The sequence below is a fragment of the Pseudomonas sp. GW821-FHT12A04 genome, assembly GCF_058807755.1.
Genome location: NZ_JBXAQZ010000009.1, coordinates 112,742 through 224,061 on the forward strand (window position 1 = coordinate 112,742; position 111,320 = coordinate 224,061).

Sequence of the window (111,320 nt, forward strand, 5' to 3'; positions counted from 1 at the left end):
GATGTGACGAAGTTTCACCAGAAAAAGGAATCAGGCTTCTCATGGGCGAACTGGCCAAAGAAATCCTCCCGGTCAATATCGAAGACGAGCTGAAGCAGTCCTACCTCGACTACGCGATGAGCGTAATTGTCGGGCGGGCACTGCCGGATGCGCGCGATGGCTTGAAGCCCGTGCACCGGCGCGTGCTGTTCGCGATGAGCGAGCTGGGCAACGACTTCAACAAGCCGTACAAGAAATCTGCCCGTGTTGTCGGTGACGTGATCGGTAAGTATCACCCGCACGGTGATACCGCGGTGTACGACACCATCGTTCGGATGGCGCAGCCATTCTCCCTGCGCTACCTGCTGGTAGACGGCCAGGGCAACTTCGGCTCGGTGGACGGCGACAACGCCGCGGCCATGCGATACACCGAAGTGCGCATGACCAAGCTGGCGCACGAGCTGCTGGCTGACCTGCATAAAGAAACCGTGGACTGGGTGCCGAACTACGACGGCACCGAAATGATCCCGGCGGTCATGCCGACCCGTATTCCCAACCTGCTGGTCAACGGCTCCAGCGGTATCGCCGTGGGCATGGCGACCAACATTCCGCCGCACAACCTCGGTGAAGTCATCGACGGTTGCCTGGCGCTCATCGACAATCCAGAGCTGACTGTCGACGAGCTGATGCAATACATCCCCGGTCCGGACTTCCCGACCGCCGCGATCATCAACGGTCGTGCCGGCATCATCGAAGCCTACCGCACCGGTCGCGGGCGCATTTACATGCGCGCCCGCTCGATGATCGAAGACATCGACAAGGTCGGTGGCCGCCAGCAGATCGTCATCACCGAACTCCCTTACCAGCTGAACAAGGCGCGTCTGATCGAGAAGATCGCCGAGCTGGTAAAAGAGAAGAAGCTCGAAGGCATCACCGAGCTGCGCGACGAGTCCGACAAGGACGGTATGCGCGTCGTGATCGAACTGCGTCGCGGCGAAGTGCCTGAGGTCATCCTCAACAACCTCTACGCCCAGACCCAGCTGCAAGCGGTGTTCGGTATCAACATCGTCGCGCTGATCGACGGCCGTCCGCGGATCCTGAACCTCAAGGATCTGCTGGAAGCCTTCGTCCGCCACCGTCGCGAAGTGGTGACCCGTCGTACCGTGTTCGAACTGCGCAAGGCGCGCGAGCGTGGTCACATCCTTGAAGGTCAAGCGGTTGCCCTGTCGAACATCGACCCGGTCATCGCCCTGATCAAGGCATCGCCAACGCCGTCGGAAGCCAAGGAAGCGCTGGTCAGCACCCCTTGGGAATCCTCTGCTGTGGTGGCAATGGTTGAACGTGCCGGCGCTGATTCGTGCCGTCCGGAAAACCTCGATCCGCAATACGGTCTGCGCGACGGCAAGTACTTCCTGTCGCCAGAGCAGGCGCAAGCCATTCTGGAACTGCGTCTGCACCGCCTGACCGGCCTGGAACACGAAAAGCTGCTGGCCGAGTATCAAGAGATCCTCAACCAGATCGGCGAGCTGATCCGCATCCTCAACAGCGCCACGCGCCTGATGGAAGTGATTCGCGAAGAGCTGGAAGTGATTCGCGCCGAGTACGGCGACGTGCGTCGCACCGAGATCCTCGATGCCCGTCTCGACCTGACCCTGGGTGACATGATCCCGGAAGAAGAGCGCGTCGTGACCATTTCCCACGGTGGCTACGCCAAGACCCAGCCGCTGGCTGCGTACCAGGCCCAGCGTCGTGGCGGTAAAGGCAAGTCGGCGACCGGCGTCAAGGATGAGGACTACATCGCTCACCTGCTGGTTGCCAACAGCCACACCACGCTGCTGCTGTTCTCCAGCAAGGGCAAGGTGTACTGGCTGAAAACCTACGAAATCCCTGAAGCGTCCCGCGCTGCCCGTGGTCGTCCGCTGGTCAACCTGCTGCCACTGGATGACGGTGAATACATCACCACCATGCTGCCGGTCGAGGAATACACCGAAGGTCACTACATCTTCATGGCCACCGCCAACGGCACCGTGAAGAAGACCCCGCTGGAATCCTTCAGCCGTCAACGCAGCGTCGGCCTGATCGCACTGGAACTGGACGAAGGCGACGTGCTGATTTCTGCTGCCATCACCGATGGCGAGCGTGAAGTCATGCTGTTCTCCGACGGCGGCAAAGTGACGCGCTTCAAGGAATCCGACGTTCGCGCCATGGGCCGTACCGCCCGCGGTGTGCGCGGCATGCGTCTACCGGAAGGTCAGAAGCTGATTTCCATGCTGATTCCGGAAGAAGGCAGCCAGATCCTCACCGCTTCGGCGCGTGGCTACGGCAAGCGCACGGCGATCACCGAGTTCCCTGAATACAAGCGTGGCGGTCAGGGCGTTATCGCCATGGTCAGCAACGAACGTAACGGCCGTCTGGTCGGTGCGGTCCAGGTACTCGACGGCGAGGAAATCATGCTGATTTCCGACCAAGGCACCCTGGTGCGTACCCGTGTCGACGAAGTGTCCAGCCTGGGTCGTAACACCCAGGGCGTGACCCTGATCAAACTGGCCAACGACGAAACACTGGTCGGGCTGGAGCGGGTTCAAGAGCCGTCGGAAGTCGAGGGTGAAGAGCTGGAAGGTGAAGAGGGTGAAGGGTTTGTCGGTGAAGTCGTGATCGACGACGTTGCCGAAGACCAGCAACTCGACGCCGCCGCTGACGAAGAACCACAGGAATAAGTGGGCAAGCAGGGGGCGGATGAAAATTCGCCCCCTTGTTGTTTGTCCCTTTTGAAATAATGAAATCCCCTGTAGGAGCGAGCTTGCTCGCGATGGTCGTCAACGATAACGCAGGGCGTCTGGTGCACCCTTGCGCTCTCAGGTTTTTCGCGAGCAAGCTCGCTCCTACAGTGATACCACCAAATCAGAGCGAGATTGGATGTGAGCAAGAGAGCCTATAACTTCTGTGCCGGTCCTGCGGCGCTTCCCGAAGCTGTCCTGCAGCGCGCCCAGGGTGAACTCCTCGACTGGCACGGCAAGGGTCTGTCGGTCATGGAAATGAGCCATCGCAGTGATGAGTTCGTGTCCATCGCCACCAAGGCCGAGCAGGATCTGCGTGATCTGCTGAATATCCCCTCGAACTATAAAGTGCTGTTTCTGCAAGGCGGCGCCAGCCAGCAATTTGCTCAGATTCCTCTGAACCTGTTGCCGGAAAACGGCTCGGCCGACTATATCGACACCGGTATCTGGTCGCAGAAGGCCATCGAAGAAGCTTCGCGCTTCGGCCACGTCAACGTTGCCGCCACCGCCAAGCCTTACGATTATTTCGCCATTCCCGGCCAGAACGAGTGGAAGCTGTCGAAAGACGCGGCCTACGTTCACTACGCGCCGAACGAAACCATCGGCGGCCTGGAGTTTCAGTGGATCCCGGAAACCGGCGATGTTCCGCTGGTGGCCGACATGTCCTCGGACATTCTGTCGCGCCCGGTGGATGTGTCGCGCTTCGGCATGATCTACGCCGGTGCCCAGAAAAACATCGGCCCGAGCGGTATCGTCGTCAACATCGTACGCGAAGACCTGCTGGGCAAGGCCCGTTCCCTGTGCCCGACCATGCTCGACTACAAGGTCGCGGCTGATAACGGCTCGATGTACAACACCCCGCCGACGCTGGCCTGGTACCTGTCCGGCCTGGTGTTCGAGTGGCTCAAGGAGCAGGGCGGCGTCGAGGCCATCGGCAAGCTCAACGAAGTCAAGCAGCGCACGCTGTACAGCTTCATCGATGCCAGCGGCCTGTATAGCAACCCGATCAACAAGTCGGACCGCTCGTGGATGAACGTGCCGTTCCGCCTGGCTGATGATCGCCTGGACAAGCCGTTCCTGGCCGGTGCCGACGAGCGTGGCCTGTTGAACCTCAAGGGCCACCGTTCCGTGGGTGGCATGCGCGCCTCCATCTATAACGCCGTCGACATCAACGCCGTCAATGCGCTGATTTCGTACATGGCAGAGTTCGAGAAGGAACACGGCTAATGTCTGAGCAAGAACTCAAGGCACTGCGCCTGCGCATTGATGCCCTGGACGAAAAGGTCCTGGAGCTGATCAGTGAGCGTGCGCGCTGCGCCCAGGAAGTCGCGCGAGTAAAGATGGCCTCGCTGGCCGAAGGCGAAGTGCCGGTGTTCTATCGTCCCGAGCGCGAAGCTCAGGTGCTCAAGCGTGTCATGGAACGCAACCAGGGGCCGCTGGGCAACGAAGAGATGGCGCGGTTGTTCCGTGAAATCATGTCTTCGTGCCTGGCGCTCGAACAGCCGCTGAAAGTGGCTTATCTCGGCCCTGAAGGCACCTTCACTCAGGCAGCGGCCATGAAGCACTTCGGCCACGCCGTGATCAGCAAGCCGATGGCGGCGATCGACGAAGTGTTCCGTGAAGTGGCGGCGGGGGCGGTGAATTTTGGTGTGGTGCCGGTGGAGAACTCCACCGAAGGCGCGGTCAACCACACCCTCGACAGCTTCCTCGAACATGACATGGTGATCTGCGGTGAAGTCGAGCTGCGTATCCACCATCACCTGTTGGTCGGTGAAAACACCAAGACCGACAGCATCAGTCGCATCTACTCCCACGCCCAGTCACTGGCCCAGTGCCGCAAGTGGCTGGACGCCCATTACCCGAATGTCGAGCGCGTGGCGGTGTCCAGCAACGCCGAAGCGGCCAAGCGGGTCAAGGGTGAGTGGAACTCGGCGGCGATTGCCGGCGATATGGCGGCCGGCCTGTACGGCTTGACCCGACTGGCCGAAAAAATCGAGGACCGTCCGGATAACTCCACGCGCTTCCTCATGATCGGCAACCAGGAAGTGCCACCGACCGGCGACGACAAGACATCGATCATCGTTTCGATGAGCAACAAGCCGGGTGCGCTTCACGAGTTGCTGGTGCCGTTCCACGACAATGGCATCGACCTGACGCGAATCGAGACCCGTCCGTCGCGCAGCGGTAAATGGACCTATGTGTTCTTCATCGACTTCGTCGGCCACCACCGCGACCCCTTGGTCAAAGGTGTGCTGGAAAAGATCAGTCAGGAAGCAGTGGCACTCAAGGTGCTGGGTTCCTACCCGAAAGCAGTTCTCTAAGGGGCGGTAGCAAATGAGTGGCAATTTCCTCGCTCTGGCACAGCCGGGCGTGCAACAACTTTCGCCTTACGTTCCGGGCAAACCCGTGGACGAACTGGCGCGTGAGCTGGACCTCGATCCAGCCAGTATCGTCAAGCTGGCGAGCAACGAAAACCCGCTGGGCGCTGGCCCCAAGGCGCTGGCGGCGATCCGCGATGCGCTGGCCGAGCTGACCCGTTATCCGGACGGCAACGGTTTTGCCCTCAAGAGTCTGCTGGCCGAGCAGTGCCGCGTCGAACTCGATCAGGTCACGTTGGGCAACGGTTCCAACGACATCCTGGAACTGGTTGCGCGTGCTTATCTGGCACCGGGCCTGAACGCCGTGTTCAGCGAGCATGCATTCGCTGTCTACCCGATTGCCACCCAGGCGGTCGGCGCACAGGCCAAAGTGGTTCCGGCCAAGGATTGGGGGCATGACCTGCCTGCCATGCTGGCGGCGATCGATGCCAACACCCGCGTGGTGTTCATCGCCAACCCGAACAACCCGACCGGGACCTGGTTCGACGCCGAGGCGCTGGACGAATTCCTGCAGGATGTGCCGGAGCATGTGCTGGTCGTACTGGACGAGGCTTACATCGAATACGCCGAAGGCAGCGATCTGCCGGATGGCCTGGACTTCCTGGCGGCTTATCCGAACCTGCTGGTTTCTCGCACCTTCTCCAAGGCCTATGGCCTGGCGGCGCTGCGCGTGGGTTATGGCTTGTCCACGGCGGTGGTCGCAGACGTGCTGAACCGTGTACGCCAGCCGTTCAACGTCAACAGCCTGGCCCTGGCCGCGGCCTGTGCGGCGTTGAAGGACGAAGAGTATCTGGCGCAAAGCCGTCAGTTGAACGAGTCCGGCATGCAGCAGCTGGAGGCCGGTTTCCGTGAGCTGGGGCTAAGCTGGATACCATCCAAAGGCAATTTCATTTGCGTCGATCTCGGTCAGGTCGCGGCCCCGGTGTTCCAGGGCTTGCTTCGTGAAGGCGTGATCGTGCGTCCGGTGGCCAACTACGGCATGCCAAACCACCTGCGCATCACCATTGGCCTGCCGGCAGAGAACAGCCGCTTCCTTGAGGCGCTCACCAAGGTTCTGGCTCGTGGTTGATGTCACTGCGCTGCAATCTGCTGAACCTATGATCGGTCGCCTGGTGGTGGTCGGTCTCGGGTTGATCGGCGGTTCGTTTGCCAAGGGCTTGCGTGAAAGCGGTCTGTGCCGCGAAGTGGTCGGAGTCGATCTCGATCCGCAATCGCGCAAGCTCGCGGTCGAGTTGGGTGTGGTGGATCGCTGCGAGGAAGACCTGGGTGTTGCTTGTCAGGGCGCCGACGTCATCCAGCTGGCGGTGCCGATCCTGGCCATGGAGAAAGTGCTTGCGCGTCTGGCGGGCATGGATCTGGGGCAGGCGATCCTGACCGATGTCGGCAGTGCCAAGGGCAATGTGGTGCGCGCGGCCACCGAAGCATTTGGCAAGATGCCGTCATGCTTTGTGCCGGGGCACCCGATTGCCGGTTCAGAGCAGAGTGGGGTGGAAGCCTCCAACGCTGAACTGTTCCGTCGCCACAAGGTGATCCTGACGCCGCTGGAGCAAACCGATCCGGCAGCCCTGGCGGTAGTCGACCGTTTGTGGCGCGAGTTGGGCGCCGATGTCGAGCACATGCAGGTCGAGCGTCACGACGAAGTACTGGCCGCGACCAGCCATCTGCCGCACTTGCTGGCGTTCGGCCTGGTCGATTCGCTGGCCAAGCGCAATGAAAATCTTGAGATCTTCCGTTACGCTGCGGGCGGTTTCCGCGATTTCACAAGAATCGCCGGAAGCGACCCGGTCATGTGGCACGACATCTTCCTCGCCAACCGCGAAGCTGTCCTGCGCACACTCGATACATTTCGCAGCGATCTCGACGCCTTGCGCGACGCGGTCGATGCAGGGGATGGGCACCAATTGTTGGGCGTTTTCACTCGCGCCCGGGTTGCCCGCGAGCATTTCAGTAAAATCCTGGCCCGCAGGGCCTATGTGGACGCTATGAATTCCAACGATCTGATTTTCCTGGCTCAACCTGGTGGCCGCCTGTCCGGTCGGATTCGCGTACCGGGTGACAAATCGATTTCCCACCGTTCGATCATGCTTGGCTCCCTGGCCGAAGGCGTCACCGAAGTCGAAGGTTTCCTCGAGGGCGAAGATGCCCTGGCGACCTTGCAGGCTTTCCGTGACATGGGCGTGGTCATCGAAGGTCCGCACCACGGTCGCGTGACCATTCACGGCGTTGGCCTGCATGGCCTGAAGCCGGCACCGGGCCCGATCTATCTGGGCAACTCCGGTACTTCGATGCGTCTGCTGTCCGGCCTGTTGGCCGCGCAGAACTTCGACAGCACCCTGACCGGCGACGCTTCGCTGTCCAAGCGCCCGATGAATCGCGTGGCCAATCCGCTGCGTGAAATGGGCGCGGTGATCGAAACCGCCGCCGAAGGTCGTCCACCGATGACCATTCGTGGTGGCAACAAGCTCAAGGGCCTGACCTATACCATGCCGATGGCCAGTGCCCAGGTTAAGTCCTGCCTGCTGCTGGCCGGTCTGTATGCCGAAGGCAAGACCACGGTGACCGAGCCTGCTCCGACCCGCGACCATACCGAGCGCATGCTGCGTGGCTTCGGCTACCCGGTAACGGTCAACGGTGCGACCGCATCGGTCGAGTCCGGCAACAAGCTGACCGCGACCCATATCGAAGTCCCGGGTGATATTTCGTCCTCGGCGTTCTTCCTGGTAGCAGCATCGATCGCTGAGGGTTCGGAACTGGTGCTGGAACACGTCGGCATCAACCCGACTCGTACCGGCGTGATTGACATCCTGCGCCTGATGGGCGCCGACATCACCCTGGAAAACCAGCGTGAAGTGGGTGGCGAACCGGTGGCTGACTTGCGCGTACGTGCAGCTAAACTCAAGGGTATCGAGATTCCCGAGGCGCTGGTTCCGCTGGCGATCGACGAGTTCCCGGTGCTGTTCGTCGCCGCCGCCTGTGCCGAAGGGCGCACCGTGTTGCGTGGTGCCGAAGAGCTGCGGGTCAAGGAGTCGGATCGCATCCAGGTCATGGCGGATGGTTTGCTGGCGCTGGGCGTCAAGTGCGACCCAACCCCGGATGGCATCATCATCGACGGCGGCCAGATCGGCGGCGGTGAAGTGCACGGTCATGGTGATCACCGTATTGCCATGGCGTTCAGCGTTGCTTCGCTGCGCGCCAGTGCGCCAATCCGCATTCATGATTGCGCCAACGTCGCGACGTCGTTCCCGAATTTCCTGGCGCTGTGCGCACAGGTCGGTATTCGCGTGGCGCAAGAGGCACAGTCGTGAACAACATTGCACCGGTCATCACCATCGATGGGCCAAGTGGTTCGGGCAAGGGCACGGTAGCCGGGATTCTGGCCAAGCGCCTGGGCTGGAACCTGCTGGATTCCGGTGCGTTGTACCGATTGCTGGCCTTCGCCGCGCATAACCATGGTGTCGACCTGACCAATGAAGAGCTGCTGAAGAAACTCGCCGCTCATCTGGATGTGCAGTTCATCGCGGCGACGGACGGTCAGTTGCAACGCATCATCCTGGAAGGTGATGAAGTCAGCGATGTCATTCGCACCGAAAGCGTCGGTTCCGGCGCTTCCCAGGTGGCTGCATTGCCCGCTGTACGCGAGGCGCTGCTGCAGCGCCAGCGAGCTTTTCAGGAAGCGCCGGGCCTTGTGGCGGATGGTCGCGACATGGGTACGGTAGTTTTTCCTGACGCGCCGCTGAAGATTTTTCTGACCGCCAGCGCCGAGGAGCGGGCACGCCGTCGATATTTGCAGTTGAAGGGCAAGGTCGAGGGTGTTAGTCTGTCGAGTCTGCTAGATGAGATACGTGCGCGCGATGAGCGTGACACCCAGCGAGCGGTAGCCCCGCTCAAACCGGCGGCTGACGCCATACAGCTGGATTCCACGGAATTATCCATCGACCAGGTGCTGGAACGCATCATGAGCGAGATCGCCATTCGCGATATCGCCGGGTGACCAAGAAGGCCGCAGGGGACCAGTCATAGTCCTGCGGTGGCTTCTTTTAAATGAAACTAACCCACACCGTCTGGGGTGTGGAGATGGGCGTATTCTTCGCCCTCATCAACAGGAATTAAAATGAGCGAAAGCTTTGCGGAACTCTTTGAAGAAAGCCTAAAAACCCTGAACCTTCAGGCAGGCTCCATCATCACCGGTGTTATCGTTGATATCGATTACCAAGCTCGCTGGGTAACCGTTCACGCTGGCCTGAAGTCTGAAGCACTCATCCCGCTTGAGCAGTTCTACAACGACGCTGGCGAACTGAACATCAACGTCGGTGACGAAGTTCACGTTGCTCTGGACTCGGTTGAAGACGGCTTTGGTGAAACCAAGCTGTCCCGTGAAAAAGCCAAGCGCGCTGAATGCTGGATTGTTCTGGAAGCAGCCTTCGCAGCCGAAGAAGTGGTCAAGGGCGTTATCAACGGTAAGGTTAAAGGCGGCTTCACTGTCGACGTTAACGGCATCCGTGCGTTCCTGCCAGGTTCTCTGGTTGACGTCCGTCCAGTGCGCGACACCACGCACCTGGAAGGCAAAGAGCTGGAATTCAAGGTCATCAAGCTGGACCAGAAGCGCAACAACGTTGTCGTTTCCCGTCGCAGCGTCCTGGAAGCCGAGAACTCCGCCGAGCGCGAAGCTCTGCTGGAATCCCTGCAGGAAGGCCAACAAGTCAAAGGTATCGTCAAGAACCTCACCGATTACGGCGCATTCGTCGATCTGGGTGGCGTCGATGGCCTGCTGCACATTACCGACATGGCTTGGAAGCGTATCAAGCATCCTTCCGAAATCGTCAACGTTGGCGACGAGATCGATGTCAAGGTTCTGAAATACGATCGCGAGCGCAATCGTGTTTCCCTGGGCCTGAAGCAACTGGGCGAAGATCCATGGGTTGCTATCAAAGCCCGTTACCCAGAAAGCACTCGCGTTACCGCGCGTGTAACCAACCTGACCGACTACGGCTGCTTCGCTGAGCTGGAAGAAGGCGTTGAAGGTCTGGTACACGTTTCCGAAATGGACTGGACCAACAAGAACATCCACCCTTCGAAAGTCGTACAAGTCGGCGACGAAGTGGAAGTCATGGTTCTGGACATCGACGAAGAGCGTCGTCGTATCTCCCTGGGCATCAAGCAGTGCAAATCTAACCCATGGGAAGATTTCTCTGGCCAGTTCAACAAGGGCGATAAAATCTCCGGCACCATCAAGTCGATCACCGATTTCGGTATCTTCATTGGTCTGGACGGCGGCATCGACGGTCTGGTTCACCTGTCCGACATCTCCTGGAACGAAGTGGGCGAAGAAGCCGTTCGCCGCTTCAAGAAGGGCGACGAGCTGGACACCGTTATCCTGTCGGTTGACCCAGAGCGCGAGCGCATCTCCCTGGGTATCAAGCAACTGGAAAGCGATCCGTTCTCCGAGTACGTTCAAGAGAACGACAAAGGCGCCATCGTTAAAGGCATCGTGAAGGAAGTTGACGCTAAAGGCGCCATCATCACTCTGGCCGACGATATCGAAGCGACTCTGAAAGCCTCCGAAATCAGCCGTGACCGCGTTGAAGACGCGCGCAACGTTCTGAAAGAAGGCGAAGAAGTAGAAGCCAAGATCATCAGCGTTGACCGCAAGAGCCGTGTAATTCAGCTCTCGATCAAGTCGAAAGACGTTGAAGACGAGAAAGAAGCAATCCAGAGCCTGCGCGACAAGCCAGTAGCTACTGATGCTCCTGTGGCCACCACTCTGGGTGACCTGCTGCGTGCACAAATGGAAAAACAGAACTAAGTTCTGACTTTCTGTAAAAAAGGGCGACTTCGGTCGCCCTTTTTTGTGCCTGGCGTTTGGTGAATTGCGTTCGGATGCAGTTGCCTGGGGCGTGAACCAAAAACGCCAAAAGAAGGTCTGAATGTTTAGTCGGATCAAGCGCTTATTTGCAGCTAGTCTTTAGCCTGAGACTAATGATCGCCTGACAGGCTTTCTGGCAAAAGGACGTGAATGAACAAGCTCATTGTCGCAGTGGCAGTGCTGGCATTGGCGGGTTGTACCACCAGCGCCAAGACTCACGTAGTGCGTGGGGTTAGCGGTATTGAGGTCGATTGTTCGGGGCTCGGTTCGAAATGGGACAAGTGTTACAAGCGTGCGGCCAAGGAATGCAAGGGAACGGGCTACCAGGTCGTGGCAAGGTCTGATGATCTCAAGGAAGACGAGGAGGAGGGTGGGCTTTTCGGGTTCAACCCGGCAGGTTTCCTGACGCGCACTATGCTGGTGATTTGCCGATGACAGGGTGATCGCCCAGAGTCTTCCCGTTCCGGGGATCAAGCATTTTGGGGGGCTGGGATAGATGGTAAAACTCAGGCTGTTCAAAATCGTGCAGGCGTGCTAAAACCTTTGAAGCGCTGATCTAGCTGCTTGAAAAAGAAGGGAAAAATATGACGAAGTCGGAGTTGATCGAACGAATTGTCACCCATCAAGGGCTGCTCTCATCCAAGGATGTGGAGCTGGCCATCAAGACCATGCTTGAGCAAATGTCCCAATGTCTGGCTACCGGGGATCGTATCGAGATCCGGGGGTTTGGCAGCTTCTCTCTGCACTACCGTGCGCCACGGGTAGGGCGCAATCCGAAAACTGGCCAGTCTGTCAGTCTCGATGGCAAGTTCGTTCCGCATTTCAAGCCGGGGAAAGAGCTTAGGGATCGGGTGAATGAGGACGAGGAGGAGCAGCAGTGAGTGGAAAGGCTCGTAGCGCCGCCCCAATTCGTTATGTCGGGTTCATCCTGATGATCTTAATAGTTGTATTGATAGTGGCGTTTGTGCTGGAAAACCAAGAATTAGTTGGTGTGCAATTTCTAGGTTGGTTGATGCCTAAACTTCCAGTGTCACTGTATATGTTGCTGTCGTTGTTAATCGGTTTGGCGGTGGGGCCTCTGTTCAGTTGGTGTGCTAGCCTCAGAAAGTATCGGGGTTAGAAGTCTGTTAACTTTAGGTCAAGATAGGACAGGCCGTTGCATTTTAGTCAGTTCGCAAGAAGTGGCGGGCTGTTTGTTTCGTAGATAAGTCTTTTCTAGCGTTTAAGGGTACTGATCATTATGCTCCAACTCTCGACCGCCTCAACAAGCAGTGATGAGATAGATATTTTTGTCTTGATCAAAGCGCTTTGGGTGCAGAAGTGGGTAGTTATCAGTGTAATCATTCTGGTGACTATAGCCTCGGCGGTATATGCCTTTACAGCTAAGCCATTGTATGAGGCCAGAATTTACGTATTGCCTCCCACTCAAAACGATATTGCGGATTTTAACTATGGTCGAACATTGAATTCCGACCTGCCGCCTTTCACTGTTAAAGATGTTTATGACGTATTTGTTCGTAATCTCTTTAGTGAATCCTTGCGACGTTCTTTTTTCGATGAGGTTTATTTACCGTCGTTGACTGAAAATGCACGCAAGGGTTCGCGCGACCGTCTGTATCAAAATTTCTCAAAGCAGTTGGTTATATCTGTGGGTGGTAAGGAAGGCCCAGACCGTTATTCTGTTACTGTGCAGGGCTACAACCCTTCGGAAGCTGGTGAATGGGTGCGCACTTATGTTCAAAATGCCGGTGTTGCAGCAAAAAACGAAATGATCAAAAACGTGGTTAGAGAGGCTCAGGTTAGAGCGCGCAACTTGGAACAACAGATTAATGGTCTCCGTGAAAGTGCTCGCCGAGAGCGAGAGGACAAAATAAAGGTCCTAAGTGAGGCTCTGGTGATTGCTAGGGCCGTTGGTTTGAACAAACCGGTCATTATCAGTGGGAGAACGTCTGCGGAGTTGTCTCTAGGTGTGGATAGTCAGGCTTTGTATATGCGTGGAAGTGATGCGCTCCAAGCCGAAATTGATGGCTTGGAAAGGCGTGAGTCTGATGATCCGTTCATTCAGAGTCTGCGAGTTTTGCAAGTTAAGTACTTATTTCTTAAAAATCTGACAATCGATTCCTCCAGTGTTTCGGTATATCGACAGGACGGAGCAGTTGACGATCCCGATAGTCCGATCAAGCCGAATAAATTATCAATTCTGATACAGGGGGCGTGCTTTGGGCTCTTCCTGGGGCTGGCGTTGGCTCTGTTCAGGTATTTCAAACCTTTGTTGCGCGCAAAAATTTTGGTTCCCTCCTCGCATACCTGAGGTGGGTAAATTGCCTATTGGCTGCAAGGGCGTCCGGGGCTTTCTTTTGGATGCTTGTGTTGCGTTCGGAAACGCAGCGCTCGCCACTCTGAGCAGTCGTTTTCAAATACGTGCCCTTCCTTACCCCCCCCCTTTTTTTTGCTTGGTCGCGGAGGGGGAGGGGGATGGCGCGCCAAGCGTTCGCGGTTCGATGGCAATATCAAGCCATAAAGCGCATGCCGATACGTAGAAATGCGGCTACCTATCAAAATCTGGTAACGCAATTGTGTCATCTAGGAGATAATAGCGAGCGGGGCAATTAGAAGGCCTTCGCCTGATGCCGGGAAAAGTGTATAGATTTTAGAATTGCCTTAAATATTATTGCGCTGGGCGTTGGTCTATGGTAGGCGAGTTGGTTATGGTTGCGGGACAGGGATGCGGAACAGAATGATTAGGCCAATCATCAACATTGGTTGTCAGGCAGTTTTTAAACTAATGTTCGCTATCGCATCTCTGAAAGTAGTGGCGTTTTATGTTGGGCCGAGCGGCATGGCTGTAGTTGGACAGATACAGGCCTTTCTTCAGATTTTAAGTGCTGGTGTATCTTCGGTAACGACCACCGGTGTGGTAAAGCTGATAGCTGAAGATAAATATCCAAAAGAGCGAGTCCTGCAGTCGTCATTGATGCTGCTATTGGCTTTTAGTTTTTCTTTCGCTTTGGTTTTGCTTTTCTCAAGCACACTTATTTCAAATTTTTTCTTACAAGGTGGGTGGGCAGAGGTGTTGATGCTTCTGCCTCTAGGTGCATTTTTTATAGGTTTGAATAATTTATTCATTTCTTATTTTAATGGTGGTCAAAAATACAGTGAGTATTTTTGGTATTCCGTGATAACAGCATTTTTTACAGCGCTGTTGACGTGTGCTTGTTCCATTGTTTTTGGCAAGCCAGGAGCTGTTTATTCAATAGCGCTGGCACCTGCTATTGCGGGTGTGTGCGTGCTGCTTCTGCCTGCGAGATTTCGACTTCCACGCCTCAATCTGGTTAGTTTGGATGTTGAAGTCATAAAAATATTGTTGTCTTACTCCCTTATGGCCTTGGGGTCGGTAGTCATAGTCTACGGCGTTCAGATTGTCCTGCGAGACTATATATCTACTAACGGCTCAATGGCTGAGGCAGGCACGTGGTATGCAGTGACTCGTCTGTCCGACATATACATGGGTATATGTAGTGTTCTCTTTTCTACGTTGTTGTTACCTAAGTACAGTTCACAAGAGGGTAGGGGGCTGACGAGTTTAGTGTTTCGTATAGGGGTAATGGCACTCGGTTTTGTTGTTGTGATGGCTGTCTCTGTAAACGTATTGGCGAGCTTCGCTATTTGGTTGATTTATGGTGATGCTTTTGCAGCTGCAACCGGAATCATGAAGGTTTATGTAATTGGCGATGCTTTAAAGTGTCTGAGTTGGGTGTTTCTTTATATGATGATAGCTAAACAGCATGTTCGATTCTATCTCGCCTACGAAATGCTTAGTGCGTTGTTGTATCTCCTTTTCTGTGTTTTGTGTTATCGGTTTTATGGTTTCAATAATATGGCTTATGGATATCCACTGCAGGGGGCTGTTTCTCTGACTGTGGTATTAATATGGTTCTTGGTAACGCGATACAACTCAACGCCTTTAGAACAGAATAATAAGTATGACGCAGTATAATATTGTATATGTTGTGGTTTGGTTGCTGGCTATTCTCTCATTGAGAAAAGATAATCTTCCTTCGGCATGGTTGTTTTTTTTACAGGTGACGTTGCTTGCCTTGTTTGTGGGGTTGAAGTTTCAAACCGGATATGATTGGCCAATCTATGAGGCGCATTACGCTGCGGTCCAAAGTGGGGAGGCTTTTTATCTTGATTTTGAGTTTGGGTACGAGTGGCTTGTCCAGTTTTCAACAAGTATAGGGTTGGCGTTCGAGCAGTTTTCTGCGGTAATAAGTATATTGGAGGTTTCTTTTATAGCTTTCGCAGCAAGACGATTTTTTCCCAGGTATTGCCTGGTCGTTATGGCGATAATGTACTCGGTTCCAGATTTTTATTTGATACCTGCATTTTCTCTGCTTAGGCAAGGTCTTGCAGTTAGTATATTTTTGATAGGTGTGTATAAGTTTTTTTCAGATAAAAAAATCTCAGGCTTCGTCTTCTTTGCGATTGCTTGCTCGTTGCACTATTCGATTGTAGGTGGGTTGTTGCTACTTGCATTGCTCTATATGTTTCCCTTAAGTCGAAGGGCGTTTTCATTGGTTTTTGCTGCTTCGGTGGCGCTGTATGTATCCTCTTTTGATATCATTCGCGGTGTTGTTGAGGTTCTGATTGTTTACGTCAATCCAAAATATATGATTTATTTGGATCGTGATGTTTTTAATGCGTCCTTTGCATATCGAGCTGCATTTGCTGTCGTTTCACTAGTGTTTTTTGTATGTATATATGGGGCATGGGTAAAACATGAGTCCTCTAGTGTTGAGAACCTTGGTGATGGGGGCGGGGTACAAACCTGTCGGCTAGCCTTGTTGGGGCTGCTCATTCCTTTGATTATATTTGGATTTCCAACTCTATCCACCCGGTATCAGTTTTTCTTCGCCATATTTCTTGTAGGGTGTGCACTCGGGGCTTTGCAGTATGTGACATACGCAAGTCGCATTATTGTCATATTTGTGGTTGCGATAATTGCATACTTGCCATTCTATAGATTTCTCTCAAGTCCGCTTTCTATTGTTTATATACCCTATCAAAGTCAGCTCTTTTATGATCATAAAAATTCGACTGGGCAAGATCGTACCAATGATTTGCTCAACCAATTAGACGTGCTGTGGTCCAAATAATGAAAACAAGTAAACATATCGTTCTGCTTACTACCAAATACGCAGATGACAAGAAAGATGCCTGGTTGACTAATGAGTTGGCCTACTCATTGAATGAGGAAGGGCATAATGTCTCGGTGGTTGTTTTCTCGTGGCTCAAGAATGAACCTGTGTCATTCACTAAGGTGATTGATGGTATCAAGGTTATCAGGGTCAAGCTTCCGGCTATATTTTACAATACAGGGGTCATCGGTACTGCCCTGAAGATTTTCCTGTTTCCCTTCCTGGCTCGCCATGAAGTGCGAAAGCAAGTGGATAAATGCGACTTGTTAATTGCCAATACGCCTTGTGTGACTATTTTGGGGATGTCGCGTTATTTTAGGAAGAAATATGACTCCCGGTCTTTTCTGGTGCTCTGGGATTTCTTCCCATATTACTTGAAAGACCTTGGTGCTATTAGAAATAAGCTGTTTTTTGGCTTTTTCCGTTATCTTGAGCAGATAATGTATAAAAGTTTTGATCGTATCGGATGCATGACTGAAGGGAATGCGAAATTCCTGTTTGATAATTTTCCGGCAGTGGATAAGCAGCGTGTTGAAATTTTGCCTCTTTGGGCGAAGATCAAGCAGGTTGATCCGATAGATAAGTCTGAAATAAGGTTGAAGTACGATTTGCCATCGGCGGGGTTTATCGCTGTTTATGGTGGTGCAATGTCTATTGTTCAGGAGTTGGACAATATTCTCGATTTGGCCGAGCTCTACTCTGGCGGTGATGTGACCTTCCTTTTTATTGGCAAGGGGACTGAGAAGGAAAGGTTGGAGAAGTCGGTAATTGCTCGAGGGTTAAAGAACGTAAAGTTTATCGACTACGTGCCTCGTGATGAGTATCAGCATGTAGTTCAGGCCTGTGATGTGGGTCTGATTTCGCTGTCTAAGAAGTTAACTGTGCCGAGCTTTCCCTCTAAGTCATTAGATTATTTTAAAGTTTCTCTTCCGGTGCTTGCGTCTTTGGATTCAGTTACGGATTTTGGAGATATCCTTGAAAACAAAATATGTGCTGGTTTTGCCGTAGTGGCGGGAGATGTAACTAATCTAAAAGGCAAGTTGGACTTGTTGATTAAGGATGCTGAGCTCTGTAAGGCGCTAGGGGCCAATGGTCGGCGCTATTACGAAAAATACTTGAGCGTCGAGAACGCAAGAAGTATTATCATTTCATCACAATAAGTGGGGTCTTCTCATGGCTATTTCTTTCAGTAACTCAACGCTTTTGATCACCGGTGGCACCGGGTCGTTTGGTAATGCTGTGCTGAAACGGTTTCTCGATACCGATATCAAAGAAATCCGCGTGTTCAGCCGAGACGAGAAAAAGCAAGATGACATGCGTAAAAAATACGCAAACACCAAGCTGAAGTTTTATATTGGCGACGTCAGAGATTTCCAAAGTGTGCTCAACGCTACTCGTGGAGTAGATTATATTTTTCACGCCGCTGCCTTGAAGCAGGTCCCTTCATGCGAATTCCATCCAATGGAGGCTGTGAAAACAAATGTGCTTGGTACGGATAACGTACTGGAAGCGGCAATACAGAATAACGTCAAGCGCGTAGTTTGCCTGAGTACCGATAAAGCTGTTTATCCAATCAATGCAATGGGTATATCCAAAGCAATGATGGAAAAAGTAATGGTTGCCAAATCGCGTAACGATAATAATACGGTTATCTGCGGTACTCGCTACGGTAACGTGATGGCGTCCCGCGGTTCCGTTATTCCTTTGTTTGTTGATCAGATCCGCTCGGGCATACCTCTGAGCCTGACTGATCCAAACATGACGCGATTCATGATGACTTTGGCAGATGCGGTCGATCTGGTTTTGTATGCTTTTGAGCATGGCACAAATGGTGACATGTTCGTCCAGAAAGCTCCTGCAGCGACTGTGGAAGTATTGGCGAAAGCATTGATCAATATGCTTAATGTGCCAGATCATCCCGTTCAGGTTATTGGCACCCGTCATGGTGAAAAGCTTTTCGAAGCGTTGCTTAGTCGCGAAGAAATGGCCTGCGCAGAAGACCGCGGTGACTACTTCCGCGTACCGCCGGATCTGCGGGATCTGAATTACTCCAAGTTTGTGGAGCAGGGTGAGACTAAAATTTCTCGCACAGAAGACTACAACTCGCATAATACCGAGCGTCTTGATGTAGAAGGTATGCAGAAACTGCTCCTCAAGTTAAACTTTATGCGCGCTATCCAGCGTGGTGAGCACGCCACACCTGAGGAATAAGTAATGAAGGTTCTGATTACAGGTGCCAATGGTTTTGTCGGCCAGAATCTTATTTCGCATCTGAGCGAGAAGTCAGATGTCGAAGTGGTGCGCTTTACCCGCGAAGATTCGCTGGAAAACCTACCGAGTCTGGTTGCCCAGGTTGACTTTATTTTCCATCTGGCCGGTGTCAATCGTCCGTTGGACCCGCAGGAGTTTCATACCGGCAATACCGATTTGACTCGTGCGCTCTGTGATGCTATTCGTCTCGGTGGCCGGAAAGTTCCAGTATTGTATACGTCGTCGAGTCAAGCGGAGTTGGATAACCCATACGGCAGCAGTAAGCTTGGTGCCGAGCAAGTACTGCTTGATCTGAACTCGAAAAATGGTTCGGAAGTACACTTGTTTCGTTTGCCTAATGTATTTGGTAAGTGGGCTCGTCCTAACTATAATTCAGCGGTTGCAACTTTTTGCAATAATATCGCTCGCGGTCTGCCAATTCAAATCAATGATCCACATGCGCGCATTAATCTGGTTTACATAGATGATGTAATTGCATGCTTCATTGCTGTAATGGAAGGGAAGAAGTCGGGCTCGCCGTTTGTTAGTGTTGAGCCTCAATATAATATTACGGTGGGTGAGCTTTCTGAGCAATTGGCGGCCTTCCGTGATAGTCGAAAGTCGATGATTACCGAGTCGGTAGGGACTGGGCTTGTAAGGGCTCTTTATTCCACTTACTTGAGTTATCTGCCGCCCGAGCGTTTTACTTACGAAGTTCCCAAGCACGGTGATCCGCGCGGGGTTTTTGTGGAGATGCTTAAAACCAAAGAGGCCGGACAGTTTTCTTACTTTACTGCGCACCCAGGAATAACACGCGGCGGGCATTACCATCACACAAAGACGGAAAAGTTTCTTGTCATCAAAGGCACGGCATGTTTCCGTTTTCGTCATATTGTTTCGGGCGAGTTTTACGAATTGTTCACTTCCGGAGAAAATCCGGAAATTGTCGAAACAGTTCCAGGCTGGAGCCACGACATTACCAATATTGGCAGTGAGGAAATGATCGTTATGCTTTGGGCTAACGAGATTTTTGATCGCGAAGCACCTGATACGTTTACCTTTCCTGTTGGTACTGAAGCGTAATAACCGTATGCGCCGCTTTATTCCTTAAATAAGGAATGGGGCGGCGCTGTGCTTTTATGGGGGCTTGCGATCGCTTGAAGTGGTAGTCTTGTAAATCCGGTTTTTGACAGTTCGTCACCCACTCGCTGGGTCAAAAACAGGCCGGAAAGTCTGTTGGTATTGACTTTTTCGTTGGAGTTATTCCTCGAAGGGATCACCACGGGGTGATCGGATGTGGCCACCGAGCGTGGTGGAGATGAGGCGCGATCGATGGTGAACCGCCCTTTATCGCCCGTTCGCACTCAATCACCCAGGATGCAGAAGCCAAGTGGTGTAGCGTCCACTCGTCCATTAATGGCCCCCATTGGGCTTCATCCATGCTAATGGATAGCGTTAGTGGCAGTTGAAGATTAGAATTGTTGATCGTTTTTATCACTTATTAAAATGTGACGTTTAAAAATGAAAAAATTGAAAATCGTTACCGTAGTGGGTACTCGCCCGGAAATCATTCGCCTGTCGCGCGTCATGGCCGCTCTGGACAGGGACTGCGACCATGTTCTAGTGCACACCGGGCAGAATTATGACTATGAATTGAACGAGATTTTCTTTCAGGATCTCGGTATCCGTAAACCCGACCACTTTCTGAATGCTGCTGGTGCAACAGGTGCGGAAACCATCGGTAACGTCATTATTACCGTTGATCGCGTGCTGGCCGAGGTTCAGCCTGAGGCTCTTCTCGTCCTCGGCGACACCAACAGCTGCATGGCGGTCATTCCCGCCAAACGTCGCAAAATTCCGACCTTCCATATGGAAGCTGGTAACCGCTGCTTCGACATGCGTGTACCTGAAGAGATCAACCGACGTATTGTGGATCACACCGCAGATATCAATTTAACTTACAGTACCATTGCGCGTGACTATCTGCTAAGTGAAGGTTTGCCACCAGACAGGGTCATCAAAACTGGCAGCCCGATGTTTGAGGTACTTAATTATTATCGTGAAGGTATCGATTCTTCGGACGTGCTGGAGCGGCTTGGGCTTGAGCAGGGCAAGTTTTTTGTAGTGAGCGCACACCGTGAAGAAAATATTGATTCCGATACTAACTTCGGCAAGCTTGTTGACGTGCTCAACGCAGTCGCGGCGCACTATGACTATCCGGTAATTGTTTCCACTCACCCGCGGACACAGAAGCGTGTCGATGCCATGGGGGTGAAGTTTCACGAGAATGTTCGTCTGTTAAAGCCGCTCGGCTTCAAGGACTACAACAAGTTGCAGCTTGAGTCCAAAGCAGTACTTTCCGATAGCGGTACGATCAATGAAGAATCCTCCATTCTCAATTTCCCGGCGTTGAATATCCGTGAGGCGCACGAGCGTCCAGAGGGTATGGAAGAAGCCGCTGTGATGATGGTTGGCCTTGAGTCCGAGCGAGTGATGCAGGCCTTGCAGGTGCTGGACGGTCAAAGCCGAGGCGAGGTTCGCAGTCTGCGCCTGGTGGCAGACTACAGCATGCCGAATGTGGCCGATAAGGTGGTTCGAATCGTTCACAGCTACCTTGATTATGTAAATCGCGTGGTTTGGAAAAAGTATTGAGTTGAGCTGTGGGAATGTCTGAGAATAAATTAAGGATTTTAGTAGTTACTCAGTATTTTTGGCCTGAGAATATGCGTATCAATGATTTGGTACGCGATTTTTCGGATAATGGTCATGAGGTGACTGTTTTGACAGGATGGCCCAACTATCCTGAAGGCGCGGTATTCTCTGAATATAAGACCAATCCTGAGTGCTTCAAGAGTTACTTTGGTGCACGTATAGTCCGAGTTCCATTGGTCTCGCGCGGCAAGAGAAGTATCCGCTTGATGCTAAATTACCTTTCTTTTTTTTTCAGCGCTTCCACAATAGGTGCTGCGAAACTCCGTAACGAAAAATTCGATGCGGTTTTCGTATATGCGGTTTCTCCGATTATGGCTGCGATTCCGGCGGTTGTAATTGGACGTATGAAGAAAGCTCCGGTTTATGTTTGGGTTCTTGACCTATGGCCGGAAACCCTTCGAGCTGTTGGCGTATTGCGCAATCCTACCCTGCTGGCAATGGTTGGGCGCGTGGTTTCGTGGATCTATAACCGCGCCGATTATTTGCTTTTACAATCAGAAGGCTTCTCAAGCAGTGTAAAGCAATATTGCACTAAAGAGATTTCTCCAGAGCGCCTGGTTTATTTTCCAAGTTGGGCGGAAGATGAATTTTCGGGCTGTCCAGAAAAGTCATCAAGTTTGCTAGAGCGGGATGACTCTACCTTTACGGTCGTTTTTGCCGGTAATTTGGGTGACGCTCAGGATTTGCCAGCAGTGCTGGATGCCGCTGAGTCCTTGAAGCATAGCGCCTCAGTACGCTGGGTAATCGTCGGGGACGGCCGCATGAGTAAGTGGCTGGGCGAGCAAGTTGAATCAAGAGGCTTGCAGAACGTATTGCTGCTGGGCCGGCACCCGCTGAGCGCCATGCCAGAAATCTTTGCCTGCGCGGATGCGTTACTGGTTTCGCTGAAAACCAACGATGTGTTTGAAAAAACAGTTCCCGGGAAAGTCCAAGCCTATTTGGCATCGAGCAAACCAATCCTGGGGATGATCAATGGTGAGGCTGCGAGAATTATTGAGGACTCCGGTTGCGGTTACACCTGCCCTTCAGGAGATGCTCAGGGGCTTGCGCGAATCACCCTGAAAATGGCAACCACGGATTCTGTTCAGCGTGAATTCATGGGGCAGGCCGGCCGTTCGTATTATTGGAGCCACTTTTCGAAAGTTACTCTTTTACGACGTTTGGAAGCACTGTTCCGTGCAGGGACTTTACGAAGGGATGTCAAATAAATAATGACGAAGTCAATATTTTTAACCGGTGCAACCGGGTTCGTAGGCGGAGCAGTTTTTAGCCGTTTGCTCACGGATAATTACACTGTTATTGCCGCTTTACGTAAAGGGACGGACTTACGTGAAGATCATGTTGCGAAGATTCACGTAGACAACATTGACGGAACCACTGACTGGCAGGGTAGTCTTGCCGGCGTGGACGTCATCATACATTCAGCAGCTCGTGTTCATGTAATGAATGACACTGAAGCCAACCCCTTGGCTGCCTTTAGGCAGGTCAATGTGGATGGCACGCTCAACTTGGCACGTCATGCGGCTGCGGCCGGTGTTCGACGGTTTATCTTTATCAGTTCGATCAAGGTAAACGGAGAAGGCACATTGCCAAACACCACCTATTCGCCTGAGGATACACCTGCCCCGGCAGACCCGTATGGCATTTCCAAGATGGAGGCAGAGCAGGGGCTTCGTGAGCTCGCGGCGAAAACGGGTATGGAGGTTGTCATTATCCGCCCAGTGCTGGTTTATGGCCCCGGGGTAAAAGCTAATTTCCGGAATATGATGCAGTGGCTTGATAAAGGTGTTCCCTTGCCTTTCGGCGCCATTCATAACAGCCGCAGTCTGGTCGCCTTGGATAATCTGGTGGACTTGATTCTCACCTGCATCAGTCATCCCGCGGCGGCCAACCAGACATTCCTGGTCAGTGATGGCGAAGATCTTTCTACAACGCAGTTGCTGCGAAAAATGGCATTTGCTCTTGGGCGGTCGGCGCGTCTATTACCAGTGCCGTCCTGGGTATTAGGTGGCGGTGCGACAGTGTTGGGCAGAAAAGACCTGTCAAATCGACTGTGTGGGTCTCTGCGGGTAGACATCAGTAAAACGCGCGCCCTGCTTGGTTGGTCCCCACCGGTCTCGGTGGATGACGCTCTGAAAGCTACCGCACAATATTTTCGAGAAAGTAAAATAAAATGATTTATTGGTGGTTGATTCCCGCGGTGGCTGGTGTTTCATTGATATTAACTGCGCTACTGCGTCGTTATGCTTTGGCTCGCAGCATTGTTGATATTCCCAACGCTCGAAGTTCTCACTCGATACCAACTCCTCGCGGTGGCGGAGTTGCGATTGTTCTCGCGTTCTTGCTGGTACTGCCTTTTCTGGGTTGGGCTCAACTGGTCTCGTTGCCCGTATTGGTGGCTATCGGGGGAGCAGGGGCATTAGTAGCTGTGGTCGGCTTTATGGACGACCACGGTCATATCGCTGCTCGTTGGCGCTTGCTTGGACATTTTTGTGCTGCCGCCTGGGCTTTGATCTGGCTGGGGGGGGTACCTCCCCTCACCTTGTTCGGAATGAGCGTCGATCTCGGCTGGCTTGGTTATGTTTTGGCTGCTTTCTATTTGGTATGGATGCTGAATCTGTATAATTTCATGGACGGAATCGACGGTATCGCCAGTGTTGAGGCGATTTGTTCCTGCTTGGGAGCCTGTCTGCTCTATTGGTTGAGCGGATTTGAAAACCTGATGTGGGTCGCGGGAATGTTGGCCATGGCCGTAGTGGGATTCTTGTTCTGGAACTTCCCTCCAGCACGCATTTTTATGGGAGACGCCGGCAGCGGGTTCCTGGGTGTAGTGCTTGCTATCATCTCTATTCAGGCTGCCTGGACGGCGCCGCAATTACTCTGGGCCTGGCTGATTTTATTGGGGGTTTTCATTGTTGATGCGACCTTCACTTTAATTCGACGCCTTGTTCGTGGTGATAAAGTTTACGAAGCTCATCGCAGCCATGCGTATCAGTTCGCATCGCGCAGATATGGCAAACACCTGCCAGTGACGCTAGCGGTAGGGGCAATTAACATCGGCTGGTTGCTGCCCATCGCATTGTGCGTGAGCTACTTCGGGCTGGATGGCGCGCTAGGTCTGGTTCTTGCCTACATTCCTTTAGTGATTTTGGCGGTGAAGTTCCATGCGGGCGAACTCGAAAGAAGCCAGATGTTCGGCAACTGATTCATGGGTTTTTGAAGTAACGAGTGCGTCAGGAGACGTACACGCGTTCAACTGGGAAGCGTTTCGAGGTGTACGAGGGCGTTATGGATAAGTTACGCACGCTGTTGCTGGGGTTGCCGCGTCGGCAAAAGCGCCTCATTCAGGTTTCGACGGATGTCATTCTGGTATGGGTAGCGCTTTGGCTGGCATTTTTGGTACGGCTCGGCATTGACGACATGGTCAATCCGCTGATTGCCCACACTTGGCTTTTTTTGAGTGCCCCGGTGGTCGCAATCCCTTTGTTCATCCGCTTTGGCATGTATCGTGCTGTGATGCGATATTTTGGCAACGATGCTCTTATAGCGATTATCAAAGCGGTCAGTTTGTCGTCTCTAATTCTTGGTGTATTTGTTTATTGGTACAGCAATCATCAAAATCTTGTTCCGCGGTCGATCATTTTCAACTATTGGTGGCTGAGTCTGATTATGGTTGGCGGATTGCGTCTGGCGATGCGGCAATACTTCCTGGGTGATTGGTTTGCTGCTGCGCAGCATGTACCTTTTACCAATAGGGACGACGGTTTACCCAGAGTCGCCATTTTTGGCGCTGGCGCGGCAGGAAATCAGCTGGTAGCCGCACTGCGTATGGGGCGCATGATGCGTCCGGTGGCCTTTATAGACGATGATAAGAGCATCGCCGATCGTGTTATTTCCGGGCTTCAGGTTTATAAGCCAAAGCATATTCAACAGATGATCGACGAGACAGGGGCTCAGGAAATTCTGTTAGCAATTCCTTCTGCTAGTCGTGGCCGGCGTCGCGAAATTCTTGGTTTCCTCGAAGGTTTTCCGCTCCATGTTCGAAGCGTTCCCGGATTCATGGACCTGGCTAGTGGCCGGGTCAAAGTCGATGACATTCAGGAAGTAGACATTGCCGACCTGTTGGGGCGTGACGCTGTTCCGGCCCAAGGTGATTTGCTGGAGCATTGCATAACGGGACAATCTGTTCTGGTCACCGGCGCTGGCGGATCAATTGGTTCTGAATTATGTCGTCAGATTCTTTCTTTGGGACCGACGACGCTTCTGTTGTTTGAACACAGCGAGTTTAATCTTTACAGCATTTTGTCCGAACTTGAGCAGCGCGTAAGCAGAGAATCGCTCTCTGTTCGTCTTTTGCCCATCCTGGGGTCGGTACGAAATAAGGAAAAATTACTGGATGTGATGAGGGTTTGGCGCGTAGATACGGTTTATCACGCGGCAGCTTACAAGCATGTTCCGATGGTTGAGCACAATATTGCTGAGGGTGTCCTAAATAACGTAATCGGCACACTCAATACCGCTCAGGCGGCGTTGATGGCAGGTGTCGCCAACTTTGTTTTGATATCGACAGATAAAGCGGTGCGCCCGACAAACGTAATGGGCAGCACAAAACGTCTTGCTGAATTGACGCTACAGGCGCTCAGTCGAGAACTCGCCCCGGTACTATTCGGTGACGACACCAACGTTTCACGGGTAAACAAAACGCGCTTCACTATGGTACGTTTTGGCAATGTTCTGGGGTCCTCCGGTTCGGTCATCCCGTTATTTCACAAGCAGATCAAATCCGGCGGGCCACTGACGGTAACCCATCCAAAGATCACTCGTTATTTCATGACTATTCCCGAGGCGGCCCAGCTTGTAATTCAAGCAGGTTCGATGGGGCAGGGTGGCGACGTCTTTGTGTTAGATATGGGAGAGCCAGTAAGAATCGTAGAGCTTGCTGAAAAGATGATCCATCTTTCGGGCTTGAGTGTGCGTTCGGAAAAGAACCCGCATGGGGATATTTCTATCGAGTTCACGGGCTTGCGACCCGGCGAAAAGCTTTACGAAGAGCTGCTGATTGGTGACAACGTGGCGGCCACCCAGCATCCGATGATCATGACTGCCAACGAGGATCATCTTCCCTGGGATGTACTCAAAATCAAGCTGGCTGAATTACTTTGCTCGATTGAACAGGATGATTATGTGCGCGTCCGCCAACTGTTGCGCGAAACCGTCAGCGGTTACGCTCCTGACGGCGATATCGTAGACTGGATCTACCAGCAGCGCCGTTTGGAACCTTGATTGCTTCACATTCGGAAATGTACACGTTTTTGACAGTTCCGTAACATGGCCTAAATTTGGGAAGCAGCTTAGGAAAAGCTTCTTCTTTCAATTCATGTCATGGAGCATCATCATGCGCAAAGGTTACTTCTACTCTTTGGTTTTTGCCCTTTTGAGCGGCGCTTCTGTTGCAGCTATTGCTGCTCCGGAAGCTAAAGCTGTTGAGTCTTCCGTGGTCACGGAAGCTGGTACTAGAGCGAAGGCCAATAAAGTTGATCTCAATGGTGCAGATGCACCAACACTTCAACGTGAGCTAGCCGGTGTTGGGGAGGCGAAGGCCAAGGCAATTGTTGCGTATCGTGACAATAATGGGCCGTTTGCGTCAGTGGATGAACTCCTTGAGGTCAAGGGGATTGGTAAGGCAATTCTGGAAAGTAACCGAGACAAGATTGAAGTGAATTAATCGCGAGAGTAATAAAAAGGCCGATCATTGATCGGCCTTTTTATTAGAGCGGGAAATAAGCTTGCAGCTAGTCTGCAGTGCTTTTGTCAGTCGGTTTTTTAGGCAGCATGATTGTCCGGGCAGCAGCGAGCATTGTTCCGAGCATCAGTCCGAATATCAAACCTAAGCCAACGATTAACGCTTTCTTCGGCTTGATAGGGGCTTGCGGGGGAGACGCCGGTCTGTCGATATTAACCAGATTAAATTGTTCAAAATTGACATGCAGGTTTTTCAGGTGTGCCAGCTCTTCCCGGATCTCACCTAAGCCTTTTAAGAACAGCTCTTCGTTATTACGCTGTTTAAGCAGGGCAACTTTCCGGTTATTGGCGAGGAGGTTAAGCTCTTTCTGGATTTCATCAACGCGAGGCTCAGTAAAGTCATCGGAGTTTCGGGAGACGAGTGTTGTGCGCTCTGCTTCAAGTGCCGACTGACCCATAAAATAAAGAGGTATTTGTTGGTTGCTTACTTCTGTACGAATCATGTTGCCTTGCCTTGTCTGCCCAGCCTCTCCAAGGGCAGATGGCGTGGTAGGCGCAACAATTCCCAGCTTTTTGGCAATCGATATTGCCTCATCCAACTGTTTCACACGATTTTGTCGACGAGTTTGCAATTGTTGCCGTAGGGCTTTGAGTTCGTCTTGTAGAGTTTCTTTTTTTAACTGATCCTTTTCAAGGAGTTCTGCGATTTCCGAGTCTTTGTTGGCTTCGTATGCAGCTTTCTTGGATAACAGCTTTCTTTCTGTTTGCGCGATCCGGTTCTCAACAAGAGTTTTAAAGTCCGCTTCGACCTTCTCTTTTTCGCGCTTGACTACAAACTCGGTAAAGTTGTTAACAATAGCCACCCCATCCACGCCAGATGGATACTCTACGCTAAATTTAATTGCCTCCGAAAGATTAGAGGTTTTTTTAGGGTCGATTTGCTCAACCGTAAACGCATTAGTATTGAAGCGTTCGAGGGTCTCTTCGATTGACTTGCCGTCGACTTGTATGGGAGCGAGTAAATCCGGATTGGTCTGGAAGAAACTTAAACGTTCGGTATAAGAATCCATGGACGAACCAATACGTCTTAAGGCTTGCTCTGGTTGAATCTTATAAAGGCCGGACTCGTTTAACATGTCCAGGTCTGTAGCTGCCACAGGCCTGATTTCGTTCTGTACTTTATATTGAGGTTGCGCCGTTAATGCATAAGTTACTGCGATCGCTGTGGAAAGCCCGGTGAAGAGCAGAATAATAGATCTTTGCTTCCATAAGTCGCGAAGAAACTCTGTAATATCGATTTCATGATGTTCAATGTCAGGACGTATTTTTGTAGGGAAGTTCATGAAACCCTCAAATTACAAAAAGTCAGCTGGCGTTGAGAAATGCTCTATCGGTCTTCGCTGACAGTGGTGGTGAAAAACAATTAGTAACGTTTTGCATTCTCCCGTATCTACATTCTGACGGCAAGCTGTTGACAAGTTAAACCGCTGTTTATGCAATCTATTCCTACTCAGCGGAGCCGGCAGACTCCGCAGTATGCAGCAGGCAGGTCTTTGGTGCGTTGCTGTAAGGGTTCGAGTTACCGTCGTGCTGAAGGAGGGGACAGGAAGGGGCCATATTTTTGGGCTTGTCCGCGTGGCCGCTTGCCCGTCAGAAAAATTATGTGTGTAATAAAACAGTTAAATTATGCTTATAATGAAATCTCTGTTCTCATCCTAGTGTTCCCAGGAGCATAGTCATGAACTCTACCCAGTCCCAAGGTACGGCCCTCGTCACCGGTGCTTCTTCCGGCATCGGGGCGGTTTACGCTGAGCGGTTGGCAGCTCGTGGTTTTGATTTGTTGCTGGTGGCTCGCGACGAGCAGCGACTGGAGGCGGCCGCGAGCACACTGCGCACGGCGCATGGGATCAAGGTCGAAGTGCTGAAGGCGGATCTGACCCAAAAACAAGACGTGCTGCAGCTCGAACAGCGGTTACGCAGCGATTCAAGTATCAGTTTGTTGCTCAATAACGCCGGCGTGGCGGCGGACGGGCTATTGGCCAATGCCGATACCGATCAACTGGAGCGAATGATTCAGTTGAACATCACGGCGGTCACGCGATTGGCCGCGGCGGCTGCAGCCAGTTTTACCAAGGCCGGGCGCGGCACGATCATCAATATTGCATCGGTGGTGGTGTTGTTCCCCGAGCGTTTCAATGCGACGTACAGCGCCAGCAAGGCCTATGTGTTGAGCTTGACTCAATCGTTGAACGCCGAGCTGGATGGCACCGGTGTGAAGATCCAGGCGGTCCTGCCCGGTGTGACACGCACCGAGATCTGGGAGCGTTCTGGTATCGATGCGTCAGAGATTCCTGCGGACATGGTGATGGAGGCGGGCGAGATGGTCGATGCGGCGTTGTCGGGTCTGGACCAGGGTGAATTGATCACCATTCCTTCGTTACCGGATACGGGCGATTGGGATGCCTTTGTGGCGGCGCGTCTTGTGATGGCGCCGAACCTTTCCAAAAGCAAGGCCGCTGCCCGTTATCGGTAAGCGCCATCAACCGGCTTGAGGTATGTGTGGTATGAGTAATTGTCGTGTGGTTGTAACAGGTATGGGCCTGGTGTCGCCGCTGGGGAGCGGTGTCGAAATGGTCTGGGAGCGTCTGCTGGCCGGGCGTTCCGGGCTGCGCAATCTGCCGCAGGAGGTGGTTGCCGATCTGCCGGCCACGGTCGGTGGTGCCGTGCCCACGCTGGCTGACGATCCGGAGGCGGGGTTCGATCCGGACCGGGCAACCCCACCCAAGGAACAGAAGAAGATGGACCGCTTTATTCTGTTCGCCATGGAAGCGGCGCGTCAGGCACTGGAGCAAGCAGGCTGGCAGGCGCTGGACGCCAACGCCCAGGAGCGCACGGCCACCATCATCGGTTCAGGTGTGGGCGGTTTTGGCGCGATTGCGGATGCGGTACGTACGACCGACAGCCGTGGGCCGCGACGCTTGTCTCCGTTCACAATTCCTTCGTTTTTGGTCAATCTCGCGGCCGGCCATGTCTCGATAGCGCATGGCTTCAAAGGTCCATTGGGTGCGCCAGTTACGGCTTGCGCGGCCGGTGTGCAGGCAATCGGCGATGCGGCGCGTTTGATTCGTGCGGGGGAAGCGGACATTGCGGTATGCGGTGGCGCCGAAGCGGCGATCGATCGGGTCAGCCTTGCCGGGTTTGCGGCTGCTCGCGCCTTGTCCAGCGCTTACAACGAAACGCCTGAGCGCGCTTCGCGACCGTTCGACAGTGGTCGAGATGGATTTGTCATGGGAGAAGGGGCCGGGCTGCTGGTCATCGAGTCTCTGGACCATGCACTGGCCCGGGGCGCGCACCCGCTGGCGGAGCTGGTCGGCTACGGCACCAGCGCCGATGCCTTTCACCTGACCGCCGGCCCCGAGGACGGCAGCGGTGCGCGGCGAGCGATGTCGTTGGCGTTGGCACAAGCAGGTGTTTCACCGGCTCAGGTTCAGCATCTGAATGCGCATGCAACCTCGACTCCGGTGGGGGATCTGGGAGAGCTGGCGGCGATCAAGGCATTGTTCGGCGCGCAAAACGGCATCGCCGTGACATCGACCAAGTCGGCGACCGGGCATTTGCTCGGTGCAGCGGGTGGACTCGAAGCGATCTTTACGCTGCTGGCGATCCGCGACCAGATCGTGCCGGCGACCCTCAACTTCGAAAACCCGGACCCTGCCGCTGAAGGCGTGGACATCGTTCATGGCAATGCTCGGCCGATGGCCATCGAATACGCATTGTCCAACGGCTTCGGATTTGGCGGGGTCAATGCCAGTGTGCTGTTCAAGCGTTGGCAGGGTTAATCCTGCGAGTGTTTGAGGTGTTCGCGTGCGACGTCGAGAATCCGTTGGGCAAATTCGGCGTCGGCAACGCTACGCGATAACAGCAAGGCGCCGACCAGCGTAGACATGATCACAATGCTGCGCTCGGCGCTCCGCTCTCCGTCAAGGGTGTGCTGGATCTGATCGAGTCGCGCCTGGAGCACGACATCGCTGGTTGGACTCGGTTGACCACGCAGTCCCAGTTCCGAAGAAATGGTCAACAGCGGGCAGCCTTCCTGAGGTGAGGTTTGATGCCATTCGGACAGATAAGCGTCGATGAAGGATTCGAGTGGATGCTCTTCGGCGAAGATTTGCGCGCACAACTCGTCGACTTGTGCGCCAGCCTCTTGCAAGGCTTTCTCTACCAGTTCGTCTTTGGACTTGAAGTGCGAGTAAAAGCCACCGTGGGTCAAGCCCAGTGCTTTCATCAGGGGTTGCAGCCCGGTCGCGCCGATACCATCGCGTCGAAATCGCGCTGAAGCTTCTTTGATTATGCGTTGGTGGGTCTGGGCTTTATGGTCCTGCGAGTAACGCATCTGATATCTCCGCATCAATGCGGACATATTAACCAATGAAAATTGCATGGTGACTGTACTTCTACTTCTAAAAAACATGCAGATGCTTCGATATGGGTCAAAAGCGGCATGATTTCAGGTGCTTTCACACAAAAACAAACCCCGCCGTTTCAGGCGGGGTTTTCAGTCAGCGGTCCTGCGCTTCCTTGGCGTCCATTTCCGCATTGCGTTCGGCGACGCGCTTACGTTGCTCTTCGGTCAATTCGACCTTGTTGGCGGTGTCGCGCAGCATCATCAGACCACCAACGATCGAGCCGATGGCAACGACCAGAATCAACCAGGCATACCAGGGCATAGGACTCTCCTTGAAAGCAGGCGGGTTGGCGAGGGTTCGCCAACCGATCGTGCATACCACTTTGAGTGATGGGGTTTTGTCGCAGTTCCATCGCTATTACCCCCATTCTATGCCTGTTGTTCAAGGTTCACTCGAACGCTTTCAATGTCCGGTCAACATCGCATCCGCCGGTGCGTCGGCGCGCAATTGCGCGGTGAGCATGAAGTACAGGAAACCGGCCGCCATGAAGCCCAGGAAGATCAGGCCGATCACCGTGTTGAACCAGGCCATCGCCACCAGGCACACCACCGCCAGCATCAGTGCAATGAACGGCACCAGCGGGTAGCACGGGGCGCGGAAGGTGCGCTCCAGGTTCGGCTCGGTTTTACGCAGTTTGAACAGGCTGAGCATGCTCATGATGTACATCACGATGGCGCCGAACACGGCCATGGTGATCATCGCGGCGGTCAGTGTCATGCCGCCGAGGTTGATCAGGCCGTCGCTGTAGATGGCTGCAATGCCGATCACACCGCCGGCGACGATTGCCCGGTGCGGGGTTTGAAAGCGCGACAATCTGGCCAGGGACGCCGGCAGGTAACCGGCCCGGGCGAGTGCGAAGAACTGCCGCGAGTAGCCGAGGATGATCCCGTGGAAACTCGCCACCAGGCCGAACAGGCCGATCCACACCAGCATGTGCAGCCAGCCCGAGCTTTCGCCGACCACGGTTTTCATTGCCTGCGGCAGCGGGTCGTTGATGTTCGACAGGGTGCGCCAGTCACCGACACCACCGGCGAAGAACATCACACCCATCGCCAGCAGCACAAGGGTCAGAATACCGCTGATGTAAGCCTTGGGAATCGTGCGTTTCGGGTCCTTGGCTTCTTCGGCGGCCATGGCTGCGCCTTCGATGGCGAGGAAGAACCAGATGGCAAAGGGGATGGCCGCGAACATCCCGGCAATCGCCGGGGCGCCGAACACGTCGGAGCCGGCCCAGCCATTAAGCGCGAAGTTGCTGAAGCTGAATGCCGGGGCGACCACGCCCATGAACACCAGCAATTCAGCGACCGCCAACACGCAGACCACCAGTTCGAAGGTCGCCGCCAGTTTCACGCCGAGGATGTTGAGGCCCATGAATACGAGGTAGGCACCGACTGCCGCGTGTTTCGGGTCCAGGGCAGGAAACTGGACATTTAGGTAGGCGCCGATGGCCAGGGCAATCGCCGGTGGGGCGAAGACGAATTCGATCAGTGTCGCCAGCCCGGCGATCAAACCGCCTTTCTCGCCAAAGGCGCGACGACTGTAGGCAAAGGGACCGCCAGCGTGAGGAATGGCGGTGGTCAGTTCGGTGAAGCTGAAAATGAAGCAGGTGTACATGGTGGCGACCATGAACGAAGTCACCAGAAAGCCCAAGGTTCCGGCCACGCCCCAGCCATAGCTCCAGCCGAAATACTCTCCGGAAATCACCAGCCCGACCGCAATGCCCCACAGGTGCAAGGTGCCCAGCGTGGGTTTGAGTTGTGTGTTCATGGGTTTGCTCCCTGAGTGGTTTGGAAAGCTCAGGGGAGGCCAGTGCAGTGGGCGTGCCATTTCGCGATTGCACGTCGTAATGGGCTGAAAGCTGTCGTATCGGGGATGTTCGCCACTGGATGCGCGAATATTGTGCGTCAGTCAGGGGCGCGCCGGTTTCAAATGCGGCTTTCGCGAGCAAGCCCGCATACCCGCTCCCCACACCGCTGCAACGCGCAGGTTTGGTATTTCAATGCCGGCGCGGGCAGCGGTTGATATTCAGGCTTGCAGATTGAGGCACTCGCGCAACGCCGTTTGCCAGTCTGGTTGGCTGACCCCCCAGTCGCGTTGCAAGCGACTGCAATCCAGGCGCGAGTTGAGCGGTCGGGCTGCGGGTGTCGGGTAGTCGCTGGACGGGATCGGTAACAGGTCGGCGCAGGGCTTGCCCTGTTGTCGCAGCGCTTCACCGATCGCCTGGGCGAAGCCGAACCAGGAGGTCTCACCTTGAGCGCTCAGGTGATAAGTACCCCAGTTGGTAACCTGACTCGTCTGCCAGCGTTCAATCAGGGCAAGGGTGCTATTGGCGATTGTACCGGCCCATGTAGGAGCGCCGATTTGGTCGGCGACTACACGTAACTCAGGTTTCTCTTGCAGCAAACGTTGCATCGTCAGCAGGAAGTTGCGGCCATGAGTCGAGTAGACCCAGCTGGTACGCAGAATCAGATGTTTACCTTGCACGTCCCTGATGGCCTGTTCACCGGCCAGCTTGCTCTTGCCGTACACCCCGAGCGGATTGGGCGTGTCGTCCTCGTTGTAAGGTCCGGCTTTCGTCCCGTCGAATACATAGTCCGTGGAGTAATGTATCAACGGGATGTCGAGAGCCAGCGCTTCTTCGGCCAGGATGCCGGGAGCTACGGCGTTAATGGCAAAGGCTGATTGCGGTTCACTTTCTGCCAGATCAACCGCTGTATGGGCCGCCGCGTTGATGATCAGATCGGGTCGAATGTTTTGCACTTGATGGCGAATCTGATCGGGCTGCGCGAGATCGAGCTGATCGCGACCCAATACGACCAGTTCGCCGACAGCCCCCAGCCGCTGTTGCAATTCATGTGAAACCTGACCGTGTCGGCCATTGATGAGTATTTTCACGGGAACAGTCCAGTCTCGTTACCGGGCGAATCGGGCTCGCACAGGTTCATTGCTCTTCCCCTGCCAGCTTGGCCAGGTACTGGCCATACCCGGTTTTGCCAAAGTACCGGGCGCGCTCCATCAACTGTTCGCGGTTGATCCAGGCATTTTCATAGGCGATCTCTTCGAGACAGGCGACTTTGAGACCCTGGCGGTGTTCGATGGTCTGCACGTACTGAGAGGCTTCGAGCAAGCTATCGTGGGTGCCGGTGTCGAGCCAGGCGAAACCTCGGCCAAAACGCTCGACCTGCAGATCGCCACGTTGCAGATAGGCATTGTTGACGTCTGTGATTTCCAGCTCGCCGCGAGGCGAAGGTTTCACCGCCTTGGCGATCTCGATCACATCGTTGTCGTAGAAGTACAGGCCGGTAACGGCATAACTGGATTTCGGCGCTTTCGGTTTTTCTTCGATCGAAAGGGCACGGCCATCGCTGTCGAAATCAATCACGCCGAAGCGCTCGGGGTCCTTGACCCAGTAGCCGAATACGGTGGCGCCGGAGGTGCGTTTTGCCGCGTTCTGCAATTGTTCGCCAAAGTGCTGACCATGGAAGATGTTGTCGCCCAGGATCAGGCACACAGGGTCATCGCCAATGAACTCTTCGCCAATCAGAAAGGCCTGGGCCAGACCGTCCGGTGATGGCTGCTCGGCAAAGCTGAAATTCACCCCGAACTGGCTGCCGTCACCCAGCAGATTGCGATACTGGGGCAGATCCTGCGGGGTGGAGATCAGCAGAATATCCTTGATGCCGGCCAGCATCAGCACCGAAATCGGATAGTAGATCATTGGCTTGTCGTAGACCGGCAACAGCTGTTTCGACACTCCAAGCGTAATCGGGTGCAGGCGCGTGCCCGAGCCACCCGCCAAAACGATGCCTTTCATCATGCGAGCAGCTCCTTGGGATTGATGGCGCCAAGGCGTTCGCCCTGATAGCTGCCGTCTTGAACGCGGCGGCACCATTCCAGATTGTCCAGGTACCATTGAACGGTTTTGCGCAGGCCGGTTTCGAAGGTCTCTTCGGGCACCCAGCCCAGTTCGCGTTCAATCTTGCTGGCGTCGATTGCGTAACGCAGGTCATGCCCAGGGCGATCCTGGACGAACGTGATCAGGTCGGCGTAATGCGCAACGCCCTCGGGCTTGTGCGGTGCCAATTCTTCGAGCAGGGCGCAGATGCCACGCACCACGTCGATGTTCTTTTGTTCGTTATGCCCGCCGATGTTGTAAGTCTCGCCGACGGTGCCGGTGGTCACCACTTTGAGCAGCGCACGGGCGTGATCCTCGACGAACAGCCAGTCGCGAACCTGCAGGCCATTGCCATACACCGGCAGCGGCTTGCCGGCCAACGCATTGAGGATGACCAGCGGAATCAGTTTCTCGGGGAAGTGGAACGGCCCGTAATTGTTCGAGCAATTGGTCAGCAGCACCGGCAAGCCATAGGTCCGTTGCCAGGCGCGGACCAGATGGTCGGACGCTGCCTTGCTGGCGGAGTAGGGCGAGCTCGGCGCGTAGGGCGTCGTTTCCGTGAACAGATCATCGACACCGTGCAGGTCGCCGTAAACCTCGTCAGTGGAAATGTGATGAAAGCGGAAGGTGCTTTTCTCAGGTTCCGGGAGGGCTTGCCAATAGGCTCGGGCGGCTTCGAGCAGGCTGTAGGTGCCGACAATGTTGGTCTGGATGAATTCCGATGGCCCGTCGATGGAACGATCGACGTGGGATTCCGCTGCCAGGTGCATGATCGCGTGAGGCTGAAAGCGCGCCAGCACTGCACTGACGGTCGCCTGATCGACAATATCGGCCTGAACGAACTCGTAGCGAGTGTCGTTGGCAATGCTGGTCAGCGACTCGAGATTGCCGGCATACGTCAGTTTGTCCAGGTTGAGCACTTCATGCTCAGTGTGTTGAATCAGCTCGCGGACAAGGGCCGAGCCTATGAAACCGGCTCCGCCGGTAATTAGGATACGCACGTTGGGCCAGCCTTTTTCAGTAATGCGAATAGAGGTAGCTTGCAGGCGCAAGCGGGGAGGTGCAAGAGATCCTGACCCCAATCGGTTGCGTCGCGTCATTTGGGCCGGATTATCCATGACTTGCAACCAGCACTCACTACTCTCGCGCACAATTTAACGCTCTACGTACGACACTCCCGGTTTTTTCCGTGCTGGAACGCCTTCCCGCACCCTGTAACCCCCGCGTAAACCCACTCTTTACGCTTTCTTTATGCCCTGCGGGCACCCTCGATCTCGTTCCTTTACAGCCTCCTTTCCGACAATGACTCCACACGCGGCAATACGCCGTAACACGGAGAACTTCCATGAGCGTTCTGGACGGGGTGTCGCTGCTGCTGGCAGTGGGGCTGTTCATTTATCTGTTTGTTGCGCTGCTGCGCGCGGACCGGAACTAGGAGCGGCTATGCACAGTTATGACTATTGGCTGATCCTCGGTTTTTTTGCCCTGGTTTTGGTCCCGGCGCCGTTTCTCGGGCGCTTCTACTACAAGGTGATGGAAGGGCAGCGCACCTGGCTGACGCCGATTCTCGGTCCGGTCGAGCGTGGTTGTTATCGTCTGGCCGGCGTCGATCCGAAAGCCGAACAGAGCTGGCAGAAATACGCCCTGGCCTTGATTGCCTTCAACCTCGCGGGTTTCCTGCTGCTGTTCACGATCCTGTTGTTCCAGGACCACCTGCCGCTCAACCCGCAGAACCTGCCGGGTCAGGAGTGGACGCTGGCGTTCAACACCGCCGTCAGCTTCATGACCAACACCAACTGGCAGGCCTACAGCGGCGAAGCGTCCCTGAGCTACTTGAGCCAGATGGCTGGCCTCACTGTGCAGAACTTCGTCAGCGCCGCCACCGGTCTGGCGGTACTGGTCGCGTTGTGTCGCGGCATCGGCCGCAAATCCACCCGGACTCTGGGCAACTTCTGGGTCGACATGACCCGTGCCACCCTCTACGGCTTGCTGCCGCTGTGCCTGCTGCTGGCGCTGTACCTGGTCTGGCAGGGCGTGCCGCAAACTTTCTCGCAGTACGTGAATGCAGTGACTATGCAGGGTGTTGACCAAGTGATTCCGCTGGGACCGGCTGCCAGTCAGATTGCCATCAAGCAATTGGGCACCAACGGTGGTGGCTTCTTCGGCGTGAACTCGGCGCATCCGTTCGAGAACCCGACGGCGTGGAGCAACCTGTTCGAAGTGGCCTCGATCATCCTGATCCCGGTGGCACTGGTGTTCACCTTCGGTCACTACGTAAAGGACCTGCGTCAGAGTCGCGCGATCATCGCCTGCATGCTGGCGCTGTTCCTGATCGGCGGCGCGACCTCGCTGTGGGCTGAATACCAACCTAACCCTGCCTTGAACAACGTCGCTGTCGAGCAGACCGCGCCGCTGGAAGGCAAGGAAGCGCGTTTCGGCACCACCGCCACCGTGCTCTGGTCGGTGACCACCACGTCCGCGTCGAACGGTTCGGTAAACGGCATGCACGACAGCCTCAACCCACTGAGCGGCATGGTGGCCCTGGTCAACATGATGGTCGGCGAAGTGATCTTCGGCGGTGTTGGCGCAGGGCTCTACGGCATGTTGCTCAACGTGCTGATCGCGGTGTTCCTCGCCGGCCTGATGATCGGTCGTACTCCGGAATACCTCGGCAAGAAACTGCAAGCCAGGGAAGTGCAATTGCTGGTGGTGACCCTGATGGTCATGCCGATTGGCGTACTGGTGCTCGGCGCGATCGCCGCCAGCCTGCCAGGCCCGGTGGCTGCGGTGAGCAACCCTGGGCCTCACGGATTCAGTCAGATGCTCTACGCCTACACCTCGGCCAGTGCCAACAACGGTTCCGCTTTCGCTGGCTTTGGCGCCAATACCCCCTTCCACAACCTGATGCTGGGCCTGGGCATGTTGATCGGTCGCTTCGGCTACATCCTCCCGGTCCTGGCCCTGGCCGGCAGCCTGGCGCTGAAGAAAACCGCCCCGATCGGGCAGAACAGCTTCCCGACCCACGGTCCGCTGTTCGTGACCCTGCTGACCGTGACCATTTTGCTGGTGGGTGGATTGACCTTCCTGCCGACTTTGGCACTGGGTCCAATCGCTGAACATCTGGGTATGGCTGCTTTTGGGTTAAAGAGCTAAGGAGCTGATGATGAATATGCCCGTAACCAAAACCGTCGCCGCCAAGGCACCGGAACAAACTAAAACCGCGATCTCGGCCCTGTGGCGCCCGGCGCTGCTGCAAGCTTTCGTCAAGCTCGACCCTCGGCAGTTGCAGCGTGCGCCGGTGATGCTGGTGGTCGAACTGACGGCGATCCTGACCACCGTGCTGTGCTTCATTCCCGACACCGCAGTGCCGACTTTCGTCGCCGCGCAAATCGCTGTGTGGCTGTGGTTCACCGTCCTGTTCGCCAACTTCGCCGAGGCCCTGGCCGAAGGTCGCGGCAAGGCCCGCGCCGACAGCCTCAAGGCCGGCAGTGAAGGCTTGAGCGCCCGGCGCAAAACCGGCAACGGCAGCTTTCAGGTGGTGCCCGCCGCCAACCTGCGCAAGGGCGATGTGGTGCGCGTCGAAGCCGGGGAGATGATCCCCGGTGACGGCGAGGTGATCGAAGGCATCGCGGCGGTCAACGAAGCGGCGATTACCGGTGAATCGGCCCCCGTGATTCGCGAGTCCGGTGGCGACCGTTCGGCCGTCACCGGCAACACTCGGCTGGTGTCCGACTGGCTGCTGGTGAAGATTACCGCCAACCCCGGTGAGTCGACCCTGGACCGCATGATCGCCCTGGTCGAAGGCGCCAAGCGCCAGAAAACCCCGAACGAAGTGGCGCTCGATATTCTGCTGATCGGCCTGACCCTGATCTTCCTGCTGGTGGTCGTCACCCTGCAACCGTTCGCCCACTTCGCCAACGGCAGCCTGCCGCTGGTGTTCCTGGTGGCGCTGTTGGTCACGTTGATTCCGACCACCATCGGCGGCTTGCTGTCGGCCATCGGTATCGCCGGTATGGATCGCCTGGTGCGCCTGAACGTGATCGCCAAGTCCGGTCGTGCGGTGGAAGCGGCGGGGGACGTGCACGTCCTGCTGCTGGACAAGACCGGCACCATCACCTTCGGTAACCGTCGTTGCTCGGCGGTGTATGCCGCGCCTGGCGTGACAGCCGGGGAGTTGGCCGAAGGCGCGTTGCTGGCCTCGCTGGCCGACGACACTGCGGAAGGCAAGTCGATCGTCGAGTACCTGCGCGGCACCCATCCGCAACCGGAACCGTCCGCTGAGGTGCTGACAGCCGTGCCATTCAGTGCCGAAACCCGCTTGTCCGGTGTCGACTATCAGGGGCGCGTGTACCGCAAGGGCGCGGTGGATTCGTTGCTGGCGTTCGTTGGTCTCAAGCGTGCTGACCTGGCACCGGCCCTGTCCCGTGAAATCGACAAGATCGCCCAAAGCGGCGGCACCCCGTTGCTGGTGTGTGCCGATGGCAAGTTGCTCGGGGCGATCCACCTCAAGGACGTGGTCAAGCCCGGTATCCGCGAGCGTTTCGCCGAGTTGCGCAAACTGGGGATCCGCACCGTCATGGTCACCGGCGACAACCCGTTGACCGCCGCTGCCATCGCCGCTGAGGCAGGTGTGGACGATGTGTTGGCCGAAGCCACGCCGGAGAAAAAACTGGCGCGCATTCGTCACGAGCAAAACGACGGTCGTCTGGTCGCCATGTGCGGCGACGGCGCCAACGACGCTCCGGCCCTGGCCCAGGCGGACGTCGGCATGGCGATGAACGACGGCACGCAGGCGGCCCGTGAAGCGGCCAACATGGTCGACCTCGACAGCGACCCGACCAAGCTGCTGGACGTGGTGCAGATCGGCAAGGAGTTGCTGGTCACCCGCGGTGCGCTGACGACGTTTTCCATTGCCAACGACGTGGCCAAGTATTTCGCAATCCTGCCGGCGCTGTTCGCCGCGATCTACCCGCAACTGGGCGTGCTCAATGTGATGCACCTGAGCAGCCCGCAGAGCGCGATTCTCTCGGCGATCGTGTTTAACGCCCTGATCATTGTGGTGCTGATTCCGCTGGCGCTGCGCGGTGTGCGGGTTCACGCGGCGAGTGCGGCAGCGTTGTTGCGGCGCAATCTGTTGATCTACGGCCTGGGCGGGATTCTGGTGCCGTTCGTGGGGATCAAGGCGATCGACATGCTGTTGACGGCGTTGCATCTGGTTTGACTGAACACCCCCCCTGTAGGAGCGAGCTCGCGATGGTGGTTAACGATAACGCGCCCTTTCTGACAAAGCGCGGCGCCTTCAGATCCATCGCGAGCAAGCTCGCTCCTACAGGTTTTTCCTGTGAATTCGAGGATTTTCAAATGTCCACATTGATACGCCCGGCCCTGAGCCTGCTGGTCCTGATGACGCTGATCACCGGCGTCGCTTATCCACTGGTGGTCACCGGCGTGGCCCAGGTCGCGTTCCCGGATCAGGCCAACGGCAGCCTGGTGCGGGATGCCGAGGGCAAGGTCCGCGGGTCCTCTCTGATCGCTCAGGATTTCGTTGGCGACGCCTGGTTCCACCCGCGTCCTTCGGCCGGTGCCTTTGCCACCGTGTCGAGCAGTGCCAGCAACCTGTCGCCGAGCAACCCGGCGCTGGCGATGCGGGTGATCGACGATGCCAGCAAACTGCTGGTGCCAGGCCAGGGACCGGTGCCATTGGCGCTGGTCACTACGTCCGGCAGCGGTCTCGATCCGCACTTGCCACCGGCGGCGATTGCCTATCAACTGGCGCGTGTCGCGACGGCGCGCAATCTGCCGGTAGCGACCCTGCAACAACTGCTGGACGCCCACATCGAGCAGCCATTGGTAGGCCCGCCGGTGGTGAATGTGCTTGAGTTGAATCGGGCGCTGGAAAAACTGTAAATCAGCGGCGCTGCCAATCGCGGGCAAGCCCGCTCTCACATTGGAGTGCGTACACCTGTGGGAGCGGGCTTGCTCGCGAAGACTGCAGAACAGTCACTACATCAATCCAGGTAAAAAGAGACCCCAAGCATGAGCAACTCCGGCCGCGCCGACGCGCTGTTAGCAGACCTGCCCCGCGATGGCCGTGGCCGGCTCAAAGTGTTTCTCGGTGCCGCGCCGGGTGTCGGCAAGACCTACGCCATGCTGCAAGCGGCCCACACCCAGTTGCGCCAAGGGGTGAAAGTCATTGCCGGCGTCGTCGAAACCCACGGCCGGGCCGAAACCGAAGCCCTGCTCGGCGGCTTGTCGCAGCAGCCGTTGGTACGCTCCGAGTACCGTGGCGTGTTGCTCGAAGAAATGGACCTCGACGGTCTGCTCCTCGCCAAACCCAAGCTGGTGCTGGTCGACGAACTGGCGCACACCAACGCACCCGGCAGTCGTCACGAAAAACGCTGGCAGGACATTCAGGAACTGCTCGCCGCCGGCATCGATGTGTACACCACGGTCAACGTCCAGCATCTGGAAAGCCTCAACGATCAGGTGCGCGGCATCACCGGTGTGCAGGTCCGCGAAACCCTGCCGGACTGGGTATTGCAGGAAGCTTATGAACTGCTGCTGATCGACTTGCCACCACGGGAGCTGCTCGAGCGATTGCGCGATGGCAAGGTCTATGTGCCGGAGCAGGCGCGGGCGGCCATCGATGCGTTCTTTTCCCAGACCAACCTGACGGCCCTGCGCGAACTGGCGATGCAAACCGCGGCGGCTCAAGTCGATAACGATCTGGCCCAAGGGTATCGTCAGTTGGGGCAAGCGGCGCCGGCCGTGCGCGGGCGTTTGCTGGTAGGGGTCGACGGCGATGCCCAGGCCGAGCGCCTGGTGCGTCATGCCAGTCGCGTGGCCCAGCGGCGGCACCTGCCCTGGAGCCTGGTGCACGTGGACAACGGCAGCGTGCGTGACGAGCAGTCCCGCCTGCGCCTGCAAAGCGCCCAGCAACTGGCCGAGCGCCTGGGCGGCGAAGTGGTGTTGCTGCGCGCCGGTGAAGTGGCGAAAACCTTGATCCAGCATGCCGCCGAACGCCGCGCCAGCCTGGTGCTGGTGGGCCAGTCCCGGCCGCGTTTGCGCCGACGTCTGTTCGGTGGCGGGCTGGCGGCGCGTCTGCTGCGTAATGCGCGCGGGCTGGAAATCAACGTTCTCGACAGCGATCACCAACCGCATCAACCCCATCGGCGGTCGATGCATTCACTGGTCTGGTTCGACTACGCATTGGCCGTGGTGGCGACGATTCTGGCCAGCGCTCTGGCCTGGGCCGTGGCGAGCGTACTGCCACTACCGAACATCTCCCTGGTGTTCCTTGCGGCGGTATTGCTGGTGGCGGTGCGCAGCAGTCTCGGGCCGGCGCTGGCCTGTGCGGCGCTGTCGTTCCTGACCTATGACTTCCTGTTCATTCCGCCGAATTTCTCTTTCAGCATCCAGCGCGAAGAAGACGTGCTGACCTTGCTGTTTTTCCTGCTGATGGCGGCCCTCACCGGCAACCTCGCGGCGCGCCAGCGCAGGCAATTGCAGGCACTGCGCGATACCCAGGAAGAGACCACCGAACTGCTCGACCTGTCACGCAAACTGACCGCCGCCACCGACCGCCAGGCCGTGGTCAGCGCGGCTGCCCAGCACCTCAACGGTTGGAGCGACGTGCAACTGTGCCTGCTCAATCGCGACGGGCAAAACGGCTGGAAAGTCGAAACCGGTGGCCCGCTGGAGTTCACCGAAGCTGAGCGCGCCGCCGCCGATTGGGCCTGGCAGCACGATCAACCCGCGGGTGCGGGCACCGGCACCTTGCCGTTCGGCCGCTGGTGGTGGTGGCCGTTATCGGTGGAAGACGGCCCGCTGGCGTTGCTCGGCGTGTGCGCCAGGGAAGGCCAGGCCCTGAGCGGCCAACGCCGACGCTTGTTGACCGCGCTGACCCAACCGCTGGCTCAGGCGCTGGCCCGGGCGCAACTGGCCGATGATCTGGAAGCGGCGCGGCTGCACGGCGAAACCGAGCAACTGCGCAGCGCCTTGCTGGCTTCGGTGTCCCACGATTTACGCACACCGTTGACATCCATGCGCGGCAGTATCGATAGCCTGCTGGCCCTGGGTGAAGCGATCCCGCTGGAGGATCGACGTGAACTGCTCGAAGGCACCCGTGATGAAGCCGAGCGCCTCGACCGGTACATTCAAAACCTGCTCGACATGACCCGGCTCGGCCACGGTACCCTGAAGCTGGCGCGGGACTGGGTATCGCCGGCAGACATCGTCGGCAGTGCGCTCAACCGTCTGCGGACAGTCCTTGCGCCGTTGCAGGTCAGCACCGACGTGCCGGCCGAGTTACCGTTGCTGTTCGTGCATGCCGCACTGATCGAACAGGCACTGATCAACGTGATGGAAAACGCCGCGCGGTTTTCGCCACCCCACGGGCGTTTGCAATTGTGCGCAGGGGCTGATGACAGTGAGCTGTTTTTCTCGGTCAGCGACGAGGGCCCGGGGATTCCGGAGGAGGATCGGGCGAAGATTTTCGACATGTTCTATACCGCGGCGCGGGGTGATCGCGGCGGGCAGGGTACGGGGCTGGGGCTGGCAATTTGTCAGGGCATGGTCGGTGCCCATGGCGGGCGTATCAGCGTTGCCGACGGCATCGAGGGGCGCGGCACCTGCATCACGTTGCACCTGCCGCTACAGGCTCAGCCGGGATACGAAAGTGAAGCCTGATCGCGCTTGCGCTACTCTCTTGCCACTTCTTTGTGTTGATGTGAATTCATGAGCCAGACCGCGACCATTTTGGTCATTGACGACGAACCGCAGATCCGCAAATTCCTGCGCATCAGCCTCGCTTCCCAGGGCTACAAAGTGCTGGAGGCGGGCACCGGAAGTGAAGGATTGGCGCAAGCTGCGTTGAACAAACCGGACTTGCTGGTACTCGATCTCGGCTTGCCGGACATGGACGGCCAACAGGTATTGCGCGATTTTCGCGAATGGTCGACGGTGCCGGTACTGGTGCTCTCCGTGCGCGCCGGTGAAGGGCAGAAAGTCGAGGCCCTGGATGGCGGCGCCAATGACTATGTGACCAAGCCATTCGGCATTCAGGAGTTCCTGGCGCGGATCCGTGCGTTATTGCGCCAGGCGCCCGCAGGCGAGGTGCAACAAGCGGAGCTGAACTTCGGTCCGTTGACGGTCGACCTGGCGTATCGCCGGGTGCTGCTCGACGATGTCGAAGTCGCACTGACTCGCAAGGAGTACGCCGTGCTGGCGCAACTGGCGCGGCATCCCGGGCGGGTGATCACCCAGCAGCAATTGCTCAAGGACATCTGGGGGCCGACCCATACCGAAGACACTCACTACCTGCGCATCGTGGTCGGGCATTTGCGCCAGAAACTGGCGGATGACCCGACCCGACCACGGTTCATCGTGACCGAGGCTGGGGTGGGGTATCGGTTGTTGAGTGAAGGCAGCCTTTAGATCTTCGTTGCCTGGTCTGAAGTCATCGCGAGCAAGCTCGCTCCCACAGTAAATCTTTGGTGTTCACAAAATGTGTGTCTGCCCGAAACTCCTGTGGGAGCGAGCTTGCTCGCGATGAGGCCCTTGCATTCAATCGAGAATTTTCAGACGTTCAGTTCTGCTCATTCTCATACCGGTCCAGCGTATCCCGCGCAATCTCCCGTCCCAGCGCGATCAACTCCGGCGCCTTGTAGAACTCGAAAAACCGACACACGCGCTTGGGCACATTGATCAGGATGTCCGGCGGATACCCGGCAATCTTGTACTGCGCCAGTGACGTCTGCATCACCTCGAAACTCTGGTTGATCAAATCCAGCAAGGACGCCGGCCCGACGTTGTCGATGATGAACGAACCGGTGGCGGAGCGGGGGGCGCCACTGGTTTCCGGAGCGGCCGCGGGTTGCTGCGCCTGGGGCTCGGCGGATTCGATCCACGGGTTGAGCTCCGCACCTTCGGCCTTCAAGGCTTCCTGTTCCAGAATCAACAATTGCTCGGCTTGTTTGCGCCGGAACGGCAACTTCGAGCCGACGGAGTTGATCAGGCTGTCGAAGCGGGTCTTGAAGGCGGCGGGACGCTGGATGACCGGTAATTGATAGTGGCGCTGGTTGGTGGCGTTGAGGTTGACCGCGATGATCAAATCGCAATGGCTGGACACCACCGGCACGATCGGCAGCGGGTTGAGAATGCCGCCGTCCACCAGCATGCGGTTGCCTTGCATCACCGGGGTAAACAGGCTGGGAATCGCTGCCGAGGCGCGCATGGCCTGATGCAGGCAACCTTCCTGGAACCAGATTTCCTGCTGGTTGGTCAGGTCGGTGGCAACCGCGGTGTAGGGGATGCGCAAATCTTCGATGTTGATCTCGCCGACGATCTTGCGGATCTGTCCGAAGACTTTCTCGCCACGGATCGCCCCCAGACGAAAACTGACGTCCACCAGACGCAACACGTCGAGATAATCCAGGCTCTCGATCCAGTCGCGGTAGTCATTGAGTTTGCCGGCGGCGTAGATCCCGCCCACCACCGCGCCCATGGAGCATCCGGCGATACAGGCAATGTCATAGCCGCGCCGTTCGATCTCTTCAATGACCCCGATATGTGCATAACCCCGGGCTCCACCCGAGCCCAATACCAGTGCGACACGCTTTTTCATGGATCGCCCTCGTTTGAATGATTCAACAATGCACCCATCGAGGGCCTTGCTTCAATCGCCATGGTCGTTCGAGGGGACAATCGCGTCGTATTTTCGACACTCCATGGCGGCACATGGTTATTCTCGTCGGCGCTATAGTTTGCACAGCGGACCAACGGCACTTTTCAGGTGCCACAACGTCTTACCTGCATGACTGTTGACCTATTCTTGAGGAGTGAGTGATGAAAGCCTGGATCTGCGTGCCATTGATTGCCCTGGCGCTGGCCGGTTGTGCCGGCAAAACCGCTTATCGCGACAGCTGCGGTAGTAACCTGGATGCGGCATGGCATGAACTGGACCTGGCCAAAGCCGAAGGTTTCGCCGGGACCGTCAGCTACTCCAAGGCCCTGTCGCTGTTGACCGCAGCCAAGACCCAGCAGCAATTCGAGGGGTTCGAAGGCTGCACCAAAAAAGCCGAGAAGGCTCGTTTCTATATTCGTGAATCGCGTGCAGGGCGTTAAAAGCAAAAAGCGGTGACAAGCTCTAAGCTGCAAGAGCCTTCGAGCTTTCAGCCTGGAGCTTGCAACCTGGCGCTGTTTACGGAGTAAACCCCCATGATCGATCGGTTGGTGGCTCGGGTTCTGGGCCTGGAAGTTCGTCTGCTGGCCTGTCAGGCCCGCTTGAAAGAGCGTACAGACCCTGAAGCGTTACATGATCTGCGTACAACCATGCGACGGTTACGCAGCCTGTTGCGACCCTTGCGCGGGTTGCCCGGCGTCGAACAACTGGAAGCGGCGGCCTCCCGGGTGGGCGATCTGACCACACCATTGCGTGATCGCGAAGTGCTGGCGGCGTACCTGCTCCAGCACCATCAACCCCAAGCCGCACAGTGGCGCATGGCGCAAATGGCCGAGGCTTACCCGGCCGTGGCGACCAGTCCCGAACTCGCGCAAATGTTGATCGTCCTCGATGCGTTTCCGCGTTTTCTGCGTGCCGCCCAGCGCCAGGGATTGCTCAAGGGCCTGCGCAAGCGCATCGAAAAACGCCTGGGCAAGCAATGGAAAAAACTCGACGAGGCACTGCATGATCCGACCCACGACCGTCATCGGCTGCGCCTGCTGATCAAGCGCGTGCGCTATGGCATCGACGCTTATCCAGAGCTGGACCGTTTGCCGAAAGCGGCCATGCCCCGGCTGAAATCGGCCCAGGGTGCGCTGGGTGACTGGCACGATTGCGTGCAATGGCTGGCGATGGCTGAACGGGAAGCGGATTTGCAACCCTGTGTTGCCGTATGGGAAGCCACCATGGCCGAGGCCGAAACCCGAGCGGACCGCGTTCTGGAAAAATTCAGCAAGGCCTGTTTCAAATCCTGAGACCACTCGAGATCCTTTGTGGGAGCGAGCTTGCTCGCGATGAGGTCGTGACATTCAACATTGATGTTGGCTGTCCGGGCGCTATCGCGAGCAGGCTCGCTCCTGCAGGTCATATGTCCGGCACGAGCCTTGTGCGACTTATCTGTCAGTCAATTTGGCCGGAATAGGCGATGTATCAACGTCGCCAGATGGTTAAGATCCCTTCATCTTTTTCCATTCCCAGAGGTTTTCATGCGTTTTTCCGAACTGCTCAACGCTGTCCGCAGCCAGCCGATGGAGCTGTCTATCCCGGCCTCATGGGCCCAGGGGCGAGCCAGTTTCGGTGGCCTGGTGGCCGCTTTGCAGTACGAAGCCATGCGCGCCCGGGTTCCGGCGGATCGACCGGTGCGTTCGTTGGCAATCACCTTTGTCGGCCCGGTTGAGCCCGAGGTGCCGGTCAGTTTTGACGTCGAGGTGCTGCGCGAAGGCAAGGCCGTCAGCCAAGTGCTGGGCCGGGTGATGCAGAAGGGCCAGGTGGTGACGTTGATTCAGGGCAGCTTCGGCGCCTCGCGACCTTCGGAAGTGGCGGTGGCCGCTGAACCGGCACCTGAAATGAAGCACTGGGACGAATGCCAGGAATTGCCTTTCGTCGAAGGCGTCATCCCGGAGTTCATGCGGCATCTGGCGATGCGCTGGAGTGTCGGCGGGCTGCCGTTCAGCGGTAGCACATCCCGGCAAATGGGTGGCTGGGTACGTTTGCGCGGCGACGTAAAGGAAGAGGCTATCGGCGAGGCGCATATCCTGGCGCTGGTGGACGCCTGGCCGCCGGCCCTGATGCCGTTTTTGAAGAAGCCGGCGATGGGCAGCACGCTGACCTGGACCATCGAATTCGTGCAGCCGCTGCTGGAACTGAACACCCTGGACTGGTGCAAATACCTCGTCGAAACCGAATACGCCGCCGACGGCTACGGGCATGCCGCCGCAAAAATGTGGAGCGCGGATGGTCGGTTGATCGCCATGAGCCGGCAGACCGTGACTGTGTTCGCCTGATCAGTGACGGCGGTGGCGCTCACGCCAGGCGCGCCACCAGCCGCCGCTGAGGAAGAACCGTGGAAACGTCAGGAACTGCTCGACCAACAGGCGTGATACCGCATCCTTGCGATCACTGAAGGGTTCGGAGGCTTGGGTCTCCAGGTTGTGGCCGTGGCGTTGCAAGGCCAGCGCCGCAATCACACCGATTACGCCGATGGCGATATTTGCCAGGCTCAGGCTGAACACCCCGGTCACAATCAGCAGAAATGCCACGATGAACAGCGGCACCGCGATCAGGTGCAGCACCAGATTGGTCGGGTGCTGATGATTGTTCGGGTACGCTCGCCATTGCCAGGCGGGTAGGTTGGGGTGACGTTTGCCCATGATGCTGATCCTCGATCCATGTTGAACTACATGATTGAAGGATAGGCCCGGTAAATGCTGGCGGCGAATCAAGGCTGGCTATTGGCTTGATAGGTGCCATGACTGGAATAGATGGTGCCAGTTCTGAAGCCTTCGCGAGCAAGCCCGCTCCCACATTTTGACCGTACTCCAATGAAAGAACGCGGTCACCTGTGGGAGCGGGCTTGCCCGCGAAGAGGCTCTCAAAGTTTCAGTTGACCTATCGCCTTGCTCAACTCACCGGCCAATGCCGCCAGCTCATTGCTGGTGGTCGCCGACGTCACCGTCTGATGCACCGTGTTCTCGGTCACGTCACGGATGCTCACCACCGCCCGGTTCATTTCCTCCGCCACCTGGCTCTGCTGCTCGGCCGCCACCGCGATCTGCGTGTTGCTTTCACGCATCTGCGCCACCGCTCCGGTGATCTCGGCCAATGCCGCGCCGGCCTCTTGCGCCTGTTGTACGCAGTCGTCGGCCTTGAACGAGCTCTCTTGCATGAAATCCACGGCGTCCCGTGTGCCGGCCTGCAACGCCGAGACCATGAGGGTGATCTCATCCGTGGAGGCCTGCACGCGTTTGGCGAGGTTGCGTACTTCATCGGCGACTACCGCGAAACCGCGACCCATTTCGCCGGCCCGGGCCGCTTCGATGGCGGCGTTGAGCGCCAACAGGTTGGTCTGCTCGGCGATGCTGTGAATCACGTTGACCACGCCGTTGATTTTCTGGCTGTCCTCGGCCAGGCGTTGAATCATCTCGGCAGTCTGCTGGACGCCGGTGGACAGTCCGGCAATCGACCGCTGCACCCGTGTCACAACCGCCTGCCCGCTGCCGGCCAGGGTATCGGCCGATTGCGAAAGGTCACGGGTGGCACCCGCGTGTTGAGCGATGTGATAGACCGTGGCGGTCATTTCATTGATCGCTGTGGCGGCCTGATCGGTTTCGCTTTGCTGGCCCAGCATGCCGTGGCGCACTTCATTCATGCTGGCCGCCAGCCGTGCGGCGCCGACGTCCAGTTGCCGGGCGGTGCTGGCGACGGTGTTGACCACCCGTTGATAACCGGCCTGCATGGCGTTGAAGGCGTTGGCCATTTGTCCGACTTCGTCGCTGCAGGCCAATGGCACGCGGGCCGACAGGTCGCCGGTTTTCTCCACGTGCAACATGACGTCTTTCAAGGTGTTGAGCTGGCTGAGCAGGAAGCGGATCAATAACTGCGATGCACCGAGCATTGCCAGCATCAGGATGAACACCGCCACCGCGTAGTTGGCAAAACGCTCGTTGAACACCTGGCTCAGGCTCGGACCATGGGCAATCACGGCGACCCGCTGGCCGTCGGCACGGGTAAACACTTCGGCACCCATCAGCGGATTGTCACCGAACAGCGGCATCACGTTGATCTCGACCCAGCCATTGGCGTCGGCCAGTTCTTGCACGGGTTGCTCATTGAGCGTGGGTGCCTGTCCTCGGCTGAACGCAAGGAAGTTGTCGGCGTGGGGCAACGTTTGCCCGGCGGGCCAGGCTTCGAGCAATCGCGCTTGAGCCTGGGCCGAAGCCTGGGCGGCGCGACTGCGGGCCTGCTGTTCGAGTTGCACCGCGTACAGCACCAGCAACAGGGTGGTGACGAAAGCGACGGCGTTGACCGCCCAGAATTTGTATTTCAGCGAGATATTGCTAAGCCAGGCACCCATGGAGGTCTTCTCTGATAGCGAAAACAGTTTTGGCAAGACGCCATCATTGTGCCGCTATACAGGTGACTGACTCTTGATGCAGATCAACTTCAAACCTGTGGGATTTATGGCAATCAGGAGATCAATGGCAGACCATAAAACGCCCGCGCGCACGCGGTGGTATGCGCTGCCAGATCTTCCAGGCTTTCCCCGCGATGCAGTGCCACTTCGCGCAGTACTTCGGTCAGGTACGCCGGCTCGTTTCGCCCGTTTTTCGGCTTGGGGCGCAGGCTGCGCGGCAGCAGATACGGTGCATCGCTTTCGAGCATCAGGCGTCCGCGCTTGATCTCCTTGACCAGTGGGTGCAAATGCGTGCCCCGGCGCTCGTCGCAGATCCAGCCGGTAATGCCGATGTGCAAGTCCAGGTCGAGATAGCTGAACAGTGCCTTCTGCTCTCCAGTGAAGCAGTGCACTACGGCGGCCGGCAGTCGGTCGCGGAAGTCGCGCAGGATTTCCAGCAGGCGCTGGCTGGCGTCGCGTTCGTGCAGAAAAACCGGCAGCTGCAATTCGACGGCCATGGCCAGGTGTTCTTCGAGGACCTTCTCCTGTTGCGGGCGCGGCGAGAAATCACGGTTGAAATCCAGCCCGCATTCGCCCACGGCCACTACATTCGGCTCCAGGAGCAAGCTGCGCAAACGTCGGGCGCTGTCGGCGTTCCAGTCGCTGGCGCAGTGAGGGTGAATACCGGCGGTGGCGAACAGGCGCTGGGCGCTTTCGTCCAGTTGCTGGCACAGCTCAAGGGCCTGTTCACTGCCCTCGACACTGGTGCCGGTCAGCACCAGTTGGCACACGCCGGCCGCGTAGGCGCGGTCAAGTACGGCTTGGTGTTTGTCGGCAAAACTGGCGTTGGTCAGGTTGACGCCGATATCGATGAGTTGCATGGTGCTACCTCGGCCCAAAGGCCGGAAAGCATATCAGAGCCGTGGATTTATAAGAAAAACCAAGAACTACAACGGGTTAACGCTGTCTCTTGAGCCGCGGACCAGGCCTGGTTGGTAGTTTTGCCATCATTGTGCCAGTCTTTCGCACGTTGCCAGCGCCTTGGGCGCTCTGTTTTTGTCGCCGCGCTTGATGGTTTTGGTCATTGAAGCGGGCCTCATATTCTTTCCGGAGAGTGGATGATTCGTCCCTCGGTTTTGCTACTGCTGTGTTGTTCGCTGCTACTGCCGATGACGGCGGTCGCGCGTCTGCCCGGGCCGTTGCAAGCGGTACCGGCGAGCAAGGTGCGCGATCTTGCGGAAATACGCAGCAGTCGTGTGCTGCGGGTGTTGGTCAACCAGAGCCGCAACAGTTCCGGTGAAGTCCAGGGGCAGGCGATCGGGGTCGAGTACCATCGCCTGAGAGCGTTCGAGCAATACCTCAACGGCCACGCCCGTGACGGTCAGGAAATCACCCTCAAGATCATTCCCAAGGCCAAGGATCAACTGCTTGGCGCATTGCAGCGGGGGGAGGGCGATCTGGTGGCGCCAGGCGAGTTGCTCGAGCTGCAACCCGGCTTCGCCGTCAGCACCAGTGAGCCGATTGCCAGCAACATCCCGTTGGTCCTGGTGGGCATCAAGGGCGAACGCCGCTACACCAGGCTTGAACAGCTTTCCGGCAAGACCCTGGCATTACCCGCAGGCAGCGCCGCCGGGGATGCCGTCAGCCAGATCAATCAAAAGCTCGCCTTGCACAAACTGCCACCGGTCACGATCGAATGGGTCGATCCGAGCCTTGCCGTCGAGGATGTACTGGAGATGGTGCAGGGCGGGATCTTCCACCTGACCATCGTCGAGCAACCGATCGCCGAACGCTGGGGCAAGATCCTGCCCAGGCTGCGTTTCGACAAACAGGTACTCGTCAGTGATCCGGGAGAGGAATTCTGGTTCGTGCGCCGTGATGCCTCGATGCTGCGGGCCAGCATTGATCGCTTCCTCACCGTCTACAAAAAACCATCGGATCAGGACGCCGCGTTCCTGCGGATCTATCGTCGTCTCTATCAAGTGCACTATCCACTGGCCAAGGCGGACCGACAGCGCCTGGAAAAACTTCGCCCGGTGCTGCAGAAACATGCCGACGCCCAGGGCATGGACTGGCTGAACCTGGCGGCGCTGGCCTTCAAGGAGTCATCCCTGCAACCCGCCGCCCGCAGTGGCGGTGGCCCCACCGGTCTGATGCAGATCACGCCTTCTGCGGCGCAGCGGGTGGGGGTCAACAATATTCAGGACCTTGATGGCAATGTGCAGGCCGGGGCCAAGTACCTGGCGATGATCCGGCGCAAATTCTTTGCCAGTCCGAAACTCAACGAGCGCGAACGCATGGCCTTCGTGCTGGCGGCCTACAACATCGGGCCGGAGCGGGTGCAAGGCATGCGCGCCGAAGCCCGTCGGCGAGGCTTGAATCCCAACCAGTGGTTCTTCCAGGTCGAACGCATTGCCATGGAGCAAGTGGGTATGGGGCCTGTCAGTTATGTTAATAGCGTGAACAAGTATTACTTGGCGTTCGACCGGGAGCGGGAGTCGTTGGAGCCCCAGGGGCAAAAGGTTGTCTCACGCAAATGATCAATTAATCTGATTGTTATGACGGGTTTTTTGCGCTTTTAGTATGTGAATTACTGATTAATATAGCGGCCAACCCACACACACTGACAAGGAATGAAACAGCATGAGCACTCTGATCAATAAGGTACTGTCTACACGCGCTGGCTACGGCCTGACCGTTCTGCGCATCGTGGTCGGCATTATTTTCGCCGCTCACGGTTCGCAAAAACTCTTCGGGGCATTCGGTGGCTATGGTCTGGCTGGAACCGCGCAGTACATGGAAAGCCTCGGACTGACGCCGGGTTACCTGATGGCGGCACTGGCGGGCGGCACCGAATTCTTCGCCGGCCTGGCCCTGATCATCGGCTTGCTGGTTCGCCCGGCCGCACTGGGCCTGATCTTCCTGTCGCTGGTTGCGATTTTCTCGGTGCACATCAGCAACGGTCTGTTCATGGCCAACAACGGTTATGAGTTCGCCCTGGCGTTGCTCGGTGGCAGTCTCGCGGTATTGATCGAAGGTGCGGGCAAGCTCTCGGCGGACCGTGCCATCGCCGGTTGACCGCTCTGGTTCAACGAAAAGGCCCGCATTGTGCGGGCCTTTTTTGTTGAGCGTCATTCTTGACACTGTCCAGTCAGCTTCTCTAGGATGTTGCTCATGCGCCGATTTAAACAGCTACTTGCGGGGCGCCAGGTGACTCATCCAGTTGCCGATAGAAGCCGGAACAGGCTTCGAAATACCGCTAAAGCGCTGGTTCGGTGTTGCCTCTCACCTGCCATGCAGACTTTTGAGGCAGAGACACGACACAATGAATGCACTAAACCCCGTTGTACGTCCCGCGCCGATCACGGCACATCTCACCCAGCGCAATCCAAAAATCCTGCTTGGCGGCAAACATCAGCCGACGCTCTTGCGTTATCTCGATGGCTGGCCACGTCGTACCGGCGGTCCCGCTGCCTTCCTGATCCAGTTTGTCGAAGACGGTGAGTCGCTCGCTCGTTTCGCCAACGACAGTTTCGATCTGGCAGTGATTCAGTCCCCCAGCCTCGAAGATGCGCCTGAAGTGATTCGGCAACTGACCCGCGTTGCCCGGCAGGGGCTGATTACCCGGCTTTAACGCTCACGGGTACTCGATTGCCACGATGTACACGCACTGCTCACCCGTCGGTGTCTGGACCCGGACTTCGGCGTCCAGTGCCTTGCCGATCAATGCGCGGGCGAGGGGCGAGTCGATGCTGATCAGGCCCTGTTTGAGGTCCAGTTCATCCGGCCCGACAATGCGGTAGCGCGACTCTTTGCCATCCTCGTCCTCGATCGTGACCCAGGCGCCGAAATAGACCTTGTTCGGATCGCTGGGTTTTTCGCTGACCACCTTGAGCGCTTCCAGGCGTTTGGTGAGAAAACGCACGCGGCTGTCGATCTCTCGCAGCATCTTTTTGCCATAGGTGTATTCGGCGTTCTCCGAGCGATCACCCTGGGCCGCGGCTTCGCTGACAGCCTGGGTAACCTGGGGTCGACGTACATGCCACAACTCATGGAACTCGGCGCGCATCCGCGCTTCACCCTCGGGGGTGATCAGCGCGGTGCCAGCGGTGCGGGGAGGGCGGTAACGGCTCATGACAGCTTCTTGTGGTGAGGATGGCAGGAGTCTATCAACCCTCGCGCAGAACTGTCAGCGGGCTGGCGTTCAATGCCCGACGGGTGCCGAACACCCCTGCACCACCAATGAGCACGGCGCCCACCAGTGGGAGCAACAACAGCCATGGATGTGGATGCCACGGCAGGTCAAAGGCGTAGCGATAGAGCACCCAGCTCACCACTTCCGAACCCAGTGCCGCCAGCAAGCCACTGACTGCGCCCAGCAAACCGAACTCGATACGCCGGGCCTTGACCAGCAATTGCCGCTCCGCCCCCAGCGCACGCAACAGCGCGCCCTGGCGAATGCGTTCATCCAGCGTCGCTTGCAGGCCGGAGAACAGCACCGCCATCCCCGCCGCCAACACGAACAACAACACGTACTCCACCGCCAGGGTCACCTGGGCGAGGATGCTGCGCAGTTGCTCCAGCAAGGCTTCGACCTGCAGGATGGTCACCGCCGGGAAGGCGCGGGACAGGTCGACAATCTGTTGGTCGTGACCCGCTGCCAGATAGAAACTGGTCAGGTAGGTCGCTGGCAGATCCTTGAGGGTGCCGGGCTGGAAGATCATGAAGAAGTTCGGCTGGAAGTTGTCCCAGTTGATCTCCCGCAGGCTGGTGACCTTCGCCTCGCGATTGACTCCGCCAACGCTGAATACCAGGTGGTCGCCGAGCTTTATTTTCAAACTCTCGGCGACCTTGCCTTCTACCGACACGCCGGGAACATCGTCCGGCATCTGTTGGTTCCACCAATTGCCGGCCGTGAGTTTGTTGCCCGACGGCAGGTCCGCGGCCCAGGTCAGGCTCAGGTCGCGCTGGATCGCCCGGTCCCCGGCCGATTCCTTGGTGACGATTTGCTGTACAGGCTCGCCGTTGATGCTGATCAAGCGTCCAGGCACTACCGGGTACAACGGTGCCGATTGCGCCGATACGGTGATCAGGTGATCGGTGAAGGCCTGTTTGTCCGCCGGCAGGATGTTCAGCGCGAAGTAGTTTGGAGCGTTTTTCGGCAGCTGGTTCTGCCAGGTGTCCAGCAACTCGCCGCGCAGCAGCGCAATCAGCGCCATTGACAGCAGAATCAGGCCGAACGCCAGGGACTGGCCCGCGGCAGCGAGCGGGTGACGCAGCAGTTGGCCCAGTCCCAGGCGCCAGGGCAAGGACGCACGAGCAAGCATGCGCCGCAGGCTCTTCAACAGCAGCAACAACAAGCCGCCCAGCACCAACGCTGCAATCACGCCGCCGCCGAGCAGGGCAAAGGTCAGCACCAGGTCCAGGCTCAGGCGCCACATGATCAGGGCGAGGGCGCCCAGCGCTGCGCCGTAGACCATCCAGGTGCTGGAAGGGATCGGCAGCATGTCCCGGCGCAGCACGCGCAATGGCGGAACCCGACCCAGAGCCGCCAGTGGCGGCAAGGCGAATCCGGCCAACGCCACCAGTCCGGTACCGATCCCGGCAATGGCCGGAAACAGCCCGCCCGGAGGCACGTCGGTCGGCAACAAGTCATGCAGCAGGGCAAACAACCCCAGCTGTGCGAGCCAGCCGAGGAGGGCGCCGCTGATGCTGGCCAGCAGCCCGAGGACAGTCAGTTGCAGGCTGAACAGCACCATGGTTTCCCGGCGCGACAGCCCGAGGCAGCGCAGCAAGGCACTGGCATCGAACCGTCGGGTGGCGAAGCGGGTTGCCGACAGCGCCACCGCCACGCCGGACAGTAACACCGCCACCAGGCTGGCCATGTTCAGGTAGCGTTCGGCTTTGCCCAGGGCGCCACCGATCTGTCGATTACCGTCGCGGGCGTCCTGCAAGCGCTGGTTGGCGGCAAGCCCCGGTTTGATCAGTTGCCGATACGTCTCGAGTGCCTGAGCGCTGCCTCGCCATAATTCGCGATAGCTGACCCTGCTGCCGGGCTGCACCACGCCGGTGGCTGCAAGGTCGTCGAGGTTGATCAGCACCCGCGGTGTCAGGCTGTAGAAATTGCCGGCGCGATCGGGTTCGTAAGTCAGCACCCGCGCCAGTTTCAGGGTTTTCATGCCGACATCGATGCTGTCGCCGATCTTCAGGTCCAGGGCGGTCAGCAGGCGTGCCTCGACCCAGGCTTCACCGGGGTGCGGTCCGCCACCGACTATTTGCGTGGCAAAGGGGGCGGGCGCGCTTTTCAATTCGCCGCGTAGCGGGTAGGTGTCATCGGCCGCCTTGATGCTGGACAGCTGAATGCTGTTGTCGGTGGCGATGACGCTGGAGAACTCCACCACTTGAGCGTGTTCCAGACCCAGTTCGGTGCCGCTTCTTATCTGTTCGGGGTGCGCAGGCGAACTGCCTTCGAGCAGCAGGTCGGCACCAAGGAATTCGGTAGCGCGCAGCATCATGGCGCCGTTCAGGCGCGCGCCAAAGTAACCGATGGCGGTGCTGGCGGCCACGGCCACCAGCAAGGCGAAAAACAACACGCGCAATTCACCGGCGCGGGCATCGCGCAGCAATTGGCGGATGGCGAGACTGAACAGGCGCAACAGCGGCAGGCGTGCCATCAAGGCTCCAGAGGGGCGACCAGCAGGCCGGCTTCAAGACGGATCAGGCGCCGGCAGCGATGGGCCAGGCGTTCATCGTGAGTCACCAGCACCAGGGTCGTGCCGCGCTCCTGGTTGAGCTCGAACAGCAAGTCGCTGATGCGCTCGCCGGTGTGGCTGTCGAGGTTGCCGGTCGGTTCGTCGGCGAACAGCACATCGGGCTCGGCGGCAAACGCTCGGGCAATCGCCACGCGTTGTTGCTCGCCTCCGGAGAGCTGGCGCGGCGAGTGAGTCAGGCGTTGGCCCAGTCCCACCCGTTGCAGCAATTGGGTGGCGCGTTCGCGGGCGTCTTTGCGGCCATCGAGCTCCAGTGGCAACATGACGTTTTCCAGGGCATTGAGACTGTCGAGCAGCTGAAACGATTGAAAGACAAAACCCACGTGCTCGGCGCGGATGCGCGCACGCTGGTCTTCATCGAGGTTGCTCAGGCCTTGCCCGGCGAGTGTGACTTCGCCGCTGCTCGGCAGGTCGAGGCCGGCAAGCAGACCCAGCAGGGTGGACTTGCCGGAGCCGGAAGCGCCGACGATGGCCAGGCTGTCGCCCTTGTTCAGTTCCAGGCTGAGTTGGTGCAGGATGGTCAGTTCACCTTCCGCGCTGGGAACCACTTTGCTAAGGTCCTTCGCGATGAGAATGCTTGCGCCCATGGAGAGTCCGATGCGTGTCTGGTTTTTGAGTGCTGGCCTGGCCTTGATGTGCATGGCCCAAAACGCAGCGGCGGGTACAGTCCTGATCGTTGGCGATAGTATCAGCGCCGGTTTCGGGCTGGATACCCGGCTGGGGTGGGTGTCGCTGCTTGAGCAACGGCTCAGGCACGAAGGTTTCGACGACAAAGTGGTCAATGCGTCCATCAGTGGCGACACCAGTGCCGGAGGCCAGGCGCGCCTGCCCGCGCTGCTTGCAGAGCATAAACCGGAACTGGTGATCCTCGAGCTGGGCGGCAATGATGGTCTGCGCGGGATGCTGCCAACTCAATTGCAACAAAATCTTGCTTCGATGATCGACAGCTCCCGGGCCAGCGGTGCCAAGGTGTTGCTGCTCGGCATGCAATTGCCACCCAACTATGGTGCGCGTTACACCAAGGCGTTCGCCGAGGTCTACAGCAACCTGGCCGATGAGAAAAAGATCCCGCTGGTGCCGTTTTTCCTCGATGGCGTAGGCGGCCATCCGGACTTGATGCAGGCTGACGGCATACACCCGGCGGCCGGGGCCCAGGACAAGTTGCTGGAAAATGTCTGGCCTACTCTAAAACCGCTGTTATGACACTTTTCTAGAAGCAGGCTTTCGGCTAAGGTGGCGCCCCCGATTTGGAGCCCCCGATGCCGCGTCCCGCCTGGTCACTATTTGCCTATCAACTGATCGAGCCTGACGAACAGCTGGATCTGTTCGCCTGCCAGGAAGTGCGGGTGCATCTGGTGACCCGTCAGCTGGAGTTGGGCGGTTCGGCGGACCGGACACTGTGCGGCAGTCTGTTGCCGGCGCAACCGCGCTGGTCGAGTGTTGATCGCCGGGTGTTTCAGGACCAGCGGCTGTGTTCGTTGTGCCGGGCCATTCTTGAGTCGCAGAAGCGGGGGACGTCGCCGATCTGGCCGGAATTGCGGTTTGAGCTTTGATCTGTCATTGCGCGTTAGCCTTTTGCCGACTGTGCGTGTATCCGTTTCTGCGGTAACGGCCGCATTGCCCTCCGGTCAGTTGCGCTCGGCCTGTTGAGTGGTGAAGAGCACGGGTGTGCGCCGACCTGCCGTTGCTCTGCTCTTCTGTAGGAGCGAGCTTGCTCGCGATGGACGTCAACGATAACGCGTGCTGCCTGAATGCCCGCGTTGTCCTGGCGTTTTTCGCGAGCAAGCTCGCTCCTACAGGGAAACGCGTTCAGTTGTGATCGGCCCGGCCAGCAGGCCGCCTCACCCTCAAAAATCCACACCGCCTGCCCTATAGCCTTCGCGAGCAAGCTCGCTCCTACACGGGATCGAAGATAATCGCAAAATCGGCCCGCACTGCCTGTAATCGGGCGATCTCCCCGAAATAACGGACTGCAGTGTACAATCGCGTTCTTATACTCTCAGTTGATCATGCATAGGATTTTCCGGATGTTGTCGCGCTTTCCTGCCGTCACCCGCTGCCTGACTCTTGCCGCCCTCTTAGTGGCCGGTCCAGTCGCAGCATTGGAGCTTCCCCTGCCACCGCCCGGTGAGGACATCATCGGCCAGGTGCAGGTGATCAAGGCCAAGTACGAAGATACCTTCGCCGACCTTGGTACCGCCTACGATCTGGGCTACACGGAAATGGTCGCGGCCAACCCGGGTGTCGATGCCTGGTTGCCTGGCGCCGGTACGGAAATCATTCTGCCGACTCGCTTCATCCTGCCACCAGGTCCGCGTGAAGGCATCGTGATCAACCTGGCCGAGTACCGCCTCTATTACTACCCGAAAGGCAAGAACGTGGTGTACACGTTCCCGCTGGGTATCGGTCGTGAAGGCTGGGGCTCGCCGATTGCCCACACCAGCATCACCGCCAAGACACCGAACCCTACCTGGACGCCTCCGGCTTCGATCAAGGCCGAGCACGCAGCAGACGGTGATCCGCTGCCCAACGTCGTGCCGGCCGGCCCTGACAACCCGCTGGGGCCGTTCAAGTTCACCCTGGGCACACCGGGCTACCTGATCCACGGTTCGAACAAGAAGTTCGGTATCGGCATGCGCACCAGCCACGGTTGCTTCCGCATGTTCAACAACAACGTGCTGGAAATGGCGGGCATGGTACCGGTCGGAACGTCCGTGCGGATCATCAACGACCCGTACAAGTTTGGTCTGAGTGGCGGCAAGGTCTATCTGGAGGCGCATACGCCGCTGGACGACAAGGGCAACCCGTCGGTGGTCGACAAGCACACCGCAGTCATCAATGCGATGCTCAAGCGTGAAGACATCACCAACAACCTGCGTATGAACTGGGATGTGGTGCGTGATGTGGTCGCCGCTGAAGACGGCCTGCCGGTTGAGATCGCTGTGCCGGGCAACGGCGTTGCACCGATGGTATCGAGCATGCCGATCGACCCGCTGCAGTAACGCTGGCAAAGAGCCCGTCGGCGCGGACAGCGTCGACGGGTTTTTTATTGCCTGGAGAAACGCCAGGCAATAAAAAAGCCGACCCAAAAAATGGGTCGGCTTGATAACAATCCCGAAGGATTATTACTTGCGGCTAGCTTTGTCCAGCATGCGCAGAGCACGCTCGTTAGCTTCGTCAGCAGTCTGTTGTGCTTTTTGAGCAGCAGCCAGAGCTTCATCAGCTTTACGGTAAGCTTCGTCTGCACGAGCCTGGGAGCGAGCAGCTGCGTCTTCAGTAGCGGTCAGACGTGCTTCGGTTTCTTTCGATGCGCTGCTGCAACCGGTAGCCAGAACTGCGGCCAGAGCCAGAGCAGAGAATTTCAGAACGTTGTTCATCGTGTTCCCCTTCAAGGACTTTCTATTAAGTAGCTATCTCCTCCGATTGAGGAAAGAGCCGGCGTACATACTACCCATTACTTGTAGTAAGTAAAACTGACGTGACGCAAGAAGCAAAAAAAATTGTAGGCGTTGATTCTTTTTCGAGCAACTTTTAACTGAACTGTTTAAAAAATATCCAGCTGCAAGGCCCGTGGCTGAGCGAACTGGAGAGAAAAAGTTCCTTCGGCACACCGCTCTTTTTCCCGCCTGGCTAAAGTCCGCCTACATGGATTCGTCTACACTTTTGTTCGGCTTTTGCGTAGCGCCTCCCAATATCTTTCTCGATGTTCAGGTGACTTTAACAGCGGGCGCTCGTCTTAAGTCTCAACATCCGGCAATGTTCAGGCTATCGACCCGGAGTGATCTTCGGTCGAGCGCAATCCTGCGTGATCCGGAGCAGCACCCGCCAACCCGCACGATGACGAGCGCACCTTGAGCATTTCTGCCAATGGTGCCTACTATTTGTACGTGCTCGGTAGCGCGAGATCGGTGCAGCTCTTCTCGGTGCCCACTCAGGCACGGGGTGGCGTAGATGTTCCTTCGCCGGAAAAACATCGGTAAGGTAGGGGTCGGAATTCCAGACCCGCGAGGAGTAGTGATGAGCGAGGCGTTGTCCATCCACCATGACCAGGCTGGTCATCAGTTCGAGACCAATGTGGACGGTCATCGTGCCTATCTGACCTATATGGATCTGGGGAAACAGACCCTGGATATCTATCGCACCTTCGTGCCCAACGCATTGCGTGGTCGCGGTATTGCGGCAGCCTTGACCGAGAGGGCGCTGGAGTACGCTGACGAAATGGGCTACACCGTCATTCCATCGTGCTCCTACGTCGAGCGCTACATGGAGCGTCACCAGCGGCATGCGGCCAAGCTGAGTCAGTGACCTTCAACAAAACGAACACATAAAAAAACGCCGGGTCCAGCCCGGCGTTTTTTTTGTGTGTGCTTTTTGCGCCGCCAAACAGGCGATCAGCTGCGATCGCGTTTAGGCAGCACATCCTTGAGCTTGGCATGCATGCTGCGCAAGGTGTTTTCGGTCGCGGTCCAGTCGATGCAGGCGTCGGTGATCGACACGCCGTATTGCAGGTCGGCGAGGTCTTTCGGGATCGCCTGGGCGCCCCAGTTCAAGTGGCTTTCAACCATCAGGCCGATGATCGACTTGTTGCCTTCGAGGATCTGGTTGGCGACGTTCTCCATCACCAGCGGTTGCAGGGCCGGATCCTTGTTGGAGTTGGCGTGGCTGCAATCGACCATGATGTTCGGCTTGATCTTCGCCTTGTTCAGCGCCTGCTCGCAGAGCGCAACGCTGACCGAATCGTAGTTCGGTTTGCCGTTGCCGCCGCGCAGCACCACGTGACCGTAGGCATTGCCCTTGGTGGTCACGATCGACACGCCACCTTCCTGGTTGATACCCAGGAAGCGGTGCGGGCTGGAAACCGATTGCAGGGCGTTGATCGCCACGGTCAGGCCGCCATCTGTGCCGTTCTTGAAGCCGACGGCCGAGGACAGCCCGGAGGCCATTTCACGGTGAGTCTGGGATTCGGTGGTGCGCGCGCCGATGGCCGACCAGCTGATCAGGTCCTGCAAGTATTGCGGGGAGATCGGGTCGAGGGCTTCGGTGGCGGTCGGCAGGCCTTTTTCGGCCAGGTCCAGCAGCAACTGGCGACCGATGTGCAAGCCGTCCTGGATCTTGAACGAGTCGTCCAGGTACGGGTCGTTGATCAAGCCTTTCCAGCCGACGGTGGTACGTGGCTTCTCGAAATACACGCGCATGACCAGATACAGGGTATCGGACACTTCGGCGGCGAGAACTTTCAGGCGCTCGGCATATTCGTGGGCGGCCTTGATGTCGTGGATCGAGCAAGGCCCGATGACGACGAACAGGCGATGGTCGGTGCCATCCAGAATGTTGCGAATGACTTCGCGGCCCTTGGTGACGGTGCGCAGTGCGGCGTCGCTCAGGGGAATATCGCGCTTGAGCTGATCGGGAGTGATCAGTGTCTCGTTGGAGGCGACGTTTAGGTCGTTGATCGGTAAATCAGCCATCGTTTACTCGTCAGGTCACGGGTGCCGGCCGCCAGCGAACCCGCGCGGCGGAGCACAGCAAATTAAGCGCGTCGGGGAGCTGAACCTTAGCGCGTTACACCGTGGCTCGACAATGGGCAGACGCCGGTTTGGTGGGGTTTCGCAGTCAGTTTCCCTGCCGCGAGGGGCAAACCGATCAAGAATGCCTCTATTCCAGCACCGGTTGCGCAAAAGCCTTGCGCACCGAATCGTGAGAGAACTCGTCGGCATGCTCCTGGACCCATTCGAGGGCCAGGGCCTGGATGTCCTGCAAGTCTTCGTGGGCCTCATGCAGGCGGCAGTAGCGTTCGATCTGGCAGACCTGTTCGCCCATCCGGGCGCTGAACAGCGTTTGTTCATCGACGAAAGCGATGCCTACCAGATAACCGCGCTTGCGTCGCAGGCACCAGGCGACATAGCCCAGGTAGCGCATGTCCGGGTTCACGGTCGGCATGCGTACCTCCAGCGCCGTGCCGTGACGCCACGCGCGGTGATAATTGCAAGCCATGCCCCCGAGACTGATAGTGTGCAGCTGTCGTCGCGAAAGACACTCAGGTTTCAGCAACGTTAATTCGACGGGCACATCGTCAGGGTGAGGAATGAATCGTCCCATGAACACAGACTCCATGTGTCGGCCATCTGACATTGTTCCTCCCAGTATAGTGGTCGAATTGGAACTGACCGATTTTGACGCCGACCAACGGCTGCTGGCGATGAGCGGTGTATCGCTGGTCATTTTCACCAGTGTCGGCTGCGCCAGTTGCCGTTTTGCCCGCGAGCAATTGCCGACACTCGACCTGGCAGTCGATCGACTGTGCTGGATCGATGCCGGCAACAACGGCGGGGTGGTCGAGCGTTATCAGGTTTTTCACTTGCCGGCGCTGTTTGTCGTTCGCGACGGTGAATTCTTTGGAGCACTGAAATCGCGCCTGACCGGCACCGAGCTCAATCGGGCCGTGCACCAGGCGCTGAGTCGAACAGCAGAGGAGTTGCCATGATGGGGACAGTTGCCAAGCCGACGATCGGCATTATCGGGACCGGCGCAATCGGCGGTTTCTACGGGGTGATGCTGGCACGTGCCGGTTTTGATGTGCATTTTCTGCTGCGCAGCGAGTTCTCCGCGGTGGCCGAGCATGGCTTGCGAGTCGATAGCGCGCCCCACGGTGTACTGACGTTGAACCCGGTGCAGGCCTATTCGGACGCGCAAGACATGCCACCTTGCGATTGGCTGCTGGTGGGCGCGAAAACCACCAGCAACGCCGACCTGGCACCTGCCATCCTGCAGGCGGCGGCACCGAACGCCAAGGTACTGCTGTTGCAAAACGGCCTGGACGTCGAAGACAGCCTGCGCGCGTTGCTCCCCGATTCGCTGCATGTGCTTGGAGGGCTCTGCTACATCTGCGTCCATCGCGAGGCGCCGGGTGTCATTACCCATCAGGCGCTGGGCGCGGTCCATGTGGGTTATCACAGCGGTCCCGCCGATGGGCCGGCACGCAGCGCAATTGTCGAGGAGGGCGTCGGGCTGTTTCGCAGCGCCGGCCTCGATTCCCAGGCCATGGCGAATTTACATCAGGCGCGTTGGCAAAAACTGGTCTGGAATATCCCTTACAACGGTCTCTCGGTTTTGCTGGGGGCGAGCACCACACCGTTGATGGCCGATGCCGACAGCCGCGAGCTGGTCAAGGCGCTGATGGCTGAAGTGGTGCAAGGCGCTGTTGCCTGCGGGCACGACGTACCGGCAGGCTATGCCGAGCATTTGTTCATGGTGACCGAAAAGATGCCCGACTACTGGCCGAGCATGTACCACGATTATTTGCACAAGCGACCGCTGGAACTGGCCGCGATCTACGCCCGGCCTTTGGCGGCGGCGAAGGCAGCCGGGTGTGAGATGCCACGCATCGAGGCCTTGTATCGCAGTTTGAGTTTCATTGATCGACGCAATACCTGATTCGACCGACCTGAGGGGGAAGGGCATGCCAAAGGCAATTGACGACAAGCTGGTGCTGGCGATTTCTTCGCGGGCGCTGTTCGACCTGAGCGAAAGCCACAAGGTCTACCTGTCGAGTGGTGTCGAGGCCTACCGGCAATATCAGATCGAACACGAAGACGAAATCCTCGAGCCCGGCGATGCCTTCCCGTTGGTGCAGAAACTCCTGAACCTCAACAACAGCCTCGGCCGCGCCCGGGTCGAGGTGATTCTGGTGTCGCGTAACAGCGCCGACACCGGGCTGCGGGTGTTCAACTCGATTGACCACTACGGACTGGCCATTTCCCGTGCGGCCTTTGTCGGTGGGCGCAGTCCGTATCCCTACCTCAAGGCCTTTGGCTGCGACCTGTTTCTCTCGACCCACGCCGAAGACGTGCGCAATGCACTGGACGCCGGGTTCGCGGCAGCGACCATTCTGTCGGGCGGTGCCAGCCGTGCGGCCAGCGACGAGTTACGCATTGCCTTCGATGGAGACGCGGTACTGTTTTCCGATGAGTCGGAACGCGTTTATCAGGCCGGTGGTCTGGAGGCGTTCCAGGCCAGCGAGCGTGAGGCCGCCCGCGAACCGTTGCGCGGTGGGCCGTTCAAAGGGTTTCTCGCGGCCCTCAACCTGTTGCAGCGTGAGTTCCCGGAGGACACCTGTCCGATCCGTACCGCGCTGGTCACGGCGCGATCGGCGCCGGCCCATGAGCGGGTCATTCGCACGTTGCGCGAATGGGACATCCGTCTCGACGAGTCGCTGTTCCTCGGCGGCCTGACCAAGTCGGCCTTTCTCGAAGCCTTCGCGGCCGACGTGTTTTTCGACGATCAGGCCGGTCACTGCGAGTTGGCCCGAGAAGTCGTCGCCACCGGTCATGTGCCCCATGGCATAAGCAACGAGCAAAAGGTTTAAGCCCACCGTTCAATGCGTTGCGCGGGACGTCGTAGTCGCCAAGGCACTGCTAAGCTGAATCAAATCTCCGCCATGTTGGCAGTCGAGGAGGTCATATGATTCGTTCGATGCTGTATGCCACTGACCTTGGTCTGTACGCGCCCGTGGTGATGCAGCATGCCCTGGAACTGGCCAGGACCTTCAATGCCAGTTTGTATGTCGTGCATGCGGTTGAACCCATGGGGTTGTTTGCCGAATCGGTGCTGCAAAGTTATCTCGATGAACAGGCGCTGAACGAGTTTCACAGCCAGGGCCTCAATACGGTGATTGCCAGTATCGAGCAGCGGGTGCTCGACAGTTTTCGTGAGGAGTTGGGGGATGAAGGGGAGCACGACCTGGAGCGGATTCAGGCAGTACGGGTGCTGCAGGGCGATCCGTCGCAGGTGATTCTGGACCAGGCGCAGAAACTCTCCGTGGATTTGTTGATCGTAGGTAGTCACAGCCATGGTGCTGGTGCGGAAACGCCTCTGGGGCGAACCGCCGCCCGAGTGTTGCAACTGTCCAAGGTGCCGGTCTATCTGGTGCCGCTGGTGCAACGTCGTCGTCAAGGGGATCGCTAGAACACGAATAATGGCAATTTGATAAAAAAGTTCTAGATTTATTCTTCGAGCCATTAATATAGTTATATACCGTCGCTGATGCCCGTGGCGTCTACCTGCTTTGAGGGATTCATATGAAGCTTCAACAATTGCGCTACATCTGGGAAGTGGCGCACCACGACCTCAACGTTTCCGCTACAGCCCAAAGCCTTTACACCTCTCAACCGGGCATCAGCAAGCAGATCCGTCTGCTGGAAGACGAACTGGGCGTCGAGGTTTTTGCCCGTAGCGGCAAGCACCTGACCCGTGTCACCCCGGCCGGTGAGCGCATCATCACCACCGCTGGCGAGATTCTGCGCAAGGTTGAAAGCATCAAGCAGATCGCCCAGGAGTTCTCCAACGAGAAGAAAGGCACCCTGTCGATTGCCACCACTCATACCCAGGCGCGTTATGCGTTGCCGCCGGTAATCAGCAATTTCATCAAGCAATACCCGGACGTGGCCCTGCACATGCATCAGGGATCGCCGATGCAAATCGCCGAAATGGCCGCTGACGGCACCGTGGATTTCGCCATTGCCACCGAAGCGCTCGAGCTGTTCGGTGATCTGGTGATGATGCCGTGCTACCGCTGGAACCGTTGCGTGGTCGTGCCTCAGGGCCACCCGCTGACCAAACTGTCGAAACTGACCCTCGAAGCACTGGCCGAATACCCGATCGTGACGTACGTGTTCGGTTTTACCGGCCGTTCGAAACTCGACGAAGCCTTCAGCCATCGCGGCCTGACGCCGAAAGTGGTGTTCACCGCCGCCGACGCCGACGTGATCAAGACCTATGTTCGCCTGGGTCTGGGCGTAGGCATCGTGGCAAAAATGGCTGTCGACACCAAGCTCGATAGCGACCTGGTGGTACTCGATGCCAGCGAACTGTTCGAGTCCAGCGTAACCAAGATCGGCTTCCGTCGCGGCACCTTCCTGCGGGGTTTCATGTGCGACTTCATCGAGAAGTTCGCGCCGCACCTGACCCGCGAAGTCATGGCCAAGGCCATTCAGTGCCACAACAAGCAGGAACTGGAAGAGCTGTTCGAGGGCGTCGAACTACCCGTTCACTGATAGCGTTTCCTGCCGGTCAAACCACCTCGGTGACAGCGAACTGTTGCCGAGCACCCGCCACCATGATCTCCACCTCATCGCCCTCGAACTTGCCCAGCAGGCTTTTGCCCAGCGGTGAGCGCGGGGTGATGACGGTGATCAGTTGCCCCACCAGATCGACCTTCAACCCTGCTGCATCGGGGGCCAGAAACAGCCATTGTTCGCGCCCCTTTTCGTCCTCCAGCCCCAGCAGCGCGCCCACTTCGATGCCCCGCTGATCGTCATACGGACGCAGGGCGAGGTTCTGGCAGAGGCTCAGTGACTGGCGAATTTCCTCGACCCGCCTGGCTTGCCCGGCCGCGAGATAGGACGCTTCCAGCCCCAGGGTGTCGTACTTGTTCTCGGCGATGTTTTCTTCGTGGGTCGCCGTTTCGTAGGCGGTTTGCGCGGCCCGTTCGGCGATGTCGAGATCGATCCGCAGCCTGTCGAGAATCAGTTGGTGGACGGTTTGCTTATTCATGATCAATCGCAGAATTGCAGGACGTTGGCGCGGCTTTTTTCGCTGGGTGCAGTCCGGTCCTGTTGCAGCCAGAACTGACAGTTCGGGTTGGCCAGGTTGCGACTGCTGCTGCGTGCCTGATCAAGCCGTTGCTGCTGTTCGTTCTTGCGCAGGTTTTCTTCATATTGCTCGAACAGCGGGCTCTGTGGCGGAATGTTCGGCAGCGGTTGAGCCGCTGCGGGTGGTTGGGCCAGCTGCTCAACCGCCGCCGCGACCGGGGCGAGTTGCTCGCTGAAAAGCAGGCGCGACGCGAGCCAGCAGGTCAACACAATGGCAATGAACCCTAGCCACATGCCGAGGGCGATACTGCCGGTCAGTTGCAGGGCGCTGAGGCTGATCGGGAAGGATCGGCGCGGAGTGGGGCGGTGGGGCATGGTTGCCTCCTGGCGAAAGGTCACTGGCGAGTGGCGATTGTCGCATGAAGAATAATCGCCGTCGGCTCTTCTGCACGGGGTAATTTATGCGGACAATCGGCGCCTTTGCCAACGGGAGCCTGGAATGCCTGAAATGAAAACCCGCTGGGATATTTTTTGCACCGTGGTCGACAACTTCGGCGACATCGGCGTGACCTGGCGACTGGCCCGGCAACTGGTGGCCGAACATGGGCTGGCGGTGCGTCTATGGGTCGATGACCTGCGAGCGTTCGAGCGCCTGTGCCCGGAAATCGACATCCATGCTCCCAGGCAGTTGCAGCAAGACGTCGAAGTGCGCCAATGGCCAGCCGAGTGGCAACCGACCGAAGCCGCCGATGTGGTGATTGCTGCATTTGCCTGCCAATTGCCGAGCGCCTATATGGAGGCCATGGCCGAACGGGAGAAGACGCCGCTGTGGATGAACCTGGATTACCTGAGTGCCGAGGACTGGGTCATCGGCTGCCATGGTTTGCCCTCGGTGAAGTACAAAAACGTGCAGAAGTTCTTCTTCTTCCCAGGATTCCAGAAGGGCACCGGCGGACTGCTGCGTGAGCGAGGGTTGCTGGAGCTGCGTCGGCAATTTCAGCAAAACCCGCAGGCTCAAAGAAAATTCCTGCAAGGTTTGGGAATTGATCCTGCGCCCGGCGCGCAGCTGATCTCATTGTTTGCATACGAAAACACCGGTCTGGCCAGTTGGCTCGATGCAATGGCTGGCGATTCTACTGCCACTCATCTGCTGGTGCCGGAAGGGCGGATTCTCGGCGACGTCGAACGTTGGCTCGGTGTGCAGGGGCTGACGGCCGGTACCGTGCATGTGCGTGAAGCCTTGACCGTGCAAGTGCTGCCATTCGTCCGGCAGGACCAATACGACCGGTTGCTGTGGTGCTGCGATTTCAATGCCGTGCGCGGCGAAGATTCCTTTGTGCGCGCCCAATGGGCTGGCCGGCCATTTCTCTGGCACATCTACCGGCAGGAAGAAGACATCCACCTGGACAAGCTCGAAGCCTTCCTCGAACTCTATGTAAAGGGGTTATCTGCGCCTGCGCGGGAGGCGATCAGCGGTCTCTGGCGGGCGTGGAACGCCGGTGAAAAAATGGCCGACCACTGGCAATTCACTCGTAAACACTGGCCAGAGCTGGAAAAACACGCCGAGGCGTGGTGTCTGGAGCAGGCCTTGCAGGCCGATCTTGCCACGGCGCTGGTACAGTTTTATGGAAATTGGATATGATACGCGGCCTAGATTTTTGTAAATCCCATCCAAATTCGGATATTCGCAATGAAAACTGGTAAAGAACTGAAACCCGGGACCGTGATTCGTCTCGAAAACGATCCTTGGCTGGTTCAGAAAGCTGAATTCACCAAGTCTGGTCGTAACAGCGCGATCATGAAGACCAAGCTGAAAAACCTGCTGACCGGTTACAAGACCGAGATCGTTTACAGCGCCGACGACAAACTGGACGACGTAATCCTCGACCGCAAAGAAGCGACCCTGTCCTTCATCAGCGGCGACACCTACACGTTCATGGACACCACCGACTACACCATGTACGAGCTGAACGCTGAAGACATCGAAGCCGTTCTGCCTTTCGTTGAAGAAGGCATGACCGATGTTTGCGAAGCGATCTTCTTCGAAGAGCGTCTGGTTTCCGTAGAGCTGCCGACCACTATCGTGCGTCAGGTTGACTACACCGAAGGTTCCGCGCGCGGCGACACTTCCGGCAAGGTGATGAAGCCTGCCAAACTGAAGAACGGTACCGAGCTGTCGGTTGCTGACTTCATCGAGATCGGCGACATGATCGAGATCGATACCCGCGAAGGCGGTTCCTACAAAGGCCGTGCCAAATAAGCACAGCTTCAGGAATGAAAAAGCCCGACCATTGAGTCGGGCTTTTTTTGCCTTCGATTTCGGGTTCAACCAGAAACCCTGTGGGAGCGAGCTTGCTCGCGATGGCGTCCGACCATTCAACAAAGATGTTGCCTGACAGTCCGCTATCGCGAGCAAGCTCGCTCCCACAGTTTTTATTTCAGGTGTTCCTTGAGCTCTTGCGAAGCCTGCAACATCGCCGAACGCACCGCTGGCACCTGGCTCACTACGTTGAGCAAACCGTAGTCGTGGATCAGGCCGTTGTAGCGAACCGAGGTCACCGGCACACCGGCCTCGTCCAGCTTGCGGGCGTAGGCTTCGCCTTCGTCGCGCAACACGTCGGCCCCGGCGGTCTGCACCAGCGCTGGAGGCAATCCTTTCAACTGGGCGGTGGTTGCGCGCAGTGGCGAGGCGTAGATCTCGTTCCGTTGCTTGGCGTCGATGGTGTAGTTGTCCCAGAACCACTTCATCATGTTTTTGGTGAGGAAGTGCCCTTCGGAAAACTGGTTGTAGGACGCGGTTTCGAAGTTGGCATCAGTCACCGGCCACAACAGCACCTGGAACCTGATCGCCGGTGTGCCCTTGTCCTTGGCCATCAGCGCAACCACAGCCGCCATGTTGCCGCCGACACTGTTGCCGGCTACCGCCAGGCGCTGGCCATCGACGTTGATCTCTTTGCCGTGCTCGGCCACCCATCGGGTTGCGGCGTAAGCCTGGTTGATCGCCACCGGGTAATGCGCTTCCGGCGACGGCGTGTAGTTCACGAATACGGCCGCGGCACCCGAACCCGTCACCAGGTCACGCACCAGCCGCTCGTGGGTCGGGAAGTCCCCCAGCACCCAGCCACCGCCGTGGAAGAACATGAACACCGGCAGCTCGCCCTTGACCCCGGCCGGCCGGACGATGGTCAGGCTGATCGGTTGGCCGTCGACTTGAATGGTCTTCTGGCTGACATCGGCTTTTGGCAGCGTCAGCTTCACTCCCGCCTGCGCGCCCACCAGCACGGCGCGGGCCTCGGCGGGCGTCATTTGCTCCATCGGCTTGCCGGTTCCGGCGTTGAGAACGTCGAGGAACGCCTGGGTGTTGTGTTCAACCCCGGTACCTGCGAACGCGTTGCTGATGGACAAGGCGAGAAGGGTACCGGTCAAGACTTTGCTGAAAGTGTTCATGTTCGTTTCCTGTTCGGGCCTGGGTAGTCAGCGCTTAGACGGTTACGTGCAGACGCACATCGACGTTGCCACGGGTGGCGTTGGAGTACGGGCAGACCTGGTGGGCCGCATCGACCAGTGCTTGAGCATCGGCTTGTTCAAGACCCGGCAGGCTGATGTGCAGGTCGATGTCCAGGCCGAAGCCGCCAGGGATCTGGCCGATGCCGACATGAGCGGTGATCGAAGCGTCGTTAGGAATGCTGCGCTTGGTCTGGCTGGCCACGAATTTCAGGGCACCGATGAAGCAGGCGGAGTAGCCGGCAGCGAACAGTTGCTCTGGGTTGGTGGCTGCGCCGCCGGCACCGCCGAGTTCTTTGGGCGTGGCGAGCTTGACGTCGAGGATGTTGTCGCTGGAAACCGCACGACCGTCACGGCCACCGGTGGAGGTTGCGATTGCGGTGTAGAGAGTTTGCATGGTGAAAGCCTCGTTCAGGGTTTTGTTTGGTTTGCGCTAAATGTTTGCGCGCTAAGTAAGTGCTAAATAAATGTATCGCGCTAATGTTTGGCGCGCAATATAATTTTCCAAAGAAATTTGAAAAAAGACGCAAGGCTGTGAGGTGGTTTAGGTTGAAAGTATTGAGCTAGAGCTATCGAGGGGGATTTTCAGCGGGTTTTTTTCTGGGGAGGGTGGCGAACCCGGTTTTCTGGTGGGCCGCAGAGCCGCTGTGGGAGCGAGCTTGCTCGCGATTGCAGTCTCACATTCAGCAATGATGCTGACTGATACACCGCCATCGCGAGCAAGCTCGCTCCCACAAGGGATTTGTGGTGGTTTGGAGACTAGAGGCTATCTTGCAGGTGGCGACGCAACTCCTGCAGTTCCGCCTGCAGGTTTTTCAGGCGCTCCAGGGTCATCCCGCTGGCGCCGAGGATGCATTGGGGAATGTCCCGGGCCTTGTCGCGCAACGCCCGGCCCTGTTCGGTGAGTTCGACGATCACCACCCGCTCATCTTCGCGGCTGCGGGTTCGGCTGAGCAGGCCTTCGGCTTCCAGGCGCTTGAGCAGCGGCGTCAACGAGCCAGGATCGGTCAGCAACCGCGTGCTGATTTCACCTACGGTCAAACCGTCCTTTTCCCACAACACCATCATCGCCAGGTATTGCGGGTAGGTCAGGCCCAGCGCTTGCAGCAAGGGTTTGTAGACCTTGGTCATCATCAGCGAAGTGGAATGCAGGGCGAAGCACGCCTGATTGTCCAGCATCAGGTTGTCGCAGTTGTCCGGGGTGTTGCGCTCGGTGGTCATGTCGAAGCCTTGATCTGTGATCTGAGGAATCTAGCGGGCGAATCTTTAATGCGCCAGATAATTTTGATCAGTGCCGTTGCAAATGGGTTTGCAGCTCCAGGTCCCAGGGCGGAATCGGGCTGAAGCGGGTTTTCAGGTACTCCAGCAACAAGCGACTGCGGGAGTTTGGCTGCTGTTCCAGGCGCAAGGCGTAGATGCCGGCGCTTTCCGGTTTCGGCAGACCGCTGTCGCAGAACAGCGGCAGCAACTCACCCCGCAACAGGTATTCGCTGGCCAGCCAGGTCGGCAGGTGCGCGATACCCAGTCCGGCCAATGCGCCGCACACCAGCGCCTCGGCATTGTTGGCGCTCATACGGATCCGCGCCGGCCGGTGCAACTGCATTTGCCCGTCGCGCTCGAAACGCCAGGCGAAGGGCGGAGCCAGGCCATCCCAGTCGAGTCCGTCGTGTTCAATCAGTTGTGTCGGCTCGGTCGGCACGCCGCGACGTCGCAAATAATCAGGGCTGGCGCAGGCGATACGCACCATGCTCGCCAGTGGCGTGGCCACCAGTCGCGTGTCGGCCAATTGCCCGGCGCGCAGCACCAGATCGACCTTGCCGAGGTTCAGGCCCTGCATGTCGACGAAGCTGTCGATCAAGTGCAACTGCACATCGAGCCCGGGGTAGAGCATCAGGAAATCGGCAATCACCGGTGCCAGGTGCCGGCGACCAAAGGCTGCCGGCGCATCGATACGAATCAGGCCTTCCGGCGCGCTGCTCAGGGACACCGCCTCGGCCCGGGCCAGGCGCAATTCGGCGACGATCCGCCGTGCGCGCTCGGCAAAGGCCAATCCCGCCGGCGTGGCGCGTACCGCATGCGTGCTGCGCAGGAACAGCTGACTGCCGACCGCGCTTTCCAGGCTGTCGATACGCCGTGCCACGGCCGAAGGGGTTAGCGGATGACGGCGCGAGGCGGCGGAAAAACTGCCGGTTTCCAGCACGTCGAGGAACAAGGCCAGTTGGTCGGTCAGTTGATTGGGGTTCATGGCAGGTTTGTGCTTGTGCGAATTTGGCACAGCCATTGTGCGTTGCTATGCGTTTCCGTGCCAGAAGCAACTGCGTAGGATCAAAGGCCTGACGGCAACGGGGAAAATGTTGTGATTGAGTTCTTGATGTATCTGGTGTTCGGCGCTGCGTTGGGCACGCTCGGCGGTTTGTTTGGCATCGGCGGCGGCCTGATCGCCATTCCGCTGCTGGGCGTGCTGTTCGGGCTCGATCAGCAGATTGCCCAAGGCACCGCGCTGGTGATGGTGGTGCCGAACGTGATGCTGGCGCTATGGCGCTATCATCAGCGCATCCGGATCGAACTGCGCCACGCGTTACCGCTGGCCATCATGGGGTTCTGCTTCGCCTGGCTCGGGTCGATCTGGGCGGTGGGCATTGATGCGCAAACCATGCGCATAGGCTTTGTCGCCTTTCTGATCGCACTCTCGGCGTATAACCTCGTTCGCATGTTCGCCGCCAGTGCTCCGCCGGCTTCGCAGATGAACTACTCATGGCCCTGGCTGGGCCTGCTTGGTGCTGCATCCGGCACGATGGGCGGGCTGTTCGGCGTGGGTGGCGCGGTGGTGGCGACACCGGTGCTGACCAGTCTGTTCGGCACGAGCCAAGTGGTTGCGCAGGGGCTGTCGTTGGCGCTGGCCTTGCCGAGTACGGGGGTGACGCTGGTGACTTACGCCGCGCACCATCAGGTCAGCTGGGTGATCGGCTTGCCCTTGGCGGTCGGTGGGCTGATGAGCATCAGTTGGGGCGTGAAGGTTGCCCACGCATTGCCGGAGCGGCTGCTGCGCGGGCTGTTTTGCGGGTTCCTGGTGTTCTGTGCGGTGATGCTCGCCTTCAAAGTTTGAAGCCTTCGATGATGTGCTCGGCCAGGCACTCGGTGATGGGTGACGGGTTATGCAGGTTGCGCACGAGCATGATGCTGGCCTCGGGCAGCAGCGGCAGGTCCTGGGCCTCACCGAGGATGCGCATGTCCGCGGTGATCAGGCTTTCAAGTTGCGCCGTGACGGCCAGGCCGGCGCTGACCACGGCCATGATCGCCGACAGGCTGTCGCTGTTGTACGCCACCCGGTAATCGCGCCCCCGGGCATCCAGGGTATTGCAGGCCCACTGGCGGCAGAAGCAATCACTGTTGAACATCGCCAGTGGCAGCGGCGTCTGCTCGTGGGCGCTGTAGCATTGTGCCTCGGCCCAGACAAAGCGTTCCTTGCGCAACAACTGGCCGATTTCGCTGCCCGGTTCGCGGGTCACGATGGACAGGTCGAGGTCCTGGCGCATCAGCAGTTGTTTTGATGATTCGCAGTGCACTTCTATCTGAATCAGCGGGTAAGACTGGGCAAACCGGCGCAGAATCCCCGGGAGGAACCGCATCACATAATCGTCCGGCGTGCCGATACGCACCGTGCCGACCATGTCGGGCTCACGCAACGTATTGAAGACCTCGCTGTGCAGCTTGAGGATGCGTCGCGCATAGCCGAGCAGCACCTGGCCTTCAGCCGTCAGTCGCACCTGCCGCCCGTCGCGCTGGAACAACTGACGCTGCAGCACATCTTCTTCCAGTCGTTTCATCTGCATGCTGACGGCGGACTGGGTGCGGTTGACCAATTCCCCGGCGCGGGTAAAGCCGCCCTGGTCGGCGATGGCGACGAAGGTGCGCAAGACTTCGGTATCGATACTCGGGTAGGCCGACATTCATCAATCTCCGAGATATGTGACATCAGAAACATTCGTTGGATTGATCTTAGACCCGGCGCGAGACTGGAGCCATCCAAACGGAGGGCAACAAGATGAAAGGTCAACATGAGTTCCAAGGATCAGAAAAACACTCGATTCACGTGATATCCGATCTGCTGCACAAGGTCGGCCGCTGGTACGAATTGCATCGCGAGCGCGAATTGCTGGCGAGCTTGAGCGACGAAGCACTCAAGGACATCGGCATGAGCCGTGCGGATGTGGAGAACGAGTCGATCAAGCCGTTCTGGAATGACCCGATGCATAAATGATGAATGCCACGCTACACAAACCCCTTACCGGTGAGATAGGTTGCGAGCAGACAAGGAGGCACCCATGCCCGCAACGTTGTCCTTTACCCTCAAACAGGCTCGGCGTCTGGCGCTGGCCGCCCAAGGGTTCAACGGGCGGTCGCCGCCAGCGGCGATCAAGGCTGTTGCGCTCAATCGCCTGATCGAACGGCTGGGCATTTTGCAGATCGATTCGGTCAATGCATTGGTGCGTTCGCACTACCTTCCGCTATTTTCCCGCCTCGGTAACTACTCCTCCGATTTGCTCGACCAGGCTGCCTGGAGTCAGGGCCGGCGCCGTACGTTGTTCGAGTATTGGGGCCATGAAGCCTCGTTGTTGCCACTTTCCATGTTCCCGCTGATGCGCTGGCGCATGCAGCGTGCCAGACGTGGCGAGGATATTTATCAGCAGCTGGCGCGCTTCGGTCGTGAGCAACAGGACACAATTCGCCGGGTGCTGGCCTCGGTCGAGGAGCAGGGCGCGCTGGGGGCCGGCAGCCTGTCGACCCGTCAGGAACGGGCCGGCCCCTGGTGGGACTGGAGCGCGGAAAAGCATGCGCTGGAATGGTTGTTCGCTGCCGGTGAAGTGACTGTTGCCGGACGGCGCGGATTCGAAAGGCTCTACGATCTGCCGGAGCGGGTGATTCCCTCGGCGGTGCTTGCGCACCCCGTCCTGAGTGAAGACGAGGCCCAGCGCGGCCTGTTGCGGCATGCGGCAACGGCCTTGGGGGTCGGTACGGAGAAGGATTTGCGTGACTATTTCCGCTTGAATCCTGCGGACAGTCGTCCACGTTTGGCCGAGTTGGTCGAGGCCGGGGAATTGCTGACCTGCGAACTGCAGGGCTGGCGACTACCGGCCTATTGTCTGCCCGAGCCAAAAGTACCGCGTAAAGTCGTGGCCAGTGCCTTGCTTTCGCCGTTCGATTCGCTGATCTGGGAACGCAGCCGGACCGAGCGGCTGTTTGATTTTCGCTATCGGCTGGAGATCTACACGCCGCCGGACAAACGGGTGTACGGCTATTACGTCCTGCCGTTTTTGCACAACGAACGGATTGCCGCACGAGTCGATCTGCGCGCCGAACGGGGGGTGGGCCGTTTGGCGGTGCATGCGGTGCATGAAGAGGAGCCCGGGCTGGACGACGAGGGGATGTTGGCGTTGGCGGTCAATCTGCGGCAGATGGCGGATTGGCTGGGGCTGGCGCAGGTTCAGCTGAATTGCCCGCGGGCGAGTGCGGCGAGGTTGCGGGTGGCACTGGCACAGATTGAGGGTGGCTGAGCTGGCCTCTTCGCGAGCAAGCTCGCTCCCACAGGGGAGCGCGGTCCAATGTGGGAGCGAGCTTGCTCGCGATGGCGGTCTATCAGAGAAGCAAAATCTAGCGCCGAACCTGCTTCAAGGTTTCAGCAATCAAAAACGCCAGCTCCAGCGACTGATCGGCATTCATCCGCGGGTCGCAGTGGGTGTGATAACGATCCGACAAGCCATCCTCGGTAATCGGCCGTGCACCACCGATGCACTCGGTCACGTTCTGCCCGGTCATTTCAATGTGGATACCCCCGGCATAACTGCCTTCGGCTTCGTGTACCTGGAAGAACTGCTTCACCTCGCCAAGGATCTGCGCAAAGTCACGGGTCTTGTAGCCGCTGCTGGCCTTGATGGTGTTGCCGTGCATCGGGTCCGAACTCCACAGCACCTGCTTGCCTTCGCGCTGGACGGCGCGGATCAGCTGAGGCAAGTGATCGCCGACCTTGTTCGCGCCCATCCGCGCGATCAGGTTCAGGCGACCCGGATCGTTCTGCGGGTTGAGCACGTCGATCAAGCGAATCAGGTCGTCCGGGTTCATGCTCGGGCCGACCTTGACCCCGATCGGGTTGTTCACCCCGCGCAGGAATTCGACGTGGGCGCCGTCCAGCTGACGGGTGCGGTCGCCGATCCACAGCATGTGGGCCGAGCAGTCGTAGTAGTCGTTGGTCAGGCTGTCGCGACGCACGAAGGCTTCTTCGTAGTTCAGCAGCAGCGCTTCGTGGGCGGTGAAGAAACTGGTTTCGCGCAACTGCGGCGAGCTGTCCATGCCGCAGGCGCGCATGAATGCCAGGGTTTCATCGATACGGTCGGCCAGGTGGCTGTACTTTTCCGCCAGCGCTGAGTTGGCAATGAAGTCCAGGTTCCACTTGTGCACCTGGTGCAGATCGGCAAAACCGCCCTGGGCAAATGCACGCAACAGGTTCAGGGTGGCGGTGGACTGGTGATAGGACTGCAGCAGGCGTTCCGGGTCCGGCACGCGGCTTTTTTCGTCGAAACCGATGCCGTTGACGATGTCGCCACGGTAGGCGGGCAAGGTCACGCCATCGATGGTTTCGTCATTGGCCGAACGGGGCTTGGCGAACTGCCCGGCCATGCGCCCGACCTTGACCACTGGGCAGCCGGCGGCAAAGGTCATCACGATCGCCATCTGCAACAACACCTTGAAGGTGTCGCGGATTTTCGCCGCGGAGAATTCGGCGAAGCTTTCGGCGCAGTCGCCACCCTGCAACAGAAACGCGCGGCCCTGGGTCACCTCGGCAAACTGACGGCGCAACTCCCGGGCTTCACCGGCAAACACCAGTGGCGGATAGCTGGCCAGGGTCTGCTCGACCTGCTGCAGATGCGCGGCGTCGGGGTATCGGGGTTGTTGCTGGATCGGCAGGGCGCGCCAGCTGTCAGGGCTCCAGGGTTGGCTCATCACGGTCTCTAGTGTTTTCGCTCGGACGTCCATGTTATCAGCAAATTAGTGCGTGACCTGTTCCTGTCGCTTCGCCGACAATCTCGCCTTTGCCGCTCTCTACACGCGGTGTTATTGCGTTGCCGGCCCCGGTGACGATCAGGAGATGAAATGACTGAGGAGCGCGTCGAGCATCTGCTCGCCGAGGTACAGGACGAGTTCGGCGTGATTCGTGTGCTGGAAGTGGCCGATTACCGTTTTCTCGAATTCGGTGATGCCATCGAGCAAAGCTGCGTGTTCACGGCCGATCCGAGCTGGCTCGAGTACGACTACACCCGGGCGATGCTGATTGGTGCGCTGTGCCACCAGCAACCGGAAAGTGCGCTGTTTCTCGGCCTCGGCGCCGGGACACTGACCCAGGCCTGCCTCAAGTTCCTGCCGCTGGAAGATGTCGAAGCCATCGAACTACGCCCGGACGTACCGCGCCTGGCTATTGAATATCTGGGGCTGGATGACGATCCGCGCCTGTACATCCGCGTTGGCGATGCGCTGGAACTGCTGGACACCGCTGAGTCGGCCGACCTGATTTTCGTCGACCTTTATACCGATGTCGGTCCGGGTGTCGGTCATCTGGCATGGAGCTTTCTGGAAAACTGCCAGAAGCGATTGAATCCGGGTGGCTGGCTGGTCATCAATCAGTGGGCGACCGACGATGGCAAACCCCTGGGCGCCGCCTTGTTGCGCGGTTTGTATCACCGACATTACTGGGAGCTGCCGGTGAAGGAGGGCAACGTGATTCTGATCGTGCCGTCGGAGCTGGACCAGGAACTGGACATGGACGGCCTGATCGCCCGCGCCGAAGCGCTGGCGCCGCGGTTGGGGTACTCGCTGGATTCGTTGATCAAGTGCATTCGTCCGGCTACCTGAGTTATCAGTGATGGCCCTATCGCGAGCAGGCTCGCTCCCACATTTGACCGCGATCCCTTGTGGGAGCGAGCTTGCTCGCGATAGCTTTCTTACTGGCAATACAAGGCTAAACCCCTTTGAACACGCCCGGCCGCCGCTCCACCATCGACCGCACACCTTCCTTGACGTCCTCGGTAGCCATCAACTTCTTGACTAGCTGCGGCAACGCCTGTGCCGCCGCGGTTTCCCCTTCATACCGGGCCTGTCGCGCAGACATCAGCGTCGCCTGCACGCCAAGCGGTGCCTGACGGGCGATCCGTTCGGCCAGTTCAATCGCCCGGGGCAGCAAGTCCTCACTGGCCATGACCTCCTGCACCAGACCCAGGTGCAAGGCATCACGGGCGTCGAATTCATCACCGGTCAACAACCAGCGCATGGCATTGCCCCAGCCGGCCACTTGATGCAGGCGCAGGGTGGCGCCGCCGAACGGGAAGATTCCGCGTTGCACTTCCATCTGCGCGAACCGGGTGTTGCTGGCGCACAGGTTGATGTCGGCGGCCAGCATCAACTCGATGCCGATGGTCAGGCAGTAGCCCTGGGCGGCGACGATTACCGGTTTGCTGACCCTGGGACCTGCGAACACCGCCCACGGATCACAGCCGCCGGGTGGAACCTGCCAGCCATCTGTCAGTGTGACGCTGGCATTGACCAGGTCGAGCCCGGCGGTGAAGTGTTCGCCATGAGCGAACACCACCGCCACCCGCGCCTCGCTGTCGGCTTCGAACTCGCCATAGGCCAGGCTCAACGCGTTGAGCAGGTCGAGATCGAAGGCATTGCGCTTGGCCACCCGATCCAGACCGATCAGGAACACATGACCATGCCGTTCGCGGCTGACTCGACTGGAGCTGGGCTGATTCATGGAGCGGTCCTCAGGGTGGGAAAGGCATGCCAGACCGGCGGTCTGCACGGCAAAGGGTGAACCGTTTTAGCGCCATCACCCGCAAGGCCGGGCCTTTGAAAAATAGACGGCTGACCGATTATTCGCAAAGCCTGTTACACAACGGTGTATCCGGTGGATTTCCGATAAAAAAAGCTCCCTTTTTGGGCGAATTCCGGTATAGTGCGCGCCGGCCTTTAACCGGGCCGCGTTTAGGTAGCGCAATTCCCCGAAGCCAGCTTCGGCTGCACGTCCGCCCAGCGGACTCTTCCTTGACGATTCTTTTCATTCATTCGTTTTCGCAAATCCCCGCCGACAAAGCTGCCAGGGCGACTCTTGAGTCTCAACACGGCATGTGCAGCTTTGGAGCATGGGTCTTTGCGGATGCACTTAGAGGCAGACCCATGACCCAGGAAATCGGCGGCTTCGCCGCTCTTGAACTTCATCCAAATATTGTCGCTGCAGTAGTCGCTACCGGCTATGAAGAGCCTTCGGCCATTCAGCAGCAGTCGATCCCGATCATTCTCGCCGGTCACGATATGATTGGTCAGGCGCAAACCGGTACCGGTAAAACCGCTGCCTTTGCCCTGCCAATTCTGCACCGCATTGATCCGTCCAAGCGCGAGCCGCAAGCTCTGATCCTGGCCCCAACTCGTGAGTTGGCGCTACAAGTTGCAACCGCTTTCGAAACCTACGCCAAGCAAATGCCGGGCGTGACTGTTGTGGCTGTCTACGGCGGCGCGCCGATGGGCCCACAACTGAAAGCAATCCGTAATGGCGCACAAATCGTTGTCGCCACTCCGGGCCGTCTGTGCGACCACCTGCGTCGCGACGAAAAAGTACTGGCGACCGTGAACCACCTGGTTCTCGACGAAGCCGACGAAATGCTCAAGCTGGGCTTCATGGACGACCTGGAAGTCATCTTCAAGGCCATGCCGGAAACCCGTCAGACCGTACTGTTCTCGGCCACCTTGCCTCAATCGATCCGTGCCATCGCCGAACGCCACCTGCGCGATCCGAAGCACGTCAAGATTCAGAGCAAGACCCAGACCGTTACCGCGATCGAGCAGGCTCACCTGCTGGTTCACGCTGACCAGAAGACTTCGGCCGTTCTCAGCTTGCTGGAAGTGGAAGATTTCGACGCCCTGATCATGTTCGTGCGCACCAAGCAAGCGACCCTGGACCTGGCCAGTGCCCTGGAAGCCAAAGGCTACAAAGCCGCTGCGCTGAACGGTGACATCGCCCAGAACCAGCGTGAGCGCGTGATCGACTCCCTCAAGGATGGCCGTCTGGACATCGTTGTGGCGACCGACGTTGCCGCTCGTGGCCTGGACGTTCCGCGCATCACTCACGTGTTCAACGTTGACATGCCGTACGATCCAGAGTCCTACGTTCACCGTATCGGCCGTACCGGCCGTGCCGGTCGCGAAGGTCGTGCACTGCTGCTGGTGACTCCGCGTGAGCGCCGCATGCTGCAAGTGATCGAGCGTGTAACCGGTCAAAAGGTTGCTGAAGTTCGCCTGCCGGACGCTCAAGCCGTTCTGGATGCGCGCATCAAGAAGCTGACCAACAGCCTGTCGCCGCTGGTGGCTGAAGCCGAATCGACCCACGGTGATCTGCTCGATCGCCTGACCGCCGACATCGGTTGCAGCCCGCGTGCCCTGGCCGCAGCCCTGCTGCGCAAGGCTACCAACGGTCAAGCGCTGAACCTGGCCGCTATCGAGAAAGAGCGTCCACTGGTGCCGAACAATGCACCACGTGGCGATCGTCCAGAGCGTTCCGGTGATCGTCCTGAGCGTGGTGACCGCGAGCGTCGCGCTCCGATGCCACTGGGCGAAGGTCGTGCACGTTGCCGTACCGCGCTGGGCGCGCGTGACGGTATCGCCGCCAAGAACCTGCTGGGCGCCATCCTCAACGAAGGTGGCCTGGCGCGTGAAGCGATCGGTCGCATCCAGGTGCGTGACAGCTTCAGCCTCGTCGAGCTGCCGGAAGATGGTCTGGAGAAGTTGCTGACCAAGCTGAAGGACACTCGCGTTGCCGGTAAGCAGTTGAAGCTGCGTCGCTACCGCGAAGATTGATCCGCTCTCGGGCTGATTGATCGAACATGAAAAATCCCCGACTGGTTCGGGGATTTTTTTTGCCTGCAGTTCAAGCCCGGCTGAAGAGTGGCGGTGCCCCCTTCGCGAGCAAGCCCGCTCCCACAGACGACCGCGTTACTTCAGAAAGAATGCGATCAAATGTGGGAGCGGGCTTGCTCGCGAAGCGGTCTGTCTGTCAGCCGAAGCGGTAAATATCCATGCCCAGCGCTCCCATGGTGAACCCTTGGTGAGCAACGCTGAACTGCCCGCCAGTGGCGCGGGCAAAGTACAACGGCAACAAGTGCTCATCACTCGGATGATTGCGTACAGCGTTTGGCGCCTGCGCGCGATAGTCGTGCAGCGCGGCTTCGTCGTTCGCTGCGAGTTTGTCGATCATCCAGTCGCGAAACGCCAGGGCCCAGGGCTCAACGCTCTCGGGGCCGGCATGCCAGTCCAGTTCCCGCAGGTTGTGAGTGATGCTGCCGGAGCCGATCAGCAGGACGCCATGCTCGCGCAGGCTGGCCAGTGCGTGGCCAACACGGGTCTGCAGGGCAGGACCGCCACGGGTGGGCAATGAAACCTGGACAATCGGGATGTCTGCCTGCGGATACATCAGCGATAAAGGCACCCAGACGCCATGGTCGAAAGGCCGATTGCTGTCGATACGTGCAGCAAAGCCAGCGGTTTTCAATAGATCGGCAACCTCGGCGGCGAGTCGTGGGTCACCGGGAGCCGGGTACTGGACTTCGAACAGGGCTTTGGGGAAGCCCCCGAAGTCATGCCAGGTTTCCGGTTGTGGATTGCCGCTGACCAGCAGCTCATTGCTTTCCCAGTGCGCGGAAACAATCACGATGGCCTTGGGCTTCGGTATCTCGGCGGCCAGGCGGGCAAGTGCCGGCCCGCTGGCGCCGGGTTCCAGGGCGAGCATGGGGGAGCCGTGGGATATGTACAGGCTGGGGAACATGAATGAGCTCCTGAGAGTTAAGATGCAACATCTTCAGTCAGATCATTAATCTAAATCTAATATAAGTTTTAGAGTGTTTTGATCGAATTTTCGGGGTTATTTATGCAGCCGGAGTTTTGGCACAAGAAATGGGCGGCGAACCAGATCGGCTTTCATCTGCCGCAGGTGAACCCTCATCTGAAGCGGTTCTGGCCAGCGTTAAGCCTTGAAGAAGGCGCACGCGTGTTGGTGCCGTTATGTGGAAAAAGCCTGGATTTGCTATGGCTCGCCCATCAAGGCCATGAGGTCTTGGGAGTCGAACTGTCGGAAAAAGCCGTCGAGGAGTTTTTCAGCGAACATGGCTTTGATCCGGCCATCAGCGAGCAGGGGCCGTTCAAGGTTTATCGGGCAGGTTCCATTGAGCTGTGGTGCGGCGATTTCTTCGAGCTGACGGCAGGCGATGTGGCCGACTGCTCCGCGCTTTATGATCGCGCGGCGTTGATCGCGCTGCCGGCGGAAATGCGAGAGCGCTACGCCGCCCATTTGAAGCGGATATTGCCGAAGGAGTCCCATGGCCTGGTGATTACCCTGGACTATGACCAGGCGCAAATGCCCGGCCCGCCGTTTGCTGTGCTCGATGATGAGGTGCGGCGGTTGTTCGGGGACTCATGGGCGCTGAAGATCCTGGAAGATCAGGATGTGTTGAGCGAGAGCGGGAAATTCCTGGAGGCGGGTGTCACGCGGCTTGAGGAGCGGGTTTATCGGGTTTCCAGTCGGTAATAGTGGCTGGCTGTACTGGCCTCATCGCGAGCAAGCTCGCTCCCACAGGGAATTTGTGTGCGACTCAGAACCTGTGTGGGAGCGAGCCTGCTCGCGATGAGGCCAGAATGAGCACCGCGGCAATCTGCAGACAAAAAAAGGCCCGCATCGCTGCGGGCCTTTTGCTTTGCTGTGGAGTGTATTAGCCCCGACGACGAGCCAGAGCGTCGATGCGCTCTTCCAGCGGCGGGTGGCTCATGAACATGCGAGCGAAGCCTTGCTTGATGCCACCGTTGATGCCGAAGGCGTTCAGGGTGTCGGGCATGTGCACCGGCAGCCCTTGTTCCGCCCGCAGGCGTTGCAGGGCGCCAATCATCGCGGCGGTGCCGGCCAGGTTTGCACCGGCTTCGTCGGCACGGAATTCACGCTTGCGCGAGAACCACATGACGATGGCGCTGGCCAGGATGCCCAGAACCAGTTCGGCGAAGATGGTCGCCACGTAGTAGGCAATACCCTGGCCTTCTTCGTTCTTGAAGATCACCTTGTCGACGAAATTGCCGATGATCCGTGCGAAGAACATCACGAAGGTATTCACCACGCCCTGGATCAACGCCAGGGTGACCATGTCGCCATTGGCCACGTGACCGATTTCGTGGGCCAGGACGGCTTTCACTTCATCCGGCGAGAAGCGCTCGAGCAATCCCTGGCTGACCGCGACCAATGCGTCGTTCTTGTTCCAGCCGGTGGCGAAGGCGTTCGCCTCGTAGGCCGGGAAGATACCGACTTCGGGCATCTTGATCCCGGCTTCGCGAGACAGTTGCTCGACGGTTTGCAGCAGCCATTGCTCGTGACGGGTGCGTGGCTGGGTGATGATCTGGGTGCTGGTGCTCATCTTCGCCATCCACTTGGAGATGAACAGCGAGAACAGCGAACCTGCGAAACCAAAGACCGCACAGAAGATCAGCAGCTGATTGAGGTTAAGGTCAACCCCATTGGCCGCCATGAACCCGTTGAAGCCGAAAAGGCTCAGGGTGATGCTGGCAATCAGCACGACCGCCAGGTTAGTGGCCAAGAACAGCAGGATGCGCATCATGGTTGTAGAAATCTCCTCATGCTTAAGATGTGGCGTACTGCGGGGTATATAAGGTGCTGCACCGGGGTATTCAACCGGGTGACTATTTCAAACTGTGTCCTACGGCAACAGTCTAGCTGCTTGCAGGGCATTTCCGACAAGTATGCGGGAAGTGTTTGTCAGTCAATTCATGTCGAAGGCCCCGCCTTTGTTAGGCGCGAGCAGGCAAGGCGCGATCCGGCAGCGGTCAAGGCGACCGTCAGTGGCGCAATGCAAACAAATGTTGCCGGATGAATCACCGTGCGACGTTCGGGAACGCCGCACGGTGACAGATCGCTTATTGGCGGTAGGACTTGAGGAAGCCGCCAATGCGTCCGATGGCCATCTCCAGGTCATCGACACGGGGCAGGGTCACGACGCGGAAGTGGTCTGGCCATGGCCAGTTGAAAGCGGTGCCTTGAACCACCAGCAGCTTCTCGGAGAGCAGCAGGTCGAGGACGAATTTTTCGTCGTTATGGATCGGGCAGACCTTGGGGTCGATCCGCGGGAATGCATACAGCGCCCCCATCGGCTTGACGCAGCTCACGCCCGGAATGTCGTTGAGCAACTCCCAGGTGCGGTTGCGTTGCTCCAGCAGGCGGCCCTGGGGCAGCACCAGGTCATTGATGCTCTGATAGCCACCCAGGGCGGTCTGGATCGCATGCTGGCTCGGCACGTTGGCACACAGGCGCATGTTGGCCAGCATGTCGATGCCTTCGATGTAGCTCTGGGCGTGGTGTTTCGGGCCGGAGATGGCGATCCAGCCGGAACGGAAACCGGCCACGCGATAGGACTTGGACAGGCCGTTGAAGGTCAGGCAGAGCAGGTCCGGCGCCAGGGAGGCGGTGCAGATGTGCACGGCGTCATCGTAGAGGATCTTGTCGTAGATCTCGTCGGAGAACACCACCAGATTGTGCTGGCGAGCCAGTTCCAGCATGCCCAGCAGGACTTCTTTGGAGTACACCGCGCCGGTCGGGTTGTTCGGGTTGATGATCACCAGGGCCTTGGTGTTCGGGGTGATCTTGGCCTTGATGTCGGCCAGGTCTGGCCACCAGTTGGCTTGCTCGTCGCACAGGTAATGCACCGGGTTACCGCCCGATAGGCTCACCGCTGCGGTCCACAACGGATAGTCCGGCGCTGGCACCAGCACTTCGTCGCCGTTGTTGAGCAGGGCCTGCATCGACATCACGATCAGTTCGGAAACGCCGTTGCCCAGGTAGATGTCTTCAATGCCGACGCCTTCCACCTGCTTTTGCTGGTAGTACTGCATGACGGCCTTGCGCGCACTGAACAGACCCTTGGAATCGCTGTAGCCCTGGGCGGTCGGCAGGTTGCGGATTACGTCCTGGAGGATTTCATCCGGTGCTTCGAAACCAAAGGGCGCCGGGTTGCCGATGTTCAGCTTGAGGATGCGATGGCCTTCCTCTTCCAGGCGCTTGGCGTGCTTGAGCACCGGGCCGCGAATGTCGTAGCAGACGTTGGCGAGCTTGTTCGATTTGCTGACCTGCATGGCGATGTGTTCCCGAAAATGAACGATCCAGACGGCGTTTGGGCAACCGTGCTGGGAATCCTGCGTATTCACACAGGCCTGACGCCTTGAGATGCAGCACCCATATTTCCGTTTGAATGCGCGTGGTCTGGCTGCCAGACTGGCGTTTGACGAGGCGCAATCATACGTGCCGCCCGATCCGTGGAAAAGGTACAGATCGGGCTTTTTCAGCCGCTGAGGTGTGATGATGGAAAAGTTGGAAAAAACCCTGGAAGAATGGAAGGCGATGCTCGACCCGGAGCAGTACAACGTGTGTCGCCTCAAAGGCACCGAACGACCGTTTTCCGGCAAGTACAACGCCACCAAGACCGACGGAATCTACCACTGCATCTGCTGTAACGAGCCGCTGTTCGACTCCAAAACCAAGTTCGACTCGGGTTGCGGCTGGCCGAGCTTCTACGCGCCGATCGGCGACAGCGCCATGACCGAAATCCGTGATGTCAGCCACGGCATGATCCGCACCGAAGTGGTCTGCGCCAAATGCGACGCGCACCTGGGGCACGTTTTTCCTGACGGCCCGCCGCCAACGGGCCTGCGTTACTGCATCAATTCGGTGTGCCTGGACCTGGTGCCGCGCGTGTAATGGGAGCCCTGTAGGAGCGAGCTTGCTCGCAATGGTCGTCAACGATAACGCGGGAAGCCTGGTGCCCCGAGTTGTTCTCTGGTCCATCGCGAGCAAGCTCGCTCCTACAGTGGATTGGCGTTCGATAATTTAAATTGCATACAATTCAATTGCTCGCTATTTTGTTATCTCTTCCATTCAATCGGAACCTCAAACATGAGCGACAACCTGCTGAGCATTCCTTGCACCACGATCAAGGGTGAGCAAAAGACTCTGGCGGATTTCGCCGGCAAAGCCGTGTTGGTGGTCAACACGGCCAGCAAGTGCGGTTTCACTCCGCAGTACAAAGGCCTGGAAGAGCTGTGGCAGACCTACAAGGACCAGGGCCTGGTGGTGCTCGGCTTTCCCTGCAACCAGTTCGGCAAGCAAGAGCCGGGCAATGAAGGGGCGATCTCCGAGTTCTGCGAGCTGAACTTCGGTGTCAGCTTCCCGCTGTTCAAAAAGATCGACGTCAATGGTGCCGATGCCCATCCGCTGTTCGTGCAATTGAAAAAGCGCGCACCGGGGGTGCTGGGTTCCCAGGGCATCAAGTGGAACTTCACCAAGTTCCTGATCGGCAAGGACGGGCAACTGGTCAAGCGCTTCGCTCCGGCGACCAAGCCGCAGGACCTGACCCGCGAGATCGAAGCCCTGCTCAAATGAACACCTTGTCAGTCGATTCCCTGAAGCTCGACAGCCAGTTGTGCTTCAAGCTGTACGCGGCATCCCGGGCGGTGATTCGCGGCTACAAGCCAATGCTCGATCAGTTGGGCCTGACTTACCCTCAGTACCTGGCGATGCTGGTTTTATGGGAGTGGCAGGAAGCGACCCCGGAGCAACCGACCGTCAAGGCATTGGGCGAGCGTTTGGCTCTGGATTCCGGCACGCTGACACCCTTGCTCAAGCGCCTGGAACAACTGCAACTGGTGCAGCGTCAGCGTTCGGCGCGCGATGAACGTGAAGTGCACCTGAGCCTGTCGCCAGCCGGCACGGCCTTGCGCGAACAGGTTGGGCCACTCAAGGCGCGCCTGTTGTGCGACAGCGGGGTCGATCTGAATCGTCTCAACGAATTGCGCGATGGCCTCGATCACCTGTTGGGGCAGATCAAGGCGCTGTCATAGCGGGGATCCACAGGTCCAGCAGGGCGGCCAGTTCTTCGCGCCGGAAGGGTTTGGCCAGGTAGTCGCTCATGCCCGCGGCACGACAGCGTTCACGCTCCTCCGACATGGCGTTGGCCGTCAGGGCAACGATGGGCAGTTGGGGCCAGCGTCCGCTGCGGCGGATTTGCCGGCTGGCTTCATAGCCGTCCATTACCGGCATGTTGCAGTCCATCAGCACCAGGTCGAAATCCCGTTGCTCGAGTTGATCCAGTGCCTCGCCACCATGAGCGGCGGTGGTGACCTCGCAGCCGAGTTTGCCGAGCATGCCCTTGGCCACCAACTGGTTGACCGGGTTGTCTTCCACTAACAGCACGCGCCCGCGGCGTTGCGGGCATTGTGTGTCGAGTCGAGCCTCGTTGACCGGTTGGGTTTGCGGTTGCAGGATCCTGCGCAACGTTTGAAGTAGCATACTGCGGGCCAAAGGGCGGGCCTGCTGTTGCAAGGGGGCGAGTGCGTTGACCTCTTCGCTGGGCATGAAGTTGCCATACGCGGTGATCAGCAGGATTGGCGCGCTGAGGGTGGGGCGCAAACTGAACAGGCATTCGGGGCAGTCGGTGATGAGCACGTCGGCTGCCAGGCCAAGCAATGGGTCATCCATGGAACGCCGTTCATAGTCCAGCCCCCAGACAGGCAACAGGCTGTTCAACAGTTCCCCCAGTCCGCTGCTGGCGGCCGTGATGGCAATGACTTTGCCCCTGAGCGAAACAGCTGGCATTGCACGGGTATGGCTGGGCAATGGCAACTCCGCGCAGAACTGGCTGCCAAAACCCGCCTCGGAGCTGATGGTCAGACGCCCCTGCATGGCTTCGCAAAGGTTATAGGTCAGGGCCAGGCCCAGCCCGGTGCCGCCAAATTGACGGGTAATGCCGGCACCAGCCTGGGTGAAAGGCTGGAGGATCTTGACCTGCGCCTCCTGAGGGATGCCGATGCCGGTGTCGCAGACTTCGATTCTGACGCCGTCGCCAAACGTCGACAGACGTACGTCGACCCGCCCGAAACGGGTGAACTTGAGGGCGTTGGACAGCAGGTTACTGACGATCTGCCGCACCCGGGTCGGATCGCCGAGCACCAGTACCGGGAAATACGGATCGATCAGGCAGGTCAGTTCGACGCTGGGGGCGGCGTTCTGCGACAACAGGTTGGCGGTGTCCTCGATCAGCGAGCCCAGGTCGAAGGGGATGTGTTCGAGTTCGAGTTGGCCGGCATCGAACTTCGACAAATCGAGAATATCGTTGAGCAATTCCACCAGCACTTTGCCCGAGTCATGGGCGATCGACAGTTGCTGCTGTTGTTCGGCATTGAGCGGTCCGTCGAGGGATAGCGCGATCATCCCGAGCAAGCCATTGAGGGGCGTGCGGATTTCATGGCTCATGTTGGCCAGGAACACCGAGCGGGCTTCGGCCATATCGAGGGCGGTACTGCGGGCGACTTCCAGTTCCTCGTTGGATTGGCTCAGCCGGTCGTTGATCGCCTTGAGTTCGGCAGTGCGGGCCGAGACGATGTTTTCCAGTTGGCCAAGATATTCGGTCAGGCGGTTTTCCGCATTGCGCCGCTGTTGGATTTCGGTGGCGATGTTCCTGAATTGCTGGTTGGCAACCTTGACCAACACGCCGATCTCATCGTTGACGTGCCCGGCGGGACACTCCAGCGAGGTCGGCTCGGTGCTGCTCGGGTCGCGACCGCTGAGTTCACGGATGACCCGCACCAGGGGTTTGGTCAGCATCACATAGAACAGCGCCAACAGGATGCCGGACAGCAGCAGGCTGCGGGCGAAGCCATTGAGCAGGGTCACTTCGGCCCGGCGCAGGAACCGGTTGCCGAAGGCGTAAGTATCGACTTTCAGGCGCAGCGTACCCAGGGATTCGTTGGGTAAATTATCCAGGTAAAGCCGGTCTTCGAACTGTCGGCTGGCGCCGAACAGGAAGTCACTGAGCATCCTGTAACCGTTTTCCACACCGGGTCGCTTGACATTGGCCAGCACGGTGCCGTTGTTGTCGATCAGTTTTGCGCTAATGATCGCTGGCGAGCGCAGCAGGCCCAGGGTCAGTTCCTTGGCGAGTTCGGCGTCGATGTTGTAGGCGATTCGCGAGGCCGGGTTGTGGCTGATTTCCAGCAATGAAAGGATTTCACGATTGATGGAGGCGTCTTCACTGGCATAATCGATGCCTATTTGCAGCAGGCTGAGCAGCGTGCCCAGAATGAAACCGACCAGCACGGTAAGCCGGGCTTGCTTGAATGACAGCCGGTTGGTGAATTTGATGTCCATGGGGGGGTGAACCACTTCCGTTTCCTTTCGCTGCTCAAGCATAGTCGATCATGCCTGCCTGCTGATGTTCTCGCGAGGGCTGTACCGCGAGGGTAGCCGCTTGTGTGACGCTGAGTTTCGTCGCTGTATCACCATCATTACTGTGAACGTGCCCGAGGAGAAGTCGTGGATTCCCGATTGAATGCTTTTCTTGAACGCGCCGATGCCGTTCTGGCCCGTATCGAGCCGTTGCTGCCGGCACCACGGCCAGCCATCGACTGGACGCAATGCCTGGCCGCGCGCTGGCAGCGTGAGTCGCGCGGCGGTTATCTGATGCCGCTGGAGGTCAGCCTCGACATGCGTTTGTCGGACCTGATCGGCGTCGACCGGCAAGTCGAGCAGCTTGGGCGCAATACCCGGCAATTCCTTGACGGCATGCCAGCCAACCATGCCTTGCTCTGGGGCTCGCGCGGCACCGGCAAGTCGTCGCTGGTGCGCGCCTTGTTGGCCGAACACGCTCACGCCGGTTTGCGCTTGATCGAGATTGAACGTGATCACCTGGCAGACCTGCCGCGGGTGGTCGAACAGATCGGCAAACTGCCCCAGCGTTTCGTGCTGTTTTGCGATGATCTCTCGTTCGAGTCGGGCGAGGGGGATTACCGAGTGCTCAAGAGCGTCCTTGATGGCTCCCTGGAACAGGCGCCGGACAACGTTTTATTGTACGCCACGTCCAACCGTCGCCACCTGGTGCCGGAAAAGGAAAGTGACAACGAAAACTGGAAACGGGTCGACGGCGAACTGCATCCGAGCGAGGCGGTGGAAGACAAGATCGCACTGTCGGACCGCTTCGGCCTGTGGCTGTCGTTCTATCCGTTTACCCAGGAACACTTCCTCGACGTCGTCGAGCACTGGATCGGCCAGTTGGCCGGCAAGGCCGGACTGGCGTGGCGGCGCACCGAAGAGCTGGACATTCTGGCGGTACGCTGGGCCACCGGCCGAGGCAACCGCAATGGGCGTTGCGCCTATCAATTTGCCCGTTACTGGGTCGGGCTGAAACTGTTGGAGCACAAGGCATGATCGATTTACAAAAGAGCGGCCAGGGCCTCGAAGGCTACGGCATGCTACACGCGCAGCTGGAATCATTGCTGGCGGACGAGCGGGACTTCATCGCCAATGCCGCACAGTTCTCGGCGTTTCTGTTCAATCAACTCGATGATTTGAACTGGGCCGGTTTCTACCTCAACCGTAATGAAGAACTGGTGCTGGGCCCGTTTCAGGGGCAGATCGCTTGCGTGCGGATTCCGTTCGGTCGTGGCGTTTGCGGGGCGGCGGCAGCCACCCTGCAGACTCAACGAGTCGAAGATGTGCACGCGTTTCCCGGTCATATTGCCTGCGACAGCGCCTCGAACAGCGAACTGGTGGTGCCGTTGGTCAAGGACGGCCGATTGATCGGTGTGCTCGACCTCGACAGTCCGAAACTCGCGCGTTTCACCGCGCAGGACCAGGCTGGAATCGAACAGCTGGCGGCGATTTTCCTGCGCCTGACCGACTGCTGATCAAGACGCCAGGCCGGCCTTGGTCAGCAGGCCCGACGCGTCCACCGCATCGATCTGCCCGGGGTCGAGGAAGCGCCTGGCGTACTGCAAATAGATCTGTGCCTTGATGAACAGCCCGAACAGTTCCGGGTCGATGTGGGCATCACGGCACATGAGCGCCATGATGCCCAGCGCCTCGCTCAAGGTCTTGGCTTTTTTGTAGGGGCGGTCGGCGGCCGTCAACGCTTCGAAAATATCGGCAATCGCCATCATCCGCGCCGGCAGGCTCATTTCTTTTCGCTTCAAGCGTTTCGGATACCCGGTGCCGTCCATTTTTTCGTGGTGCCCGCCGGCTATTTCCGCGACGCTGCGCAAGTGCTCGGGGAACGGCAGATGGTTGAGCATCAGAATCGTCTGAACGATGTGGTTATTGATGACATAACGCTCCTCGCTCGTCAGGGTGCCCCGGACAATGCTCAGGTTGTACAACTCGCCCCGGTTGTATTTGTGGGGCGGAACGTCGAGCTTGAAGCCCTGGGGATTGTCTTGTGGTATCGCTTCGTTTTCGCTGCGTTCGAACAGGTGCTCGGGTTTGTCCGCCAGTAACGGTTCGCTGACGGGCAGGTTGGGGGCGGGCGTTCGGGCCTGACGCCGGTTTTCTTCCCAGGACACGCCCAGCCGGTCATCCAGGGTCCGGGTCCAGGTTCGTTCAGCCAGGCGGCGCAGGCGTTGCAGGTCAGCGTCGGCCATGGCTTCGCCGCCGAGGTTGCAGCGGGCAACGAAGGCGAAATCATCATCGAGCCCGGCCAGGCTGGCATTGCGCAGTTCCGCCAACGGTTGCTCATCACCGCCCAGGGCAATGCCCCGCCAGTAGCTGATCCAGGCATCGCACTTGAGTACCTCGAAGCGGGTACGGATTTCGTGGATACGATCGGTCAGGGTTTCCAGCTTCGTGGCTTTGTCGACGACATATTCCGGGGTGGTGATCTTGCCGCAATCGTGCAGCCAGGCGGCGATGTGCAGTGCCTCCCATTCATCTTCGGTCGGCTGATAGGCGCTGAAGGCGGGCTCCTGGCTCGCTGCCGCCGCTTGGGCGAGCATCAGGGTCAGTTCCGGCACGCGCTGGCAATGGCCGCCGGTGTAGGGGCTTTTGGCGTCGATGGCGCCGGCCAGCAGTTGAATGAAGGCGTCCAGCAGCTGTTTTTGCCGGGCTTGCAGGCGCTGGCTTTCGATGCACACGGCAGCCGCGCCGGACACCGCCTGGAGAAACGCAATGCGGTCCGGCCGCAGCTTGTCCAGATCGCTCTGCTCGCCGCTGTCGGCCAAGAGCAACACCAGCAGACCCACGGTTTCGTTGTGGCGATTGTGCAGGCGGATCCCGATCAGATGGACCCGAGGACTTTCCAGCGCGAGCAGGATTTTCTGCAGATCACCCGCCTGCTCGAACCCCAGGTTGCTGACGACATTGTCGACGTTGGCCAACTGGTGCAGCCATGGGGGGCTTTGCGGGTTCTCGAGCGAGTGTCCGCGGATGTCGAAGTCTTGCAGGTTTTCGGCGGTGTTATTGATGACCAGTCCGTGGGGTTTCATGTGCTCGCCATCACCTTCGCGCAGATAGATCAGGCCGGCCTGGGCCTGGCCGATTTTCACGGTTTCAAACAACACCCGTTCCAGCAGCGGGGCGAAACGGGTTTCGGCGCTGAGGCTGTCAGTGATCTGGAAGAAGCTCGCCAGGGTGTCTTTCATTCGTGCCATCGACACACTCAACTGGTCGACTTCGAGCACCGGCGAGCGGCGGGAAAGCGGAAAATTGAAATCGAAACTGCGAATCGCATCGGCCTCCTGCACCAGGGCGCGCAACGGTTTGACCAGGATTCTTGATGTCAGCCAACCCAGCGGCACGCAAAACAGCAAGGTTGCCAGGGTAATCAGCGCACCCTGCCAGCGCATCCGGTAAGCGTCGACGAGCAACTCGTCTTCCGGTACCAGCAGCGCCAATTGCAGGCCTTGGGGGCCGCCTTCCTGCATGCGGCTGCGGGCCACGATCCACTGCCGGCCGTTGGCGTTCAGGCGACTGCCCTGAGGGGGACTATTGAGCAACGCGTCCAGGCCGGGGCTCAGGTCCGCCGCCTTGACCAGGCGGGACGTCTGATCATCGATGATCAGCTTGCGGCTGTCGGGGTAGGCAATGGCATTGCCTTCGGCATCGAACAGCACGATTTCGGTACTGGGGGTCACGACGTGCTTGGCCAGGGTCGCGCTGAGTTCGGCCAGAGTCAGGTCGGCGGCCAGGATTGCCTTGTCGCCGCTGCGTCGTGCCAGCGTCGTGCCGATGTTGTGGGTGGAAAAGAAGATATAGGGTTCGGTCGTGATCTGGTCGTTGTCGCCGCGGGCGCTGGTAAACCAGGCGCGGTTGCGTGGGTCGTACGTGTCGTTCAGGTTGTCCTGACGGCTGACAAGTGCCAGGCTCCGGTCGAAAAACAACGACTGGGAGTGGGGCTGGCCGTTGCTGTCGTGCTCGATGCTCCAGACTTGGAAAACCGCCGTGTCCGGAGCCTTGACCAGGGCTTTGACCTCCTGGGTGCGCAGCGGGCGGACCATGAAAAAGTCACCATTGTCGTAGCCCAGGTACAGTGAAGCCAGGTTGGGGTTGTCCTCGAGTGACTGGCTGAACGGTTCGAGCAGTGCCAGGCGCTGTTCCAGATCAGGGGACTGGCCCGCCGGATTGAGTGCCAGCAGGCTCAACAGATGACGAATGGGGTCATAGGTCGCGTGCAGGTCCAGGCGGACATCCTGCTCAATGCGGTTGAAGAGTTTTTCGCTGCTGGACAAGATGATCTGTGTGGTTTGCCGGTAGTTGAAAAGCCCCAGCACCGCCCCGGTCAGCAACAGCAAAAAGGTGAACATCACGCTGATATGGACATGCAGCGGAAACCGACGTGGATCCGTGCGCAGTGGGTCAGGCATTGCGGGTTTCTCCATGATGGTCAACACACCGCTGAGGGACCAAGCATAGTTAAGGCTCTGGCAGTTTGCCTTCGTCGTAATGCTCGATCTGACGTAGCAACGCGTCCTCCAGTTCGAGCATGGTGCGCTCCATGGATTTGCAGCATCCGGCCACTTTTTCGCGATCGGAATCCTCATGACAGGCGGCTTCGAGTGCCTCGCAGCGGTCGATCAGTCGGGAGGCTTGTACTATCCGGGCTGCGCCTTTGATTTTGTGGGCAATGTCCTGCAGCGCTTGCGTATCCCCAGAGCTGGATAGCGACAGCAGCGTTGGCCGATCCTGGCGGTTGCTGTTCACCAACTCGTTCAGCAATCGTCGGTTCAATTTCGGGTTGCCCCCGGTCAGCAGTTTCAACCCGTGAAGGCTGAACGCCGGGGCTACATGGGTTGGTTCAATGCCTTGCACCCATTGACTCAAGGCTCCGAGGCTGAGGGGTTTGAACAGGCAGTCGTCCATTCCGGCCTGTTTGCAGCGTTGTATTTCTTCCGGTTGGGCGTTGGCGGTAAAACCGAGAACGGTGCAGGGAGGACGATGGAGTTGTCGCTCATGCTGGCGAATGGCACGGGCAAGCTCATATCCGTTCATGACCGGCATGTTGCAATCGGCGATCACCAGATCAAAAGGCTGGTCCTTCCATGCCTCCAATCCCTCCTGTCCATCGGCCGCGACGGTAAATCGATGCCCAAGAAACTCCAGTTGCTGGCACGTGAGCAATCGATTGGCCGAGTGATCGTCGACTACCAGAACATTCAATGGGGTTGTGGCGACGACGACTTGGGTTTCGACCGCACGGGCCGACTGTTGCAGCGGCAACGTTTCCAGCTGCAGCAACACCTCCACTTGGGTACCGATGCCCGGCTCGCTGCGCAATTGCAGACTGCCGCCCATCATTTCGCAGAGATTTCGGCTGATCACCAGCCCCAGCCCTGCGCCTCCCCTGGCCGATTGCATGGCATGGTCGGCCTGAGCGAAGGGTTCGAACAGGCGTTGTTGATCCTGTTCGCTGATCCCGATACCACTGTCGTGAACCTGCACCCGCATCTGCACATGCTCAGGTTGCGTTGCCGGGTGCAGGTCGACAATGACCCGGACCTGGCCTTGCTCGGTAAACTTGATGGCATTGCTGATCAGGTTGGACAGCACCTGTTTGAAGCGCAATGGGTCCAGCAACACATCGAAGGTCGGGTTCGCCGATGAAAACTCCAGCACCAGCTCGAGTTCCTTCTGTCGGGCCAGACCTTCGAAAATCCGCACGACCGAGGTCACAAGTTCACCAAGGTCAACCCGCTCCGGAGTCAGGCTCAAGCGTCCTGATTCGATTCTGGCGATGTCGAGAATGTCGCCGATCAATTCCAGCAACCCTTTCGCCGAGTTGTACGCGACATCGATGGCCGGACGCTCCGGATGCTGATGATCAAGACGCTTGAGTGTCAGTTCAAGCATGCCGATGATTGCATTCATCGGCGTGCGGATCTCATGGCTCATCGTGGCCAGAAACGTGCTTTTGGCCCGGTTGGCGTTATCGGCGCGTTCTTTCGCGCAACGCAGATCGTCGAGCAGTTGCCGCCGTTCGCTGATGTCGATCCAGCCACCGATAATGCCTTGCACTTTTGCGCTGGAATCCCGATAGGGAAGAATCCAGTGATAGATCGTCAGCCGCCGGCCACCAATGTGCAGCTCGCGATCGACGATCAACGGTCTGCCCTCGGCCACTACGCGCTGGTAGTCGGCCTGGTACTCCCGGGCTTCGAACACATTGCTCATCGATCCCTGCATGACGCTTTTGCCAATGACATCTTCACGCCGGGCGCAGAACGCTTGCAGGTAACTGTCGTTGCAACTTTGCAGCAGCCCCTGGCGATCACGTACGTAGATCGGATGGGGCGTGCCATTGACCAGCGATCGCATGAACTCGAACTGGTCGTTCAGCGCACGCTCGGCGGCCTTGCGCTGCTTGATCTGGCGTCGCATGTAGTCGTTCCACGCAATGGAAATCAGCAATAGCACGCCGGCACCGATGACGATTTGGTAGAACAGTCTTTGATAGTTGCGCCAGGTGCTTTGCGAGGACGCCGAATAGCCGCGCCAGCGACTGTTGATGATGCCCAGTTCTTCCGGCGAGATGCTCAGCAATGCCTTGTCGAGAATGGCGTTCAGCTCTTTGGCGCCCCGAGCGGTGGCAAGGGAAAACGCTGCCTGCTCGGTGCCGATGGTGGTGCTGATTTGCAATGTGTGCTCGAACAGCCGCGAGGAAATAAAGTAATTGGCAATGACCAGTGAGTTCACCGCGCCCTCTGCCTGGCCTTCGGCGAGCAACTCCACGGCGCTGAAGGTGTCCGGGGTTTCGATCAAATTGATTCGGGGAAACTCTCTGCGCAGGTAATCGATGATTGGATTGCCGCGGGCAATGGCCAGGCGCTTGTCCTGTAGCTGCGCGAGGTTGGTCGAGCTGTCGGCGGCCTTGCGGGTCAGCAGGACGTAGGAATTTTCCAGAAAGGGGCGGGTAAAGTTCAGCTGGGTTTGACGTTCGGCACTGGGGAGCAACGCGGCGATCACATCTACCTTGTTGTCCTTGATTTGTTTGATCATCTCGTCATCGCTTCGACTGCTCCGGATATCGAAGCGCAAGCCGGTACGCAGCCTGATAAGCTCAAGCAAATCTGCGGTGACCCCGCGAAAATTGCCATTGCTATCGAAAAATGTCAGTGGCGCAAAGGCTTCGTTGACGACAACGCGCACAATCGGGTGGTGGCTCAGCCAGCGTTCTTCGCGGTCAGTGAGTTGCAGCTTTTGATCGGTCAGCAGAATGTCGCTACCGGCGCTCCAGCGTTTGGCGATGTTTTCTCGTTCACTGGAGGGGATGGCCGTGATCATGGAGTTGATGATGCCGAGCAGCTCAGGGTTGTTCCGGTTGACGGCGAAGCTGAAACCAAAGGCTTCATGTTTGCCGAAGTTGGCCATGCGGATGTTGTTCAGATACCCCTTGTTGATCATGTAGTGAGTTGAAATGGTGTCACCGAGAAACACGTCCGCCTGATCGAAAGCAACGGCATTGATCGCATTCTGATAGGACGGATAAGACGTGATGATCGCCTTCGGATACAACGCCTTGACTTCCGCCAGTGGCAAGTAGTGATACACCATGCTCAGGCGCAATCCGGCCAGGCCATCGGTGAGCGATCGTGTTTCCCCTTCGCGGGTGACCAATACGGGTTGGTCGACGGCATAAGGTATGGACAGTGCAATGTCGGCGTTGCCAGCTTCGAATCCATTGGCGGTGCCGAGCAGATCGACTTCGCCATTTTCCAGCGCAGTGATCGCGGCCCCTCGGGAATCGAAACGCTGAACCGTGACGGGCAGACCGGTTACTTTTTCCAGGAGACCGGCGTAATCGGCGGTAAAACCTTCATAGTCCTGACCACTGGTGGTCAGGTCGAATGGTGGATAGTCCGGGGCTGACGTACCGAGCGTCAGTTGGTTTTTTTGTTTTATCCATTGTCGCTGGGATTCATCCAGCCGAACCTCCAGCGCTCCGACCTTCGAGCGGCTGAGCAGCGTGTAGTTTTCATTGCCCGGTGCCCCGAACAACGAGGTGCTCACGCATAGACCTGCGGTCAATTGAATCAGATAGACCTTCAAACGTCTGGGCATCCAGGTTCTCACACGAGTGCGTTACGTTTTGCCATCTCGATCAGTTCAACCAGGGATTTGGCTTTGAGTTTCTGCATGAGGCGCTTTTTGTAGGTGCTCACGGTCTTGTTGCTCAGAAACATGCCCTTGGCGATTTCCTTGTTTGTGCGGCCTTGGGCAAAAAGTTGCAGGACCATCAGTTCCCGGTCGTTTACGGATTTGAACAGTTCCAGTTCCATGCAGCGTGTTTCATCTCCGCGGATGGGGTTCAATGCCTCGCTCGGAAAATAGTTGTAACCTGCAAATACCGCTTTTATGGCGCTGACCAGTTCACTGATGTCCTCTTGTTTGCAGACATAGCCCGATGCACCCGATTGCATGCAGCGAATACCGAAAAGTGTCGGGCACTGTGCTGTCAGTACAAGGGTTTTAAGAGGGGTGCTCATTGCATTGAATCGGGATAGCACTTCCAGGCCATCCAGTTTTGGAATGCTGATGTCGAGAATGACCAGGTCGGGCATGCATTCGCGAACCATCTGCATGGCATCGACCCCATTGTCAGTTTCGCCGACGACTTTGTAACCTTCATGTTCCAGTAACATTCGAACGGCAAGGCGGATAACCGGGTGATCGTCGACAATAAAAACGGAGTTCATAATCAAGTCCCATGCGAGCTCAAATAAAGCGCGCACCATAGCTCAGATACTTGGAGGGACGCATGAACTGACCAGTCTGTAGCAGCAATATAGGAAAAATCCTACAGATGAAAAAGAATGGGACTACGTATTAACTAGGTTTCTTATTAGGAAGGCTGAAAGAAGTCCAACATGCGGGTGTGCTTTAAATGGAAGTTGTTTGTAAGCTTTTCAATGTATGTTTGTCGGTTTTTATATGTTTTTTTCTATAGTGGTGCTGAGGTCAACAAGTCTCTAAATTCAGATTGTTTCAGTGGTTTTATCAAATAACCCAATAATGGCAGCCCCTGTTCAGAGGCCGTTTTTTCAAGCTCATCCAGTTCAGATGTCGTCAGGCTACTGAGAATGATCGCCTGCCTGATCAACCCTCGCTGGCTGGCGAACCGGACCAGATCGAGTCCCGTCAGGTCGGGCAGGCATTGATCGCATAAAAGGATGTCGAACGGTTGGTCGGCCCCGAGCAGTTTCAGCAGGGCGCCTTTGGCGCTGTCGGTGGTCGTCAGCCGGGTGAAGCCATAACTTTCCAGCAGGCATTGAGTGGCTATCAGTTGGAAGGGATGGTCTTCCACCACGAGGATGCGTAGATCGTCTTCGGCCATGGCGCGCACTTCATCTGTCGAACGGAAGGGAGGGCGATTGTTTCGCGAGAGTACCGGGCAAGCGATCAGTTTGCTCGCCATGTGCTGTAGGGCAATTCGACGAAACTTGAGTGCAGTTGGATGCTGAAGGGGGTATCAGCCATAACGAATGCCGTAATGGCTGATCAATCGATACACCTCAGTGGCTGGCGCGGCCGGTCATTTCCAAGGCCATGTCACTGGCATAGCTGTCGGTCATGCCGGCGATGAAATCAATCATGCGCAAAAACGAAGTGTGCAACGGGCCGTGAGGATCGGGTGCATTGTTGCCCAGCAGGTCAAGGATGCGGCGGCTCTTGAACGACGGTGTACGCCCATTGTGCTGTTCCAGCGCGGCACCGCAAAAGGCGTTGAGCAGGATTTCCAGCGTGGTGTAGGCGCCGATCTCATGCAGGGTCTTGCGCTTGTCCTGGAAGATTTTCTTGCGGGCCATGTCCTTGGCATTGAGCACGCAACGCTTGGCGGGACCGTGCATGTGTTCCACCAGATCGCCGGGCAGTGTACCGGCCAGCAGCGCATCCTGTTGCTCGACGAAGGCGCGGGCCGCAGCATTGGTCAGGTGCTCGATGGCTTTACCGCGCAGGATAGCCAGTTTGCGTCGGCGCGAATCGTCGGGACCGAGCTGGCGATAGGTCTCCGGTAAGTCATCGCCCACCAGGCCCAACAGCAGGGATTCGACTTCGGCGTATTCCAGCAACTCCATTTCCAGGCCGTCTTCCAGGTCGATCAGCGCATAGCAGATGTCGTCGGCGGCCTCCATCAGGTACACCAGCGGGTGCCGCGCCCAGCGTTGCTCCTCCAGTTGTGGCAGGCCGAGTTTTTGGGCGATCTGCTCCAGCAGTGGCAGCTCGCTCTGATAACAGCCGAACTTGTGTTTCTTGTAGCCCAGCGAGTCGGCGTGCCTGGCTGTCCATGGATACTTCAGGTACGTGCCCAGCGTTGCATAGGTCAGGCGGGTGCCGCCTTCGAACTGGTGATACTCAAGTTGGGTGAGTACCCGAAAGCCTTGGGCATTGCCTTCGAAATTCAGGAAGTCATTGCGCTCGGCTTCACTCATTGCATCCAGCCAGCCACGGCCGGCGGCTTGCTGGAACCAATGGCGGATCGCGTCTTCACCGGAATGGCCGAACGGCGGGTTGCCGATGTCGTGTGCCAGGCAGGCCGATTGCACCACCATCCCCAGGTCGCTGGGTTCGCACCATTCGGGCAGGGTCCTGCGGATGGTTTCGCCGACGCGCATGCCCAGTGAGCGCCCCACACAACTGACTTCCAGCGAGTGGGTCAGGCGCGTATGAATGTGATCGTTGCTGGACACCGGATGGACCTGGGTCTTGCGCCCGAGACGGCGGAAAGCTCCCGAGAAAATGATGCGGTCGTGGTCTTTGTGAAAAGGGCTGCGGCCGAGTTCTTCCGGGCTGTGCAAAGGTTTTCCGAGGCGTTCGCGGGTAAGCAGGGTATGCCAATCCAAGGCGGGTCACTCCGTCAGGTGTCTGATGGCCTAGCTTCCCGTTTCGCGCCATGACCTGCAAGCGGAACTACAACCCGGCGGCGTTGATATCGAGGCCTCCTTGCAAGATCATTTTCTGGAGGGTGCCTGTTGACCGGGTAGGCGCACAGGATTGCACCCCTCGATAGAGGAGCGCATCCCGTCGACTTTGCAAGCATGCAGCCAGAAAGAAACTGATCAGTCTTTGCGCGAAGAGCCCTGCATGATCAGTTTGATCAGCGGTCCCAGTGTGGTGCCGAGGCGGATCAGCCGGGTCAGACTGCTGAGGCCACCCCCGTTTTTCGCACCCTTGCCGGTCAGAAAGCCCAGCAAGGTGACGGCGGCCACGCCCCAGAGTGGCGCGTGCTTGATGCCGAAGCCGTCCTGCAGGTTTTGCGTCATCCCGCGCACCCGTTGCAAGGGCTGCAGCAGTTGCGAGGATTCGTGGCGGATTTCCTGGCGGTGCATTTCCATGCGCAGGCGGATCAGGGCCTTGCGCATTTCCGTGCGTGAGCTGTTTTGTGGCAATTCAGGCAGGTTCATGGCAGCAGGCGCTCCCGATCGTTGGCCAGCTCTTCCAGGGTGCCATGGAAGGGCGAGGACTCATCGAAAATCGCCGCTCTCAAGCGCATTCCACAGAATATGGCGGCGAGGGAGTAGAACACACAGAGCCCGATGATGGCGGTCAGGCGATACGTGTCCCAGAACACGATAAGCACCAGCGTCGACAGCCCCACCAACAGCAGCAACGCAAACACCAGCGCCAGGCCCGCAAACAGCAAGAGGCTGACGGTGCGGGCTTTTTGTTCCTGCAGTTCGATGCCGAACAGCTCGACATGGCTGTGCAGCAACCCAAGGAAGGCAGCACCCAGGCGCCGCGATGAGGAGCTGGTTCCCGTCACGGACGGGCCGGATTCGCCGATCGACATATCAGCGCCGGCTGGCCAGCAGGCCGATCAGGAAACCCACGCCGGCCGCGATCCCCACAGATTGCCAAGGGTTGGCCTGGACATAGTCTTCCGTGGCGGTGACAGCAGCCTTGCCGCGTTCGCGCAGGGAGTCTTCGGTCAGCTTCAGGGTTTCACGGGCACGCAAGAGACTTTCGTGGATCTGCTCGCGCAACTCGTCGGCCTGATCGCCGGCCAGGGTCGCGGTGTGCTCCAGCAAGCGTTCGGTGTCACTGACCAGTGTCTGAAAGTCGTTCATCAGGATTTCTTGAGCAGTCTTTGCCTGGGGGCGGGCCATGGTGGATCTCCTTAAGTGGCTTTCTGATGCGTTCGAGTATGAGCCTTCGGCGAAGGTTCAGTACAAATGACTGGTACAACTTTTGCTGAGTCGTGGTGCGCCGGTCTGCACCATTGCGCTATTGCCGGGCATGATTTCAGTAAAACCGTAGGACCAACAATCAAAAACTCGCGTAAACGTCCGGGGGCGCGTTTTTCCTGGACGGCGTCCGTGCGCCAAAGTGGTTCAACGAGATCAGTGCGCTGATGTCTTGAAGCTGCAACTTGGTGCATGGCCAGTCATCGCGAACTGCTTTGGTGCTTTTTTCTGCCATAAGGTCTGCCCATCCCATGGAAAACCTGCAAAGCGCTGTGGACACCCTGGTCCATAGCTCCAACACGCTGTTCATTCTGATCGGTGCGGTCATGGTTCTGGCCATGCACGCCGGTTTCGCCTTTCTCGAAGTCGGAACCGTGCGACAGAAAAACCAGGTCAATGCGTTGTCGAAAATCCTCAGCGACTTCGCCGTTTCGACACTGGCCTACTTCTTTATAGGCTATTGGATTTCCTATGGCGTGACGTTCATGCAACCAGCGGCGGTGCTCAATGCCGACCATGGTTATGGCCTGGTGAAGTTTTTCTTCCTGCTGACCTTTGCCGCGGCGATCCCGGCGATCATTTCCGGAGGCATCGCCGAGCGCGCCCGGTTTGTTCCCCAGTTGTGTGCAACCGCATTAATCGTCGCGTTCATCTATCCGTTCTTCGAAGGCATTGTCTGGAACGGCAACCTGGGTCTGCAAGCCTGGTTGCTGGAGCGCTTTGGTGCCGGTTTCCATGACTTCGCAGGATCGGTGGTGGTGCATGCCATGGGCGGTTGGCTGGCACTGGCGGCGGTGTTGTTGCTCGGACCGCGTAATGGCCGCTATCGCGACGGTCGGCTGGTCGCGTTCGCGCCATCGAGCATCCCGTTTCTGGCACTGGGCTCGTGGATCCTGATTGTTGGCTGGTTCGGCTTCAACGTCATGAGCGCGCAAACACTGCAAGGTGTCAGCGGACTGGTGGCGGTGAATTCGTTGATGGCCATGGTTGGCGGTACGGTGGCGGCGCTGATTGTCGGGCGCAATGACCCCGGCTTTCTGCACAACGGCCCGTTGGCGGGGCTCGTGGCAATCTGTGCCGGTTCCGACCTGATGCATCCTGTGGGGGCGCTGGTCACTGGTGCCATCGCGGGGGCGCTGTTTGTCTGGTGCTTTACTGCGGCCCAAGGCAAATGGCGCATCGACGATGTGTTGGGTGTGTGGCCATTGCATGGTTTGTGCGGCGTGTGGGGCGGCATCGCCTGCGGCATTTTCGGCCAGACCGCTTTGGGCGGGTTGGGCGGGGTCAGCCTGATCAGCCAGTTGATCGGCACTGCGCTGGGCATCACTGTGGCACTGGCCGGCGGGTTTGCGGTGTATGGCGTGATCAAGGCGCTGCATGGATTGCGCCTGAGTCAGGAAGAAGAGTATTACGGCGCGGACCTGTCGATCCACAAGATCGGCGCCGTGAGCCAGGACTGACTCAGGTCTTTTCATGGTCGGCGGCATCATGGCAGGGGCCGCAATGGCTCGACGGTTTTTCGGGGTAGGCCTAGAATGATCACTTCATTTTCTGGTTGAGCGCTCATGCTTCCCGAATGTCAGCTGTTCGGCACCCTTGGATGCCATCTCTGTGAAGTAGCCGAAGCCATGTTGATGGAATTCGTCGAGCGCGGCCTGCTGGTGGAACTGGTGGATATCGCTGACGATGAAAGCTGGTTCGCAGCTTACAGCCTGCGTATTCCGGTGCTGCGGCGCGTCGATACCGGTGCTGAACTGGGCTGGCCGTTCAGTGCCGATCAGGTGGTGGCGTTCCTGGGTTGAGCGGTTTTTGCGTTGGTGGCGTATCCCGCCTGTCGAACTTTACGATTGATCCCCTTGGCTTATTCGGTGTTGATCGGATACTGTATGCGTATACAGTTATTCGAAGTGCCTGTCTTGCCGTTCCTGATTTTCGGGAGTGAGCAGGCAAGCCCGGGCGTGAGAGGGATGAATCGTGGTCAATGTCGAACAGTTGAAGAATAGCGTGAACCGGATGTCCGCGGACGTCGTGCGCGAGGCTGTCCTTGAGTTGCGCCTGGATGGTCTGGTGACCGAGGGGAAAACGCCCTTCAACAAAACGCATTTCAATACCTGTTTCGCAGAAATCGAAGCCTTGTTTCAACGCGCGGGTTATCACCGGCAACTCGATGTCGTGGGTTATCAGGGATTGTTGTACGCCCTGTATGATCCCGCCCGCTGGGAGGCGGTCGATGTACTGCGCTGGCTCAAGGAGTACACCGAAGCGGCGGCGCGCGCGCGGATCCCGGCTTGAGGAATCTTAGGGGGCGTTCCCCTTGCTGTTGGATAATGCCGCTCTGCACTGAGGTTAGAGCTTTCGTATGTCCACTTCTTCTTTTTCCGCGGCACACAGTCAGGCCAGTACGCTCTACTTGCCACCTGGCCCGTGGCAGACCGTTGTCGATTGCCTGTGCGAGCATTTCAGCGCCATCGGTCGTGAACAATGGCTGGACAGAATTGCCCGTGGCCGGGTCCTCGATGGGCAGGGCATGCCGATTGCCCTCGACCTGGCCTACAGGGAAGGTTTGCGGATTCATTATTTTCGCGAAGTGCCGGATGAAAAACCGATCCCGGTGACCGAGTCGATTCTGTACGCGGATGAGCATCTGGTGGTCGCCGACAAGCCGCATTTCCTGCCGGTGACCCCGGCTGGCGAATACGTCGAACAAACGCTGCTCCGGCGCTTGATCCGTCGCCTGGACAATCCGCACCTGGTGCCATTGCATCGCATCGACCGGCACACCGCGGGGCTGGTGCTGTTTTCCGCCAATCCGCAGACCCGTTCGGCTTATCAGTCGTTGTTTCCAACCCGGCAGATCGAAAAGCGCTACGAGGCCATTGCAAAGGCGCTGCCCGGCCTGGCTTTTCCATTGGTGCATAAAAGCCGACTGGTCGATGGCGAACCGTTCTTCCGCATGCAGGAAGGCCCAGGGGCCAGCAATACCGAGACGGCGGTCGAAGTCAGGGAGAAACAGGGGGAGCTCTGGCGTTATGGTCTTTACCCGGTGACGGGCAAGAAACATCAACTACGGGTACATATGGCGGCGTTGGGAGCCGCTATCTGCAACGACCCGTTTTACCCCGAGGTGCTCAAGGATGCGCAGGATGACTACGCCAATCCTTTGAAGTTGCTGGCGCAGGGGCTGAAGTTTATCGATCCGGTCACGGGCCAGGCGCGTGAGTTCGAGAGTGAAATCACCCTGCAATGGTGATCGGGAAGCGATCCTGAAGCGCTGTTCTCCAGGCATGAAAAAGCCCGCATCAAGCGGGCTTTTCTGTATCCGGCGGCGTCGGGATTACAGCTCCTTGACGGTTCGAACCTGATCTTTGTTGATGCGGGTCTGCTTGCCGTCGAGCTGTTCGAATTCGTAGAAACCGGAATCCTTGTCGAATTGCGGCGTGTCGACGGCCTGGATTTCGCGACCGTCATTCAAGGTGATCACTGTAGGCGATGCACAACCGGCGAGGGTGGCAAGGCCCAGTGCGAGCATGAAAGTGGCGAGGGTCCGTTGAGTCATGAGTTGTGTCTCCGAATAAGAATTCTGTGGTTGCTGAACTTGAGACGTACACCGTCCGCGCAAGTTCCTGATCGATATCAGTCTGACACAGTGTCATGACCGCTTAAAAGTTCCGGCGTGTTGAGATTTGCCAGCCGAGGGTCGTTGTCGGGGCATTGCAGCGCGGTCGCACCGAGATTGCGCATCAACCGGCCAGGGCTGCGCTCACCCTCGTTCCAGGCATTTTCGAATGCTGCCCTGTGTAGCACGGGAATCACACACAACAACGGCTCCCAGTGGTGATCATGCCGCACCATCAGCGGCTTGTCCGGATGCAGGTTGGCGGCCTCGCGCATATTGCCGATCAGCGCCGCATCAATGCCCGGAACGTCACAGGGCATGACCAGCAGATGGGTATGGCGAGCAGCTTTCAGGCCTGCGCGAATACCGGCCAGCGGCCCGGGGAAGTCACCTTCATCATCGTGGACCAACTGGTCGGCGTAGGGGGCGTACTTCTCAGGGTTACGATTGCAGGAGATGATCAGGTCATCGGTCAGCGGGCGGGTCTTGCGATGCAGATGCACAATCAGCGGTTCGCCGTGCCAGTCCAGCAACCCTTTATCCCGCCCACCCATACGTTGGCCGCGGCCGCCCGCCAGGAGCAGAATGGAGCAGGGTGGCAATTGTGAATTCGTGGTCATGGCGAGCCTCCATGGGGGCGGCGAAAAAACGGAGCGCTGTGATATAACACCGGGCTGTTTCTCCTACAACTGGACGAGCCTATGAAAGCCAAGGCTGATGTACCTTTCGCACCGCTGAATATTGCAGTGCTGACTGTCAGCGATACCCGCACGCTGGAAACCGACACCTCAGGTCAGGTCTTTGTCGATGGCTTGACCGCTGCCGGTCATTACCTGGCCGCCCGGGTGTTGCTCAAAGATGACCTCTACAAAATTCGCGCGCAAGTCGCCAACTGGATTGCCGACGATGTCGTGCAGGTGGTACTGATCACCGGCGGCACCGGTTTTACCGGACGTGACAGCACGCCGGAAGCCGTCGCGTGCCTGCTGGACAAACAGGTCGATGGATTTGGCGAGCTGTTCCGTCAGATCTCGGTTGCCGATATCGGTACCTCGACCGTTCAGTCCCGGGCGTTGGCCGGTCTGGCCAACGGCACGCTGGTTTGCTGCTTGCCGGGCTCGACCAATGCCGTGCGCACCGCTTGGGACGGCATTTTGGCCGAGCAGCTGGATGCGCGGCATCGGCCGTGCAATTTCGTGCCTCATTTGAAACAGGCCGCGCCTTGTGAATCCCGTGGGTAAGCCTGGCAAGTCTGGCAGCCTGATGCCTGTCGAGCAGGCGTTGGCGCGCTTGCTGGAAATGGCCGAGGCCTCAAGGATTGTCGAGCGTGAACGCTTGCCGTTGGCGCAGGTACAGGGGCGTGTACTGGCGCAAGATCTGGTATCGACGCTTGATCTGCCGCCCTGGCCCAACAGTGCCATGGATGGTTATGCCTTGCGCATGGTCGACTGGACGGGAGAGCCGTTACCGGTTAGTCAGAAGGTGTTTGCCGGCCAGGCCCCCGATCCGTTGCAGCCAGGAACCTGTGCGCGCATTTTCACCGGGGCACCAGTTCCCGCCGGTGCCGATTGCGTCGAGATGCAGGAGAACGCCGAGGTTCAGGCCGATGAGCGAGTACGTTTCACTCAAGCCTTGACCCAAGGCCAGAACATCCGTCCGCAAGGCCAGGAAACCACTGTCGGCGAGTTGATTCTGCCAGCAGGTACGCAGATGGGGCCGATCGAGCAAGGATTGGCTGCCTCCCTGGGATGCGCTGAGCTGGAGGTGGTTCGAAAGGTGCGCGTGGCGGTGCTGTCTACCGGCGACGAGTTGATTGAGCCGGGGCAGACCCTGGGGCCAGGACAGATCTACAACAGCAACCGGGTGTTGTTGTGCAGCTGGTTGCAGCGTTTGGGGTGTGAGGTCGTCGACGCGGGAATTCTGCCGGACAATCTGGAAACCACTCGCACCCGATTAGGTGAGTTGAAAGATGTCGACCTGATCCTCTCGACCGGTGGCGTATCGGTGGGGGAAGCCGATTTTCTGGGCATCGCCTTGCGCGAGGAGGGCGAACTGACGCTTTGGAAACTCGCCATCAAGCCCGGTAAACCGCTGACGTTCGGGCATTTTCGCGGTGTGCCGGTGATTGGCTTGCCGGGCAATCCCGCATCGACCCTCGTGACCTTTGCCTTGTTGACCAGGCCCTATCTCTTGCGCCGTCAGGGGGTAATCGACGTTGAGCCGCTGAAGGTGCAGGTGCCGGCAGGGTTTGACTGGCTCCAGCCAGGCAATCGGCGTGAGTATTTGCGCGGACGGCTGGAAAGCGGCAGGGCGACGATCTACAAAAACCAGAGTTCCGGTGTTCTGCGCAGCGCTGCCTGGGCTGATGGACTGGTAGAGGTCCTGGAAGGTCGCACGCTGGTTCAGGGCGATAGCGTTTTCTTCATTCCGCTGAGCGAAGTCCTGAGCTGATAGCTTTAGCGGCGTTGTCACACAAGACCCGGTTGATTGAGTCGGGTCTTGTGTGGGAGGGCACTCAATGGGCCAGAAGCAATGAAATGACCTGCTCGAAACGGCTATTGGCGATCCAGCCAAGGAGACAGAGGATCACGGCTGTTCCGCAGGCGGAATAGACAAGCCGGTGCCTGATGGATTTGACGTCATCCCGGGCTTCTTCAATGTCCCGGCGTATGCACTTGAGGTGTGTCTCCAGCTCGGTGACGCGAGGTTCCATATCAATTTCTCCCGTGGCTTTTGTGCTGTTGCGGCATTCAGCTCGATGGCCTGTATTTTTGTTATCTGCGAGCGGCAAGACCAGGATGGCCGGTGATGCGAGGTTTTGGTGTTGCATGGCACGTCCTTGTGATGTCCAGCTGGATCCTCAAAGTCTACCAATTCAGATTTTCGGTCAATTGAGCCGATTCCTAACGTTTTGTAAGAAAAGTCCTGCCGTGTGGGGGCCAAGGCTTTCCGACTGGAAATAATTCGATTTCTGGCGACTTTTACCGGAGCCTTCGCGGTCAACATCTCCCAGATGCCATTCAAACCGGGAGTGAGTAATGAGCGATCGCAAGGCGCTATTGATTCTGCATGGCAAGCAAGCGCTCAACGAGGCGGTTCGCACCGCCGTCGAAAGCCAGCGTGAGCGAGGTCGGGAGCTGGCTGTTCGATTGACCTGGGAAGCCGGCGATGCGCAAAGGCTGGTGGGCGAAGCGTTGGCGGCCGGGTATCGATACATCATTGCCGGCGGTGGCGATGGCACCTTGCGCGATATTGCCGAGGCTATGGCGCAGCATTCGATAAAAGCCAGCCTGGTATTGATGCCGCTAGGTACCGCCAATGATTTTGCGCGTGCGGCGGGTGTGTCCCTGGAACCCGATCAGGCGCTGGAGCTGCTCGATAGCGTGCCGACTGCCATTGATCTGGGGGAGGTTGATGGGCAGATATTCCTGAACATGGCGACCGGTGGGTTCGGCAGTCATGTCACAGCGAACACCCCGGAGGATCTGAAGAAAATCCTCGGCGGTGCGGCGTATCTGTTCACCGGCTTGTCACGCTTCAATGAGCTGCATACCGCGTACGGTGAATTGCAGGGGCCGGACTTTCACTGGCGAGGCGATCTGCTGGCACTGGGCATCGGCAATGGTCGGCAGGCCGGAGGCGGGCGGGAATTGTGCCCGCAGGCACTGGTTGATGACGGTTTGCTGGATATCAGCATCCTGCCGGCACCGCAGGAGGTGGTCAGTACTTTGAAAAACCTGCTGACCGAAGGCTTTGGCATCGACAGCATGTTTGTTCGGGCGCGCCTGCCCTGGGTCGAGATCAAGGTTTCGGAAGGGTTGTACATCAACCTTGACGGTGAACCGCTGGAAGGGGACAGCCTGCGTTTCTCGGTTCGCCCGGCGGCGTTACTCGTGCATCTGCCTGAGAATTCGCCGTTGTTACGCGACAGTGAAGTGCCTAGTCATCGAGGCTGATGATTTGTTCACGTACGGCAAACAACACCAGGCCGGCCACATCGTAGATCTGCAAGCGCTTCATGATCTGCGAGCGGTGGGTTTCGACGGTCTTGACGCTCAACCCCAGGCCGTTGGCGATCTCTCGGGTGGATTTTCCGCGAACGATCAACCGCAGGATTTCCAGCTGACGTGCCGTCAGGTTGTGCGAGTCGGCAGGTTCGGGTCGGTGCTTCTGGTTTCGGGTCAGTGCCTGAGTGATCACCGTGTGGGCAATGGCCGGGCTCAGATAGCGCTCGTTGTTGCGCAAGGCTTCCAGCGCGTGCTCGAGTTCGGTAGCCGTGGTGTCCTTGAGCAGGTAGCCATGGGCTCCGGACTCCAGCGCCTGCATGATCAGGGCAGGGTCGGTGTGCATCGAGAGGATCAGGACCTTGCTCTGCGGGCGCACCCGCTTGAGTTGCTGCAAGGCTTCGAGGCCGCCGGTCTGGCGCATCGAAATATCCAGCAGGATAATATCCGGGGACAGACGCCCAACCATTTCGAGCAGCTGCGAGCCGTCACTGGCCTCACCGATGACGGCATAGCCGGGCAGATCCATTACCAGGGCGCGCACGCCAGCCCTGATCAGCGAGTGGTCATCCACCAGTAGTAAGTTACAAGTCAATGCATAACCTTATTCGAACTGGCCCGTTCGAGCGCACGGGGCGCCCAGGGAAAAAGAGCTTCGATTTGAGTGCCTTTGCCCGGCTCGCTGGTAACGGTCAGTGTGCCGCCCAGTTGATCGATCCGTTCCGACATCCCGGCCATACCGCGCTGCCCTTCACGACCAGGGTCTGTTGCGGGCGCGAAACCCTGACCATCATCGCTGATCTGCAACTTCAGGCCTTGGGGCAGGCGCTGCAGGCATACCAGCAGGTTCTTGGCCTGGGCATGTCGCAGGATGTTGGTGACC

At 58.1% G+C, this 111,320-nt stretch carries 108 protein-coding genes and 1 pseudogene (1 of these 109 cut by a window edge); 66 read left to right on the top strand and 43 right to left on the bottom strand.

The window, feature by feature from the left end:
* Nucleotides 1-41: 41 nt before the first annotated feature.
* The 23 genes and pseudogenes from gyrA to AC1RS8_RS15795 all read left to right on the top strand — a co-directional run bounded on the left by gyrA (nt 42) and on the right by AC1RS8_RS15795 (nt 26,882).
* Nucleotides 42-2,696, top strand: a complete 2,655-nt coding sequence (gene gyrA / locus AC1RS8_RS15685; protein WP_057713769.1) for a DNA gyrase subunit A — start codon at nt 42-44, stop codon at nt 2,694-2,696.
* 59 nt (nt 2,697-2,755) lie between these two features.
* Nucleotides 2,756-2,869, top strand: a pseudogene (locus AC1RS8_RS15690) (outer membrane lipoprotein carrier protein LolA); the annotation flags it as partial.
* Nucleotides 2,870-2,897: 28 nt separating this feature from the next.
* A complete protein-coding gene (gene serC / locus AC1RS8_RS15695) occupies nt 2,898-3,983 on the top strand; it encodes a 3-phosphoserine/phosphohydroxythreonine transaminase (protein WP_057713770.1) in 1,086 nt (361 codons plus the stop codon).
* Nucleotides 3,983-5,077, top strand: coding sequence for a prephenate dehydratase (gene pheA / locus AC1RS8_RS15700; RefSeq protein WP_007939916.1), 1,095 nt, complete (start codon nt 3,983-3,985; stop codon nt 5,075-5,077). Before serC ends, pheA begins: the two co-directional genes overlap by 1 nt.
* Nucleotides 5,078-5,090: 13 nt before the next feature.
* A complete protein-coding gene (gene hisC / locus AC1RS8_RS15705; RefSeq protein ID WP_090457149.1) occupies nt 5,091-6,203 on the top strand; it encodes a histidinol-phosphate transaminase in 1,113 nt (370 codons plus the stop codon).
* A 28-nt stretch (nt 6,204-6,231) separates the two neighbouring features.
* Nucleotides 6,232-8,439, top strand: coding sequence for a bifunctional prephenate dehydrogenase/3-phosphoshikimate 1-carboxyvinyltransferase (locus tag AC1RS8_RS15710; protein WP_489340640.1), 2,208 nt, complete (start codon nt 6,232-6,234; stop codon nt 8,437-8,439).
* The gene (gene cmk / locus AC1RS8_RS15715) at nt 8,436-9,125 is read left to right on the top strand and encodes a (d)CMP kinase (protein ID WP_007973641.1); all 690 of its coding nucleotides are present in this window, start codon (nt 8,436-8,438) and stop codon (nt 9,123-9,125) included. Before AC1RS8_RS15710 ends, cmk begins: the two co-directional genes overlap by 4 nt.
* A 120-nt stretch (nt 9,126-9,245) precedes the next feature.
* On the top strand, nt 9,246-10,937 hold the full coding sequence (rpsA, locus tag AC1RS8_RS15720) for a 30S ribosomal protein S1 (RefSeq protein WP_007973639.1): 1,692 nt from the start codon (nt 9,246-9,248) through the stop codon (nt 10,935-10,937).
* 210 nt (nt 10,938-11,147) lie between these two features.
* Nucleotides 11,148-11,432 carry a hypothetical protein gene (locus tag AC1RS8_RS15725; protein ID WP_223502426.1) on the top strand — a complete coding sequence of 95 codons (285 nt, stop codon included), beginning with the start codon at nt 11,148-11,150 and terminating at the stop codon, nt 11,430-11,432.
* 149 nt (nt 11,433-11,581) lie between these two features.
* Nucleotides 11,582-11,878 carry an integration host factor subunit beta gene (ihfB, locus tag AC1RS8_RS15730; RefSeq protein WP_046042607.1) on the top strand — a complete coding sequence of 99 codons (297 nt, stop codon included), beginning with the start codon at nt 11,582-11,584 and terminating at the stop codon, nt 11,876-11,878.
* A gap of 50 nt (nt 11,879-11,928) precedes the next feature.
* Nucleotides 11,929-12,117 carry a LapA family protein gene (locus AC1RS8_RS15735; RefSeq protein ID WP_057716573.1) on the top strand — a complete coding sequence of 63 codons (189 nt, stop codon included), beginning with the start codon at nt 11,929-11,931 and terminating at the stop codon, nt 12,115-12,117.
* A 120-nt stretch (nt 12,118-12,237) separates the two neighbouring features.
* Nucleotides 12,238-13,308, top strand: a complete 1,071-nt coding sequence (locus tag AC1RS8_RS15740; protein WP_057713773.1) for an LPS O-antigen chain length determinant protein WzzB — start codon at nt 12,238-12,240, stop codon at nt 13,306-13,308.
* A 426-nt stretch (nt 13,309-13,734) separates the two neighbouring features.
* Nucleotides 13,735-14,994, top strand: coding sequence for an oligosaccharide flippase family protein (locus AC1RS8_RS15745; RefSeq protein WP_489339040.1), 1,260 nt, complete (start codon nt 13,735-13,737; stop codon nt 14,992-14,994).
* Nucleotides 14,981-16,153: an EpsG family protein gene (locus AC1RS8_RS15750; protein ID WP_489339039.1), complete on the top strand. Its 1,173-nt coding sequence runs from the start codon at nt 14,981-14,983 to the stop codon at nt 16,151-16,153. The genes AC1RS8_RS15745 and AC1RS8_RS15750 overlap by 14 nt, the downstream gene beginning before the upstream one ends.
* The gene (locus tag AC1RS8_RS15755) at nt 16,153-17,355 is read left to right on the top strand and encodes a glycosyltransferase family 4 protein (protein ID WP_413425560.1); all 1,203 of its coding nucleotides are present in this window, start codon (nt 16,153-16,155) and stop codon (nt 17,353-17,355) included. Before AC1RS8_RS15750 ends, AC1RS8_RS15755 begins: the two co-directional genes overlap by 1 nt.
* A gap of 13 nt (nt 17,356-17,368) precedes the next feature.
* Entirely contained in the window at nt 17,369-18,406 is a 1,038-nt protein-coding gene (locus AC1RS8_RS15760; RefSeq protein ID WP_057713776.1) for a polysaccharide biosynthesis protein, read from the top strand.
* Nucleotides 18,407-18,409: 3 nt separating this feature from the next.
* Nucleotides 18,410-19,528 (top strand): UDP-2-acetamido-2,6-beta-L-arabino-hexul-4-ose reductase, encoded by a 1,119-nt coding sequence (gene wbjC / locus AC1RS8_RS15765; RefSeq protein ID WP_413425562.1) that lies wholly within the window; start codon nt 18,410-18,412, stop codon nt 19,526-19,528.
* A 438-nt stretch (nt 19,529-19,966) separates the two neighbouring features.
* Nucleotides 19,967-21,097, top strand: coding sequence for a non-hydrolyzing UDP-N-acetylglucosamine 2-epimerase (gene wecB, locus AC1RS8_RS15770; protein WP_057713778.1), 1,131 nt, complete (start codon nt 19,967-19,969; stop codon nt 21,095-21,097).
* Nucleotides 21,098-21,111: 14 nt separating this feature from the next.
* Nucleotides 21,112-22,365 carry a glycosyltransferase family 4 protein gene (locus AC1RS8_RS15775; RefSeq protein ID WP_493163024.1) on the top strand — a complete coding sequence of 418 codons (1,254 nt, stop codon included), beginning with the start codon at nt 21,112-21,114 and terminating at the stop codon, nt 22,363-22,365.
* Between the two features lie 3 nt (nt 22,366-22,368).
* Complete coding sequence (locus tag AC1RS8_RS15780) at nt 22,369-23,334, top strand: UDP-glucose 4-epimerase family protein (protein WP_407514871.1); 966 nt, start codon at nt 22,369-22,371, stop codon at nt 23,332-23,334.
* Nucleotides 23,331-24,362, top strand: coding sequence for an MraY family glycosyltransferase (locus AC1RS8_RS15785; RefSeq protein ID WP_407514872.1), 1,032 nt, complete (start codon nt 23,331-23,333; stop codon nt 24,360-24,362). Before AC1RS8_RS15780 ends, AC1RS8_RS15785 begins: the two co-directional genes overlap by 4 nt.
* A gap of 83 nt (nt 24,363-24,445) precedes the next feature.
* Entirely contained in the window at nt 24,446-26,440 is a 1,995-nt protein-coding gene (locus AC1RS8_RS15790) for a polysaccharide biosynthesis protein (RefSeq protein ID WP_407514874.1), read from the top strand.
* A gap of 112 nt (nt 26,441-26,552) precedes the next feature.
* Complete coding sequence (locus AC1RS8_RS15795; RefSeq protein WP_489339038.1) at nt 26,553-26,882, top strand: ComEA family DNA-binding protein; 330 nt, start codon at nt 26,553-26,555, stop codon at nt 26,880-26,882.
* 67 nt (nt 26,883-26,949) lie between these two features.
* On the opposite strand, the gene AC1RS8_RS15800 is transcribed toward AC1RS8_RS15795, so the two are convergent.
* Nucleotides 26,950-28,242 carry a Wzz/FepE/Etk N-terminal domain-containing protein gene (locus AC1RS8_RS15800; protein ID WP_489339037.1) on the bottom strand — a complete coding sequence of 431 codons (1,293 nt, stop codon included), beginning with the start codon at nt 28,240-28,242 and terminating at the stop codon, nt 26,950-26,952.
* Between the two features lie 395 nt (nt 28,243-28,637).
* Here AC1RS8_RS15800 and AC1RS8_RS15805 point away from each other — a divergent pair, with 395 nt between their 5' ends.
* Entirely contained in the window at nt 28,638-29,432 is a 795-nt protein-coding gene (locus tag AC1RS8_RS15805) for an SDR family NAD(P)-dependent oxidoreductase (protein ID WP_489339036.1), read from the top strand.
* Between the two features lie 31 nt (nt 29,433-29,463).
* The gene (fabF, locus tag AC1RS8_RS15810) at nt 29,464-30,738 is read left to right on the top strand and encodes a beta-ketoacyl-ACP synthase II (protein ID WP_057713785.1); all 1,275 of its coding nucleotides are present in this window, start codon (nt 29,464-29,466) and stop codon (nt 30,736-30,738) included.
* On the opposite strand, the gene AC1RS8_RS15815 is transcribed toward fabF, so the two are convergent.
* The 6 genes from AC1RS8_RS15815 to rfbB all read right to left on the bottom strand — a co-directional run bounded on the left by AC1RS8_RS15815 (nt 30,735) and on the right by rfbB (nt 36,261).
* On the bottom strand, nt 30,735-31,292 hold the full coding sequence (locus AC1RS8_RS15815) for a TetR/AcrR family transcriptional regulator (protein WP_057713786.1): 558 nt from the start codon (nt 31,290-31,292) through the stop codon (nt 30,735-30,737). The genes fabF and AC1RS8_RS15815 overlap by 4 nt on opposite strands.
* A gap of 166 nt (nt 31,293-31,458) precedes the next feature.
* Nucleotides 31,459-31,626, bottom strand: a complete 168-nt coding sequence (locus tag AC1RS8_RS15820; protein ID WP_079246726.1) for a DUF2897 family protein — start codon at nt 31,624-31,626, stop codon at nt 31,459-31,461.
* A 141-nt stretch (nt 31,627-31,767) separates the two neighbouring features.
* Nucleotides 31,768-33,132, bottom strand: a complete 1,365-nt coding sequence (gene eat / locus AC1RS8_RS15825; protein ID WP_489339035.1) for an ethanolamine permease — start codon at nt 33,130-33,132, stop codon at nt 31,768-31,770.
* A 258-nt stretch (nt 33,133-33,390) separates the two neighbouring features.
* Complete coding sequence (rfbD, locus tag AC1RS8_RS15830) at nt 33,391-34,260, bottom strand: dTDP-4-dehydrorhamnose reductase (RefSeq protein ID WP_489339033.1); 870 nt, start codon at nt 34,258-34,260, stop codon at nt 33,391-33,393.
* A 46-nt stretch (nt 34,261-34,306) separates the two neighbouring features.
* Nucleotides 34,307-35,182, bottom strand: coding sequence for a glucose-1-phosphate thymidylyltransferase RfbA (gene rfbA, locus AC1RS8_RS15835; protein WP_057713789.1), 876 nt, complete (start codon nt 35,180-35,182; stop codon nt 34,307-34,309).
* Entirely contained in the window at nt 35,179-36,261 is a 1,083-nt protein-coding gene (rfbB, locus tag AC1RS8_RS15840) for a dTDP-glucose 4,6-dehydratase (protein ID WP_489339032.1), read from the bottom strand. The genes rfbA and rfbB overlap by 4 nt, the downstream gene beginning before the upstream one ends.
* 344 nt (nt 36,262-36,605) lie before the next feature.
* On the opposite strand from rfbB, the gene kdpF reads away from it, so the two are divergent.
* The 6 genes from kdpF to AC1RS8_RS15870 all read left to right on the top strand — a co-directional run bounded on the left by kdpF (nt 36,606) and on the right by AC1RS8_RS15870 (nt 44,695).
* Nucleotides 36,606-36,695, top strand: coding sequence for a K(+)-transporting ATPase subunit F (gene kdpF / locus AC1RS8_RS15845; protein WP_079246727.1), 90 nt, complete (start codon nt 36,606-36,608; stop codon nt 36,693-36,695).
* 8 nt (nt 36,696-36,703) lie between these two features.
* Nucleotides 36,704-38,413 carry a potassium-transporting ATPase subunit KdpA gene (kdpA, locus tag AC1RS8_RS15850; RefSeq protein ID WP_489339031.1) on the top strand — a complete coding sequence of 570 codons (1,710 nt, stop codon included), beginning with the start codon at nt 36,704-36,706 and terminating at the stop codon, nt 38,411-38,413.
* A 10-nt stretch (nt 38,414-38,423) separates the two neighbouring features.
* Nucleotides 38,424-40,481 carry a potassium-transporting ATPase subunit KdpB gene (gene kdpB, locus AC1RS8_RS15855; protein WP_489339030.1) on the top strand — a complete coding sequence of 686 codons (2,058 nt, stop codon included), beginning with the start codon at nt 38,424-38,426 and terminating at the stop codon, nt 40,479-40,481.
* A 140-nt stretch (nt 40,482-40,621) separates the two neighbouring features.
* Nucleotides 40,622-41,167, top strand: a complete 546-nt coding sequence (gene kdpC, locus AC1RS8_RS15860) for a potassium-transporting ATPase subunit KdpC (RefSeq protein ID WP_340313544.1) — start codon at nt 40,622-40,624, stop codon at nt 41,165-41,167.
* Nucleotides 41,168-41,296: 129 nt separating this feature from the next.
* Complete coding sequence (locus AC1RS8_RS15865) at nt 41,297-43,948, top strand: DUF4118 domain-containing protein (protein ID WP_489339029.1); 2,652 nt, start codon at nt 41,297-41,299, stop codon at nt 43,946-43,948.
* Between the two features lie 48 nt (nt 43,949-43,996).
* Nucleotides 43,997-44,695 carry a response regulator gene (locus AC1RS8_RS15870; RefSeq protein ID WP_090457093.1) on the top strand — a complete coding sequence of 233 codons (699 nt, stop codon included), beginning with the start codon at nt 43,997-43,999 and terminating at the stop codon, nt 44,693-44,695.
* A gap of 151 nt (nt 44,696-44,846) precedes the next feature.
* Here the strand turns inward: AC1RS8_RS15870 and AC1RS8_RS15875 are convergent, their stop codons facing one another.
* Nucleotides 44,847-45,884: a patatin-like phospholipase family protein gene (locus AC1RS8_RS15875; protein WP_057713795.1), complete on the bottom strand. Its 1,038-nt coding sequence runs from the start codon at nt 45,882-45,884 to the stop codon at nt 44,847-44,849.
* A 221-nt stretch (nt 45,885-46,105) separates the two neighbouring features.
* Between AC1RS8_RS15875 and AC1RS8_RS15880 the strand changes: the two genes are divergently transcribed.
* From AC1RS8_RS15880 to AC1RS8_RS15890, 3 genes are all read left to right on the top strand, one after another.
* A complete protein-coding gene (locus AC1RS8_RS15880; RefSeq protein WP_034150181.1) occupies nt 46,106-46,384 on the top strand; it encodes a hypothetical protein in 279 nt (92 codons plus the stop codon).
* A gap of 93 nt (nt 46,385-46,477) precedes the next feature.
* A complete protein-coding gene (locus tag AC1RS8_RS15885; RefSeq protein WP_223502445.1) occupies nt 46,478-47,236 on the top strand; it encodes a CHAD domain-containing protein in 759 nt (252 codons plus the stop codon).
* Nucleotides 47,237-47,467: 231 nt separating this feature from the next.
* Nucleotides 47,468-48,265, top strand: coding sequence for an acyl-CoA thioesterase (locus AC1RS8_RS15890; protein WP_090457089.1), 798 nt, complete (start codon nt 47,468-47,470; stop codon nt 48,263-48,265).
* Here the strand turns inward: AC1RS8_RS15890 and AC1RS8_RS15895 are convergent, their stop codons facing one another.
* From AC1RS8_RS15895 to AC1RS8_RS15905, 3 genes are all read right to left on the bottom strand, one after another.
* A complete protein-coding gene (locus AC1RS8_RS15895) occupies nt 48,266-48,631 on the bottom strand; it encodes a DUF962 domain-containing protein (protein WP_057713798.1) in 366 nt (121 codons plus the stop codon).
* A 221-nt stretch (nt 48,632-48,852) separates the two neighbouring features.
* The gene (locus tag AC1RS8_RS15900) at nt 48,853-50,334 is read right to left on the bottom strand and encodes a methyl-accepting chemotaxis protein (protein WP_489339028.1); all 1,482 of its coding nucleotides are present in this window, start codon (nt 50,332-50,334) and stop codon (nt 48,853-48,855) included.
* A 113-nt stretch (nt 50,335-50,447) separates the two neighbouring features.
* Nucleotides 50,448-51,254: a TatD family hydrolase gene (locus tag AC1RS8_RS15905; protein ID WP_493163036.1), complete on the bottom strand. Its 807-nt coding sequence runs from the start codon at nt 51,252-51,254 to the stop codon at nt 50,448-50,450.
* Between the two features lie 237 nt (nt 51,255-51,491).
* Between AC1RS8_RS15905 and AC1RS8_RS15910 the strand changes: the two genes are divergently transcribed.
* The 3 genes from AC1RS8_RS15910 (at nt 51,492) to AC1RS8_RS15920 (ending at nt 54,007) form a co-directional block, all read left to right on the top strand.
* Nucleotides 51,492-52,913: an MltF family protein gene (locus tag AC1RS8_RS15910; RefSeq protein WP_057713801.1), complete on the top strand. Its 1,422-nt coding sequence runs from the start codon at nt 51,492-51,494 to the stop codon at nt 52,911-52,913.
* 103 nt (nt 52,914-53,016) lie between these two features.
* Nucleotides 53,017-53,451 carry a DoxX family protein gene (locus tag AC1RS8_RS15915; protein ID WP_489339027.1) on the top strand — a complete coding sequence of 145 codons (435 nt, stop codon included), beginning with the start codon at nt 53,017-53,019 and terminating at the stop codon, nt 53,449-53,451.
* 247 nt (nt 53,452-53,698) lie between these two features.
* Nucleotides 53,699-54,007: a hypothetical protein gene (locus tag AC1RS8_RS15920; RefSeq protein WP_057713803.1), complete on the top strand. Its 309-nt coding sequence runs from the start codon at nt 53,699-53,701 to the stop codon at nt 54,005-54,007.
* 3 nt (nt 54,008-54,010) lie between these two features.
* Here the strand turns inward: AC1RS8_RS15920 and greB are convergent, their stop codons facing one another.
* From greB to AC1RS8_RS15935, 3 genes are read right to left on the bottom strand one after another with little or no spacing between them, the layout of a single operon-like run.
* Complete coding sequence (gene greB / locus AC1RS8_RS15925) at nt 54,011-54,508, bottom strand: transcription elongation factor GreB (protein WP_057713804.1); 498 nt, start codon at nt 54,506-54,508, stop codon at nt 54,011-54,013.
* Between the two features lie 34 nt (nt 54,509-54,542).
* Nucleotides 54,543-57,047, bottom strand: coding sequence for an ABC transporter permease (locus AC1RS8_RS15930; RefSeq protein WP_489339026.1), 2,505 nt, complete (start codon nt 57,045-57,047; stop codon nt 54,543-54,545).
* Complete coding sequence (locus AC1RS8_RS15935; RefSeq protein ID WP_046043370.1) at nt 57,047-57,730, bottom strand: ABC transporter ATP-binding protein; 684 nt, start codon at nt 57,728-57,730, stop codon at nt 57,047-57,049. Before AC1RS8_RS15935 ends, AC1RS8_RS15930 begins: the two co-directional genes overlap by 1 nt.
* A 10-nt stretch (nt 57,731-57,740) precedes the next feature.
* Between AC1RS8_RS15935 and AC1RS8_RS15940 the strand changes: the two genes are divergently transcribed.
* From AC1RS8_RS15940 to AC1RS8_RS15950, 3 genes are all read left to right on the top strand, one after another.
* Nucleotides 57,741-58,346, top strand: coding sequence for an arylesterase (locus AC1RS8_RS15940; protein WP_489339025.1), 606 nt, complete (start codon nt 57,741-57,743; stop codon nt 58,344-58,346).
* A 56-nt stretch (nt 58,347-58,402) separates the two neighbouring features.
* Nucleotides 58,403-58,696, top strand: a complete 294-nt coding sequence (locus AC1RS8_RS15945; RefSeq protein ID WP_003226812.1) for a hypothetical protein — start codon at nt 58,403-58,405, stop codon at nt 58,694-58,696.
* A 474-nt stretch (nt 58,697-59,170) separates the two neighbouring features.
* Entirely contained in the window at nt 59,171-60,145 is a 975-nt protein-coding gene (locus AC1RS8_RS15950; protein WP_057713807.1) for a L,D-transpeptidase family protein, read from the top strand.
* Nucleotides 60,146-60,268: 123 nt separating this feature from the next.
* On the opposite strand, the gene oprI is transcribed toward AC1RS8_RS15950, so the two are convergent.
* A complete protein-coding gene (gene oprI / locus AC1RS8_RS15955) occupies nt 60,269-60,520 on the bottom strand; it encodes an outer membrane lipoprotei OprI (protein ID WP_003199355.1) in 252 nt (83 codons plus the stop codon).
* 640 nt (nt 60,521-61,160) lie between these two features.
* Between oprI and AC1RS8_RS15960 the strand changes: the two genes are divergently transcribed.
* The gene (locus AC1RS8_RS15960) at nt 61,161-61,448 is read left to right on the top strand and encodes a GNAT family N-acetyltransferase (RefSeq protein ID WP_008049058.1); all 288 of its coding nucleotides are present in this window, start codon (nt 61,161-61,163) and stop codon (nt 61,446-61,448) included.
* Between the two features lie 86 nt (nt 61,449-61,534).
* Here AC1RS8_RS15960 and AC1RS8_RS15965 read toward each other — a convergent pair whose 3' ends face one another.
* Nucleotides 61,535-62,611, bottom strand: coding sequence for a 3-deoxy-7-phosphoheptulonate synthase (locus AC1RS8_RS15965; RefSeq protein WP_007973561.1), 1,077 nt, complete (start codon nt 62,609-62,611; stop codon nt 61,535-61,537).
* Between the two features lie 187 nt (nt 62,612-62,798).
* The gene (locus AC1RS8_RS15970; RefSeq protein ID WP_079246728.1) at nt 62,799-63,242 is read right to left on the bottom strand and encodes a PilZ domain-containing protein; all 444 of its coding nucleotides are present in this window, start codon (nt 63,240-63,242) and stop codon (nt 62,799-62,801) included.
* On the opposite strand from AC1RS8_RS15970, the gene AC1RS8_RS15975 reads away from it, so the two are divergent.
* From AC1RS8_RS15975 to cysB, 5 genes are all read left to right on the top strand, one after another.
* On the top strand, nt 63,241-63,627 hold the full coding sequence (locus tag AC1RS8_RS15975) for a thioredoxin family protein (protein ID WP_057713808.1): 387 nt from the start codon (nt 63,241-63,243) through the stop codon (nt 63,625-63,627). The genes AC1RS8_RS15970 and AC1RS8_RS15975 overlap by 2 nt on opposite strands.
* Nucleotides 63,624-64,577 (top strand): putative 2-dehydropantoate 2-reductase, encoded by a 954-nt coding sequence (locus tag AC1RS8_RS15980; RefSeq protein WP_057713809.1) that lies wholly within the window; start codon nt 63,624-63,626, stop codon nt 64,575-64,577. The genes AC1RS8_RS15975 and AC1RS8_RS15980 overlap by 4 nt, the downstream gene beginning before the upstream one ends.
* 25 nt (nt 64,578-64,602) lie before the next feature.
* Nucleotides 64,603-65,508 (top strand): 5'-nucleotidase, encoded by a 906-nt coding sequence (locus AC1RS8_RS15985; protein WP_057713810.1) that lies wholly within the window; start codon nt 64,603-64,605, stop codon nt 65,506-65,508.
* A 95-nt stretch (nt 65,509-65,603) separates the two neighbouring features.
* Nucleotides 65,604-66,107, top strand: a complete 504-nt coding sequence (locus AC1RS8_RS15990) for a universal stress protein (RefSeq protein WP_056727114.1) — start codon at nt 65,604-65,606, stop codon at nt 66,105-66,107.
* Nucleotides 66,108-66,220: 113 nt separating this feature from the next.
* Nucleotides 66,221-67,195, top strand: a complete 975-nt coding sequence (gene cysB / locus AC1RS8_RS15995) for an HTH-type transcriptional regulator CysB (protein ID WP_015094029.1) — start codon at nt 66,221-66,223, stop codon at nt 67,193-67,195.
* 16 nt (nt 67,196-67,211) lie between these two features.
* On the opposite strand, the gene AC1RS8_RS16000 is transcribed toward cysB, so the two are convergent.
* Together AC1RS8_RS16000 and AC1RS8_RS16005 are read right to left on the bottom strand one after the other, a co-directional pair.
* Nucleotides 67,212-67,694: a GreA/GreB family elongation factor gene (locus AC1RS8_RS16000; RefSeq protein WP_057713812.1), complete on the bottom strand. Its 483-nt coding sequence runs from the start codon at nt 67,692-67,694 to the stop codon at nt 67,212-67,214.
* 2 nt (nt 67,695-67,696) lie between these two features.
* Nucleotides 67,697-68,107 carry a hypothetical protein gene (locus tag AC1RS8_RS16005; RefSeq protein ID WP_057713813.1) on the bottom strand — a complete coding sequence of 137 codons (411 nt, stop codon included), beginning with the start codon at nt 68,105-68,107 and terminating at the stop codon, nt 67,697-67,699.
* 124 nt (nt 68,108-68,231) lie between these two features.
* Here AC1RS8_RS16005 and earP point away from each other — a divergent pair, with 124 nt between their 5' ends.
* Entirely contained in the window at nt 68,232-69,374 is a 1,143-nt protein-coding gene (gene earP / locus AC1RS8_RS16010) for an elongation factor P maturation arginine rhamnosyltransferase EarP (RefSeq protein ID WP_489339023.1), read from the top strand.
* 48 nt (nt 69,375-69,422) lie between these two features.
* The gene (locus tag AC1RS8_RS16015; RefSeq protein WP_007943632.1) at nt 69,423-69,992 is read left to right on the top strand and encodes an elongation factor P; all 570 of its coding nucleotides are present in this window, start codon (nt 69,423-69,425) and stop codon (nt 69,990-69,992) included.
* Nucleotides 69,993-70,165: 173 nt separating this feature from the next.
* Here AC1RS8_RS16015 and AC1RS8_RS16020 read toward each other — a convergent pair whose 3' ends face one another.
* The 4 genes from AC1RS8_RS16020 to AC1RS8_RS16035 all read right to left on the bottom strand — a co-directional run bounded on the left by AC1RS8_RS16020 (nt 70,166) and on the right by AC1RS8_RS16035 (nt 73,481).
* The gene (locus AC1RS8_RS16020; protein WP_489339022.1) at nt 70,166-71,179 is read right to left on the bottom strand and encodes an alpha/beta hydrolase; all 1,014 of its coding nucleotides are present in this window, start codon (nt 71,177-71,179) and stop codon (nt 70,166-70,168) included.
* A 34-nt stretch (nt 71,180-71,213) separates the two neighbouring features.
* Complete coding sequence (locus tag AC1RS8_RS16025) at nt 71,214-71,633, bottom strand: organic hydroperoxide resistance protein (protein ID WP_046031808.1); 420 nt, start codon at nt 71,631-71,633, stop codon at nt 71,214-71,216.
* Nucleotides 71,634-71,995: 362 nt separating this feature from the next.
* On the bottom strand, nt 71,996-72,457 hold the full coding sequence (locus AC1RS8_RS16030) for a MarR family winged helix-turn-helix transcriptional regulator (RefSeq protein WP_057713816.1): 462 nt from the start codon (nt 72,455-72,457) through the stop codon (nt 71,996-71,998).
* A gap of 67 nt (nt 72,458-72,524) precedes the next feature.
* Nucleotides 72,525-73,481 carry a LysR family transcriptional regulator gene (locus AC1RS8_RS16035; RefSeq protein ID WP_489339021.1) on the bottom strand — a complete coding sequence of 319 codons (957 nt, stop codon included), beginning with the start codon at nt 73,479-73,481 and terminating at the stop codon, nt 72,525-72,527.
* A gap of 111 nt (nt 73,482-73,592) precedes the next feature.
* On the opposite strand from AC1RS8_RS16035, the gene AC1RS8_RS16040 reads away from it, so the two are divergent.
* Nucleotides 73,593-74,342, top strand: coding sequence for a sulfite exporter TauE/SafE family protein (locus tag AC1RS8_RS16040; protein ID WP_057713817.1), 750 nt, complete (start codon nt 73,593-73,595; stop codon nt 74,340-74,342).
* On the opposite strand, the gene AC1RS8_RS16045 is transcribed toward AC1RS8_RS16040, so the two are convergent.
* Nucleotides 74,332-75,186 carry a LysR substrate-binding domain-containing protein gene (locus tag AC1RS8_RS16045; RefSeq protein WP_493163046.1) on the bottom strand — a complete coding sequence of 285 codons (855 nt, stop codon included), beginning with the start codon at nt 75,184-75,186 and terminating at the stop codon, nt 74,332-74,334. The two genes, AC1RS8_RS16040 and AC1RS8_RS16045, sit on opposite strands and share 11 nt — an antisense overlap.
* Before the next feature lie 95 nt (nt 75,187-75,281).
* On the opposite strand from AC1RS8_RS16045, the gene AC1RS8_RS16050 reads away from it, so the two are divergent.
* Nucleotides 75,282-75,497, top strand: a complete 216-nt coding sequence (locus AC1RS8_RS16050; protein WP_008049076.1) for a DUF1127 domain-containing protein — start codon at nt 75,282-75,284, stop codon at nt 75,495-75,497.
* A 64-nt stretch (nt 75,498-75,561) separates the two neighbouring features.
* A complete protein-coding gene (locus AC1RS8_RS16055; RefSeq protein ID WP_489339020.1) occupies nt 75,562-76,791 on the top strand; it encodes a winged helix-turn-helix domain-containing protein in 1,230 nt (409 codons plus the stop codon).
* Between the two features lie 97 nt (nt 76,792-76,888).
* Here AC1RS8_RS16055 and AC1RS8_RS16060 read toward each other — a convergent pair whose 3' ends face one another.
* Entirely contained in the window at nt 76,889-78,235 is a 1,347-nt protein-coding gene (locus AC1RS8_RS16060) for a class II 3-deoxy-7-phosphoheptulonate synthase (RefSeq protein WP_150759484.1), read from the bottom strand.
* A gap of 150 nt (nt 78,236-78,385) precedes the next feature.
* Between AC1RS8_RS16060 and AC1RS8_RS16065 the strand changes: the two genes are divergently transcribed.
* A complete protein-coding gene (locus AC1RS8_RS16065) occupies nt 78,386-79,141 on the top strand; it encodes a spermidine synthase (protein ID WP_057713821.1) in 756 nt (251 codons plus the stop codon).
* Nucleotides 79,142-79,247: 106 nt separating this feature from the next.
* Here AC1RS8_RS16065 and AC1RS8_RS16070 read toward each other — a convergent pair whose 3' ends face one another.
* Nucleotides 79,248-80,039 carry a crotonase/enoyl-CoA hydratase family protein gene (locus tag AC1RS8_RS16070; protein ID WP_090457063.1) on the bottom strand — a complete coding sequence of 264 codons (792 nt, stop codon included), beginning with the start codon at nt 80,037-80,039 and terminating at the stop codon, nt 79,248-79,250.
* Between the two features lie 422 nt (nt 80,040-80,461).
* Between AC1RS8_RS16070 and AC1RS8_RS16075 the strand changes: the two genes are divergently transcribed.
* The gene (locus AC1RS8_RS16075) at nt 80,462-82,135 is read left to right on the top strand and encodes a DEAD/DEAH box helicase (RefSeq protein WP_007973525.1); all 1,674 of its coding nucleotides are present in this window, start codon (nt 80,462-80,464) and stop codon (nt 82,133-82,135) included.
* Between the two features lie 196 nt (nt 82,136-82,331).
* Here the strand turns inward: AC1RS8_RS16075 and AC1RS8_RS16080 are convergent, their stop codons facing one another.
* Complete coding sequence (locus AC1RS8_RS16080; RefSeq protein ID WP_489339019.1) at nt 82,332-83,099, bottom strand: DODA-type extradiol aromatic ring-opening family dioxygenase; 768 nt, start codon at nt 83,097-83,099, stop codon at nt 82,332-82,334.
* Between the two features lie 102 nt (nt 83,100-83,201).
* Here AC1RS8_RS16080 and AC1RS8_RS16085 point away from each other — a divergent pair, with 102 nt between their 5' ends.
* A complete protein-coding gene (locus AC1RS8_RS16085) occupies nt 83,202-83,858 on the top strand; it encodes a thiopurine S-methyltransferase (protein WP_154860536.1) in 657 nt (218 codons plus the stop codon).
* A gap of 181 nt (nt 83,859-84,039) precedes the next feature.
* On the opposite strand, the gene htpX is transcribed toward AC1RS8_RS16085, so the two are convergent.
* Nucleotides 84,040-84,930: a protease HtpX gene (htpX, locus tag AC1RS8_RS16090; protein WP_007973520.1), complete on the bottom strand. Its 891-nt coding sequence runs from the start codon at nt 84,928-84,930 to the stop codon at nt 84,040-84,042.
* A 316-nt stretch (nt 84,931-85,246) separates the two neighbouring features.
* Nucleotides 85,247-86,458, bottom strand: a complete 1,212-nt coding sequence (locus tag AC1RS8_RS16095; protein ID WP_007973513.1) for a pyridoxal phosphate-dependent aminotransferase — start codon at nt 86,456-86,458, stop codon at nt 85,247-85,249.
* A 226-nt stretch (nt 86,459-86,684) separates the two neighbouring features.
* Here AC1RS8_RS16095 and msrB point away from each other — a divergent pair, with 226 nt between their 5' ends.
* The 3 genes from msrB (at nt 86,685) to AC1RS8_RS16110 (ending at nt 88,219) form a co-directional block, all read left to right on the top strand.
* A complete protein-coding gene (msrB, locus tag AC1RS8_RS16100) occupies nt 86,685-87,080 on the top strand; it encodes a peptide-methionine (R)-S-oxide reductase MsrB (protein ID WP_057716578.1) in 396 nt (131 codons plus the stop codon).
* 195 nt (nt 87,081-87,275) lie between these two features.
* Nucleotides 87,276-87,761 (top strand): glutathione peroxidase, encoded by a 486-nt coding sequence (locus AC1RS8_RS16105; protein WP_056727098.1) that lies wholly within the window; start codon nt 87,276-87,278, stop codon nt 87,759-87,761.
* Entirely contained in the window at nt 87,758-88,219 is a 462-nt protein-coding gene (locus tag AC1RS8_RS16110) for a MarR family winged helix-turn-helix transcriptional regulator (RefSeq protein ID WP_057713825.1), read from the top strand. The genes AC1RS8_RS16105 and AC1RS8_RS16110 overlap by 4 nt, the downstream gene beginning before the upstream one ends.
* Here AC1RS8_RS16110 and AC1RS8_RS16115 read toward each other — a convergent pair.
* Nucleotides 88,203-90,566 (bottom strand): hybrid sensor histidine kinase/response regulator, encoded by a 2,364-nt coding sequence (locus tag AC1RS8_RS16115; RefSeq protein ID WP_489339018.1) that lies wholly within the window; start codon nt 90,564-90,566, stop codon nt 88,203-88,205. The genes AC1RS8_RS16110 and AC1RS8_RS16115 overlap by 17 nt on opposite strands.
* Before the next feature lie 123 nt (nt 90,567-90,689).
* Between AC1RS8_RS16115 and AC1RS8_RS16120 the strand changes: the two genes are divergently transcribed.
* Together AC1RS8_RS16120 and AC1RS8_RS16125 are read left to right on the top strand one after the other, a co-directional pair.
* Nucleotides 90,690-91,580, top strand: coding sequence for an ATP-binding protein (locus AC1RS8_RS16120; protein ID WP_223504752.1), 891 nt, complete (start codon nt 90,690-90,692; stop codon nt 91,578-91,580).
* Entirely contained in the window at nt 91,577-92,059 is a 483-nt protein-coding gene (locus tag AC1RS8_RS16125; RefSeq protein ID WP_057713828.1) for a GAF domain-containing protein, read from the top strand. The genes AC1RS8_RS16120 and AC1RS8_RS16125 overlap by 4 nt, the downstream gene beginning before the upstream one ends.
* Here the strand turns inward: AC1RS8_RS16125 and AC1RS8_RS16130 are convergent, their stop codons facing one another.
* The 8 genes from AC1RS8_RS16130 to AC1RS8_RS16165 form a co-directional block, all read right to left on the bottom strand.
* On the bottom strand, nt 92,060-95,005 hold the full coding sequence (locus AC1RS8_RS16130) for an HD domain-containing phosphohydrolase (RefSeq protein WP_489339017.1): 2,946 nt from the start codon (nt 95,003-95,005) through the stop codon (nt 92,060-92,062).
* Nucleotides 95,006-95,054: 49 nt separating this feature from the next.
* A complete protein-coding gene (locus tag AC1RS8_RS16135) occupies nt 95,055-98,696 on the bottom strand; it encodes a transporter substrate-binding domain-containing protein (protein ID WP_489339016.1) in 3,642 nt (1,213 codons plus the stop codon).
* 8 nt (nt 98,697-98,704) lie between these two features.
* The gene (locus AC1RS8_RS16140) at nt 98,705-99,331 is read right to left on the bottom strand and encodes a response regulator transcription factor (RefSeq protein WP_057713831.1); all 627 of its coding nucleotides are present in this window, start codon (nt 99,329-99,331) and stop codon (nt 98,705-98,707) included.
* A 245-nt stretch (nt 99,332-99,576) separates the two neighbouring features.
* Nucleotides 99,577-99,969 carry a response regulator gene (locus AC1RS8_RS16145; RefSeq protein WP_489339015.1) on the bottom strand — a complete coding sequence of 131 codons (393 nt, stop codon included), beginning with the start codon at nt 99,967-99,969 and terminating at the stop codon, nt 99,577-99,579.
* Between the two features lie 178 nt (nt 99,970-100,147).
* Nucleotides 100,148-101,476, bottom strand: a complete 1,329-nt coding sequence (locus AC1RS8_RS16150) for a deoxyguanosinetriphosphate triphosphohydrolase (RefSeq protein WP_493163055.1) — start codon at nt 101,474-101,476, stop codon at nt 100,148-100,150.
* A 216-nt stretch (nt 101,477-101,692) separates the two neighbouring features.
* Entirely contained in the window at nt 101,693-102,037 is a 345-nt protein-coding gene (locus AC1RS8_RS16155; RefSeq protein ID WP_057713834.1) for a hypothetical protein, read from the bottom strand.
* Complete coding sequence (locus tag AC1RS8_RS16160; protein ID WP_057713835.1) at nt 102,034-102,423, bottom strand: phage holin family protein; 390 nt, start codon at nt 102,421-102,423, stop codon at nt 102,034-102,036. Before AC1RS8_RS16160 ends, AC1RS8_RS16155 begins: the two co-directional genes overlap by 4 nt.
* Nucleotide 102,424: 1 nt before the next feature.
* Complete coding sequence (locus AC1RS8_RS16165; RefSeq protein ID WP_057713836.1) at nt 102,425-102,739, bottom strand: ElaB/YgaM/YqjD family protein; 315 nt, start codon at nt 102,737-102,739, stop codon at nt 102,425-102,427.
* Between the two features lie 329 nt (nt 102,740-103,068).
* On the opposite strand from AC1RS8_RS16165, the gene AC1RS8_RS16170 reads away from it, so the two are divergent.
* The 4 genes from AC1RS8_RS16170 to AC1RS8_RS16185 all read left to right on the top strand — a co-directional run bounded on the left by AC1RS8_RS16170 (nt 103,069) and on the right by AC1RS8_RS16185 (nt 106,067).
* Nucleotides 103,069-104,277: an ammonium transporter gene (locus AC1RS8_RS16170; RefSeq protein WP_489339014.1), complete on the top strand. Its 1,209-nt coding sequence runs from the start codon at nt 103,069-103,071 to the stop codon at nt 104,275-104,277.
* A 105-nt stretch (nt 104,278-104,382) separates the two neighbouring features.
* A complete protein-coding gene (locus AC1RS8_RS16175; protein WP_223503863.1) occupies nt 104,383-104,619 on the top strand; it encodes a glutaredoxin family protein in 237 nt (78 codons plus the stop codon).
* Nucleotides 104,620-104,791: 172 nt separating this feature from the next.
* The gene (locus AC1RS8_RS16180) at nt 104,792-105,109 is read left to right on the top strand and encodes a transcriptional regulator (protein WP_090457046.1); all 318 of its coding nucleotides are present in this window, start codon (nt 104,792-104,794) and stop codon (nt 105,107-105,109) included.
* A gap of 67 nt (nt 105,110-105,176) precedes the next feature.
* Nucleotides 105,177-106,067: a pseudouridine synthase gene (locus AC1RS8_RS16185; RefSeq protein WP_489339013.1), complete on the top strand. Its 891-nt coding sequence runs from the start codon at nt 105,177-105,179 to the stop codon at nt 106,065-106,067.
* 84 nt (nt 106,068-106,151) lie between these two features.
* Here the strand turns inward: AC1RS8_RS16185 and AC1RS8_RS16190 are convergent, their stop codons facing one another.
* The gene (locus tag AC1RS8_RS16190) at nt 106,152-106,373 is read right to left on the bottom strand and encodes a YgdI/YgdR family lipoprotein (RefSeq protein WP_007994800.1); all 222 of its coding nucleotides are present in this window, start codon (nt 106,371-106,373) and stop codon (nt 106,152-106,154) included.
* 77 nt (nt 106,374-106,450) lie between these two features.
* Nucleotides 106,451-107,053, bottom strand: coding sequence for a molybdenum cofactor guanylyltransferase MobA (gene mobA, locus AC1RS8_RS16195; RefSeq protein ID WP_057713841.1), 603 nt, complete (start codon nt 107,051-107,053; stop codon nt 106,451-106,453).
* A gap of 81 nt (nt 107,054-107,134) precedes the next feature.
* Between mobA and moaB the strand changes: the two genes are divergently transcribed.
* Nucleotides 107,135-107,674, top strand: a complete 540-nt coding sequence (gene moaB / locus AC1RS8_RS16200) for a molybdenum cofactor biosynthesis protein B (RefSeq protein ID WP_090457038.1) — start codon at nt 107,135-107,137, stop codon at nt 107,672-107,674.
* On the top strand, nt 107,658-108,884 hold the full coding sequence (locus AC1RS8_RS16205; RefSeq protein WP_489339012.1) for a molybdopterin molybdotransferase MoeA: 1,227 nt from the start codon (nt 107,658-107,660) through the stop codon (nt 108,882-108,884). Before moaB ends, AC1RS8_RS16205 begins: the two co-directional genes overlap by 17 nt.
* A 64-nt stretch (nt 108,885-108,948) precedes the next feature.
* Here the strand turns inward: AC1RS8_RS16205 and AC1RS8_RS16210 are convergent, their stop codons facing one another.
* Entirely contained in the window at nt 108,949-109,263 is a 315-nt protein-coding gene (locus AC1RS8_RS16210; protein ID WP_224795438.1) for a hypothetical protein, read from the bottom strand.
* A gap of 208 nt (nt 109,264-109,471) precedes the next feature.
* On the opposite strand from AC1RS8_RS16210, the gene yegS reads away from it, so the two are divergent.
* Nucleotides 109,472-110,389, top strand: a complete 918-nt coding sequence (yegS, locus tag AC1RS8_RS16215; protein WP_090457034.1) for a lipid kinase YegS — start codon at nt 109,472-109,474, stop codon at nt 110,387-110,389.
* On the opposite strand, the gene AC1RS8_RS16220 is transcribed toward yegS, so the two are convergent.
* Together AC1RS8_RS16220 and AC1RS8_RS16225 are read right to left on the bottom strand one after the other, a co-directional pair.
* On the bottom strand, nt 110,373-111,032 hold the full coding sequence (locus AC1RS8_RS16220) for a response regulator transcription factor (RefSeq protein ID WP_057713845.1): 660 nt from the start codon (nt 111,030-111,032) through the stop codon (nt 110,373-110,375). The two genes, yegS and AC1RS8_RS16220, sit on opposite strands and share 17 nt — an antisense overlap.
* Nucleotides 111,029-111,320 carry the 3' portion of a sensor histidine kinase gene (locus tag AC1RS8_RS16225; RefSeq protein WP_057713846.1) on the bottom strand. Its footprint extends 602 nt past the window's final position, so 292 of the gene's 894 nt are visible here — the last part of the coding sequence; its start codon lies beyond the right edge, outside the window; the stop codon is at nt 111,029-111,031. The genes AC1RS8_RS16220 and AC1RS8_RS16225 overlap by 4 nt, the downstream gene beginning before the upstream one ends.

What these genes read in the sequence shown, in the direction of transcription:
- AC1RS8_RS16145 (WP_489339015.1), bottom strand. Translation starts at nt 99,969, where the DNA reads ATGGCCGAAGACGATCTACGCATCCTCGTGGTGGAAGACCATCCCTTC.
- AC1RS8_RS16005 (WP_057713813.1), bottom strand. Translation starts at nt 68,107, where the DNA reads ATGCCCCACCGCCCCACTCCGCGCCGATCCTTCCCGATCAGCCTCAGC.
- AC1RS8_RS16030 (WP_057713816.1), bottom strand. Translation starts at nt 72,457, where the DNA reads ATGACCACCGAGCGCAACACCCCGGACAACTGCGACAACCTGATGCTG.
- msrB (WP_057716578.1), top strand. Translation starts at nt 86,685, where the DNA reads ATGGAAAAGTTGGAAAAAACCCTGGAAGAATGGAAGGCGATGCTCGAC.
- AC1RS8_RS15920 (WP_057713803.1), top strand. Translation starts at nt 53,699, where the DNA reads ATGAATGCACTAAACCCCGTTGTACGTCCCGCGCCGATCACGGCACAT.
- AC1RS8_RS15880 (WP_034150181.1), top strand. Translation starts at nt 46,106, where the DNA reads ATGAAAGCCTGGATCTGCGTGCCATTGATTGCCCTGGCGCTGGCCGGT.
- AC1RS8_RS15785 (WP_407514872.1), top strand. Translation starts at nt 23,331, where the DNA reads ATGATTTATTGGTGGTTGATTCCCGCGGTGGCTGGTGTTTCATTGATA.
- AC1RS8_RS15755 (WP_413425560.1), top strand. Translation starts at nt 16,153, where the DNA reads ATGAAAACAAGTAAACATATCGTTCTGCTTACTACCAAATACGCAGAT.
- AC1RS8_RS15980 (WP_057713809.1), top strand. Translation starts at nt 63,624, where the DNA reads ATGATGGGGACAGTTGCCAAGCCGACGATCGGCATTATCGGGACCGGC.
- AC1RS8_RS16175 (WP_223503863.1), top strand. Translation starts at nt 104,383, where the DNA reads ATGCTTCCCGAATGTCAGCTGTTCGGCACCCTTGGATGCCATCTCTGT.
- AC1RS8_RS16075 (WP_007973525.1), top strand. Translation starts at nt 80,462, where the DNA reads ATGACCCAGGAAATCGGCGGCTTCGCCGCTCTTGAACTTCATCCAAAT.
- fabF (WP_057713785.1), top strand. Translation starts at nt 29,464, where the DNA reads ATGAGTAATTGTCGTGTGGTTGTAACAGGTATGGGCCTGGTGTCGCCG.
- AC1RS8_RS16065 (WP_057713821.1), top strand. Translation starts at nt 78,386, where the DNA reads ATGACTGAGGAGCGCGTCGAGCATCTGCTCGCCGAGGTACAGGACGAG.
- AC1RS8_RS15735 (WP_057716573.1), top strand. Translation starts at nt 11,929, where the DNA reads ATGATCTTAATAGTTGTATTGATAGTGGCGTTTGTGCTGGAAAACCAA.
- AC1RS8_RS16155 (WP_057713834.1), bottom strand. Translation starts at nt 102,037, where the DNA reads ATGAACCTGCCTGAATTGCCACAAAACAGCTCACGCACGGAAATGCGC.
- AC1RS8_RS16140 (WP_057713831.1), bottom strand. Translation starts at nt 99,331, where the DNA reads ATGAACTCCGTTTTTATTGTCGACGATCACCCGGTTATCCGCCTTGCC.
- AC1RS8_RS15950 (WP_057713807.1), top strand. Translation starts at nt 59,171, where the DNA reads ATGTTGTCGCGCTTTCCTGCCGTCACCCGCTGCCTGACTCTTGCCGCC.
- AC1RS8_RS16020 (WP_489339022.1), bottom strand. Translation starts at nt 71,179, where the DNA reads ATGAACACTTTCAGCAAAGTCTTGACCGGTACCCTTCTCGCCTTGTCC.
- AC1RS8_RS16130 (WP_489339017.1), bottom strand. Translation starts at nt 95,005, where the DNA reads ATGCCTGACCCACTGCGCACGGATCCACGTCGGTTTCCGCTGCATGTC.
- kdpB (WP_489339030.1), top strand. Translation starts at nt 38,424, where the DNA reads ATGAATATGCCCGTAACCAAAACCGTCGCCGCCAAGGCACCGGAACAA.
- rpsA (WP_007973639.1), top strand. Translation starts at nt 9,246, where the DNA reads ATGAGCGAAAGCTTTGCGGAACTCTTTGAAGAAAGCCTAAAAACCCTG.
- mobA (WP_057713841.1), bottom strand. Translation starts at nt 107,053, where the DNA reads ATGACCACGAATTCACAATTGCCACCCTGCTCCATTCTGCTCCTGGCG.
- AC1RS8_RS15780 (WP_407514871.1), top strand. Translation starts at nt 22,369, where the DNA reads ATGACGAAGTCAATATTTTTAACCGGTGCAACCGGGTTCGTAGGCGGA.
- AC1RS8_RS15890 (WP_090457089.1), top strand. Translation starts at nt 47,468, where the DNA reads ATGCGTTTTTCCGAACTGCTCAACGCTGTCCGCAGCCAGCCGATGGAG.
- AC1RS8_RS15960 (WP_008049058.1), top strand. Translation starts at nt 61,161, where the DNA reads ATGAGCGAGGCGTTGTCCATCCACCATGACCAGGCTGGTCATCAGTTC.
- wbjC (WP_413425562.1), top strand. Translation starts at nt 18,410, where the DNA reads ATGAAGGTTCTGATTACAGGTGCCAATGGTTTTGTCGGCCAGAATCTT.
- AC1RS8_RS16050 (WP_008049076.1), top strand. Translation starts at nt 75,282, where the DNA reads ATGAAAGGTCAACATGAGTTCCAAGGATCAGAAAAACACTCGATTCAC.
- AC1RS8_RS15940 (WP_489339025.1), top strand. Translation starts at nt 57,741, where the DNA reads ATGCGTGTCTGGTTTTTGAGTGCTGGCCTGGCCTTGATGTGCATGGCC.
- yegS (WP_090457034.1), top strand. Translation starts at nt 109,472, where the DNA reads ATGAGCGATCGCAAGGCGCTATTGATTCTGCATGGCAAGCAAGCGCTC.
- greB (WP_057713804.1), bottom strand. Translation starts at nt 54,508, where the DNA reads ATGAGCCGTTACCGCCCTCCCCGCACCGCTGGCACCGCGCTGATCACC.
- AC1RS8_RS16165 (WP_057713836.1), bottom strand. Translation starts at nt 102,739, where the DNA reads ATGGCCCGCCCCCAGGCAAAGACTGCTCAAGAAATCCTGATGAACGAC.
- AC1RS8_RS16055 (WP_489339020.1), top strand. Translation starts at nt 75,562, where the DNA reads ATGCCCGCAACGTTGTCCTTTACCCTCAAACAGGCTCGGCGTCTGGCG.
- AC1RS8_RS16160 (WP_057713835.1), bottom strand. Translation starts at nt 102,423, where the DNA reads ATGTCGATCGGCGAATCCGGCCCGTCCGTGACGGGAACCAGCTCCTCA.
- AC1RS8_RS15760 (WP_057713776.1), top strand. Translation starts at nt 17,369, where the DNA reads ATGGCTATTTCTTTCAGTAACTCAACGCTTTTGATCACCGGTGGCACC.
- AC1RS8_RS15740 (WP_057713773.1), top strand. Translation starts at nt 12,238, where the DNA reads ATGCTCCAACTCTCGACCGCCTCAACAAGCAGTGATGAGATAGATATT.
- AC1RS8_RS15975 (WP_057713808.1), top strand. Translation starts at nt 63,241, where the DNA reads ATGAACACAGACTCCATGTGTCGGCCATCTGACATTGTTCCTCCCAGT.
- AC1RS8_RS15910 (WP_057713801.1), top strand. Translation starts at nt 51,492, where the DNA reads ATGATTCGTCCCTCGGTTTTGCTACTGCTGTGTTGTTCGCTGCTACTG.
- AC1RS8_RS15815 (WP_057713786.1), bottom strand. Translation starts at nt 31,292, where the DNA reads ATGCGTTACTCGCAGGACCATAAAGCCCAGACCCACCAACGCATAATC.
- AC1RS8_RS16105 (WP_056727098.1), top strand. Translation starts at nt 87,276, where the DNA reads ATGAGCGACAACCTGCTGAGCATTCCTTGCACCACGATCAAGGGTGAG.
- pheA (WP_007939916.1), top strand. Translation starts at nt 3,983, where the DNA reads ATGTCTGAGCAAGAACTCAAGGCACTGCGCCTGCGCATTGATGCCCTG.
- AC1RS8_RS16170 (WP_489339014.1), top strand. Translation starts at nt 103,069, where the DNA reads ATGGAAAACCTGCAAAGCGCTGTGGACACCCTGGTCCATAGCTCCAAC.
- AC1RS8_RS15905 (WP_493163036.1), bottom strand. Translation starts at nt 51,254, where the DNA reads ATGCAACTCATCGATATCGGCGTCAACCTGACCAACGCCAGTTTTGCC.
- AC1RS8_RS15930 (WP_489339026.1), bottom strand. Translation starts at nt 57,047, where the DNA reads ATGGCACGCCTGCCGCTGTTGCGCCTGTTCAGTCTCGCCATCCGCCAA.
- AC1RS8_RS15870 (WP_090457093.1), top strand. Translation starts at nt 43,997, where the DNA reads ATGAGCCAGACCGCGACCATTTTGGTCATTGACGACGAACCGCAGATC.
- AC1RS8_RS16190 (WP_007994800.1), bottom strand. Translation starts at nt 106,373, where the DNA reads ATGACTCAACGGACCCTCGCCACTTTCATGCTCGCACTGGGCCTTGCC.
- AC1RS8_RS15745 (WP_489339040.1), top strand. Translation starts at nt 13,735, where the DNA reads ATGATTAGGCCAATCATCAACATTGGTTGTCAGGCAGTTTTTAAACTA.
- htpX (WP_007973520.1), bottom strand. Translation starts at nt 84,930, where the DNA reads ATGATGCGCATCCTGCTGTTCTTGGCCACTAACCTGGCGGTCGTGCTG.
- AC1RS8_RS16085 (WP_154860536.1), top strand. Translation starts at nt 83,202, where the DNA reads ATGCAGCCGGAGTTTTGGCACAAGAAATGGGCGGCGAACCAGATCGGC.
- AC1RS8_RS16035 (WP_489339021.1), bottom strand. Translation starts at nt 73,481, where the DNA reads ATGAACCCCAATCAACTGACCGACCAACTGGCCTTGTTCCTCGACGTG.
- AC1RS8_RS16025 (WP_046031808.1), bottom strand. Translation starts at nt 71,633, where the DNA reads ATGCAAACTCTCTACACCGCAATCGCAACCTCCACCGGTGGCCGTGAC.
- AC1RS8_RS15710 (WP_489340640.1), top strand. Translation starts at nt 6,232, where the DNA reads ATGATCGGTCGCCTGGTGGTGGTCGGTCTCGGGTTGATCGGCGGTTCG.
- AC1RS8_RS16000 (WP_057713812.1), bottom strand. Translation starts at nt 67,694, where the DNA reads ATGAATAAGCAAACCGTCCACCAACTGATTCTCGACAGGCTGCGGATC.
- oprI (WP_003199355.1), bottom strand. Translation starts at nt 60,520, where the DNA reads ATGAACAACGTTCTGAAATTCTCTGCTCTGGCTCTGGCCGCAGTTCTG.
- AC1RS8_RS16210 (WP_224795438.1), bottom strand. Translation starts at nt 109,263, where the DNA reads ATGCAACACCAAAACCTCGCATCACCGGCCATCCTGGTCTTGCCGCTC.
- AC1RS8_RS15795 (WP_489339038.1), top strand. Translation starts at nt 26,553, where the DNA reads ATGCGCAAAGGTTACTTCTACTCTTTGGTTTTTGCCCTTTTGAGCGGC.
- AC1RS8_RS16110 (WP_057713825.1), top strand. Translation starts at nt 87,758, where the DNA reads ATGAACACCTTGTCAGTCGATTCCCTGAAGCTCGACAGCCAGTTGTGC.
- AC1RS8_RS15915 (WP_489339027.1), top strand. Translation starts at nt 53,017, where the DNA reads ATGAGCACTCTGATCAATAAGGTACTGTCTACACGCGCTGGCTACGGC.
- wecB (WP_057713778.1), top strand. Translation starts at nt 19,967, where the DNA reads ATGAAAAAATTGAAAATCGTTACCGTAGTGGGTACTCGCCCGGAAATC.
- AC1RS8_RS15805 (WP_489339036.1), top strand. Translation starts at nt 28,638, where the DNA reads ATGAACTCTACCCAGTCCCAAGGTACGGCCCTCGTCACCGGTGCTTCT.
- AC1RS8_RS15800 (WP_489339037.1), bottom strand. Translation starts at nt 28,242, where the DNA reads ATGAACTTCCCTACAAAAATACGTCCTGACATTGAACATCATGAAATC.
- AC1RS8_RS16135 (WP_489339016.1), bottom strand. Translation starts at nt 98,696, where the DNA reads ATGCCCAGACGTTTGAAGGTCTATCTGATTCAATTGACCGCAGGTCTA.
- AC1RS8_RS16125 (WP_057713828.1), top strand. Translation starts at nt 91,577, where the DNA reads ATGATCGATTTACAAAAGAGCGGCCAGGGCCTCGAAGGCTACGGCATG.
- earP (WP_489339023.1), top strand. Translation starts at nt 68,232, where the DNA reads ATGCCTGAAATGAAAACCCGCTGGGATATTTTTTGCACCGTGGTCGAC.
- rfbA (WP_057713789.1), bottom strand. Translation starts at nt 35,182, where the DNA reads ATGATGAAAGGCATCGTTTTGGCGGGTGGCTCGGGCACGCGCCTGCAC.
- AC1RS8_RS15935 (WP_046043370.1), bottom strand. Translation starts at nt 57,730, where the DNA reads ATGGGCGCAAGCATTCTCATCGCGAAGGACCTTAGCAAAGTGGTTCCC.
- AC1RS8_RS15985 (WP_057713810.1), top strand. Translation starts at nt 64,603, where the DNA reads ATGCCAAAGGCAATTGACGACAAGCTGGTGCTGGCGATTTCTTCGCGG.
- AC1RS8_RS15725 (WP_223502426.1), top strand. Translation starts at nt 11,148, where the DNA reads ATGAACAAGCTCATTGTCGCAGTGGCAGTGCTGGCATTGGCGGGTTGT.
- AC1RS8_RS15885 (WP_223502445.1), top strand. Translation starts at nt 46,478, where the DNA reads ATGATCGATCGGTTGGTGGCTCGGGTTCTGGGCCTGGAAGTTCGTCTG.
- kdpF (WP_079246727.1), top strand. Translation starts at nt 36,606, where the DNA reads ATGAGCGTTCTGGACGGGGTGTCGCTGCTGCTGGCAGTGGGGCTGTTC.
- gyrA (WP_057713769.1), top strand. Translation starts at nt 42, where the DNA reads ATGGGCGAACTGGCCAAAGAAATCCTCCCGGTCAATATCGAAGACGAG.
- AC1RS8_RS16070 (WP_090457063.1), bottom strand. Translation starts at nt 80,039, where the DNA reads ATGAATCAGCCCAGCTCCAGTCGAGTCAGCCGCGAACGGCATGGTCAT.
- AC1RS8_RS16115 (WP_489339018.1), bottom strand. Translation starts at nt 90,566, where the DNA reads ATGCTTGAGCAGCGAAAGGAAACGGAAGTGGTTCACCCCCCCATGGAC.
- AC1RS8_RS15990 (WP_056727114.1), top strand. Translation starts at nt 65,604, where the DNA reads ATGATTCGTTCGATGCTGTATGCCACTGACCTTGGTCTGTACGCGCCC.
- AC1RS8_RS15750 (WP_489339039.1), top strand. Translation starts at nt 14,981, where the DNA reads ATGACGCAGTATAATATTGTATATGTTGTGGTTTGGTTGCTGGCTATT.
- AC1RS8_RS15895 (WP_057713798.1), bottom strand. Translation starts at nt 48,631, where the DNA reads ATGGGCAAACGTCACCCCAACCTACCCGCCTGGCAATGGCGAGCGTAC.
- AC1RS8_RS15875 (WP_057713795.1), bottom strand. Translation starts at nt 45,884, where the DNA reads ATGAAAAAGCGTGTCGCACTGGTATTGGGCTCGGGTGGAGCCCGGGGT.
- AC1RS8_RS16080 (WP_489339019.1), bottom strand. Translation starts at nt 83,099, where the DNA reads ATGTTCCCCAGCCTGTACATATCCCACGGCTCCCCCATGCTCGCCCTG.
- AC1RS8_RS15965 (WP_007973561.1), bottom strand. Translation starts at nt 62,611, where the DNA reads ATGGCTGATTTACCGATCAACGACCTAAACGTCGCCTCCAACGAGACA.
- AC1RS8_RS16185 (WP_489339013.1), top strand. Translation starts at nt 105,177, where the DNA reads ATGTCCACTTCTTCTTTTTCCGCGGCACACAGTCAGGCCAGTACGCTC.
- AC1RS8_RS15775 (WP_493163024.1), top strand. Translation starts at nt 21,112, where the DNA reads ATGTCTGAGAATAAATTAAGGATTTTAGTAGTTACTCAGTATTTTTGG.
- ihfB (WP_046042607.1), top strand. Translation starts at nt 11,582, where the DNA reads ATGACGAAGTCGGAGTTGATCGAACGAATTGTCACCCATCAAGGGCTG.
- AC1RS8_RS15790 (WP_407514874.1), top strand. Translation starts at nt 24,446, where the DNA reads ATGGATAAGTTACGCACGCTGTTGCTGGGGTTGCCGCGTCGGCAAAAG.
- AC1RS8_RS15865 (WP_489339029.1), top strand. Translation starts at nt 41,297, where the DNA reads ATGAGCAACTCCGGCCGCGCCGACGCGCTGTTAGCAGACCTGCCCCGC.
- AC1RS8_RS16045 (WP_493163046.1), bottom strand. Translation starts at nt 75,186, where the DNA reads ATGTCGGCCTACCCGAGTATCGATACCGAAGTCTTGCGCACCTTCGTC.
- cysB (WP_015094029.1), top strand. Translation starts at nt 66,221, where the DNA reads ATGAAGCTTCAACAATTGCGCTACATCTGGGAAGTGGCGCACCACGAC.
- AC1RS8_RS15900 (WP_489339028.1), bottom strand. Translation starts at nt 50,334, where the DNA reads ATGGGTGCCTGGCTTAGCAATATCTCGCTGAAATACAAATTCTGGGCG.
- AC1RS8_RS16095 (WP_007973513.1), bottom strand. Translation starts at nt 86,458, where the DNA reads ATGCAGGTCAGCAAATCGAACAAGCTCGCCAACGTCTGCTACGACATT.
- kdpA (WP_489339031.1), top strand. Translation starts at nt 36,704, where the DNA reads ATGCACAGTTATGACTATTGGCTGATCCTCGGTTTTTTTGCCCTGGTT.
- moaB (WP_090457038.1), top strand. Translation starts at nt 107,135, where the DNA reads ATGAAAGCCAAGGCTGATGTACCTTTCGCACCGCTGAATATTGCAGTG.
- eat (WP_489339035.1), bottom strand. Translation starts at nt 33,132, where the DNA reads ATGAACACACAACTCAAACCCACGCTGGGCACCTTGCACCTGTGGGGC.
- AC1RS8_RS15970 (WP_079246728.1), bottom strand. Translation starts at nt 63,242, where the DNA reads ATGGGACGATTCATTCCTCACCCTGACGATGTGCCCGTCGAATTAACG.
- kdpC (WP_340313544.1), top strand. Translation starts at nt 40,622, where the DNA reads ATGTCCACATTGATACGCCCGGCCCTGAGCCTGCTGGTCCTGATGACG.
- hisC (WP_090457149.1), top strand. Translation starts at nt 5,091, where the DNA reads ATGAGTGGCAATTTCCTCGCTCTGGCACAGCCGGGCGTGCAACAACTT.
- AC1RS8_RS16015 (WP_007943632.1), top strand. Translation starts at nt 69,423, where the DNA reads ATGAAAACTGGTAAAGAACTGAAACCCGGGACCGTGATTCGTCTCGAA.
- AC1RS8_RS15945 (WP_003226812.1), top strand. Translation starts at nt 58,403, where the DNA reads ATGCCGCGTCCCGCCTGGTCACTATTTGCCTATCAACTGATCGAGCCT.
- AC1RS8_RS16060 (WP_150759484.1), bottom strand. Translation starts at nt 78,235, where the DNA reads ATGAGCCAACCCTGGAGCCCTGACAGCTGGCGCGCCCTGCCGATCCAG.
- AC1RS8_RS15820 (WP_079246726.1), bottom strand. Translation starts at nt 31,626, where the DNA reads ATGCCCTGGTATGCCTGGTTGATTCTGGTCGTTGCCATCGGCTCGATC.